The sequence below is a fragment of the Anoxybacillus sp. EFIL genome (assembly GCF_013096955.1).
Lineage (GTDB): Bacteria > Bacillota > Bacilli > Bacillales > Anoxybacillaceae > Anoxybacillus > Anoxybacillus ayderensis.
On sequence record NZ_SDLH01000010.1, the window covers coordinates 1 to 93,181 of the forward strand.

The window sequence follows — 93,181 nt, forward strand, 5'->3', positions numbered from 1 at the left end:
TGATCATTTGTGATTTTCAGACGTTTCATATCATTTCCGCTCCTTTTGTATAGAAATATTTAGGAGCAGTATAGCCAAGAAAAAAGGTGTTCATACAGAAGTCATCATCTTAAAGTGCATGTATATATTTGAAGATATTCAACATATTTTACAAGAAGAAGGTTGCGACGCCTCTTGTTTTATATTTGAAATTACCGAAACAACAATGATTAAAAATCCCGAACATGTCGTAAAAACGTTAGAACGTTTAAAACAGCTCGGCTTTTCGATTGCCGTAGACGACTTTGGCGTCAGCTACTCGTCGCTTGAATATTTAAATCGCTTCCCGATCGATGAAGTGAAAATCGATCGCTCGTTTATTCAAAACATAATAAACAATGAAAAAAGCAAAGAAATTGTGAGCGCCATTATTTCGCTTGCGCACAAATTACGGCTAACAGTGACTGCCGAAGGAGTCGAAACAGAACAACAAGCGCAGTTTTTAATTGAAAAACAGTGCGAACAATTACAAGGGTTTTATTTTAGCCGCCCGGTCTCGCTTGAACAGCTCCCAAGCACGATCGCATCATTACAAAACATGATAAAATCCCCGATGTAACTCGGGGATTTTTTTATACAAGCACAGCGCGATCGCTGGCAAATTGGCTGCCACGAATACGTTGAAACTCTTGAAGAAGAGAGGCAACAGTTAACTTTTTCTTCTCTTCTCCACTTGCTTCGAAAATAATTTGCCCACCGTCCATCATAATGAGACGATTACCTAATTGAACAGCTTGCTCCATATTGTGCGTCACCATTAACGTCGTCAAGCGATTCGTTTCAACAATTTGTTTCGTTAAATCTGTAATTAACTTCGCGCGCGCAGGGTCTAACGCCGCGGTATGTTCATCGAGAAGGAGCACATGCGGCTTCGTAAACGTCGCCATTAAAAGCGACAACGCTTGCCGCTCCCCGCCAGATAACAAGCCGACTTTCGCATGGAGACGGTTTTCTAATCCGAGCTGAAGCGTGGCGAGCGTTTCTTTAAAAAATTCGCGCCGCTTTTTCGTTACGCCGAAACGAAGCGTTCGCTTGACTGTTCGGTTATAAGCGATCGCTAAATTTTCTTCAATCGTCATATTTGGTGCTGTCCCTGCCATCGGATCTTGAAAGACGCGACCGATATAACGCGCTCGATCGTGTTCACTCATCGTCGTCACATCTTTCCCGTCAATCACCACTTCTCCTGTATCTGGAGCCAGTCTCCCTGAAATAATGTTCATTAACGTCGATTTTCCCGCTCCGTTGCTGCCGATAATCGTTACAAAATCGCCCGGCTGAAGCGAAAGTTCGATATGTTTTAACGCCACTTTTTCATCGAGCGTTCCTTCGTTAAACACTTTCGTAATCTGCTTGAGTTGAAGCAACGGCTGCACCTCGCTTTCTCGCTTTCCGCTGTTTTTCGGCACGCGCCGCTACCATTTGCGGAACGACGAGCGCTAAAATGACAATCATCGCTGTAATGAGCTTCACATCGCCCGTCTCTAAAAATTGGACGCGCAACGCAAGCGTAATGACGATGCGATATACAATGGCTCCGAAAATCACCGCAAGCGTCGCCCGCACAATCGTTTTCGCCCCAAATAACGCTTCACCGATAATGACCGACGCTAAACCGATGACGATCATGCCGATCCCCATGCCGATATCGCTAAAGCCGCTATATTGCGCAATAAGCGCACCTGAAAACGCGACGAGTGCGTTTGACAAGCCGAGACCAATCATCGTTAAACGGTCCGTGTTGCCTGAAAAACTAGCAATCATTTTTTTATTATCCCCGACGGCACGAAGCGCCAAGCCGACTTCCGTTTTTAAAAATACGTCAATGACTACTTTCACTACAGCGACTAAAAACATCCCAAAAACGATAATCGCCCACGTTTTCGGAACGAAAGGAAATATCGTTGCCAACGCTTGATCGAAACGTTGAAACGCTTTTGTGATGATCGTCATGACCGTTTCTTGTTGTAAAAGCGGGACGTTCGGTTTATCCATAATGCGCAAGTTAATCGAATATAAAGCGATCATCATTAAAATCCCTGATAATAACGGATTAATTTTCCCCTTCGTATGCAAAAGGCCTGTCGCACATCCTGCGAAAAAGCCAGCACCAAGCGCCGCAAGCGAAGCAATAAACGGATTGACGCCACCGACGATGAGAACGGAAGCGACTGCCGCTCCCGTCACAAAACTTCCGTCCACCGTCAAATCAGGAAAATCTAAAACGCGAAACGATATATACACCCCAAGCGCCATAAGCGCATATAACAATCCTGCTTCAACTGAGCTAAACAATGCTGTAATCATACGGATCCATCCTTTGTTTTATTCAATAAATTCCGCCATGCTATCCCATTCACTACGCCATTCGACACCCATCTCTTTTGCTGCTTTTTTATTGATGACGAGCTTCAATTTTTGCGGATATTGTACAGGAAGTTCAGACGGCTTTTTCTTCCCTTCTAAAATGTCTGCTGCCATGACGCCTGCTTCATAGCCAATATCGTAGTAGTCAAAACCGTACGCCGCAAAACCGCCACGTTTCACGGAATCTAACTCGCCGACAAAAAGCGGTAAATCTTGATCGTTCGCGACTTGAATGACCGACTCAAGCGCTGAAACGACCGTATTGTCCGTAATGACGTAAAAACAATCGACTTTGCCAACTAACGATTCCGCCGCTTGTTTTACTTCCGCCGATGTCGACACCGAAACAGGTACGATCGTTAAGTCGGTCCCTTCCATCGCTTTTTTCACCGCATCAATTTGCGCCACAGAGTTTTGCTCGCCCGCGTTGTAAATCATGCCGACGCGATTTCCATTCACAAATTGATCAATAAATTGCACCGTTTTCGGAATGGCATCTGGATGTGTATCTGTTGTCCCTGTCACATTTCCACCCGGATTTTCCATCGATTGTACAAGCTTCGCTCCAACCGGATCTGTCACAGACGTAAAGACGATCGGAATATCTTTCGTCGCATTTAATGCACCAAGCGCGCTCGGTGTAGAATTGGCGAAGATTAAATCGACGCCATCCGCAACAAAGTTGTTGGCAATCGTTTGGTTATTGTTCATATCCCCTTGCGCGATTTGCACATCGTATTCGACTTTTAACCCTTTTTCTTCAAGCGCCTTTTTAAATCCGTTAAACGCTGCATCAAGCGACGGATGTTCAACAATTTGCGTCACACCAACTTTATATGTTTTCTCCTCGCTTTTTTCTGTTGTTGTTTTTTCTTCAGCGCATCCTGCTAGCACACTTCCTGCAAGCAACAACGCGCCACACGTCTTTAACCACTTCATTCGTATCCCCCTCACTTTTTCGCTGTTTCGCTTTTATGCGTTAAATTATACAAATATATTTTCTAAATATCAAGTCAATTCTAAAAAAAATAAGAAAAGCGCAAAGCGCCCGCCTATCGGCGAAGAGCGCACAAGCCCCACCGAGGAGGCTGTCGCCGCCGCAGTGTGGGGCGGAGCGACTCGAGCCGATGGCGCTTGGAGCTAGACATGAAACCGAAATTTTATACTTTCTCATCTTGAAAAAAAACGGTGCTCACATCGCACCGCTTTGAGAGATGACTTGTTCTTTTAATGCACGTCTTAAAATTTTTCCTGTCGTATTTTTTGGCAATTCCTCTAAAAATTCAATCGAACTTGGCACTTTATATTTCGCTAAATGCTCGCTACAATAAGCGATTAGCTGTTGTTCTGTCAACTGTTTATTTTTACTTACCACATAACATTTTACCGCCTCTCCAAAATTCGGGTCTGGCACGCCGATGACTGCCGCTTCCACGACATCCGGATGGCTGTAAAGCACTTCTTCCACTTCACGCGGATATACGTTATATCCTCCAACAATAATCATATCTTTTTTTCGATCAACGATGTAAAAATATCTTTCTTCATCCATTTTCGCTAAGTCACCTGTATATAACCAACCGTCTCGAATCGTATGCGCGGTTTCTTCTGGCATTTTATAATATCCTTTCATCACATTCGGACCGCGCACGATCAGTTCTCCGACTTCACCAACAGGCACTTCTTCTCCTAATTCATTGACGATTTTATTTTCAACGTTTATAATGCTCGTCCCGATCGAGCCCGGTTTACGCGGACGATCAAGCGGATTAAAACATGTAACTGGCGAAGCTTCTGACAGTCCGTACCCTTCGGAAACGATAACTTGAAACTTTTTCTCGAAGTTTTTCAATAACGCAACAGGCATCGATGCTCCGCCTGAAATACATAGGCGCATATGCGCAAAATCTTCCGCCTTTCCGTCTGGATATTGATATAAAAAGTTATACATCGTCGGCACACCCGCAAAAACAGTCGCCTTTTGTTCACGTGCCACTTTAAATACTTCCCCTGGGCTAAATTTCGGGAGAATAAGCACCGTTCCACCGTTCATGAGCGGGGCATTGAGCGCCACCGTCAAACAAAAGACATGAAACATCGGCAACGTCGCAATGACGCGATCATCTTCGTTTATTTTTAAGTAATCTGCGACATCTTGGGCGTTGCTGTATAAATTTTTATGCGTCAACATCGCTCCTTTTGGCTTTCCAGTCGTTCCTGATGTATATAAAATGACCGCCACATCATCATCGTGAAGCTCTGGCCCGAAGAACGGCACATCACCTGTCGCTAGCACATTTGTAAACGATTTCATTTTTTCCGGCACGACGATGCCATGTTCTTTCCCTTGCGGTGTTTCACAAATGATGATATGCTCGACATTCGGTAAACGTCCGTCAAGCTTCATAAGCGTCGGCATGACAACATCAAGCGCAATGACAACTTTCACATCGCCGTTTGTTAAAATGTAATGAATTTCATCTGCCGTATAAATGGGATTAATCGGAATCACCGTCGCCCCCGCACGCATCGCACCATATAAACTGACGATAAAATAAGGTGAATTGCCTAACAATAGCGCCACATGATCCCCTTTGTTTACCCCTAGCTTCTCAAGTCCGCTCGCAAATTTCATTATCGCGCCGTTCAGTTCACCGTACGTTGCTGACGTTTGGTCAAACATATACGCCTGCTTATCTGGCTTTTGCGTAGCTATTTGTTGTAACCGTGAAACTAAATTCATTTTCCCCACCCCTTTAGTGAATGAATGATCATTCATTTTAAAATTAAAAAAATTCTAAATGTATTATATTTTAAAATAAAAAAACAGGCAAGCGAGACATATTGAATTAAAAAAACGAGGCTTTGTCGCCCCGTATTAAAAAGATATGGATCGCATTTGGCTATCTGTGGCGCGCAGCAATTCTCCCCACGTTCGATAGCCGCGCATGCGAAATTGTTCCAACAGCTCAACGAATAAATACGCTGTCGTGAGCGCATCGCCAATGGCGGAATGTCGTTCATACATGCGTGTACCGAACGCCTGGGCATATCGCTCTAAATCGCGCATATCATACGACGGTGCAATGAAGCCGATTAAATCGAGCGTATCGATAAACGTCGGTTTGCGAAATTTCATTTTTTCGCGGCGCAATTCGTGTTTCATCACAAACAAATCAAACGAAATGTAATGACCGACAAAGCAGACGCTTTGTTTTTGTTCAACAAATCGAAAAAAATGTTGCAATGCTTCAATTGCCGTCGGCGCATGTTTCACTTTTTCTTCCGTAATGTTTGTCAATTCAACAATAACAGGTGGGATATCGCGATTCGGATTTACATACGTATGAAACGTTTCATCTTCCATCACCGTCGTCCCCTTCACTTGCACCGCGCCGATTTCGATTAACCGATCTGTTGTCGCTACATCAAATCCGGTCGTTTCTGTATCAAATACCGTAAAAATAATATCATCAATCGGCGTCGACAACGGAATATGATCGTTTAACTTGTAGTCAATCGCCTTTCGTAAAAAAAACACCCCGATCCCCCCTAAAAATGAGAAAATAATTGCGCCTGCAGTTGCTTTAACGTTTTTAAACTTAACATGAGTTCATCTTTTTCTCTTGTCGTCATCGTTGTAAACGATAAGACAGACGACGATTGTTTATTCGCTTGATAATGATTCCATTTATGGCGAATGTAAATAGCCAGCACGTTTTCAGCCGCTTTTTGCACATCTTTCGCAAATGCAGGAGACAATACTTGCTTTTCTTTTAGCTTCTCAATTCGCTCAAACGGTGTGCCGGATACAATTCCGTGAATGAGTGATAAAATTTGCACGCTATGATGGTACGGAAATAACACTTCTTTTTTCATATCAATCGTTTTTCGCTCAAGGCCGAAAATGGACCGAATCGGGCGATCAAGTGTCGGAATTTCATTTTGTTTTTCTATCTCAACGAGGCGAAAAAAGAAAATTTTTGCCCGAGTGAGTTGTTCTCGAATTTGTTGTTCGAACGTACGGTGCAAGTCCATATCCCCATATACAAACCGATATGAGAAAAAATTTTGCGCCAACAACAAATTGTCATTTGTCGCATGAATCATCCACTCGCGCAAACGATCTTTCCACGTCTCGAGCGAGCCGCGCCACGCCTTTTCACTCGCCATCATTTTTCCTTTGCATCGTTCATAACCAGCTTTCTCCATAACACGCACAATCGCCTCACCGAGCTTCGCAAAATACGCAGCATGCTCGTCGCTTTCGTACACGAGGAAATGGTCTTGATCCGTCAGTAAAAACTGCTCTCTCCGACCGCTTGAACCCATTTGGTAAAAGGCGAAACGACACGGCGGCTCCCCAACTTCGTTTAGCGCCAACGCCATACAACGCAACACAAGGCGATCATATAGTTTCGTAATCATATTTAAACATTGGGCAATCGGTACTTGGTCGCGCAACATCGTTCCTAACAGTTCATAAATGGCCATTTTCATTTTTGGCAACGTTCGCTCATCAGCATGATCAATTTGTTGAATCGTGCGCATCATACTTTCATTTTTCTTTCTCATTAAATCAGAAAACGTCACTATTCCTTGTACTTTTTCATCGTCAACAACCGGCAAATGCTTCACTCCGCGCTCAATCATCATCGCAAGCGCATCATAGTAGTAAGCGAAGCGCGAAATCGTTGCGACATCTTTTGTCATTACTCGCTCGATGGCAGTATCATAAGGAAGCGAGCAACTAAGCACCCGTTCGACAAGATCTGTTTCAGTAACGATGCCGCATAACTTTTTTTCTTCCGTCACAATAATGGAACTAATATGCGTCTCCGCCATTTTTTTCGCCGCCTCTTGTACCGTTGCGGTGGGCGGTAAAGTGACGACATCGCGAACCATTAAATCTTGTACGGGAACGACAAATGATGTTGAATCGCCAAATTTACGCGCCTGCTTAATTTGTTCAGCAAGCGATACGTACACATCTTTTAAGCGTACACACGCCTGCGCAAGCAAATAGTCATGTACGTTCGGATCATCCCATAAACGCGATAAAACAGAAAACGGTATGATAAGCACTTCGCATCGTTCCGCTGCCCTTACCGCGACAAGTTCTTCTTTTCCCTCCCCTTTTGATACACCTAAAAAATCAGCTAAACTAGAAAAGCCAATGAGCCCTCCTTTTTGCACAACTTCAAGCACTTCATCATATCCTTCGTGCTCGACGTACACTTCCGCCACCCCGTCAAGCAACAAAACAAGCCCTTTACGCCGCTCATTTTTTCCTAAAATCGCATCGTCTTTTTCAAACGTTTTTCGCTCACATATAGCAATGAGCCGATCGATCTCTTCTTTTGGCAAACCGCTAAATAGTGGATGCACTTTTTCCCCTCCCTCATAAAAACGGCATCTGTATACACAGATGCCTTTACATTATCTCATCCACACTTGGCCGTCTTTATATGTCATTTGCTCTGGATAACGAAGGTCATACACTTCTTCTTGTACAGCTTGCGAAGGTTCTTTCGTCATTAACGATACGACGACATTTGCCGCAAGTGCGGCTGCAGCACCAAACACCCCTGCACCTGTATCAACAATGCCTGCAATCGAAAATCCACCGTATTTCGCCGCTAAAATGTAGCCTAACGAAACGATTAAACCAACGAGCATACCCGCGATCGCACCTGCAGAGTTTGAACGTTTCCACCATACGCCAAGCACAAGGGCAGGGAAGAACGTACTTGCCGCAATTGCAAACGCCCACGCGACAATTTGCGTAATCACGCCCGGAGGATTTAAAGCGACTAACCCAGCTAACACCGTCGCTGCCGCAATCGAAATGCGTGCAACAAGCAAGCGATTTTGTTCCGATGCGTTCGGACGCAAAATACGATAATAAATGTCGTGTGCAAATGACGATGAAATAGCAATCATTAAACCTCCCGCTGTCGACAACGCCGCTGCCATCGCACCAGCTGCGACTAAGCCAATGACAAACATGCCGAGGTTTGCGATCTCTGGAGTTGCCATAACGACGATGTCATTGCTAATGACCATCTCTTGCCATTGTAAAATGCCGTCACCATTCGCATCGGCAATTTGTAGCTTCCCTGTGTTAATCCATTTTTCTGTCCATGCCGGCAACTCGGTAATTTTTTGTCCAACGACGTTTTTAATGAGGATGAAGCGCGAAAATGCTGCATACGCCGGTGCTGATAAGTAGAGTAAGCCGATAAATAAAAGCGCCCAAGCGCCTGACCAACGCGCCGCTTTCATCGTTGATACCGTATAAAAACGAACGATAACGTGCGGAAGTCCCGCTGTTCCAGCCATTAATGTAAACATAAGGGCGAGGAACTGCCATTTGCTACCTTTCAGAAATGGATCCGTATATTGTGAAATGCCTAACTGTTGATCAAGCTGTTGAAACTCACCGACAATTTTCCCGTAAGAAAGCCAAGGAATTGGATTCCCTGTCAACTGTAGCGACATAAAGACAACTGGAATTAAATACGCGATAATTAAGATGATGTATTGGGCTACTTGTGTCCATGTAATTCCTTTCATTCCGCCAAACGCCGCATAAAACGCAATTAGCACAACCCCAATCATCGTGCCGACTTTCGCATCAACTTCGAGCAAACGCCCGATAACAACCCCTGAACCTGAAAGCTGACCGATGGAATAAACGAACGAAATAATGATCGTACAAATGGCTGCAATGAGACGCGCGGAATGGCTCTCGTAACGGTCACCAATAAATTCTGGCACCGTATAGCGACCGTATTTGCGAAGCTGTGGAGCAAGCAAAAACGTCAGAAGCAAATAGCCGCCCGTCCATCCCATAATGTATGCAAGACCATCGTACCCTAGCAACATGATCGTACCAGCCATACCGATAAATGACGCAGCACTCATCCAGTCCGCCGCGATCGCCATACCGTTTGAAAACGGAGAAATACCGCGTCCTGCTACGTAGAAATCAGATGTTTCTTTCGCTTTATTGTAAATGGCAATCCCAATATATAACGCAAATGAAGCGATAATGATAGATAAAGACACGAGAAATTGTGTATCCATCGTGCTCCCCCTTCCCCTTTGTTCTCTTAATGATCAAGTGTTTTCCCTGCGCTTAGTTGCTCGTTTCTCTCTTCGCTAATGCCGTACTTTTTGTCAATACTGTCGCTTACTTTTGCATTAATAAACAACAAGACGATAAACGTCACTACAGCCCCTTGTGCCCCCATGAAATAATGAAACGGGAATCCGTTAAACGTCATGTTTTTAAACGATTCCGCAAACATGACAACGCCAAACGAGACAATAAACCAAATAATTAAGAAAATGACAATTAACCGAACGCGCTCACGGAAGTATGAGTCGGCAATTTTTTTATCAATTTGTCTCAAACAAACACACCCCCAAGTTAAAAATAAATTTGACCGTTTCGAAAAATGGTGCTGGGAACGTTATGACTTCAAATAAAAAGTAAGCGAAGACTGACAAAAATGGAATGAGTAAAAAGAAAGGCTTTTGTTTACGAAAAGCAACGTACAAACTCGCAACTGTAATGGCTAAGATGAGGTAAAATGCAATCAAACAAATCCCCCCTATGTTGTAAGCGTTATCATTTTCTTTTAGCCTCCACCTCCTAGTATGTACTGCTAAATTTCAAGAAAATTCTAACACAATCATATTATCTCCACTTTTCATTTCATCGTCAAGCATCTGTTCAAAAAATTTTCAAATTTTTTATTCTGTATTATAACAAATGAAAAAGGCTAATCCAAAACCGTAACCATGTTTTGAGATTAGCCCCATCATCTCCATTTACTTTATAAAAGGAAATTTAATATCAAAAAAATATAAAATAACGAGTATAGTAGTCAAAACGAGCGTTTGAATGCTGTCACGTTTAAGTAAAACGCGATGCGAAGGTTTGCATTCTCGTTTTGATGTCCACCGATGAGTAACATAGGAAGAAAACAAAAACCAACAAAAAATAACTATATAGCTAATTATTCCGTATTGCCACCATGTCATTTGAAATCACCTAAATCCCAATTGTTTATTGGAATAAATTAAGTTAGAAACTCTATATGTTACTTCTCCTAAAAAACTATTATTAATTAAGAGCCTAGTTCTCCAATACCCTGTCCTCATCGTCGAAGAATCGACGGTCAGCTTAGGGTTCAGTTTAATCTCTCCATTGTATTTTGAAGGATCAATCCACTTATCAGTTACGTAATATGTTTCTTGTGGATCGATCCATTCGAGTGTTACAATAAGCGGATGATTCATCTTGACTTTACAAACCCTTAGTACCAAGCTTAAACATATAAAAGAATCTGTTAAATAAAAGACTGCAGACCTAGCTTCTTCATCCCAAAAACGATATGTTGAAAAATCAATGATATCTATATGCTCCTGTATATCTGTATCGTTTCTACGGGAGACATATTTGTGAAATACAGAATATATCATTCCCTTTTCTTCGTACACATTCGGATTCAAAGGATCCAAGAAGTAGTTATTCCCCTTTAAACTGAAAAAATACTTGTTACCTTCTTCAAAATAACATTTTGTCTCCCATAAGCGCATTTCACAATTATATTCAAAAGGAAATTGAACAATTCCACCGTTAACAGCTTTATTTAAATTCAATCCTTTTGCACACTCAGATAAATTTAAATACATGTGACTTAAAATTACCACCATCCCCTTTCCTGTCCAAGTCTAAACCCAAAATTAACTCCCACTCCAATCGCCGCCCCAACAACAGTACCTTTTGTAGCTGCAGTAACTACTGCTTTCCCTACACTTTGCACCGATTTATTTAGTGAAACACCAGTAACTTTACTGATATGAGCCATCTTTTTATTGTTATTAATAGTGTCTATCGCCGCATTGGCACCGTCCCGTGCTCCTCCTAAAGCCGCCGCTCCAATCGTGACAGGCCAAATTTGATCTTTAACTGTCTGTTTCGCAGCAGATTTTATATCTGACCACCAACTCGACATCCAAATCCCTCCCTGAAAACTTACTAATCTTGAATGATTAATAATATTTCACTTTTATTGTGTAATAATCTTGAATTAATGTTAAAAAAAAAAAAAAAACGTCAATATTTTTTACAATAAAATTTATATAAATTAAAAAAACTCTATAAAAAATCTCCTTAAAACATTAATAAGGGCAGCGATTCGCTACCCCTCCCACGTCCATCTTGTTGTTGCTAGTTGGACATCGCCATGGAAAATCGTTTTTGCTTCGTCGACAAGTTGTTCAACGTTACCGAAATGAGGTAAGTGCGTTAGTAGTAATGTTTTAACGCCAGCGTCGCGCGCGATCGTTGCCGCTTCCTCGCTCGTCATATGCCCTGCTTGTTTCGCATGTTGTCCTGCGTAAAAGTTGCATTCACAAATCAGTAAGTCTGCATGTTTTGCAAAAGGAACAAACTCAGGCAAATAGCTAGAATCTGCTGTGTATACGACCGTCTTTTCTCCTGCGCAAATGCGCATCGCATAACAAACAGCTGGATGTTCTGTCGGCATAAACGTAATCGTAAATGGACCGATATGAAGCATATCGTTCGGATCGTACGCCACCGCTTTCGTCACTCCTTTATGAGCAAGGCGTGCGAATCCATCCCGATCAAACGAATGTCCATAAATAGGAAGCTCAGGCAAATGTGCGCCTAAATTTTTCTTAATGAGTCGCGCGTATTGAAGCGGGCCGATATCTGCCACGTGATCGTGATGATAATGCGATATGATAACCGCATCAATTTGTTCAATATCAATGACATTTTGCAGTTGGGCTAACGCTCCGCTTCCACAGTCCACTAATAAACGAAAACCGTCGTGTTCAAATAAGTAACATGACGTCGCCTCATTCTTTTTTGGAAACGCTCCCCAATAACCGATAACCGTCACTTTCATATGTATTCACCTTCCTCGCAAAAATGTGTACAACTAAACGATACCAAATTTCTGAACAAATTTCACATACGTAAATGTTATAAAACAACTATTGACAAATATATATCTGTTATAATACAATAAAATCAACAAAAGCGAAGGGGATGGGGAGTTATGTTAGAAAAAATGTCTGAATTTTATAAAAAGTTGCCACCAAAAACATGTTGCGAGTGCGGCAAAGAAATGGAAGAGCAACATGAATGTTACGGCAATGTTTGCGTTCAATGCTTAAACGTTTCTTGTTAAAGTAAAAAGCAGCCCGTGTGGCTGCTTTTTACTTTAATTTATAAACGCGTGCTTCATACGGTTTTAGTACGATCGTGTCAATCGATTCGTTTTCATCAACCGCATAGTTGCTAATGAGCAGTTGTTTTTCCGTAAACGTGATGTGTGACGGCAGCGTAAATGTTGGCTGCTCGCTACTAAAGTTTGTGATGACAAGCAGCTGCTCATCGTTCAACTTGCGCACGTATGCGTAAATTTGTTCATCATCTTCAAGCAACAGTTCATATGATCCGTACACGATAATTGGATGCTCTTTTCGGAGACGAATGAGCTTTTTGTAGTAGTGGAAGATGGAATTTTCATCTTTTAATGCTTGCTCGACGTTAATATCGCGATAGTTTGGATTGACGTCAATCCACGGCGTCCCCGTCGTAAATCCTGCATGTTCTGTCGCATCCCATTGCATCGGTGTGCGCGCATTATCGCGACCGCGGTAATGAATCGCTTTTAAAATTTTTTCTGCGTCTTCCCCTTTATTGACAACAACATCGTTCCATAAATTAATCGTTTCAACGTCGCGATAATATTCAATCGACGGGAAAGCGACGTTCGTCATCCCGATTTCTTGCCCTTGATAAATGTATGGCGTTCCTTGCATCATATGCAACCATGTCGCCAACATTTTTGCACTTTCTACCCGATACGTTTGATCATCGCCAAAACGCGAAACAGAGCGTGGCTGGTCATGGTTTTCTAAATAGAGTGAGTTCCACCCTTTTCCGTGAAGTTCCACTTGCCACTTGCTCATAATTTTTTTCAAATCTGTTAATTTCCACGGTTGAATGTCCCACTTGCCAAGATGGCTACCCGGTTTCGAATCGACGTCCATATGCTCAAATTGAAACAACATATTCATTACGCCATCTTGCTCGTTCGTAAACCGAATGGCATCGTCTGTCGTCACCATCGGCGTTTCTCCGACCGTCATAATGTCATATTTACTTAACACTTTCTCTTTCATTTCACGCAAATAGTCCATTAACTTCGGTCCGTTCACAAAATATTGTCCGCCCCATTGATAACGATCATTGGCATTCGTCATCGGAGCATCCGGCAATCCTTCCACTTTTGATAATAAGTTAATGACGTCCATCCGAAATCCGTCAATGCCACGATCTAACCACCATGTCATCATGTTGAAAATTTCTTCGCGCACCTTTTCATTTTCCCAGTTTAAATCTGGTTGCTTTTTCGAAAATAAATGCAAATAATATTCCCCTGTTGCTTCATCGTACTGCCATGCCGAGCCGCTAAAAAACGATTGCCAGTTGTTCGGCTCTTTCCCATCTTTCCCCGGACGCCAAATGTAATAGTCGCGATACGGATTATCTTTCGACTTGCGTGATTCAACAAACCAATAATGTTCATCGGACGTATGGTTGACGACTAAGTCCATCACTAATTTCATCCCGCGTGCATGCATTTCGCGCAGCAGTTCGTCCCAGTCAGCGAGCGTGCCAAATTCGTCCATAATGTCTTGATAGTCGCTAATGTCATAGCCGTTATCATCGTTTGGCGACTGATAAACAGGTGACAACCAAACGACATCGACACCGAGCTCTTGTAAATAATCTAGCTTTTCAATAATCCCGCGCAAATCACCGATCCCATCCCCGTTTGAATCTTTAAAACTGCGCGGATAAATTTGATACACGACCGCTTCTTTCCACCATTGTTTCGTTTTTGGAATCGATTCCATTTCCTTTTCCCCTCTCCATTATTCTTTCACTGAACCAGACGTTAAACCTGAAACAATACGACGTTGGAATAATAATACCATAATGACGAGCGGAATCGTTACAATAACTGTCGCTGCTGAAATTTCGCCCCAAGGAATTGTATATTGCCCTTGAAACATCGCGATACCGACTGGCACCGTTTTATAGTCTTCTGCTGTGTTAATCGTTAACGCAAATAAAAATTCATTCCACGCCGCAATAAAAACGAGAATCGACGTTGTAAAAATGCCTGGTACAGCGAGCGGCAAAATCACTTTAAAATACGTTTGTAGCGGTGTTGCCCCGTCCATTTTCGCTGCTTCTTCTAAATCAAACGGAATTTTACGGAAAAACGTCACTAATAGCCAAATGGAAAGCGGCAACGCAAACGTCGTGTACGGAATAATTAATCCTAAATAACTATTCGTCAACTCAAACTTTTTCACAAACATGTAAATCGGCGAAATGGTCGCAATTTGCGGGAACATCGATACCGATAACACGATACCTAAAATGATCGACTTCCCTTTAAAATCTAGGCGCGCAATCGCATACGCGGCAAACGCAGCGACAAAGACGGTGTATACAGTCGTAATCGTCGCAATGACTGTGCTGTTCCATAAATATTTTACAAACGGATAATTGACGAAAACAGAGACGTAACTTTTTAACGTCGGATGGCTCGTAAACCAGTTAAACGCTTCTTCACCAAACAATTCGCTTAACGGCTTAATCGAACTTAATAAAATCCATAAAAATGGAAACATGACTAAAAAAACGAAAACAAATAAAAACACATAAAACAATGGACCGGCTTTCTTTTGCATCGTTGCACCTCCTATTTTCGATCAGAAATGAGGTCAGCACCTAAAAATTTAATGTAAATCGTCGAAATGATCGCTACGCAAATGAACACGATCACCGCTAACGCTGAACCGCCACCGAAGTTTGTTTGCGAGAACATCACTTTATACGCTAAAATCGAAATCGTTTCTGTCGAGTTCGCTGGTCCGCCACCTGTTAATACGAAAATTAAGTCAAATACACGGAACGCATCAAGCGTACGGAACAAAAGCGCAACGAGAATGCTTGATTTCAAAAGCGGTAACGTAATTTTGACAAACTGTTGCCACTTTGTCGCTCCGTCAATCGATGCTGCTTCGTATAAGGAGCTCGGAATCGTTTGCAATCCGGCAAGCAGCAATAATGCCATGTACGGTGTTGTTTTCCATACGTCAGAAAAAATGACGGCAAACATCGCTCCCGCACCTGTCGTTAATAGTTCACTCATATTATTGATGATGCCGATATCCGCAAAATATTTTGCGACAATCCCATTTTGTCCGTCATATAAAAACTTCCACATTAATGCAGACACCGCTGTCGGAATCGCCCACGGAATTAAAATCGTTGCCCGGACAAGTCCGCGGCCGAAAAACGCTTTATTAATAAGCAACGCAATCGCTAAACCGAGCACTAATTCAATCGAAACAGAAATGACGGTAAATACCGTTGTATTCCAAAGCGCTTTCCATAAACGAGCATCGCTTAAATAGTTTTTATAATGAGCGAGACCGACAAAGTTCGGTTCAATGACCGCTCCGCTTAGCCCGTTTGCAAGCCCTGTCAATTTGTCCCCTTGCTTCAATTGTCCGTTTTCGTTTAACGTTTTTAACGTTTGTTTCGTTTCGTTAATCGTTTTTGTTAAATGTTGTGCCGCTTGTTCATCAATAGAAACGATTTTTATGTCTTCGCTTGGCACTTCAAAATTGTTTAAAATTTCATCTATTTGCTCATATCGTTTCGCTACTTCTTCATCCGCCCGAATTTCTTCATCTACTTTTTGCAGTTTTTGTTGTATTGATGTTAACTGCTCTTTTTCATCACCCGTCGCTTGCGTTATTTCTTGTTTTAATGCGCTCATTAAAAACGGATAACTTTCTAAATATCGTTCTAAGTTTAAACTGTAATCAAGATGGAGAGAAGATTTCGCTGGGTTGTTCAGACGATAGTCAAATAAGCTGAAATAAAACGACTGAATAACCGGCCAAATGGCGACAGCTAAAATAAGCAAAAGCGATGGAGCGACAAGAATATACGCTAAACGGCGCTCCGATTTTTTTTCGTTTTTCACTCGTTGTTCCCCCTTTATGCAAAGGATTTAGCCTTCAGCGCTCATATGAGGCTGAAGGCTAACGTGTAACTACTGCATCACTGCTTTAATTTCTTTTTCCATATTCGCAACAGCTTCTTCTACTGTAATTTGTCCTGCAATTGCTTTTGATACGTTAATTTGAATAATTTCAGATACTTCTGGATAGTTTGGTACAACTGGACGCGGTACCGCTGCATTTAATCCGTTAACAAATCCTTCTTCTGCAAAGAATGGGTTCGCTTTTAACACTTCTTCGTCTTTAAATAGTTCTGGAAGCGTTGGCGCTAAACCGCCGTAAATCGCAGAAATTTTTTGACCTTCTGGACCAGTCATAAACTTCACAAATTCCCAAGCTGCTTCTTTATTTTTTGAATATGCGTTAATCGCTGTCATCCATCCACCTAATGCAGCAGCTGAACCTTTATCACCAGCAGGTAGTGGCGCAACGCCAACTTTATCAACGATTTTTGATTGCTCTGGATCGTTTGCTAATGCGTATTGGTATGGCCAGTTGCGAATAAATGGCGATTGACCTTCAATAAACGCTGTATGAGATTCTGGTTCTGTAAATGTTGTAATGTTGCTTGGCACAACGTCAGACGTTGCAATTTCAACCATTTTCTTTAACCCTTTAATTGTTTCAGGGCTGTTGACGACAACGTTGTTGTTTTCATCGACGATTTTTCCACCGTATGCCGCAATAAATTCAATCGCGTTACATACTAATCCTTCGTATTGTTTCGCTTGCATTAAGTATCCGAATTGTGTGCCGCCTTGTCCTTTAAACTCGCGAGCAGCTGCTAACAATTCATCCCATGTTTTTGGCACTTTATCTTCTGGTACAATGTCTTTACGATAAAATAATAGTCCTGTGTCAATAAATTTTGGCATCGCCCATTGTTTTCCGTCAAAGTTTCCAGCTGCAAGTGCACCTTGGTTGTATGCACTTAAATCAATGCCGTCTTTTTCGATGAAACGATCGAGTGGAAGAACATATCCAGCTTGCGCAAACTCCGCTGGCCAAATAACGTCTAAGTCCATGACGTCAATTTCCGATGATTTCGCGTTTAACATCGTAACGTACGCATCGTGCTGTGCTCCTGTGTCGGAAGGCATTTCACGAAATTCGACGTCAATGTTTGGATATTTTGCTTCAAACGCTTTTACGATTTCTTCTGTCGCTTTTGTCGCATCTTTCCCGCGAGCATACACAATTTTTACAACTTCTTCAGATTTTTTTGCATCGTCTTTTTTATCCGTTGTTTCCTTCTTGTCTGTGTCTTGACCGCCAGAACAAGCAGTTAAGCCGAGTGTAAGCGCTAACAATGCAGAAGAAAATTTCGTTGCTTTCTTCATGAAAAAATCCCCCTTATTTTTAAAATAAAATGTATGTCAAGCTTCACTTTGGTGAAGCTCGCTACCAACTGTCGATGCGCGAACAATCAGTTGAAGTGGAAATTCGTAAATTTCTTGCACATCATATTTTTTTGTTTGAATTTTTTCTATCATCACATCAACCGCTTTTTGTGCCATTTGTTTCACAGGTTGATGCACCGTTGTAATTGTCGGATTCGTTAACTCCGTAATCGCTTGATTATCAAAGCCAACGACCGCTAAATGTTCAGGGATGCGATAGCCGCACGCCAACGCTTCAGATATAATGCCAGCCGCCACTTCATCGCTTCCGGTAAATACGGCAGTCGGACGATTGGAAAGCGCCATCATTTGTCGGAATACACGCTTTCCGTCCGCAATGTGAAACGCATCGCGAAAAGCGTATCGTTCATCAAACGTAAGCTTATATTCCGCTAACGCTTTTTTAAAGCCAATCTCACGCGATTTGGCTACATTGCTTCGATAGCCACCGGAACAATACGCAATTTTCGTATGGCCTTGTTCAAGCAAATGTTTCGTCGCTATGTATCCCCCGTACACTTGATCGAGCCGAACGGTTGGAACGTTTGCACAATCGTCAAACTCGTTGCAAAGAACGATCGGTCCATACTGTAAAAAAGGCTTCAACTGTTTCCACTCATTTTGGATAGAAGCTAAAATGACTCCGTCTACTTGCTTTGTTTTTAATAAATTCATATAGTTTAATTCTTTTTCCGGCGAGTAGCGCGTTTGACAAATAATGAGCTGATAGCCATGCTCCGCTGCTGCTATTTCTGTCGCTTCTACGAGCTCACTAAAAAATGGGTTTGTAATACGAGGAATAAATAATGCTAAAATGCTCGTTTTTTGATTCCGCAAACTTCTCGCCGAAGAATTAGGCACATATCCTAGCTTCTCCATCGCTTCAAGCACGAGCTTTCGTTTCTCTTCTGACACGTACGGGTGATTGTTTATGACGCGCGAAATGGTCGTCCGTGAAAGCCCCGTTAGCTTGGCGACATCTTCAATCGTCGCCATCCTCCCATTCCCCCTTATTTCAATCGAAAAGAAACGAATGAAATCGTTTTCATGTTTATATTATACTCACATCATCTTGTATATGCAAGTTAATTTTTTTAAAATTTTTTTCATTACAAAAAAACTTCTGAAGCGTCTTACGCCTCAGAAGCTTGTTCAACAATCGTTGTAAACTGTCGACGATGTTGAATTGTAAAATACGTCATTGTTCCAGCCATCATGACGACGATAAACATAAGCAGTTTACCGACGTTTTCCCACATAAATGAGAAATCACCGCTTGAAATGACAGCTTTTAATCCGAAAACAGAATATGTCATTGGCAACCATGCATTAAATAGTTGCAACGAACGTGGAATTAACTCAAGCGGGAACGTTCCAGCGCTTGTCGTTAATTGTAAAATTAATACAACAATCCCGATAAATCGTCCAGGATCCCCAAAAACTGTAACGAGAAATTGAATGACCGATAAAAAGGCAATGCTTGTCACAATGCTAAAGATGATAAATAACGGAACGCTTTTCACTTGTAAATCGAGCCCGAACAGCAATACGCTATCAGCAAGGAGCGCTTGTAAAATACCTACGCCGATGAGTACGCCAAATTTTGCAAAAAACCAACTAAATGGTGAGCGCGGTGCTGCAGCTGGCTCGCGAAGTGGAAAGACGATTGAAAGTAAAAGAGCGCCAACAAACAATCCTAATGATAAGAAATATGGCGTAAATCCCGTTCCGTAGTTTGGCACTTTATTCATTTTTTCATTTTTTACTTTCACCGGTTCAGCAAACATGTTGTATACATCTTCATTTGCCTTCACATCGCTTGCTTTCTCCGCACCTTCTTTTAATTTACTTGCTAGTTCTTCTGAACCGTCTGTTAATTGATTCATACCATCTTGCAATTTTCCTGTCCCGGTTGTTAACTCATTCATCCCATCGGCCAATTGTTGCGAACCGTCAGCCAATCGATGCGCACCATCTTGAAGTTGATCGGCACCGTCCGCAAGAACTTGCAATCCAGAAGCGAGCGTTTTGCCACCGTGAGCGAGCTTCGCTGTTCCTTGCTCCGCTTCTTTCATTTTTTCATGTAACGTAGTCATGCCTACAACAAGCTTTTCTTGACCGCTCGCAAGCGCATTCGCACCATCTGCCAACTGTTGTTGTCCCGCAAGCAGTTGATTCACGCCACCTTCGAGAGCGATATGCCCTTCATGCAACTGCTTTGCTCCATGACTTAACGATGTTGCTCCTGCTTGCAACGCCTTGGCGCCATCGTTTAACTGTGCCACTCCGTTTTCCACTTGCTTGCTTCCTAACGACAATTGCACAACGTTTTGTTTTAGTTGCTCATATACTGCTTTTTGCGCTGGATCTGACGTTTGCGCAATGAGGGCATCAAGTTGAACAGCTAACTTCTCTAACCCTCCTGCCACTTGAGTAGCACCTGTTTGAACTTGCGTAGCTCCTTGTTGCCACCCGGAAAGCGATGTCGCTAATTTTTCTGCTCCCCCGCTTAATTGCTCCGAACCTTGCAACAGCTGCGGCATACGTTCATCAAGTGCTTTCACTCCTTCAAGCACACGATTGGCCCCAGAAGCAAGCTTTGCCGTCCCTTCTTTTGCTTGTTGCGCTCCAACAACTAGCTGTCCTTGCCCATCAACCATGCGCTTCATTCCGTCATGAAGCGTTTGAACACCTGTTTCCACTTGCATCGAACCGTCAGCTGCTTGATGCAATCCGTCGGTAAATGCGATCGATTTCTCCGCAAGTGTCGCTAAATGGCGATACAATTCATTTGAACCATCTTGCGCTTGTTTCATGCCATCGTACAGTTTATTCGTTCCTTCGCTTGCATCAACGAGTCCATCATGCAACTTTTCTGCTCCATCGCTCGCTTTTGTTAGTCCATCTGCCAACGTTTTTACTTTGTCAAACATGTTTTCTGCGTACGTTTCAGTTAATGTTTTTGCGACTTCCGTTTTTATTTTTTCAACCGCCGTTGCGCCAATTTGGGCAGATAAAAAGTTAAATCCTTCATTTGGTTTGTAAATGAGTTGCAGTTTTTTCGGATGATCGTCTTGTAACGTTGTGGCATGTTGTGAAAAATGTTCAGGAATTTCAATGAGCATATAATATCGTTGTTCTTTTAACCCTTTTTCTCCTTCTTGTTCACTTACAAAATGCCAATCAAACTTCTTCTTTTCTCTCAACTTGTCAACAAGATCGTCACCAATACGAAGCTCTTCTCCTTCAAACGTTGTTCCTTTGTCTTTGTTTACAACGGCGACAGGTAAATCATCTAAATGATCGTACGGATCCCAAAACGCCCATAAAAACATGCCGCTATATAAAAGCGGAATAAACAACACAGCGATAATCGGAATGAGCACTTTCCGATTGGACGTGACCGCTTTTATTTCTTTCATCAACAATTGAAATGTATGCATATGCTCAACCCCCTTTTTTAAAATATTGACCAATTTGTTCATTTAGTCATTTCTTACAAAAAAGAGAAGGATCATCACCGAGATAATCCTTTTAACAAATACAAATGAAACAGTTCGGCAATTTTTTGTTGTGATAACGGCTCGTGCTCCTTCTCCCAATCAACGTTTAAAGCGATATACATTTTAAACATTAAAAACGCCGTTAACTCCGCATCGCACGAACGAATTTCCCCTTTTGTCATCGCCTCTTCAATCTTTTCACGAACGTAAGCGATCATTTCACGATCAAGCCGCTTCATGACGTCTCGTACAGCTGGCGTGCCAATATCACGAACTTCTTGTAAAAGTTTTATCGTCAGCTCATGCTCTTTGCGAAACGTAAAAATACGTTGCAAAGCGCGTTGTACGTTTTCGTTAAACGATAAGCGCTGATCAATCGCTACATCTGCTTCACGCTTAATTTCAGAAATGATGGAAGAGACGATTTCTTCAAGTAGCTCTTCTTTACTTTTGAAAAACGTATAAATCGTTCCTTTCCCAACGTTCGCCATTTTCGCTACTTGATCCATCGTTGTCGCCTTATAACCGAACAGCGAAAACGACTTCGCTGCCGCTTCAATAATTTGTTTTCTTTTTTCTGACATAGGCGTTCATCCTTTATTTTGACTAAATGAACATTTTGGTCATTTCGTTTTAAATCATAACATACATCACATGCACTTGCAATAGAAAAGGTGCCTTATTTAAGAAGACACCTTTTCCTTCGCGTAACATAAATAGTGCAACACTTTTTTTACCGCTTCTTCCCCTTGATCGATACAATCTGGAAGACCGAGACCTTCATACGAACTTCCTGCTAAAAAGATGCCAGGAAGCTGTTGTTGCATATTTTGTTTGACGCGCTCGATTCGTTCGCGATGGCCGACAATATATTGCGGCATCGATTGTTTCCAACGCGTCACGATCGAAAACATCGGTTTCGTCGTTATGTTCATTACTTTATTTAAATCGTCCATCACCACTTGAACAATATCATCGTCTGTTTGGTCGACAATCGCTTCATCTCCAGGGCGCCCGACATAACAGCGCAACAACACGTAGCCTTCCGGTGTCGTATGCGGCCATTTTTTATGCGTCCACGTACATGCAGTAATCGTATAGTCGCTATCCCGCGAGACGACAAATCCCGTTCCGTTCATATCTTTTGCTACCGCCTCTTTCGGAAAGGCTAATGCGACCGTGGCCACAGATGTAGATGGCATCGTTTCAAAAGAAGAAAACATCGTTTCATTTGGAAAAAGCGATGACAACGATTGATGCGGAACCGCAACGATGACGCTATCCGCTTCTTTTTTCTCCCCATTGCTTAACGTTAACACGTATCGGTCATCTACCTTTTCAATCCGCTCGACACGTATCCCTTTATGCACGGTTCCTTTTTCGAGCTTTTGCTCTATGGCATCAACGAGCGATGACAACCCTGTTTTTAACGTTTGGAAAATGCCTTTTTCGCTCTTTTGCTTCGTTTTTTGCTTTGGCATTGATCGTTTCATACCTAGCACGAGGCTTCCGTGCTTTTGTTCTAAATGGAAATATTGAGGAAATGTCGCCATTAAGCTTAACTGATCGATATCCCCAGCATAAATACCCGATAATAAAGGCTCAATTAATCGATCGACAACTTCATTGCCGAGACGCCGACGGAAAAACTGACCGAGCGACACGTCTCCTTCCGCTTTTAACGGTGGCAACACAAAGTCAGCAGCGGCACGAAGCTTGCCAACCGGAGAAAAAAGACGCGTCACGACAAACGGGGCAAGCTTTGTCGGGATCCCCATCACCGCTCCGCCCGGAATCGGATGTAGCGTTCGATTCACTAAAATGTACGATTGCCCGGCCGTGTTATGCACAAGCTCTTTTTCAAGCCCGACTTCATGAATGAGACGAGAAGCGCTCATTTTTCGTGCTAAAAAAGAGTCTGGACCGCGTTCAATAACAAACCCGTCGCGATACACCGTTTGCACTTTTCCGCCAAGTCGATGGCTCGCTTCAATTAATTCACACGAAATCGGTATATTATTTTCTCGCGCTTCTTTTTGCAAGTAATACGCAGCCGTTAATCCCGTTATTCCACCGCCAATAATGACGACTTTCTTTTTCATAACGACCAGCCTTCTTTACGTAAATGGTTTAAAACAACGGTTGCAAGGGCGTCAATAAACTGTGGATGCGCATTCGGCATCGGTGGACGATAGTAACTTACCCCTAATTCGTCCGTTACTTGCTTGCATTCAATGTCGTTATCGTATAACACTTCTAAATGATCTGCGACAAATCCCGCTGGAACATATACAAACGCCTCGTATTTCTTTTCTTCGTATAATTGCCGTGTTAAATCTTGCACATCAGGGCCTAGCCACGGCTCTGGCGTATTCCCTGCACTTTGCCATCCGATCACATAGTCAGAAACGCCTGCTTCTCTCGCAATCAAGTCCGCCGTTTCTTGTAGCTGTTGCGGATACGGATCGCCCATAGCAATAATTTTTTCAGGCAAGCTATGCGCTGACACGATTAACATCGCTTTGTTGCGCTCTCGTTCAGACATCGCCGCATACGTTTCTTTCACTCGGTCGGCCCAATATTGAATAAATTTTGGCTCAGTATACCAACTTTCCACACACGTCAATGTCGGTCCACCTAAACGCGCCGCTTCTTCTTTCGCTCGTCCGTTGTACGATTTGATGCTAAACGTCGAAAAATGTGGGGCTAATACGATCGAAACCGCTTCTTCAATGCCGTCTTCATGCATTTGCCGAACAGCATCTTCAACGAACGGTTCAATATGCTTCAACCCTAAGTATACGCGAAATTTAACGTCATCTTGCACTTCATTCAGCCGTTCAGCAAGCTTTTCCGCCTGTTGTTTCGTAATGGCCGCAAGCGGAGAAATCCCCCCGATCGCTTCATAGCGTTCGCGAAGATCGGCCAACATTTCTTCCGACGGTTTACGACCGTGTCGAATATGCGTATAATATCGCTCTAAATCTTCCTCTTTGTATGGCGTACCGTACGCCATGACAAGTAGTCCCATGACTTTTTTTGACATCGTTCATTCATCCTTTTCTTTTTGCTGAATATTCATGGATAAACGCTGTGAGCCGTTTTAACGTCTCTGGCTGAATTTGCGGGAAAATGCCATGCCCTAAATTAAATACGTACCCACCTTCATGCGCCATTCCTTCATCTAAAATTTGTTTCACGCGCGCTTCAATGACTTCCCATGGCGCAAGCAATACGGCTGGATCTAAGTTGCCTTGTAGCGCTTTCGTTAGTCCCATCTCTTTCGCTTCACGAATTGGCAAACGCCAATCTAAACCGACGACGTCAAGCGGCAAGTCATGCCATTCTTTCGCTAAATGGCTTGCACCGACACCGAACATAATGAGCGGCACGTTTTCATCGCGAAGCGCTGTAAAAATGCGCTCCATCGTCGGCTTAATAAATTGTCGATAATCGGCAACGTTTACCGCTCCAACCCATGAATCGAAAATTTGAATCGCACTTGCCCCAGCGCGAATTTGTGCTTTGACGTAACGAATCGTCATATCCGCTAGTTTATCCATAAGCGCAAACCATGCTTTCGGTTCTGCGTACATAAACGCTTTCGTCTTATTATAGTTTTTCGAAGGACCACCTTCAATCATGTAGCTCGCTAATGTAAACGGCGCACCGGCAAAACCGATCAGCGGCACAGTCAGTTGCTCTTTCGTTAATATTCGAATCGTTTCAAGGACGTACGGTACATCATGTTCTGGGTCGATTTCACCGAGACGTTCGACATCGGCAAGAGAGCGAATCGGATTCGCAATGACCGGACCAATTCCCGCTTTAATATCGACGTCAACCCCGATGGCTGGAAGCGGTGACATAATATCTTTGTAAAGAATCGCCGCATCGACGTTATATTGTTCGACAGGCAAACGTGTCACGTACGCACATAGCTCTGGTCGATGAGTAATTTCAAAAAGGGAGTACTTCTCTTTTAAAGCCCGATATTCTGGTTGTGAACGTCCTGCTTGTCTCATATACCAAACTGGAACGTATTCTGTCGCTTCTCCGCGACAAGCGCGTAAAAATGTATCGTTTTTAATCATCATGTCCATCCTTTCACATTATGTAATCGCTTATATTATAGTGTAGCGAAATAACTCATTTGTTTCCACTAACACAACTATACCGATTTTTTCACCGTCTGGGTAGTAATAATACGCAACGTTCATGAAATCGCCAAGAAGAAAAGAAAGTGGTAAAATATGAGCAACGAATGAAAGGAGAGGATGTTCGTGTACGTATTTATGACAAATGGTACGATCGACTATTTACAACGATTGCGCAGTCAATATCCGAGTGAACAAATGTTGCTCGTATGCGATGAGGAAAACGGAATGCTCATTCATGAGACGGAAGGAAAAAGCGTCTTTCATGAGCCGCGTCCGTATGAAGTGCTTGATGCTGTTGGATCATTCGGAGGGACGTTTGTCGTGTGTAATAACATTCCGGTCACTGACGAAGGAAGACCGCTATTTGAACATCGGTTTCAACAGCGGGCGCGCTTAATTGAACAAGAACCAGGATTTGTCGCCATTCGTGTCTTACGTCCGTTAAAAAGCGATACGTACGTCATTATGACGATGTGGGAAAACGAAAGTGCCTTTCGCCGTTGGCAACAATCAAAAGCGTATGAAAAAGCGCATCAAAAACGCAGCACAGAAGAAGGAATAGATCAACAACGATCCATTTTCCCGCGTCCATCCTATGTGACAACATATACGGTTGTAAAAGAAGGCTGACATGTCGTCAGCCTTTAGTCGTTCCAAGCGTTCATGCCGCCGCGCACATTGAAAACGCGCTTAAAACCATTTTTCACTAATATTTTTGCCGCTTGATTGCTGCGCATGCCGCTTTGGCAAATAACAATCGTTTCTTTTTCCCGATCAAGTTCGTTCAATTTGGCAGATAGCTCATGAAGGGGAATGTTTTTAAACTGACGAATGTTGCGCGCTCGATATTCTGCTGGTGTGCGCACATCGATGAATTGACGATTTTTCGTTTCTTTTAGTTTGCTTTTTAACTCATCGGGCGTGATATGTTCGACACCTTTTGTCGGCAACATTTTCGTCGCAACAAAGTAAATGAGTAAAATAATGAAAACAGCATTGATCCATGTGCCCATATGTTCTCCTCCTAAATACGTATATGGGTATATTACATTGTTTTCGGACGTTTGTCAACGATGGTATAATGGAAAAAACAGAAAGGACGGTGCATATGAAAACGTTGTTATTTACTAAACTTCACGAATATTACGACGACATGGTAGCGATTCGTCGCCATTTCCATCAACATCCTGAGCTATCGTTTCAAGAGTATAAAACAGCCGCGTATATTGCGAATTACTATAAACAACTCGGCATTCCTGTTCGAACAAACGTCGGAGGAAATGGAGTAGTCGCCACCATTCATGGCCAACAAGGCGGAAAAACGGTGGCACTTCGAGCGGACTTCGATGCTCTCCCTATTCAAGATGAAAAAGATGTCCCTTACAAATCGACCGTTCCGGGTGTCATGCACGCATGTGGACATGATGGGCATACGGCGACGTTACTTGTTCTTGCTAAGGCGCTTTATGAATTGCGCGAGCATTGGAGCGGCACGATCGTGTGCATTCATCAACATGCAGAAGAATACGCACCAGGCGGGGCAAAAGCGATGATTGAAGACGGTTGTTTAGAAGGAGTAGACGCCATTTTTGGCACACATTTATGGGCAACAGAGCCAACAGGAGTCATTCAATATCGTACAGGACCGATCATGGCAGCTGCCGACCGTTTTCAAATCGTTATTCAAGGTTCTGGCGGTCACGGCGCGGAACCTCACAAAACGAAAGATGCGATCGTTACCGCATCACAGCTTGTCCTACATTTACAGCAAATCGTCAGCCGACGCGTCGATCCACTTGAACCTGCTGTTGTTTCGATCGGCTCTTTCGTTTCCGACAACGCATTTAACGTGATCGCTGATCGCGCGACATTAGTCGGGACGGTGCGCACATTTTCTGAACAAGTGCGCAATGACATTGAAAGAGAAATTGAACAAATTGTCAAAGGAACTTGCATCGCCAACGGTTGTACGTACGAATACACGTATATGCGCGGCTATCCGCCCGTTGTAAACCATGAAGAAGAAACGAAATTTCTCATCGCTACCGCTCGTGAAATAGAAGATGTGACCGATGTCGTTGAAATTCAGCCACATATGGGCGGGGAAGACTTCGCTTATTATTTACAACATGTAAAAGGAACGTTTTTCTTTACAGGCGCAAAAGCCGAAACAACAACGATCGCCTATCCGCACCATCATCCGAAATTTGATTTCGATGAACGCGCCATGCTTATTGCAGCAAAAACGCTTGGTCTTACAGCGATCAGTTATATGAAAAAAGACGAGAAGCAGTTTTAATCCGCTTCTCGTTTTTTTCCCACATAAAACATCACCGCGACATAACAGACGAAAACAATAAAAAACGTCCATAACATAACAAAAACGCCGTGAGCGATATATGCAACCATCGCAAAAATAAGCGCTTGGCTCATCCCAATAGAAAGTAACACGCGCATGAACGACCGATGCGCCTCAGCAGGCGACAACGGATAAAGAAACAAAATCGGATGGCCTCGGTGATACGAACGGATCGAAAGCAGTTGAAGCGCTGTGGCATAAGCACACAAAAGAGCGAACCACTCCACACCGCGAGGCAACGTAAAAATAAAGACGCTACCGATCGCTGTTAGGCGAACGAACAAGCCGAAATAGTCGCCTGCACGGAAAAAGGTGCGTGCATACAAATACGTATACGGTCGCATATGGAAACGATCAAGTAAACGGAAAAAGAACCGAAGCCACGTTCGTTTTTTGACTGTATGTTTGATGTATGGAACATCGACAAACGCATGTGCGAGCCGATAAAATGCTTGCATTCGCTTTCGTTCATCCGCAAGCAACTGCTCCCATTGGATTGCGTTTTCTTTTCCTTTTCGCTCCACATAAAGCGAAATGATAACCATAAACAATAAAGGGACAAGCATCCATACATATTGTTTCAATAATAAAAAATAAAACAACGTCACATTTACTAAAAAGCGAACGAATGTGTGAAAACGATCTCGCCCGATTCGCGACTCCTCTTGCCATTGAACGAACGTATTCCACCCTGTTAATAATACAATTGCCATCACGACAACTGAAAGTGGCTGCGTTGAAAACTTCACGTGAAGGGGCAAAAGAACGACGAAGACGATGAGCGAAACATACAAATGAAGAAAAAAACTATATCCTGCCGCGCGCCAAAAATAAGGACGAAGCCGTCTTTCCACCGGAAGAAGAAACACCGCATCCGCTTCTTTGACAAGCGTCCGCACCCCGCCTTGCGTCACCGCAAAAGCGATCAGAAGCGAGGCAACGATCGCGTAAGGAAACAACGTCAGTTCATCGACTGCTCGCTTATAAAATACAGCGCCCACCCCGATACTAATAAATAAGACGAGCAATAAATGGTCGTTAAACATATATCGACCGTATCGTCTCACTTCCGCCATATGAGCGATCATTCGCTGTTTCCATAACTGTTTTCCATCAATCATCGTTCGTCTCTTCCTTCGTTAATTCGATATATATATCATCTAACGTCGCATGAGGCATATGTAGCTGTTCTTGAAGCGTTGGCAATGATCCTGTTGCTTTTACTTGTCCGTTATGCAAAATGACGAATGAATCACAATATCGCTCTGCCGTCGCTAAAATGTGCGTCGACATAAGAATCCCCGCTCCTTCTTGTTTTCTTTCCTCAATAAGCTGAAGCAACGCTTGAATGGCGAGCGGATCTAACCCAACAAACGGTTCATCAATGATATAAAGCGGCACGTCCACTAAAAAAGCGCACATAATCATCACTTTTTGCTTCATCCCTTTTGAAAAAAACGCAGGGAACGCACTTAATTTTTTTTCAAGCCGAAACGCCTTCAGCAATTTTGGCACGCGCTGTTTATACGCTTGATCCGATACACCATAAGCCATAGCAGTGAGACGTAAATGTTCTTCTAACGTTAATTCTTCGTATAAAGCAGGCATTTCGGGAATGTATGTAAATTGTGCCCGATATCGTTCCGGGTCGTCTTGAAACGTCATGTCGTTGATCGTAATCGTTCCTTTACGCGGTTGCATCAATCCGATGATATGTTTAATCGTCGTGCTTTTTCCTGCCCCATTTAACCCGATTAACGCAACGACTTCTCCTTTTTGTACAGTAAACGATACGTCATCTAAAATGTTTTGTTTCGTATAGCCCCCGAATATGTGTTGAACTTGTAATAGCACCATCGTCGCTTTCCTTTCTTCATATCATTATTTTTTATTTTAACAAATGAATAACGAAAAGAAAAACGGGTTATGATAAGTAGCGAAGAGGGACAAACAAGTAGCAAGTCGCAGTGAGCAACAAAGCAAGTTCAAGAACACGATGAAATGAGGTGTCTACGGGCCGCACATTAAGCTAGCCTGTAACAACGAAAGCACTCCCTTAAAAAGGGGATGGTCATCTTGAACAACGTCGTACTCACAAACGCGTAACGGACTCTACTCGTAAATGAGGTGTTCCCAAAAGACACGTAATCATGAAGCTCCCTCTTCAATGGGCAGGATGCGATGCGCATCCTGCTCTTTCCGTTTTCGAAACGACAATCTTGTGGTAAAATAAAGACAAAATGGAAAGAAAGGTGGCGTGATGATGAGCGACTGTATTTTTTGTAAAATTATAAACGGAGACATTCCTGCTGCAAAAGTATTTGAAAATGAGCATGTCATCGCCTTTTTAGACATTAGTCAAGTGACGAAAGGACATACGCTCGTCGTACCGAAAGTACATAAAGAAAATATTTATGAATTAACTTCAGACATCGCCCAACGTGTCTTTGAGGTCGTTCCGACAATCGCCAATGCGATTCGTGAACAATTTTCCCCAGAAGGCATCAACATTTTAAGCAACAACGGAGAAATTGCGGGACAAACCGTTTTCCATTATCATATGCACATCATTCCGCGATACGGTAAAGGGGATGGATTTGGGGCTGTGTGGAAATCACATCAGAGCGACTACACGTTTGATGAATTACAACACATCGCTGCGCAAATTAAACAAGCTCTATAAAAAAGAAGGTGTCCTCGTGGGCACCTTCTTCCGTTCGAAGATAAGAAAGTATAAAATTTGGAGTTGATGTCTAGCTCCAAGCGCCATCGGCTCGAGTCGCTTCGCCCCACACTGCGGCGGCAACAGCCTCCTCGGTGGGGCTTGTGCGCTCTTCGCCGATAGGCGGGCGCTTTGCGCTTTTCTTATAAACGTTTTATTCGCTTTTTAATGCGTCTTTTAACGATTTGTCTTTAATGTCGACATTCGCTTCTTTCATAAGCTTATCGAGTTTCGATTGCACTTTCGATGCATCGAGTTTGCTCTTTTTCACTTCATATTCCATTTCTTCTTTCATTTCATCAAACGACTTTTTCTCTTCTTTATCTGTCACTTTAATGATATGGTAGCCAAATTGCGTTTTCACTGGGTCGCTTACTTCACCGACTTTTAACGCATACGCTGCTTTTTCAAATTCTTCAACCATTTTTCCAGGCCCAAACCAACCTAAATCGCCACCGTTTTGAGCAGAACCTGTATCTTTCGAATATTCTTTTGCTAATTTTGCAAAGTCTTCGCCTTTTTCTAATTTCGCTTTCATTTCTTTTGCTGTTTTTTCATCATCTACTAAAATGTGGCTCGCTTTCACTTTCGGCTTATATTCATTGTAATATTTTTTCAATTCTTCATCTGACACTTTTATATCTTCCATCGCCGCTTTTTGTCGCAACAAATCAAGTTTTACCATGTTGCGAATCGCTTCTTCTCCATTTTGTTGCACCGCTAAATCATATTGAACGCCATACATCTCTTTTAAATTTTCGATTTCCTTATCGATTTCTTTATCCGTTACTTTAAATTTTTTGCTTAACACTTTCTCATGCACAAGGTCGCGCAACACATCTTTCCCGAAACGCTCTTTCATTTCGTTATATAGCTCGTCTTTTGTAATGTTACCTGCCTTCGTTTCGACGACAACGTCTGATCCGTTATTACAAGCCGAAAGTGCAAGCATGGCCGCTGCCGACATTGCAACTGTCCATTTTTTCATTTCCTCACAACTCCTATCTATAAATATACACAAAACATACTATACCATATTTTTTCCGAAAGCTAAAATAAAGCACGTATGCGCCCATACCTTTTTGCTTCTTTTGACATACAATACATTGTCAAAGCGTCGCAACGCCTTCATATACGAAAGGAGGTGTCGTCTATGGGTGCAGGAGTAGGATATGCAAACGGATTTGCGTTAATCGTTGTGTTGTTTATTTTATTAATTATCGTTGGTGCAGCTTGGTTATACTAAACGAATGAAAGCTGACAGGGACACTGTCAGCTTTTTTACGCAAATAATACTTCGATGTAGGAAGAAATAAGTAAGATCGTAATAAGGACGTTAATTGTGCGAAACACTTTCGGTTGTTTTTCTTCTGGAATTTCTTTTTGAATACAAAGTGAATTCGTGAGCTGATTAATCATGAAAAGCACAATTGTCGCAAGGGGTATAAAATAAAGCGCCAAAACATTCCCCTCCTAGTTTTATGTATTTACTCCCCTACTTTACAACGATTTTTTCGAGAAATCAATAATGGACATTTCATTTATGCAACAATTCCTGTAAAATAATACACACAAGCACACAAAAGGAGTTTCGAAAGATGAGCATCGAACAACGCATGGAAAAACTCGAATATTATTGTTCGCTCATGTTGGACATGATCGCACCAGAAACGAGGCCGTTTTATGCGCTCGTCATTCGGTATGGCTTAACAAAAGAAGAAGTTGAACATACGTTGCGCCTTTGCGAACAATTAAGTGAACAATATAAACAACAAAAAGAGGAAGGATTCGTCATTTTCACCTCGCTTTTTCATGAATTTGCGGGTGCGCTTCATCCGAACCTTCCACTTGCTGAGACGATCGACGCGTTAAAAAAACAACAATTATTCGTTCCACTTATGACAGAGTTTCAACGTTTATTACATACGCTCAACGAATGAAGCTACTTCTTCTTTTTGCTCATCTTTCTTTTTTAACTTTCCATTTTCTTCAACAAACTCTTGGTCGATGTTTTGAAAGGAACGTTCAAAAATTTCCATAAAATCGTCGCCGTACACATTTCGAATCATACACATCATTTCTAACATTTCTGGAAATTTACCATACAATTCGTACAGCGGCTGAATCCCTTGAAGAACAGACGTCCGTTTCGGATCATACGACTCCATTAATTTTAATAAAATCTCTTCCCCTTTGTCCGTCAACTCAATGTACGTATTTCGCTTATCGTCTTCTTTTTTCGAAAACGACAATAGCCCGCGCTCCTCTAATTTTTTCGAAAAGTTAAATGCCGTCGATACGTGCATGACACCAAACTTTGCGATTTCAGAAATCGATGCTCCTTTTAAATGGTATGCAATCCATAAAATATGATGCTCGTTAATGTTTAAGTCAAATGGTTTAATCCATTGTTGCCAATCTTTTTCGATTGATTTCCACAACGCTTTACTTAATTGGGCCACCCTTTGACTAAATAACATCGCCTCTTTAACAGAATAATGTCGTTCCGTGCTTTTCATCTCTCCACCCACTTTTTCGTATTTCTTTCTTTTTATCTTTTATTATGCCAGTAAAACAATAAATAATAAAGTATTAAATATTAGAATTTTTTAATAAATTGAAATATAGAATTTTCGAACTAGGAGGAACAAACATGGTCATCGCGACGGCGACGCTTGGGTTCATCTTTTTGTATTTGACGATTGCCACGTTTTCTATGTTGAATAAAGCGCGCATGTATCCCCCGAAAAAAGTATTAAAGCAACGCATGAGTGTATTTGGAAGCCTTGCTCTCTTTTTTATCGCCATTACCTTTTTACTTTTACGCATGCAGCAGTAACAACGATATAAGGAAAACCCGACCATAAACGATCGGGTTCTTTTTATTATTGTTGCGGAACGGTATATGTTCGTCTCATCAGCGATTGTACGATCGGATAAATGACGACCATCGCAATCGTATTGACAAACGCTGTTGGAATGACGACAGCAACGAACAATCCGCCAAACGTTGCTCCTCCTGGCAAACCGACAACCGCTAAAGCAACGGCCAAGAACGTCGCACCAGAAATAAACGTGCCAATCGCAGTAAGCAATGCCGCTTTTACTGGCGTCACTTTCGTCTTAAACAGCATTAACAATCCAAAACAGAGTGTAGCCGTCACAATTTTATCAACGACGTTCGGGATAAATCCCCCAGGGAAGCTTGTCGTCACCCCAGAAATGATCCCTGTTGCAATCGCTAATAAACTAACGGCTGTTTTGTTCGGGAAGAGCATCATGCCTAAAAACATCATCGTCAACATCATATCTGGCTTCATCCCAAAGAAAAATCCCGGAATGACTGCGTGCAACACCGCACCGATCCCAACAAAAAGCGATAATAATACTAACGTTCTCGTATTCATTTCTCATCTCTCCTCATCTCATTCTTTTCTCTTCTCAGCTTGTAAACAAGTTTAACAATATTATAGCACTTTAAAGTGTCGACGTAAAATAAAAATTTTCAAAAAATATTTTTTCGGAACGTTTCCATAAATTGCACTAACGCTTCACATGCTTCGATGTCAACCGCATTATAAATAGATGCGCGACATCCACCGACAGAGCGATGACCTGCTAATCCAATGAACCCTTTTTCTTTTGCTTCCGCTAAAAACTTCTTTGTGAGCTCCTCATTCGGCAACGTAAACGTTACATTCATATGCGAACGGCTTTCTTTTTTTGCATGCCCTTTGTAAAATCCTTCACTTTCATCAATACAACGGTATAATATCGCGGCTTTTTCCGCATTTTTCTTTTCGATCGCTTGCACGCCACCTTGTTCCTCTACCCATTCGAGCACGAGCGATAACATATAAATCGCAAACGTCGGTGGCGTGTTATATAACGAACGGCTTTCGCTATAAGTCCGATAGTTTAACATCGTCGGCAAACGGTCGTCCCCTTTCGCCAACAAATCTTTCCGAATAATGACGACCGTCACGCCTGAAGGTCCTAAATTTTTTTGCGCTCCTGCATAAATGAGCGCAAAACGGCTCACATCAATATCACGGCTTAAAATATCGCTTGACATATCGGCAATTAAATCAACGGACACGTTCGGAAATTCACGCCATTGCGTTCCTACAATCGTATTGTTTGACGTAATGTGCAAATACGCAGGACGCTCGGACAGCTCGATATTCGTCGGAATGTATGTATATTGTTCCTCCTTCGACGAAGCTGCTACGTGCGTCGCCCCTACTTTTTTTGCCTCTTTCATCGCTTTATCCGACCATGAGTCCGTCAACACATAGTTGCCGACTTCCCCTTCCTTCAACAAATTCATCGGCACCATAGAAAATTGTAAACTTGCTCCCCCTTGTAAAAAAAGCACATCATGCGTATCAGGAATGTTCATCAACTTACGCAACAACATTTCTGCGCGCTCATGCACCGCATCATATTCTTTGCTTCGATGGCTCAGTTCCATGACTGACATGCCTGTTTGTTGAAAGTTGAGCAATTCTTTTTGTGCTCGCTCTAACACGGCTAGCGGCAAAGCAGACGGTCCTGCATTAAAATTGTACGCTCGCTTCACACTTTTCTCCCCCTCATGTCATGTAATAATATATATCCTAACACGAAACGCAAAAAAATGAAGAAAAATTTTTGTGAATTTTTAAAAAAGAAAAAAGACCTTGTTATTCCAAGGCCTTTTGTCGTTGCTGACGCGCTTGACGAATACGCTCCATGTACACTTCTCCTTCTTTCTCTAGCAACTTTTCATCTATTTTTCGCTCTTCTCTCGCCGTGCGAATGGCCATATATCCGCTAATTATAATCCCAGCAAGAAGCAATGTAATAAGCATACATATCCCCCTTTAAGCTTGTCTTACTTTACACATATGCGAACAATCGGAAAAATAGACGTATAAAAGAAGGAAATGATTACGAAGGAGCGAATACATGCAAAGGAAAGGGGTGGAGAAATTGAAAACATATACGTTAACCGTTTTTGAAAAGACAGGAGAAAAACTGCTTGATGAAACATTTACTGCCGCCAACGATGACGAAGCAAAACGAATTGGCGAACAAAAATTAAAAGAAAAACAGTTAGAACATAAAACGCATCGTTGCACAACATCAAGCGGTAAACTTATTTTATTTCATCGATAAAGCCCCGATCATCTCGGGGCTAAAATAATTGTTCCATCATTTTTAATTTTTCGTTCGTGTAATGTTCATAATGTTCGTTATACACTTTCGGTTCTTTCGGATTCGCAAAATGCGTAATCGCTTTTGTTTCTGGGTGCACGAATTTGCTCGATGCCCCACATCCTAATCCGATAATCGACTGTTGTTCTTCCATAATCATAATGTTATAAATACTTTCTTGACCAGGCAAAGCATAACCGACGTTTTCTAAATTGCCGAGAATATTTTTTTGACGATATAGATAATACGGTACATATCCTTTTTCCTTCGTCCATCGTTCCGCGCGCTTCATCATTTCACTAATTTCATCACGATCCGCGACTTTATACTTTTCTTTATTTTTCGTCATTTCCGAAGCGCGCTTAAACGACAGCGTATGCACCGTCAACGATTCCGGCATCAATTTTTCTGTTTGTTCGAGCGTATAATGAAATTGCTCAACACCTTCCCCTGGCAAACCGATAATTAAATCCATATTAATATTGTTCATGCCTGCTTCGCGAGCAAGATGAAACTTCTCAATCGTCTCCTCAACCGTATGATGACGACCGATCGCCCGCAACGTTTCTTGAATGTATGATTGCGGATTAATGCTAATGCGGTCGATGTTCCATTTTTTCAGCACCGCTAGCTTCTCCGATGTAATTGTATCTGGTCTTCCTGCTTCAACTGTAATTTCACGCACGCGCTCGACGTTTGGAAAAACGCGATACATATGCGCATATAGCGCATCCATCTCCTCCGCTGTAATGCTTGTCGGTGTGCCTCCACCGTAATAAATTGTCGTAATTGGAATGTTGCGCTCTTTCAGAAACTGTCCAATTTTCTCCATTTCATAATGCAATCCGAATAAAAACGAATCGACAGACCCTTGTTTTCCTTGAATCGCATAGGCTGGAAACGTACAATACGCACATTTCGTCGGACAAAACGGAATACCGATATAAATGCTCACTTCTTTCGATAAATCGTATAAATCCGGCACAACCGTCAACTGACGATCAACAATGTGTTGCATAAGCTCAATTTTCTCGTCCGTCACTAAATAATCTTCGCGCAATGTGCGATGCGCTTCTTCTTTCGTGAAACCGGAACGTAATTTTTGATGAAGTAACTTTACCGGACGAACTCCTGTTAAAATCCCCCACTGTTGCACAACGCCTGTATATTGCTGTAATAGTGATAAATATATATACGAAACGGCATGTTTTACTTGCTTCATGCGTCCTTTTTCTTCTTCTGTTTTCCAAAACCGTTCGTAATGAGCCGCATACGTGTGACTATGTTCATCTTGCAACGTACCAACAACGACGAGCTGTTCTCCTTGTTGCACATGAATCGTCACACGCACATTCGCTTCTTCTGTTCGTGCGAAAGAGAGCGTTTGCTCTTCAAAAAATAGACCGGTAATAACCTCTAAAGAACGTTGAAAACGATCAACCGGCTCAAGTCCGCAAATGTCAATACGCAATGAAATCACCTTTCGCTTCAAAGTATTAAACTCATTTAAGTGTACAGAAGAAGCGAAAAGCTCGTCAAGAAACGGAAATTATTTTTTCTCTGTCGTGCGAATTTGCCGTAAAAATTGCGGGCGATGTTGCTTTCGAAAATGTTCTTTAATCATATAAGCCACACCTAGTTGCTCGTTTGAGCGCGTCACCCAATCAGCAACCGCTTTTACTTCATTTGGCGCATTCCCCATCGCAACGCCAAGACCAGCCGCTTCAATGGCTGGCATATCATCCATATGATCGCCGATCACAACCATTTCTTTTAACGAAATACCAAGTTCGTTTCCGAGACGAATGAGCCCGTTTAGTTTTGAAACGTTTTTTGGCAACAATTCGATTTTCCCGTCACTAATGGTGAGGGAGATCTCTGGAAACGCGCGTTCCATCGTTTCGACGATGTCATCACATTCGTCTTCGTTTGAATAAAAGACGTCAATTTTCATGACATCAATCGGATCATCGCGCAGCACATCACTTAATGAATCAACAAATTGCGCTGGGTAAAAAAACGGATCCCCTAAAATCGTTTTCGCAATCATATTGTTTTTTACTTTTTTTCGATTCCCGATCGAATACCGTTCATGAAGTAAACGAACGTTGCAGTTAAAATGTTCAAGCACGTGCACAATATCAAACGTTTTTTGCGCCGGAATGACCGACTCATATAACTTTTCTTCTAACGACTTCGCGACGAGCGCGCCTTGAAATGTCACTAAATACGAATCTAATTTCAACGCTTTCGCCACTTTTTTGGCTGACAAAAAGTTTCTTGACGTCAGCAACGTAACATATACGTCTTTTTTCTTCACAAAATCGATCGCTTCTTTCGTTTTTTTCTCTAATTTTCCGTTTGATTTTAATAACGTACCGTCAATGTTGAGCGCAAGCAATTTATACATGATCGTCCCCCCTCGATGTCATGGCTTCATTCATACGTATGACAAGGGTATAAAAAAAAGAACACCCATTTTCATGAGTGTCCGTCATATAGCTGCTCAATTGGTTGAATCATCGCGGCCATCGCTTGAGCAAACAATTCGTTTAAACGTTCCTCTGCCTGAATAAGCCGCGCGATATTTTCGTTCATTTCAATGACGTGCAAATGTTGTTGCAACAATTCGACATCTGCATCGCTGACCGGAAATCCGCTCATTTGTTTTTGTTGAAGCTGTTTTTGCAACGTGCGAAATTTCGCAAATAATTGATGTGCTGTCGGGTCGCGTTGCACTTGCTCATAAGCGCGACGAAGTTCGGCAAACGGTTCACTCATACGAATCGCTGTCGAAAGTTCGTGAATAGTTTGAAAGACGTCCATGCGACACGCTCCTCTCCTTTTTCCCTCTCTTTTTACGATATGAGCGAAGCGGTCGCTGTATGTCTACAATTGAATGAAAAACGTAATGCAACCTTGAATGAGTCCGATGACTCCACCTAACAAAGCCCCTAAATACGTAATCATTTTAAACTCGCGGCGCGAAATCGTTAAAATCATTTCCTCTAGCCGTTCCACAGAAAACGATGCCACTTCTTCTCGAACGATGTCTTGCAAATGAAGTCGCTTCATCCATCGTTCAATGCGTTCAGAAGCGAACTGTAAAAGAAAACGAACGAATGTCGGCAATGAAGCGCGCACATGAGAAGCGACAAGCGGACCGAGCGGCTGCTGAAGCGGCTCTTGCACAACGGCTACTGTCAGTCGCTTGATCCATAACACAATTCTTTCATGGCCGATCATTTGCTCCACGTCTTGCACATGTATCGCTTTCACTTTTTCCCATTCGTTTGTAAATAGTTGCACGAGTAATTGTTTTGCCCCGTCACTTTGTAAAAATTTCACGATTTCCGGGCGAATTTTGTCCGCTAAGCTGACGTTGCCAAGAAACATTTGAATCATATTCCCAAACATGCCGCGGCTTTGTAAAAATTCATTTATCATCTGTTCAATTTGCCGCTCTCCTTGCTCGCTCTCTACATACGTGCGCAAACGAAACAATAAACGATCGGCGATGGAAGGAATGGCATGATCAATTTTTTGTAATAACTCACTTGGAATGATATGATAAAGCGGTTGTTCACTATATTGTGACATCATCGTTTTATATTTTTTTTCAATCCACATTTCAGCGATTTGCTCAGGATGCTTAACACCGAATCGCTCAAGCCAATCGGCAACCGTCCGATCCGATTGTAGCCAGCGTTCGATTTCTTCTTGCACATAGTTTGTCATATCCCGAACAAACGCTTCATCGTTTAGCTTCCGACGCAGTCCGTCCGCTGTTAATAAATGTTCAACGACCATGCGCCCAAGTTGTTCCGCTAATTCTTCTCTCCGCTTCGGAATTAATCCCGGTGTAAATGGGATTCTTCTTCCTGCGATATACATTGGGCGATACGGACGAAACAGCATTTTAATCGCAAGTGAATTCGTCATTCCTCCGATCAATGCGCCAACCGCGATCATAAACAATAAATAAAGAAAAAGCCCCATAATGATCTCCCTTCTGTCCATAAGCTGTTCTAACCATTCATTATAGGGCTTGTCCGTTATGAGTGCAAACGTGTGATAATTGTTTGTGCAACTGTTTCAAACTTTTACATAACAAGATGCGAAACAGTTCCCGTTCTGTCGCATGTTCAGACGAAAGCCACGCTTCTTTATATATATTCATTTTCTCGAACCGCTCGCACCATCCATCTTTTTTTTCTTCCTGTTTTCTCTCCCATTCTTTTCCCATATGCAACACATATAAATAACGAACGAGTGCTTCTTCCTCTTTATCTAAATCGTAATTCGTTAATGCGTGTAAAAACTGAACAATCATCCTTTTCACCTCTCGTCATGAATATATGTGGACAACCAATGAACAATGCATACTTTTGTTTCATTTATACAAAATAACGAATAAGGGGGCATGGATCATGAAAGAACGCGATAATTATGAATGGGATATTGACCGAATGATTAACGAAGGCATGGCAGGAGGATACGTATATTCGTGCTATCAAGCAACAAATATTGAAGAGGCGCGCGATGTCCAAACGGAACAACCGCCACATGAAGTGAAATAAAGCGGCGAGCATTTTCTCGCCGCTTTTTGTATAATGATCGTGATGGGAGACGAAAGGAATGGGCATACATGTTAGAAAAATTACGAGCATATTATCGAGAAGCGCTTATTGAACACGGGCATGTGAGCAAGCAAGAGGAATATGAATGGTTTGCCACAGACCACGGTGAGCTGTTTGGCATAAAAAAAGAAGCGCTTACCGTGAAAGAACGGGAACTTTTAGCAACCCTATTTACATCTCATCAACCTATGCCTGCTTGGATGAGCGAACAACAACGAGCATGGCATCGTTTTTTAATTCAAAACGATAAACAATCATTTGAACAATTACCTTGCTCGGCACATACACGTTTCATTTATTTTTACATACAAAAAGGAACGGTTGATGCACATGATTTTATGGAAGCGATTCAATCGCTCTTCCCTTATGACGTGACGATGATTTCAGAAACAGAACAGCACTTTATCGTCATTGAACAACAAGGAGAGAGCGTCGCTTCTACTTTGCCTGAACTAATTGATACGTTATGTAGTGATTTTTACATTCAATTGCGGGCATATATTGGACAAAAGTGCCCACATGCTGTTGAACTTGTGCACATATTCGCTGCAGAAAAACGGTATTTTCAAATCGGCATAAAGCATAAGCCTGAGCAACGCGTCTACTGCATCGAAGACGTCTTCCCTCTTTTGCTGATCAACAATGAGGACATCACGTATGCGACGACGTTTTTACAAGCGATCAAGCAAGATGATGATATGATGAAAACAATGAAGACGTTTTTTGAATGCAATTTAAACGTCTCTCTTGCGGCAAAAAAGCTTCATATGCACCGCAACAGCTTACAATACCGCATTGATAAACTCATCGAAAAAACAGGCATTGATATAAAGCAGTTTAAAGGGGCACTGACTGTTTATTTAGCGATTTTACTTTATGAACGCCACTAGGCACATTGCCCGAAAACGTTTTCTTTTTTTGTGCACGATGTCCATTTACCGTTCGTTCGTTTTTATATATGCTTAAATCAAATGAAATCGATTACATGAGGAGGCATACACATGGCTGAGCTTCGTTTAGAACACGTGTATAAAATTTATGACAACAACGTAACAGCTGTAAAAGACTTCAACTTACACATTCAAGATAAAGAATTTATCGTTTTCGTCGGCCCATCGGGTTGCGGAAAATCAACAACGCTTCGCATGATCGCAGGTCTTGAAGAAATTTCAAAAGGTGATTTTTACATTGATGGGAAACGAATGAATGATGTTGCGCCAAAAGATCGTGATATCGCGATGGTATTCCAAAACTATGCCCTTTATCCACATATGAGCGTATATGATAACATGGCATTCGGATTGAAATTGCGTAAGTTTCCAAAAGAGGAAATCGACCGTCGCGTTCGGGAAGCTGCGCGCATTCTCGGTCTTGAGCAATATTTAGATCGCAAACCGAAAGCATTATCAGGCGGTCAGCGTCAGCGCGTAGCGTTAGGACGTGCAATCGTGCGCGATGCGAAAGTGTTTTTAATGGACGAGCCGCTTTCAAACTTAGATGCTAAATTGCGTGTACAAATGCGTGCTGAAATCGCAAAACTTCATCAACGTTTAGGAACAACGACCATTTACGTCACGCACGACCAAACGGAAGCAATGACGATGGCCACGCGCCTTGTCGTTATGAAAGATGGCGTCATCCAACAAGTTGGTACACCGAAAGAAGTATATGAAAAACCGGAAAATATTTTCGTCGGCGGATTTATCGGCTCACCAGCGATGAACTTCTTCCGTGGTGTGCTTCAAGACGGTGTATTTGTCATCGGCGATGTCAAAATCGCGGTACCAGAAGGAAAAATGAAAGTGCTTCGTGACCAAGGTTACGTCGGTAAAGAAGTCATCTTAGGTATTCGTCCAGAAGACTTCCATGACGAGCCAGTATTTCTTGAAGCATCACAAAACACAAAAGTGCGCGCGCATGTCGAAGTGGCAGAATTGCTCGGCGCAGAAATTATGGTATATTCTCAAATTAACGGCCAAGAATTTGTTGCACGTGTCGATGCACGCACAGACGTCAAAGCAGGTCAAACGATCGATCTTGCGTTAGATATGAATAAAGCACATTTCTTCGACGTCAACACAGAATTACGTATTCGTTCAAATAGTGAGAAATAATAACAGAGCCCGTTCGTTTGAGCGGGCTTTTACTCTTGAATAAAACGAACAACATCGTCATCGCAATTATTACAATGAAACAAATGAACGCAGACGTGTTGTTTTCTTGTATGTGCATAGCCATCAACCATTTTCATCATATCTGCATCCATATACGGACTATAATCATCAAAATAATCCGTTAATTTTCCTTCGTCTTTTAACTTTTCTCCACATTGATCACAATAAAAAACGATTGTTCGCAAACCGTTGCATAACGGACAAATGTGCATATTCATCCCTCGCTTCGTAATTTTCCATTATCTTTCCCACTACACAAAAAATTACCACACAAAAAAAAGAATAATAAAATGTTTTTTCCCCAAAATAGTAGTACAAACAAGCAAACAACATTCGATGGGTTAAGCCAAGCTTGGCAGCGTGAAAATCATCACGCGTTGCTGGTGCAAATCCAGCTAACCCAACCATAAAAACTTGTAACGAGGAGATGATTGAACATGGCAAACACAAATCAATTATTAGTATACGGTGCACAACAAGCTATCGACCAAATGAAATATGAAATCGCTCAAGAATTTGGTGTAAACCTTGGACCAGATGCAACTTCACGCGCAAACGGTTCAGTTGGTGGCGAAATTACAAAACGTCTTGTTGCAATGGCGCAACAACAATTAGGCGGATCTTACACAACTAAATAACATGGCTGAAAACCCCCAAGCAAACGCTTGGGGGTTTTGCGTTCGTTCATGTGTTGGATTTGTAAAAATTTTCTCCGGATGACCATTCCTTCATCAAAAAAGGAGCGAATCGCTCCCTTTTTACACATTTTCCATAATTGGTTCACGAATGCGAACGAGCACTTTGCGAATACGACGGTTTTCCACTTGGCGAACGGTGACGGTTAATGATTCGTATTCAAACGATTCTCCAACGGTGGGGATGCGTTCAAACATTTCAAACACCCACCCTCCGAGCGTATGAGAAGAACTTTCTAATTCATCAATTCCTAAAATGTCACAAAACTCATCAAGCGGTAATTCGGCATTAAATTCATATTCGTAATCGTTAATTTTCTGGAACGTTTTCACCGCTTCGTCATGTTCATCCCATATTTCGCCGACAATTTGTTCTAAAATATCTTCTAACGTAATCAATCCCGATGTGCCGCCAAACTCATCGATGACAATCGCCATATGTACTTTGCTTTTTTGCAATTCAGGCAACAATGTGGAGATGCGCATCGATTCAACAACAAATAGTGGCGTACGCAACAATGCGCGAACGTTGACCTCTTTCCCTTGTACGAGTTGACTAAAAAAGTCGCTTTCCGATAAAATGCCGATGACGTTATCAATATCTCCTTCATATACCGGCACGCGTGAATATCGTTCATGCAAAAAAATATCGCGAATTTCTTCAACTGGTTGGTTCACTTCCACTGCGACCATATCGATACGTGGTGTAAAAATTTCACCAACTAAAATATCGTTAAAATCGAGCGAACGATGGACGAGTTCTTTCTCTTTATTATCAATTACCCCTTCTTCCTCACTTAAATTGACCATGACTTTAATTTCTTCTTCTGTGACAGAAGGAGTATCTGGTTGATGGCCAACGAATTTCGATACAAGTTTTTTCAACATGACAAGCAATGCTGTAACGGGAGTAAATAGTTGAATAAGCATATATAGCACATCGGAAATAAGAAGTGAAAACGACTCCGCATGTTCTTTCGCCAATGACTTCGGCAATACTTCGCCAAAAATTAAAATTAAAATTGTCATACCGACCGTGCTAATAACAAGACCTGTGTTGCCGCCAAACAAATCTGTCGCCACTTTGGCGGAGATGGACGCTGCGGCAATGTTCACGATATTATTCCCGACTAAGATGGTAGAGAGGGCTTTGTCGAAGTTTTCTGCAATATATAGTGCTTTTTTACTGCCACGTCGCTTTTCGTCCACATAGTTTTTCAAGCGAATTTTATTGACGCTCGAAAACGCTGTTTCTGAAGCTGAAAAAAAGGCGGATAATAAAATTAAAGCAATGAGTAAAAAAATTAAACTCAGAGGCAAATCTCCCAATGAATATTCACACTCCTAATAAAAAGTATTGGTTATCATAAATATATACGTTAATGATACCAAATTTAACTGAAAAAGAAAACGACTGTACATATGCACAGCCGTTCTTATGACTCGATTAGCGTTGTACCGATAAAAAACGTTAAAAGCAACACGTACGTAATATTGAGCGTAATTGAAAGTTCTTCCACTCGTTCGTCCCCTCCATCAATATATTCCCCATTTTCATTTTAACAATGGTGAGAACGAATGTGTTTGTCAATGATGTGAACATTTTTTATTCATGAAATGCCCAATGGTTTGTCGGTCCATGCCCACCGCCAATTTGTAGCGTTTGTTCAATCGCCGCTTGAATAAATCGTTTCGCCACATCTACTGCTTCATATATCGTTTTTCCTTTTGCAAGTTGTGCTGTAATGGCGGCAGCAAACGTACATCCTGTCCCGTGCGTATGTTTCGTATGAACGCGTTTGCTTTTCCATTCGTAAAATTGTTCCCCATCGTATAAAAGATCGACAAGTTCATTTCCTTCCCCGTGTCCACCTTTCATGACGACATATCGCACACCCATGTCATGAAGTTTTTTCGCTGCTTCTTTTCGATGTTCCAATGTGTCAATTTGCATATTTGTTAACACTTCCGCTTCTGGAATGTTCGGTGTTAACACATAAGCAAGCGGCAACATATGCCGTTGCAACGCTTCGACCGCCTCTTGTTTCAATAGCGGCGAGCCACCTTTCGCGATCATCACCGGATCGACGACTACTCGCGTCCACCGATGTTGCTTCATTTTATAAGCAACACATTCGATGATTTCTTCGCTAAATAACATTCCCGTTTTTATAGCATCTGGCGGCAAATCGGTAGCAATCGAATCAATTTGCTTTTCAACCGCTTCAACAGGAAGCGGGTATACCCCTTGTACACCGAGCGTGTTTTGCGCAGTAACTGCAGTAATTGCTGACATGCCAAACACATGTAATTGATGAAACGTTTTTACATCCGCTTGAATACCCGCTCCCCCGCCACTATCTGAACCAGCAATCGTCAACGCTTTATATACCATGCTTTCACCCCAAATATTGATAATATAGCCGCTTTGCTTCTTGAACATCATTTGTGCCATGAATCAATACACGCCCATCGGAAAAAACAACAAAGCGATGCGAATCGACCGTAAACGAAAGTAAATAGTCGTTTTGTTCCACTTGAATTCCACGTTTTGTTAAAAATGAAAGAAGCGTTGTCCACTCTCGCTCTCCTCGATGGGCAGGACGAATTTGTACGGTTTCACGCCCACACAACACCGCAAATTTCGTTTCATTTTCGTATTGAAGGGCTGGATACGTTCGTCTTTCACTACACGACGGACAATCGTCTTTTTTTAACTTATGCACATCGATCATGCGATATTGTCCGTGCCATATATCAAATGAAACGAGTTTTCGATTCACTTGAGCGTGCACGCATATTTTTAACGCTTCAGCCGTTTGATGCGCAACGACCATATGGACGACCGGACTAATGATCCCAACGGTATCGCACGTCGCGTTGCCAAGCGGAACTTCTTCAAGTAAACAACGCAAACATGGCGTTTCATTCGGAACGATGACATAACTTAAACCGTAACTTCCTACGCACGCCCCATAAATCCACGGCACATCATACTTTTGCGACACATCGTTGATGATCATACGCACGTCGAAATTATCCGTACTATCAATAATGACGTGCGGACGCTCACGTGCAACAACTTGTTCAAGCAAGCAAGCGTCCGCATCAGCTACAATCGGTTCAACGACCACATCGCCATTTATGGCTCGCAAACGCATAGCAGCAGCAATGGCTTTCGGCAATCGGTTTGTTGCATCTTCTTCCGTATATAGCTGTTGGCGTTGTAAATTGCTCCATTCGACATAATCGCGATCAATGATCGTTATTTTCCCAATCCCTGCCCGTACAAGCGTTTCTGCATTTGCCGCTCCAAGCGCTCCTGAACCAATAACGAGCACATGTTTTTCACGAATATGTTGTTGTCCTCTTTCTCCAATTGGCGCAAACAATTGTTGGCGTGAATAGCGATCCATTAGACGATGCTCATCCCTTCACTTGGGCTACTCGCTGTTGCATATTTCTTTTTCGGGATGCGTCCCGCTTCATATCCAAGTCTTCCTGCCTCAATCGCAAGCTTCATCGCTTTTGCCATTTTTACGGGATCTTTCGCTGAAGCAACCGCTGTATTTAACAATACGCCATCCGCACCTAATTCCATCGCCAATGCTGCATCAGCTGGACCGCCAATGCCTGCATCGATAATGACAGGAACAGTTGCTTGTTCAATAATGAATTGAATGTTTAACGGATTCATAATTCCTTGCCCTGAGCCGATCGGTGAGGCGCCGGGCATAATCGCATGGCAACCGAGCTGTTGTAGTCGTTTCGCTAGCACGACGTCATCAGACGTGTACGGCAAAACGATAAATCCTTCTTCTAATAACATTTCTGTTGCTTTCAACGTCTCGATCGGATCAGGTAATAACGTTTGATCGCACCCGATCACTTCCACTTTCACCATATCACAAAGTCCAGAAGCTTTCGCTAAACGGGCGATGCGCACCGCTTCTTCCGCCGTTTTTGCCCCAGCTGTATTCGGTAACAACTTATATTTCGTTATATCTATTTTTTCTAAAAAATTCGGTTGATCGGGTGCAAAAATGTTCATTCGTCGCACCGCAAACGTTAAAATTTCTGCCCCTGACGCTTCAACCGCTTCTTTTTGAATATCGATGTTCGGAAATTTCCCTGTCCCAAGCAGTAAACGAGATTGAAATGTATACGGACCGATTTGTAACATATTATCCTCCCCCTACAAAATGAACGATTTCAATACGATCACCGTCCGCAATGGCTGTATGCTCATATGTTTCTTTCATAATAATGTTCGCATTGATTTCAACGATCGCGATCTTTTCATGAATGCGAAAATGTTGTAACAGTTGAGCGACAGTACGAATGTGAGCTGGCAAGTCAATCATCTCACCGTTAATGATGCAACGCATGCCCCTCCCCCTTTCTCGTTAGCGAAAACGGCATCATATGAAATGGCACGTCTTTTTCTTCAAGCATATCGCTTACAACTCTTCCTGTGATGGCGCTTAGCAAAATGCCGTTTCGATAATGCCCTGTCACAACGAATACGTTTTCATATTGTGGATGCGCTCCGATATAAGGCATGCCATCTTTTGTTTGTGGGCGAATGCCTGCCCACGCTTTTTCAAATGTGGAATGAGCGATAGCCGGAACGATTTGCATCGCACGCGCTAGCAAATGATGCACGCTACTTGCTTGCACCGTTTTGGCAAACGAATGCGCGATGGCGCTAGCGCCGATGACAAGGCGATTGTTCGCTTTCGGCACAATATAACAGCCGTTTTTCGCAAATACAGTTGTTTGTAAAAGCGGTGTCTCTGTCGTCACCGAAACACACTCTCCTTTGACCGGATACATATGTAGCGATAACCGCAACTTTTCTGCGAGCATCGGCGTCCATGCACCGCACGCGATGACGATACGTTCCGCATATAACGTTCCGCTCGTCGTTTTCACTCCTACAACACGTTCACCATCGAAAATAAAATCGTACGCTTCGGTATATGGTAAAAAACGCGCCCCTTTCGCCATCGCTCCATGAGCAAAAGCGAGCGAGAGCTGTTTCGCGTCCACTTGTTGATCGATCGTGTACATCGCACCATATTCATTCCGAACGTTTCGTTCAATATCTACCACTTCTTCAGGAGTTAACCAGCGAACGTGCTGCGGTTGTATACGCCTCCAAAATTCATAATGTTCCGTTAATTCTCCGTACTCTTCTGCTGTTGTCGCGAGCTTTAACATTCCCGCTTCATTCCATCCGACTTCAATATTTGTTAACTCTCGCAGTTCGGCAATAACGGCTGGAAATGCCGCTTGGCTCGCCAAAGCAAGCGGAATGAGCGGATGGTCTGCCGAAAACTCGGAGTGTGCACCGAGCATCCCGGCTGCTGCCGACGATGCTTCTTGCGCTAACTCTCCCCGTTCAATGACGACGACTGATGCTCCCCTTTTCGCTAACTCAAAAGCGATGCTACTACCGATAATGCCTCCCCCAACAATTAAAACGTCCATGTATTCGCCCCCATTTGTTTCCGATATCGTTGAACCATATATAGCGGATCATCCGCCTCAAACACCGTCGACATGACGGCAATTCCTTTTGCCCCCGTCATGAACACATCACGAACATGGAAAGGTTTAATGCCTCCAATAGCAACGACAGGAATGCGTACGTGGCTTGTCAACTGACGCAACGATGAAAGCCCACGTGGCTTTCGTCCTTCTTTACAATTCGTTTCGTATATATGTCCGAAAATGACGTAGTCCGCTCCTTCTTTTTCCGCCCGCTTCGCTTCTTCAAACGTATGCACGGAGCAACCGACGCGCAAAAAAGGAAACTTTTCTTTTATTCGTTTGGGAGATAGGCTATGATGGGCGAGCTGAACGCCGCCAACGCCATAAACGACGGCGACGTCCACCCGATCGTTGACGATTATTTTTTGTGGTGGAACACTTACTTCAAGCAAATTTTCCACAATCATCCCTATCTCTTTTGCCGAACGATGTTTTTCACGAATATGAATAAAGTGGGCATATGAATGTACGAGCGATGAAATATGAACAAACGTTTCAATTGACTGTTTTCCTGTTGAGATGAGATGGAGCTCTTTCATCTTAACGCACATCCTTTATTGGAACATACGGAAACGCATCGGCAACGTAATACCCCATCGCAACAATCATGCATATGACAACAAATAAATACACGTCATATTTTCCGAGCGTCAGTTCATAATAAAACGTTCTCGCTCGTTCATTTGTAAATCCTTTCGCTTCCATCGCCACCGCAATGCGCTGGGCGCGGCGAATGCTTTGTGATAAAAGCGGAATCGCGTATCGTTTGATGAGTTCAAGCTTCCCGCGAAAGCCTTTCGCTTTAGCCGCTCGGCGCACCTTTAACGCTTGATGCACCGTTTGAAATTCTTCCAGCATGATCGGCAGCAAACGAATGGCTGCTAAAAAACTATACGCATATTTCGGTTTCAATTTTGCTTGTTGCATAAGTGAATAAAACAAAAACACCGGCTTTGTCGTAAGCGCAAACATTAATCCAAAAATGGCAAACAAAAGCGTACGGAATCCGAGATGAACGCCGCGATAAAAACTTTCTTCCGTCACATGAATGAGCCCGAAGCGAAACCACGTCGTCTCTCCCTTGCCAAACAAAATCATGGACAACGACGTAGAAATGAAAATAAAGAAAAACGGCACGAAAAACAAAAGCATATGCTTCATTCGATAACCGCTAAACGACATAAATAATGCGGTAAAGCCGATCGTCCAGTTGATGAGCACGTTTGGGTTATGGACAAAAACAATAACGATAAACATCGGCAAAAATAACAATAATTTTACGGTTGGGTTCGTTTCATGCAACCACGTCTCTTTATGTTCGATGCTCCATCTCATCATATCCCACCTCGCACAAGCGTCCGTGGCACGATCGTTTCATCGGCGACAAGCTTTCCGTTTTCAATGATCCATCGTCTCGTCGCAAATTGAGAAACAATGCGCTCATCGTGCGTCACCATGACAATCGCCTTTCCTTGTTGTCGATACGCTTCAAGCCATTCGAGCAACGCAAACGTATTTTTTGCATCTTGCCCGAACGTCGGCTCGTCAAGAAGCAATATGCGATGACGCTCCGTTACTGAAGCGGCAACACTTAATCGCCGCTTTTGTCCCATCGACAATTGGTACGGATGCAAATGCCGTTGGGCGCTTAAATGAAACCGCCTAAGCAACCTCTCTACTTCCTCTTCTATTTCATATTCCGAGCGTTTTTCAAGACGTAAACAATAAGCTAGCTCATCATCTACACGATTTGTAACAAATTGAAACTCTGGATTTTGAAATACAAAAGCGATGTTGTCGTATAATACCCCATCATTTTTTACTAGCTCTCCTCGCCAATACATATCGCCTTCTGTTCGAATTAACTTCATGAAGCTTTGCAGCAACGTGCTTTTTCCTGCCCCATTTTCTCCTGTGACCGCAATCCATTCACCTGCACGAATGACGACATCATCGACTGTGATTTTTTCTTCTTTTTGTCGAAAACCGCGGAGCGACTGCACATGTAAAAGCACGTCTGACGGATGATACGGCTGCTGCGCTGTTTTTGGCTTTTCGTACATCTCCCACACTTCTGGATACCAAATGCCTTGTTCGGCAATAAACGAACGATACGTCGAAAATATATGATCCGTTGGGCCATCGGCAATCATTTCACCACATTCGTTAAACAAAATGATGCGCTCAACAAAATCGAGAATATGATCAATTTTATGCTCAACGATAACAACTGTTCGGTCGTCCGCTACTTCTTTTAACGTTTCCCATACTGCTTTTGTTCCTTCTTCATCGAGAAGCGCTGTCGGTTCATCTAAAAATAACACATCCGGGTCAAGCGCCAAGACAGAGGCAATCGCTAACCGCTGTTTCATTCCTCCCGATAACGTTTGAATCGGCACATGAACGTGCGGAAGACGAAGGCGCACGCGTTGAAGAACGCGCTCGATTTTTTCTTTCATCTCCGCACGTGGCACACCGAGATTTTCAAGGACAAACGCAATTTCTTCATCGACGTACGGCATGCAAAACTGCGCATCCGGATCTTGAAACACATAGCCGACTTGCTTTGGAATATGAAGCGCTTTTGCTTTCATCGGCACATCGATCGAGCGTGGAATAATGCCCGCCATCACTTGTAATAACGTCGATTTTCCACACCCTGATGGACCTAAAAGCAACACTTTTTCTCCTTTTTTGATCGAAAGCGATACATCGGTAAATAACCGTTTTTCCGCCCCCGGAAACTTTAACCGCAATTGTTCAATGTGTATCAACGATGTCACCTTCTATTTATCAAGCGAGTCGTAATCTTCTTTTGTCGTCGGGCGCAACAGTTGCGTCACACCTGTCGCTTCGAGCGCTTTGACAAGCGAATAAGCAAATACCCCCGCAATGATGATCGCTCCAACGAAACGCGCACCGATAAATAACGTTAAATTCCACCACGCTAATTGATCGATATATCCTTTGTAAAAATCAACTACTAACGAAGCGATGGTTGAACCGACGGCAGCAAGCGACACAACCGCCACGTCGAAACGTTTATAACGGAAAGCGGCGAAAACAAGCTCAGCGAGCAATCCTTGCACAAAACCGTAAAATAACACTTCTAGTCCCCACTCAGATCCAGCTAAAAACTCCCCTGAGGCGGCAGCGACTTCCGCAAGCAACGCCACTCCTGGCTTACGAATCAACAAATATGCCACTGTCGCAGCAATAAACCACATGCCATAAATAAGCTGATCGAGATGAAGCCCAAGCGGTTTCACCGCATAGTAAAGCGGTCCCCACACTTTATACACAATCCCAAACACAATCGCTACAACAACGGTCGTTAATACGTCTGTTAATTTAAGCCCTTTCGTTTGCATAAACATCCTCCTCTTCCATTGGCCAACGTTCTAATTTGTACGCCATGTCCCAAAATAAATATTCATACTGACTGCTGGTCCAAAAATGTTGCTTCATTCGCTCCAACTCTTTTTCACTTACTGTTTTCGCTATGTCGTTTAAGCGCGCAATTTGTTGTTCGACAAGCTGTCTAAACCAATCGGAGCCGTACGCTTCGATCCATTTCGCATAAATTGGATGATTCGGCTTACAATGCTTCAACCTCTCGCCAATTTCGTAATATAACCAATAGCACGGTAAAATGGCCGCTAACACATCACCAAAGTGCCCCGCAAACGCTGCCCGATACATATGTGACGTGTATGCATACGCGGTTGGGGCGGGAACAAATGACGCCTTTTCTTCTTCTGTAATGCCGAGCTCTTTCATAAACGTTTCATGTAAATGAAGCTCAGCTTCATACGTATTTTGCGCATGATTCGCCATGCTTGCGGTCGTTTGTAAATCGTCAGCCATCGCCCCGCCAAGCGCTTGCACTTTCGCAAAGTGTGTCAAATAATATGAATCTTGTAATACATAATACCGAAAACAACGTAAATCTAGCGTTCCTTCTCCTAGCTCTGTCACAAACGGATGTTGAAAACTCGCTTCCCAAATCGGATCGACAGCTTTGCGCAACTGTTCTGAAAACAACATTTCCTCTCCCCCTCATGAAAAATAAAAAACCACTTTCTTTGCGCAAAGAAAGTGGTTTGTAAACGATGGAAATTGGCATATAGACACACTTCGCACCGTCTCCACTTCCCTACGCTGGTATGATCCAGATCAGGTTCTAAGGGTCTCAAAGGCACACTTTGATCTCAGCCTATCTAAAGGCCCCCCTAGTGGAATGCATTTGCGTTATTCACTTTGTCACTAATATTAGCATATTTCATTGTTTTGTCAAATATTTTTCTCCATTATTTGCGCACATCGTGTTCTTCCTGTATGCTAAAGTAGCGAATATATAGTTCAGGAGTGGAATGTATGGCGAATGTATTTTTAAAACGAAAAAGAAAAAAGCGGCTCGAGCTTGGACATCCGTGGGTGTTTCAAAGCGAAGTTGACTATATTGAGGGGGACGTTGAACCAGGTGATTTCGTCAACGTATATAACCATCAACGTCATTTTTTAGCGAAAGGGTACATTAACCCGAAATCACAAATGATCGTGCGCGTGTTAACGCAAAATCCAAATGATGAATTAAATGCGCAATTTTTTATGAATCGCATTCGGCAAGCGTGGGCGTATCGCGAGCGCATGATTCCGGGCGTTCGTTCATGTCGCGCCATTTATGGAGAAGCGGATTTTTTACCTGGGCTCATCGTCGATAAATACGAAGATGTGCTCGTTGTCCAAATTTTATCGCTCGGCATGGAAAAAAGAAAAGAATGGATTTTACAAGCGCTTCTTGACGTCTTTCAGCCGAAAGCCATTTATTTGCGCAACGACGTCCACGTGCGTGAATTAGAGGGGCTGAAACAAGAAAAAGGATTTTGGTACGGCACGTGCGATACGAACGTACAAATTGAAGAAAATGGCGTGAAATATATTGTCGACATTGAAAACGGGCAAAAAACAGGGTTTTTCTTCGATCAGCGCCAAAATCGTGCCGCGATCAAGCCGCTCATTACAAGCGAATCGACTGTGCTCGATTGTTTTACGCATACCGGCTCATTTATGTTAAACGCCTGCTTATACGGGGCAAAACATGTGACCGCTGTCGACATTTCTGAACATGCGATTGAAACGGCAAAAAGAAACGCTGAGCTAAACGGATTTACAAACGTCGATTTCGTCGTGGCGAATGCGTTTGATTATTTAAGAGAGTGTGTACAAAAGGGGAAAAAATGGGATGTAGTCATTATTGATCCTCCAGCGTTTGCTAAGTCCGCTCATGCGGTACCAAAAGCGCTTGCCGGCTATAAAGATATTAATTTAAACGGCTTAAAGCTCGTCAAAGACGGCGGCTTTTTCGTAACAGCCAGTTGCTCGTATCATGTGCATCCCGATATGTTCCAAGCGATGGTCGCAGAAGCAGCGTTTGATGCAAAGAAAATTTTACGTCAAATTCATTGGAGCGGCGCAGGATATGACCATCCGAAACTGCTTGCCGCCGATGAAGGGGATTATTTGAAGTTTGCGATTTACGAAGTACATTCACGCAAATAAAACAGGTTGGCGTCCGCCAACCTGTTTGAAAATGGACAAAATTGTTGCTCACACACGACAACAAGATGGTGTATACTATAATTGAAAACGCTTACTTTTGTGTAGGTGATCGATATGTCATTAAAAACGATTTGTCCCAAGTGCTTCGGGAAAAAGAAAATAAAAATTTGTTTGTCGCTGTATAAAACATGCTCGTTTTGCAACGGAACAGGGAAAATTCAACAAACACCAACGAAACGAATTAGTTAAAAAGCACTTCACACCAACCATGGATGCGAAGTGCTTTTCGTTTATGCCACGGATTTTCGCTGTTTCGCTTTTGCCTGCGCTCGCAAAATTTTCACAGATAAATAAATCCCTGTTCCCGTTAAAATGATTATCGCAATCGCAGCCGCATCGATGATGAGACGATTCCAAATCCCAAGTTTCCCAACATGAATTGCACGGACAAACGAGGCGAATTTGTTCACTTCTTTTTTCACAACTGTGCCGTCTGGCGCAATCGTTACTAGCGTCCCATCTTTATCGTTTAACCGTACCATATACATACCGTGATTCATCACGACACCAACTTCGTCCATTGAAAATGCACCAGACTCACTCGCTTTTCTCACCGCATCAATCATATTTAACTTCCCATGTCCATGTCCATCCCCGTGCGCATGTTCATGGCTGCCGTGAGAATGACCACCCATTCCCATTAACCATCGCTCTGTTAACAATAAGCCTGTGACCGCTTCCAAAAGCAAAAATACAGAACAAATAAGTCCGATCCATAAATGCAAATTGCGCGTTTTTTTCACAAAAACCCCTCCATTTAAAAAGATGTGCTTGTCATGAATGTACAAAAAAGAGATGTGAAAAGTATGAAATGATTGCAAAAAAAATGTGAAATCCCCTCTTCCATATCGGAAAAGGGGATTTCATCATCATTTCATCAAATATACGCGCGCTTCGTATGGACGCAATGTAAAACGTGTCGCATGTTTATGTTGTTTGACATCGTAGTTTGTTAACACAAGTTGCTCGCTATTTAATTTTAACGAGTCGTAGCGATACATCGTTTTTCGGTCTGTTAAGTTCACGATGACGACCGCTTTTTCATCGCCTAACGTGCGCGTATACGCATAAATTGCTTTATGGTTTTCTAATATTAAATCATATGTTCCGTAAACGAATACGTCATGTTGTTTACGAAGTTGAATCATGCGCTTGTAAAAGTTTAAAACAGAGTTCGGGTCGTTTAGCTGCTTTTGAACGTTAATTTGTTTATAGTTTTCATTCACCCCAATCCAAGGCGTCCCTGTCGTAAAGCCGGCATTTTTTTCGTCGGACCATTGCATCGGTGTGCGCGAATTGTCGCGGCCATTTTTCCAAATCCAACGCATCACTTCTTCATGAGAACGACCTTTGGCGCGTTCAATGCGATAGTAATTTTTAATAGCGACATCGTCATATTCATCAATCGTTTCGAACTGTACGTTCGTCATGCCAATTTCTTGCCCTTGATAAATAAACGGTGTCCCTTGCATAAGAAAATATAATGCGCCTAACGCTTTTGCGCTTTCGGCAAGATATTGCTCATCATTTCCCCACGTTGACACCGAACGCGGTTGGTCGTGGTTTTCAAGAAATAGCGCATTCCATCCAACGCCTTCTAACCCTTTTTGCCATTTCGTTAATACGCGTTTTAATTTCCGAACATCGACACCGCCGTCTGTTCCTTTTTGCCAAAGTCCAAGATGCTCAAACTGAAAAATCATATTAAAAATGCCGTTTTCTTCACCGACCCAATCTTCCGCTTCCTCTACAGTGACTCCGTTTGCTTCTCCAACCGTCATAATGTCATAACGCGCAAACGTTTGCGCTTTAAGTTCACGAAGATACTCCATAATTCCTTCTTGATTCATATGGCCATCAAACGAAGGAACGTAATCAAGACCTTTTGGATTCGGTAAATCAGGGAGACCTTCTTTTTTCTTAATGTGTGAAATCGCATCAACACGGAAGCCATCAATTCCTTTGTCAAGCCACCAGTTGATCATATCGTATAACGCGCGACGAACATCTTCATTTTCCCAGTTCAAATCGGGCTGCTTCGTCGCAAAAACGTGCAAATAATATTGATCCGTCGTCTCGTCATATTCCCAAGCAGAACCGCCAAAAATACTTTCCCAGTTGTTTGGCTCTTTTCCATTTTTTCCATCGCGCCAAATGTACCAATCGCGTTTTGGATTATCTCGTGATGAGCGCGATTCAATAAACCACGGATGCTCATCGCTCGTATGGTTAATGACGAGATCTAAAATGACTTTCATATCGCGCTTATGAATTTCTTCAAGCAACTGATCGAAATCTTTCATCGTGCCAAACTGCTCCATAATGTCTTGATAGTCGCTAATGTCATAGCCGTTGTCAGCGTTTGGCGATTTATAAATTGGACAAATCCATATGACATCGATTCCAAGGTCTTTTAAATAATCAAGCTTTTGAATAATCCCTTGTAAATCACCAATCCCGTCTCCGTTTGAATCCATAAAGCTTCTCGGATATATTTGATATGCAACCGCTTCTTTCCACCAAGCTTTTTTCACGTAAAATCCTCCTCAATCCAATCAAAATAAATCGCTTTCAATGATCTTCACTCTTTCATGTTAATATACAAACGGCTTCGTTTAAAGAGGAAGTTGCACTTTTTCATAAAAAATTTCGTTTTTGTTGTGCAAACGGTTTAAATACGAACAAAAATAGACAACGATGCATCATCGTTGCCTACTATATACTTATAATTTATTCCATTTCATTCATTTTATTCGTTCGATTTGAAATGGTAATGCGACCGATAAACATCGCAAAAATAAAGCCAATGCCAACAAAAATCAATCCGTACAAAAACACATCGCTTAACGCATCCACAAGCGTTTGTTTTAATACAGGCACAAACATTTGTTGCATTTGTTCAGGAATTTTTTTCAACGTCTCTGGATTTAAAATGACCGAATATACGCTTTGCGGATTCGATTCAACGAGTTGTTTAAATGAATCCATCATCGCATGCGCTTGTTCCGGCAATTGTTGTAATAACGGAAGAAACTTCGCTTCCAATAAATCTTTCGAACGATGGTTCATAATTGCCCCTAACAATGTTGCCCCAAACGTCCCACCGATTTGACGGAAAAACTGGCTCGATGATGTCACGATGCCAAGCTGCGATTTTGGAAACACTTCTTGCAACGCAAGCGTAATGACTGGATTGACGAATCCTAGCCCAAAACCGAGCGTCGCCATAAATGACATCGCTGTCCATTTATTTGTATGGACATCCATCGTTGACAATAAGAAAAAGCCAAGCGCTACGAGCACCATTCCAACAATGACTTGCGGACGGACGCCAATTTTTTGCACAAGCCGTCCACCAATCATGCTTGCGATAATAAGGGCAAACATCATCGGAAACATCATCGTTCCCGATTCTGACGGACTCATCCCGATAATGCCTTGCATAAAGAGCGGCACGAACATAATCGCTCCAAACATGCCAACAGACATAAAAAAACCGACACTATTGAGCACAACAAACGTCTTATTTTTTAATAAATGAATCGGCATAATTGGCTCCTCAGCTTTACGCTCAACAAACACAAATAAGCTGAAGAAAACGACCGAGCTAGCTAGTAAAGAAATGATTTGCCATGATAGCCAATCGTATTTGTCGCCGCCGAACGTTAACGCTAACAACAACGAAACAACGGCCACAACCATTGTAAACATGCCGGCCAAATCAAGTTTTACGCGCTCAGCCATACGATGATTATGCAAACCAAGAGAAATGAGAACAATGGCTAATATGCCGACGGGAAGGTTAATATAAAACACCCAACGCCAATTTAACGAATCAACAATCCATCCCCCAACTTGTGGACCAAGAATAGACGCTAATCCGAATACGCCGCCAAACACACCTTGCCATTTTGCACGCTCTGCCCCCGTAAATAAATCACCAATGACAATCATCGCCATCGGCATCATAATGCCACCGCCAATTCCTTGAATGGCGCGGAAAATAATAAGCTGCGTCATCGTATCTGCCATGCCACATAGCGCTGAACCAATAATAAAAATCGCTAATCCTGTCACATAAATCGACTTTCTTCCAAACAAATCAGCAAGCTTACCGGCAATTGGAACAATCGTTGTTGATGTGAGCATGTACGCTGTTGTTAACCATGCCATCATACTTAGTCCACCAAGTTCCCCAACGATGCGCGGCAACGCTGTGCCAACAATCGTTCCATCGAGCGCCCCGAACAACATCGCAACAAGTAGTCCTGTAATTAAAATGCCTCGCTTTTGTTGTATATCGGCCATGCTCGCTTGTATCGCGGCCTGTTCTTTCATGTGTATCACTTCTCCTCTTTTTCATTTGTCGCAACAATTTTTTCGATCGTACAGACAAATTGTTCAAGCTCATCGGGTTGCAATTGTTTTAAATAACGTTCAATAATTTTTCTTCGCTCCGCACGCGCATGTTCAAGCATTTCTCTCCCCTTTTTAGACAACTGTACATACACAACGCGACGATCTTCCTCATCCCGTTCGCGCAAGACAAACCCGCTTTTATATAAGCGATCGATCATCGTTGTAATCGCGCTCGGTTTGACAAACATTTCATCCGCCAATTCGCTCACTGTGCATTTTTCACGCTTTGACAGCAAATTTAAAATAAAAAACTGCGGTTTCGTTAAACCAATTTCTTCTTTCGCTAAATCGGCTGCCAGTTTGCGAACGGCTAACGAAAACGCATGCTCTAATCGCTCAACAAGCGTAGGAAACGGCGTTTGCTCCATACCCACCCCACCTTTTTTAACTATATAAATATTTAACATAGTTAAATATATACGAAAGAAAATATAAAGTCAATGAATCATTCCTGACGTATCAAATGACGCGCTCGTTCATACATTGTCATAAGGAGGGAGCGCGATGAAACGAGATGAACAAAAAGCATTAGAAAAAGCGATTGCGGAAATTACGGAAATTGCTGAAGGGTTTGGACTCGACTTTTATGAAATGCGTTATGAAATTTGTCCAGCTGATATTATTTACACATTTGGAGCATACGGTATGCCGACACGGTTTTCCCATTGGAGCTTCGGCAAACAATTTCATAAAATGAAGCTCCATTACGATCTCGGATTAAGTAAAATTTACGAACTTGTCATTAACTCCGATCCGTGCTACGCATTTTTATTAAATACAAATACGCTTATTCAAAATAAATTAATTGTCGCACACGTACTTGCCCATAGCGACTTTTTTAAAAATAACGTTCGCTTTAGCAACACAAAACGAGATATGGTCGAAAGCATGGCAGCAACAGCTGAACGAATTAAACATTACGAGCACGAATACGGGAAACAAGAAGTCGAAAAGTTTTTAGACGCTGTATTAGCCATTCAAGAACATATTGATCCTTCCCTTCTGCGTCCAAAACTTTCATGGACGATCGCTGATACGGAAGTATACGAAGACGATCATGAAACGCCAAAACCTTCTCCGTATGACGACTTATGGTCTCTTGGTGAAAAGAAAAAAACAACGCCCGCTCGAAAAAAGAGAAGAAAGTTTCCTCCCCATCCTGAGAAAGATTTATTGCTGTTTATCGAAGAATATAGTCGTGAACTCGACGAGTGGCAGCGCGACATTTTAACGATGATGCGAGAAGAAATGCTTTATTTTTGGCCACAGCTCGAAACGAAAATTATGAACGAAGGATGGGCGACGTACTGGCATCAACGTATTTTACGCGAAATGGATTTAACGAGCGATGAAGCGATTGAATTTGCGAAATTAAATGCAGGTGTTGTGCAACCTTCACGTACAGGCATTAATCCGTACTATTTAGGACTGAAAATTTTTGAAGATATCGAAAAACGATGGGACAATCCGACGGAAGAAATGAAAAAACTTGGCGTCAAACCGGGTTCGGGACGCGCAAAAATATTTGAAGTACGCGAATTAGAATCCGACATTTCTTTTTTGCGCAACTATTTAACGAAAGAACTCGTCATGCGCGAAGATATGTATTTATTCCAAAAACAAGGAAAAGACTACAAAATTGTTGATAAACATTGGGAACATATACGCGATCAACTTGTGAACATGCGCGTAAACGGCGGCTTCCCATACATTACAGTGAACGATGGCGACTATATGCGCAATGGGGAACTATATTTAAAACATTGGTACGAAGGTATTGAACTAGACGTAAAATATTTAGAAAAAGTGCTTCCTTACATTTATCAACTTTTGGGCCGTGCGGTTCATATCGAAACAGTGATCGAAAACAAACCGACGCTATTCACATACGACGGGCGAAACGTACAACGAAAATATATATGAGCTACTGAGTGCGCAACTAACAAAAAGTTTACATTTTATGTAAACTTTTTGTTTTTCTCTGCTCAGTAATTACATAAAACTTGTGTCACATCACTTATTTAATTAAAATTTTACCTGTGTTCTTAAAACGTTCTATAATAACAAATAGTCGAGAATAGCAGTCTTGGATAGTTTTCTCATTCCTAATATTATTGTAAAGTCCTATACCAAAGTACGTATCTTTATAAAATCCTACTACATAGTCTCCTGATTTTATGATGTGAGCGTCTTCATAACTTAATTGATCATCAAGAAACGCCAAATAGACCTTTTCAGAATCAATAAAAACAAACGGAATAGGGGATTCCCAATAAATTTTAGCATACTGTGGCTCAGCTGCCTCTTTTAAGTGCTTTTTAGTAATAAATACACTATCCACGTTTGCGAATTTTTTTTGCAAAACGTCTTCCATCGACATTTGAATGAAAGAAACGTTTTTTTCCCTAATCTTAGGAATATCCCCAACAATTCCGATTTTTAGTTCATTTCCTGAATAAACTGGAGAATGAAAATTTGCTCCCTCATTTGTTTTGTGGGTCAAGTACGCAATGAAGAATACTAATATCAGCATTATGAATAGTTTTCTCATAATTTCCTCCTAATGAATGATAATTAAAACAACTACATTATACCAAAACCATAATTATAAAAAATAGTTTTTTTTTGGATTTTGTTTGTTAGTATTATATTAGTTGCTATCCAAACGATAGCGTAAGAAGTCAATTTTCTATTATATGGAGGTACATAATGAAAAAGATTTTATTATCACTTTTTTTATTATTCACTTTATCAAGTCTAGCTCCAATCAACAGCCAAGTTTATGCAGAAGAAAATAGTGATGTTAGAAAATTTGTTGAATTAAAGGATAGTGATGTATTCACTTCTATGACTGATGAAGAATTAGATAAGATTAGGAATTCTAATGAAGACTATCATGTCGAGTTAACATATGAACAAGCTGTTGAGAGAACAGCCGAAATAACTGGAAAATCAGTCGAACAGGTTATGAAAGAAAATCCAAATGTTGAAACCGAATTTATCGATAAAAAGCATGTAATGAAAATCGCTAGTTCAACATGTACTTGGCATGAAACTTCAACTACCCACAAAGTTTACAGCTATAATGCCAAATTAATTGTTATAGTAAAAGCGTGCAGGAATGGCTCTTTTGGGTGGGTAGATGTTAATACTAAACCGATGTTACAGGAATTTCAAGCAGGAAGCAAGTATTTCCAAGGAACAATACAGGTCGATTTAGAGCCAACTGGTTATTATTACGTTGTAAATGGAAGTTTTTACAATAATACTACCGTAACCCATACTGGAACAACGGGTGCTAACACAATTTGGACAGCTACATACACTGTAAGCACAACATCTAATTACTACGGTTCATTATATACAGGTGTTCAGTGGAAAGCTGTCATCTATTAAATACAATGCAACTTGTGGTTTTGTTTTAGATGGCATTATTTTCTCTGCTTATCAGCGTGCTAGTTTGTCTGGTGATAAGAACGAGGCATAGATCTCAGAAATCTTTATATTACAACCTATATAAGGCTAACCTAAATTTTTAGGTTGGCCTTATTTTAATGGCAATTATCAAATCAAAGTATCTGTCTCAAATATTTTTTTAACTGTCTGAATTCAATGAACACATCAGTAGCTTTTTTAATGAAACTTTTTTCTGTTTTTTCCGTACATACATATAAATAACAAGAAAGGTGGGTTTATATGGAAAAGCGTTCCTTTATCGGCATCATCATCGGTACCATTTTAGGCATTTTTCTTCTCGTTATTGCCTTAACGTCATGGTACACCGTTGATGAGTCGGAACAAGCCATTATTTTAACATTTGGGAAAATTGATGAGGAAGTGACAACACCAGGACTACATTTTAAACTCCCTTGGCCGATTCAAACGGTCGAAACGTTATCGCGAGAAACGTTTAGTTTACAATTCGGGTACAAAGAAGAAAACGGAAAAGTCGTCGCCTCAAATCAAGGGGATACAAAAATGATTACAGGCGATGAAAATATTGTGCTCGCCGATATGGTCGTCCAATGGAAAATTACCGATCCTGCGAAATTTCTTTATCGTTCATACGAGCCGGAACAAATTTTATACAATGCGACATCTGCCTCCTTGCGCAGCGTCATCGGTAGTTCGAAAATCGACGATGCCTTAACGTCAGGGAAGGCAAAAATCGAAGCGGATGTGCGCGAATCGCTCACAGCATTAATGAAAAAATACGATATCGGCATTTCTATTTTAGCTGTGAAGTTACAAGATGTTGATTTGCCAAATGATGAAGTGCGCAAAGCATTTACAAACGTCACAGATGCACGCGAAACGATGAACACGAAAATTAACGAAGCAAATAAATACCGAAATAAACGAACGAAAGAAGCCGAAGGAGAAAAAGACGCATTAATTTCCCAAGCGGAAGCTGATAAAGTGGCACGCATTGAAAAAGCATATGGAGATGTCGCCAAATTTAACGCTTTATATGAAGAATATAAAAACGCAAAAGACATTACAAAGCAACGACTAATGATCGAAACGCTTGAACAAGTGTTGCCATACACGCGCATTTACATTATGAATGACGATGGGAATACGCTAAAATATTTGCCAATTCAACCGATCGAAAAACAAACGACAGAGAAAAAGACGGAGAAAGGAAGTGGTAACGAATGACAAACTTCCAAGACGATCAAAACATCATTCACTTTAAAGATAAACTTCCAACGAAATGGTTTCGTTTTATCATCGGTGGCGTCATTGGACTTGTTTTACTTGTTATCGCCTTAACAAACGTATATATCGTTCATGAAAACGAGTATAAAGTTGTCCGCCAATTTGGTGAAATTGTTCGCATCGATCAAACGCCGGGATTACGTTTTAAAATTCCGTTTATTCAAACCGTCACAACACTGCCGAAAGCACAAATTTTTTACGACGTAGCCGAAGCAGAAATTAATACAAAAGATAAAAAGCGAATTCTCGTCAACCATTACGCCATTTGGGAAATTACAAATCCGAAAGAAATGATTCAAAATGCTCGCACATTAGAAAATGCAGAATCAAAAATGGATGAATTTATTTTCTCCATTGTCCGCACCGAGCTTGGACGGTTAAATTACGATGAAATTATTAACGATGAAAAGTCATCGCGCGGCAGTTTAAACGATGAAGTAACAGCGAAAGTAAACGAGCTGTTACAACAAGACCGTTACGGCATTCGCGTCGTTGATGTGCGCATGAAGCGCATTGACTTACCGGAAGAAAACGAACAGTCTGTTTACAAACGAATGATTTCAGAGCGCGAATCAAAAGCACAAGAATATTTGTCAATGGGAGATGCCCAAAAGCAGCGCATTATCGCCCAAACAGACCGCGAAGTAAAAGAAATGCTCGCCAAAGCACAAGCGGATGCTGAACGTATTCGCGCAGCAGGTGAACAAGAAGCGGCGCGCATTTATAACGAAACTTTTGCAAAAGATCCAGAATTTTATTCGTTTTACCGTACGCTTGAATCATACAAAACGACGATCGGCGAAGATACGGTCGTTATTTTACCAGCCAATTCACCGTACGCCAAATGGCTGCTCGGTCAAACGCGCTGAATTTTCAGCGCGTTTCGTGCTCAAGTAACCATTTTTTTCGCTCTATTCCCCACGCATATCCACCAAGTCCACCGCCAGTACGGATCACGCGATGACAAGGAATGACAATCGTTATTGGGTTGCTGCCGACAGCATTCCCAACTGCTCGCACTGCCTTCGGACGTCCAATTTCTTTTGCAATATGAGCATACGAAACCGTTTGTCCGTAAGGAATCGTTTGCAACGCTTCCCACACGCGAACTTGAAACGGTGTACCTATGAGCTTTAGTGGAATCGAAAACGATGTCCGTTTCTTTTGAAAGTACTGTTCAAGCTCCTCTATCCATGGCATAAAGCTAGTTGGAATATTTCGCCCTCCACATTGTTCCACAACATCTATGCGCTCTATGCTTTCATCTGTTCCAATGATTTGTAACCAACCAATTGGCGATTCATAATATGCGATGTGCTTCTCCATGACCAACTCTCCTCTGCCAAATCGCACAACATTTACAGCGAAAAAAAACGGCCATTTTTTCATAAACTACATATAGCTCCTCACGATAAGGAGGGTTTGCGTTGCATACAGCTGATTACGATAAAGCGCTTTATTATACGTACCGATCGGAATGGGATCATTTACTCATTCTTATGGTGCGCACAAAAGACGATTTACTTTCAAAAAAAATTGAACAGTTTCTTCATGCATATAATTTCGAAAAAGATTACACTGTCGTTCAAAAGCGGCTAAATGCATTGTTACGTTACATCGATCATGCGTTAGATGTGTATGAACAAGAGCCAACAATGACAATGCAATATGATTATTAAAGTCCTTCAAAAACAACTGATAAGGCATTACGCCTTATCAGTTGTTAACATATATACCCGCTCCATGACGGCTGTTTCTAATTGCTCTAGTTGTTGTTTTGCTTCCGTCAACGTTCGCCCTTTCACTCCAAAATAAAATTTCATTTTCGGCTCTGTGCCAGATGGACGCGCGCAAAACCAAGATCCATCTTCAAGTACATATTTTAATACGTTCGACTTCGGTAAATGAATCGTTTCTTTTTTTCCTGTATCCACATACACTCGTTCGCTCGCTTTATAGTCTTCGCGAATAACGACACGTTGCTTTCCGACAACTGTTGGCGGCTCATGACGGAACGTCGCTAATAACGCCTCAATTCGCTCCGCTCCTTCTTTTCCTTTTAATGTAAGTGAACGTAATCCTTCTTGATAATATCCATATTGCTCAAACAATTGCATAAGCGCTTCATATAAAGATACGCCTTGTTTTTTATAAAACGCGCACACTTCAACAGCTAAAACGGCGGCTTGAATCGCATCTTTATCACGCGCAAAATCGCCGATTAAATAGCCGTAACTTTCTTCGTAGCCGAACTGGAATACGTACTCCCCTGTTTGTTCATATTGTTTAATTTTTTCACCGATAAACTTAAATCCTGTTAACGTATCCATCGTTTTTATATTGAACGACTCAGCAATAGCACGACCAAATTCAGACGTTACGATCGTTTTAAATACAATCCCGTTTGGCGGCAATATCCCTTTTTCTTTCTTTTGTGAAAGAATGTAATGAAGCAATAATCCACCTGTTTGATTGCCCGTTAAAACGACGTATTCCCCTTTTTCATTTTTTACCGCAATCCCTAAACGATCGGCATCAGGATCTGTTGCAATTAACAAGTCCGCATCCACTTGTTTTCCAAGCTGAATCGCTAATTCAAACGCGGCATGTTCTTCTGGGTTCGGTGATTTTACCGTTGAAAAGTTCGGATCAGGTTGCTCTTGTTCTTTTACTACAAACACATGTTTATAACCAAATTCCTTCAATCCTCGTTGAACGAGCTTATTTGCTGTGCCGTGAAGCGGTGTAAATACAACTTTTACATCGACTTCATGAGCCAGTTGTGGGGAAAGAGAAATCGTCTTTAATTTTTGTATGTATGCCTCATCAATCTCCGCTCCGATGATTTGAATGAGCCCTTTTTCTTTTAATACGTCTTCTTGCTCAATCTGAAGCTCCCATTCATTTTCAATCGCATCGACGTGCTCAATGACGACATCGGCGATATGTGGCGGCAACTGTGCCCCATCTTCCCCATATACTTTATACCCGTTATACTCCGGTGGATTGTGGCTTGCGGTAATGACAATACCCGAAAAGGCACGTAAATGACGTACGGCAAATGAAAGTTCTGGCGTCGGGCGAAGCTCATCAAACACGTACGTTTGAATCCCATAGGTCGCAAGCGTCTTGGCGGCTTCCATCGCAAACTGTTGCGATTTATGGCGCGAGTCGTATGCGATGACCACCCCTCGTTTTTTTGCTTCCTCACCGAACGACGCAATGTATCGAGCGAGTCCTGCCGATGCTTTTCGCACCGTATATATGTTCATTCGATTCGTCCCTGGTCCAATTTCCCCGCGCATGCCCCCTGTGCCGAACTCTAACGTCTTATAAAAGCAGTCTTCTAACAGTTTTTCATCTTGCTCTAGTTGTTGCAAATGAGCACGTAGCTCTTCATCTAACTGCGCTTCTTTCCAACGTTCATATATTATTTTCCAAGTCACGTTTATCCCTCCATATCGTTGCTCATTGTAACTTATTCTCGCTTTTTTATGCAAATTCCTTTTTTAATACGAAAAGCGCAAAGCGCCCCAATTTCGCCTAAAGGCAGCCCGCATCCTGCGGGCAACGGCGAAATGTCGCCATCCTTGGCTCCGCGAAGAGCGCACAAGCCCCACCGAGGAGAGCTCGAACCAAGCGGGCGCTTGGTTCTGCGTGTGCAACATCACCGAAGCATCTCAATGTGTCGCCGCCGAAAGAAGGGGCGGAGCGACTCGAGCCGATGGCGCTTGGAGCTAGACAGCTCCCTAAATCCGAAATTTTATACTTTAATTAATTATAAAAAGGAGCTCCTCATAAAGAAGCCCCTTTCTTGTTTAATGATATGAAGGTTCGGAAATCTCGGATAACGCTTGTTCTGCCGCTTCATCGTATGCTTGGTTTGTGGCGATATCACCTAAAGCAACAATGCCACAAAGCGCATTATTTTGTACGATTGGCAAGCGGCGAATTTGGTTTTTGGCCATTACTTTCGCTGCTTCATCAACGCTCATGTTTGGCGCACCTGTGACGACATCACTTGTCATCACTTGTGAAACAGGTGTCGAAGGGGTTAATCCTTGCGCCGTCGTACGAAGAGCAATGTCACGGTCAGTAATGATCCCTTTTACTTTTCCATTTTCAACAACAGGAATAGCGCCAACATTATGTTCATTCATTAATTGTGCTGCCTCTTGAACAGATTGATCTGGTGTGACCGTTGCTACTTGGCGCGTCATAATCGATTCAACTGTATGATTCAATATGATCCTCCCCTTTCGCTTTTTATTGTGCACGTTCGCTTGTTCATTATGTAAGTAAAATATCGTCGCAATTTACATCATTTCTTTCGATGTACTATAATGAACAAAGAGTAAAAAATAAGAAGGTGGAATTATGGCGCAGAGAGAAAATCATTTGTTAGCCGCTTGGATCGTTGCATTCATCGCTACACTCGGTAGCCTTTATTTTTCCGAGGTGCTGAAGTTCATCCCATGTGAACTTTGTTGGTATCAGCGCATTTTTATGTATCCGCAAGTATTTTTGCTTGGCATGGCTTTTGTGCGCAAAGAATTTAACATCGCTCGTTATACGCTTATGCTATCTGTTATCGGTGGCACGATTTCTTCTTATCATTATCTCATTCAAAAAGTGACATTTTTCCGAAATACTGCTCCATCATGCGGTATTGTACCGTGTACAGGCGATTATTTAAACTGGCTCGGGTTTATCACGATTCCCTTTTTAGCACTTGTTGCTTTTATTTTTATTAGCGTCATCAGCTATCGTCTTATAAAAATGGAGAAAGAAGGGAATATTCGATGAAAAAATTACTTATTTTCGGCGGTATCATTATCGTTTTATTTGGCGCACTCGCTTGGATTACATCATATACGCAAAAACAAAAAGCGGAAGGAAATCCGTTCGGGAAGGAAGAACTACATCCAGCTACGATCGACCTTCTTGACGACCCGAATTATCAAAACATTATTTTGCCTGACGAATTAAGAGAAGCATTAAACAATAAAGAAACGATGACCGTTTACTTTTACAGCTCAACGTGTGAATTTTGTAAAAAAACAACGCCAATCGTTGTGCCATTAGCGAAAGAAATGGGTATCGACTTAAAGCAATTTAACCTCCTTGAATTTGAAGAAGGATGGGATGAATATCACATTGAAGCGACACCAACAATTGTCCGCTTTAAAAATGGAAAAGAAGTCGCACGTATTGAAGGATATTATGAAGAAGACGTATTTCGAAAATGGTTTGAACAAACAAAATAAAAGCCTTCGTTGTGAAGGCTTTTTTACATCACCCAAGAATGAGCAGGTTTCATATATATGCTTACGTAATGATCTTTTTCATGTGAAAAATGTTCAGGTGTAAGTGGGAAGCTTATTCCGTGTCGCGCTAATTGCTCCACATTGCGTTGAAACAAATGATTGTAGTAAGAAACGCCATGGAACGAAGCAAATTCAATAATCGCTTGCAACGATTGTAATGCAGAAATAATCTCAAACGCCTCTTTTAACGTTCCATCGTATGTGGAAGATTGAAACTGTAATATACCGAGCGATTGAAATGTTTCAATTTCATGATCTGTGAAATATTTTGGAAAAATACATGTATAAAATTGCTCAATGAGCGATTGAATATATTGCTTTTGCTCTTCCGTAGCAACATAGACGGTTTTCAATTGACCTCACCTTTTTCCATTTCATTTCCTAATCTATAACGAAATTGTAACATATCAACGCACTTTATGGTGTTGGTAATTTATTGTATAGAAAGAGTGAGACGAATGAATGTACAAAAAAAAGGAAATTGGCTGATGTTTGAAGCGCCATCATCATGGATTGGCCTATCGCTTGAACAAGCATTTCAAACAAAATGGTTCGTTCCTAAAAAAATGTTGCATGAATGGCGAATGACAAAAGGAGTGACAGTAAATAAGAAGATCGTTCCTTTACACACAATCATTTCACCAAATGATCATATTGGGATACATATAAAAGACGAAACGATTGAACCGATTCCAACATACTTCCCGCTTCATATTGTATTTGAAGACGATCATGTGCTTGTCGTTAACAAACCCGCACATATGGACGTCCATCCGACGCAGCCAAACCAAACAAATACGTTAGCAAATGCAGTCGCCTTTCACTTTCAATGTGAAGGAATTTATAGCAAAGTTCGGCATATTCATCGCCTTGATCGCGATACGAGCGGCGTCATTTTATTTGCTAAACATGCGCTTGCTGGCGCTGTACTCGATAAATATTTAGCGGAACGAACAATTCATCGCACATACGTTGCGCTTGTTCATGGATATGTGAAACAAAAAAAGGGACGATTGACGCTCCAATCGGTCGCGATCGTCATCATCCAACGAGACGTCGCGTATCGAAAACAGGAGATACGGCGATCACGCACTATGAACGTCTCCAATATGACAAACAAAAAAATGTGTCGCTCGTTCGCTTGACGCTTGATACAGGAAAAACGCATCAAATTCGCGTCCATATGAGCTATATCGGACATCCATTAGTTGGGGATACGTTATATAGGGGAAAACCGTGGATCGATCGACAAGCGTTACACGCAATCTCACTTTCTTTTCCACATCCGTTTACAAACGAGCCGATCACCTGTTCTTCCCTACCTGATGAAACGATTTTCGGCAATATAAAAAGAGGCGCGTTCCTATAACGCAGCCTCTTCGTTCATGTCCGTCACTACATCTACTGCTCGAGGGCGACGTGTCACTTCAATTTTTTTTACATGATGACCGTCTAATTGAATGACTGTAAACGTATAATCACCACAATCAATTTGCTCTCCTGGGCGAATGTTGTAACGTTCTGTTAACATCCATCCCCCGATTGTATCAACGTCTGTATCATCGATTTCTAAGCCGAATAAATCATTAATTTCACTAATAAGCACTTTTCCATCCACAATTGTTCGATTTTCATCAATCGTTTGAACAAGCGGAGTTTCATCTGTATCAAACTCATCCCGAATTTCCCCGACAATTTCTTCTAAAATATCTTCAACCGTTACTAAACCGGATGTCCCGCCGTACTCATCAACTAAAATTGCCATATGAATGCGCTCTTTTTGCATTTTCACAAGTAAATCTTGAATAGGAATCGTTTCAATAACTTGAATAATCGGGCGTATATATTCACGAAGTTCCCTTCGCTCTTGACAGTTTACAACAAGATCCGTAAACAACTCTTTGACATTTATTAATCCGAGAATATGATCTTTATCGCCATCAATAACAGGGTAACGTGTATATTTTTCTTCACGGATTGTTTGCAATACATGTTCCATCGAATCATTGACATCTAACGCAACAATTTCTTTGCGCGGAACCATAATTTCTTTTGCGACACGATCGTCAAAACGGAAAATGTTATTCACATACTTATATTCCGTATGATTAATTTCTCCGTTTTTATAACTGGCCGACAGCAGAAGACGCAACTCTTCCTCAGAATGGGCCAATTCTTGTTCATTAGATAGCTGAAAACCAAATAAACGAACGACGAAACGCGCAGACCCATTTAACAACCAAATAAACGGATACATGACGCGATAAAATAACATAAGTGGGCGCGCTGCCCATAACGTAATCGTTTCGACCTTTTGAATCGCAATCGTCTTCGGTGCTAATTCACCAACAACGACATGAATAAACGTAATCGCCGCAAATGCGACAAGAAAAGAAGCGCCGTGGGCAAATGATGGCGGGACATGAAATTCGTCAAAAAGCGGACGAAGCGCTCGTTCTACCGTCGGTTCTCCGAGCCAACCAAGACCGAGCGAAGTCATGGTGATCCCAAGTTGATTTGCAGATAAATACTCATCTAAATGAGTGATGACATGCTTTGCTGCCACCGCTTTTTTGTTACCTTCTTCAATCAGTTGATCAATGCGCGATGGGCGCACTTTTACAATGGCAAATTCCGAAGCGACAAAAAAACCGGTAAGCGCAATAAGAAAAACGATCATCCATAAACTAAATATGTCCAACGAACGTCCGCACGCATACATGCGTGCGGATGCCACCTCCTATTTATTAATCTTCATTACTTCCTTGCACAAAAATAAGTACATACTTGATTAATTCTAACACCGAAATAAGCGCTGCAGCAACATACGTTAATGCCGCGGCATTTAATACTTTATTTACCCCACGTTCTTCTTCATTGCGAATAATGCCTTCTGCGATCATAAAATCTTTTGCACGTGAACTTGCGTTAAACTCAACCGGCAATGTAATGACTTGAAACGCTACAGCAAACGAGAACAAAATAATCCCTAAACCAATTAACGAAAACTGTTGCAATAAAAACCCGCCAAGAAGAAGGAATGGAGCCATTCCAGATGTCAAATTCACAATTGGGAACATACGATGGCGCAAAACGAGCGCACCATATGCTTGTTGATGTTGCACCGCATGACCCACTTCATGGGCAGCTACCGACACCGCTGCAATCGAGCGGCCATAGTAAACCGGCTCTGATAAACGAACGGCCCGAGCAATTGGATCGTAATGATCCGTCAACGTACCTGGGACAAGCTCTACTGGCACATCGTATAGTCCGTTGCGATCTAAAATGAGACGCGCCACTTCTGCTCCCGTTAAACCAGAGGAAGCAGGTACATCTGACCATTTGCTAAAGTTTCCTCTCACTTTAAATTGCGCCCAAATCGACACGGCGAAAGCGATTAAAATGAGGAAATCCATTGGGTGAAAAAACATAATATCATCCCTCCGTTATTTTATATTTTAATGGAAAATAGCCGAAAATGAAAGAGAGTACCTCTACATACGTTATATACGACTATTGTGTCCAAAAAGTTTCACAAAATCGAAAAAAACCTCGCAAATCGCGAGGCTAAATAAAATTGTTTTTAGTGTGTATGATGAACAGCGCAACGGTTCGGACCAATTTCAAGTTCTTGTTGTTGCTCTGGCGTTGCATCTTTCACACCACGATTGATGGCAATAATGTCTTCAAAGTTCGGTGGTGTTTCTGAAGAAGCGGATTGCGCCACATGTTCAACGAACTCCTCTTCCGTTTTCCCTTGCATGATTTCGTTCATTTGGCGAATGTTTCCTAACGTATTTCCGATATATCCTTGTTCATTCACTTCTTGATCAAAGTTTGCATAGTGAGCAGGAAGGACGATAACATCATCAGCAATTTGTGCTACTTTGTTATACACTGTGTCGTATAAATCTTTTGCCCACTCGCGCGCTTTTCCGCCAAGATCTGGTCGACCAAGACCGCTTACGAAAATCGTATCGCCAGAGAACAACAATTTATTGTTTACGAAAAATGATACACTACCTGGGGTATGACCTGGCGTTTTAATTGCTAATACTTCTAAGCTTACTTTTTCAAATTCGATGCGATCATGATTTTCTAACGGCTCAAATTCAAAGACCGCACCTTCACTCTTCATTAAATAATATTTTGCTCCTGTTTGTTTTGCTAATTCATATCCGCCAGAAATGTGATCGGCATGTAAATGAGAGTCAACGATATGTGTAATCGTTACGTTTTCTTTTTGCGCCACTTCTTTATATACATCAATAAATCGAGATGGATCAACGATAAGCGCCTCTTTGCCTGATACGACCATGTAAGAAAGGCACCCTTTACCGACACGAATAAATTGATATACTTTCATATTTTCATCTTCGTACACAACAACTGGATATAAATATTCACTCCATGCTTTCATGCCGCCTTTTAAATAAAATACTTCTAAACCTTTTTCAGCAAGCATGTCAGCGACCATCATGGAAGATCCTTCTTTTGCGCAAACGACGACAATTTTTTTATCTTTCGGTAAGCGTTCTAACACAGGCTCAACGCCATCAATTAATTCAAAATAAGGAACGTTTAAATATTCAATGTGCTCCCCTTCAATTTTCCAATCTGCAAAATCTGATTCATTGCGAACATCGAATAAGAAAAACGGTTCTTTATGAACAATCATCTCATTGATTTGTTGTGCTGTTAACGCATGTACTGTCATTTCATATCCACCTCTCCTTATACCTCATAGGGTATTTATATAGGTAAAAAAATTATTGTTGTAACAATTGCATAATTCGTTGTGGATCAAATCCAACGACCCAACGTCCATTAATTTCTGTTTGTGGCACGCCCATTTGTCCAGTCGAGCGAACAACGTAATTAACAGCTTCAGGGTGATGATGTAAGTTTACTTCTTTAAACGGAATACCTCGTTCAGCTAAAAAGTTTTTTAGCAATGTACAATACGGACATGTCGTTGTTGTATATACTGTTACTTGTTTCATATTACCATTCCTCCTTTATGTTCCGATATTTTATATACCCCTATGAGTATTATAACATAAAGGATGAATTTTTCAACATCTTTTACAAAATGTCCACCCAAATTTTAATAGCTGTTGCCACGATAAGTGCAGCTAAAATAAACTGCAATAGTTTTGTATTGACCTTTTTACCAACGTTTGCTCCGATCGGAGAAGCAATTAAACTTGCAACAACCATAATAAACGCAGTCCAAAAATCAAATTGACCAGTCGTCAGTTTTCCTACGGTTGCCCCAATTGATGAAATAAACGTAATAGCTAATGATGTAGCAATCGTCATACGCGTTGGAATTTTTAGTACGACGAGCATAATTGGTACAAGAATAAATGCACCAGCGGCTCCAACAATTCCAGCGCTCACTCCGACAATAAATGCTAATGCAGCAGCGAGCCACTTATTAAATGTCACTTGATCGAGTGGAATGTTATCAATTTCTTTTTTCGGAACGAACATCAAAATGGCCGCAATTGTTGCCAACACTGCATAAACGATATTAATGCCGCCTTCACTCATTAATTTTGAACCATAACCACCAATGAAACTACCGAGTAAAATGCTCGTTCCCATGTAAATAATTAACGTTTTGTTTAAATATCCACCTTTCCGGTACGCCCAAACGCCCCCAATAGTAGCAAACAATACTTGAATGGCGCTAATTCCGGATACTTCATGGGCGCTAAATGCAGCGTAGCCAAGCAACGGTGGAATGTAGAGCAACATCGGATACTTAATGATCGATCCGCCAATTCCAACCATTCCCGAAATAAACGAACCGATAAATCCAATGAGAAAAATCGTCACAATAAAGCCGATGTCCATGCTAGTTCACTCCTTGTATGAAGCATCGGGACATACGCCCGATGCTTCTCACGCTTTACGAATCCAAAATTTTAATACGTCGCCTTCTTCGGCCATGTCAATCATTTCATGACCCGCTGATTTTGCCCATGCGGACAAATCGTTTTTAGCTCCTTTATCCGTCACATGAATTTCTAATACTTGACCTGATTGTAATGTATCCATTCCTTTTTTTGTACGAACGATTGGCATTGGACACGCCAATCCTTTTGCATCAACGACAAGATCTGCTTTCATGCTTTTCCTCCTTAGAACGTTAACGTAATGTCAGCATCTTTTGCAAAATCGAGGAATGTGACAGCTCCACCAACATCGATGCCATCTACAAAATGTTCTTTTGTTAATCCCATGACATCCATTGTCATTTGACAAGCGATAAATTTCACACCCATTTCTTGAGCCATGCTTACAAGCTCAGGGATCGATGGAACGTTCGCTTGAGCAAATCCTTGTTGAATTTGTTCTTTTCCTTCTGGAAGTGGCAATTGCTTATACGCTTCTTTATGAATTAAATTTAATCCTTCGAATGTAAAGAAAATCGCTACTTCTGCTTCTGTTGCTGCCGCTGCTGTCGCAATGTTAAATACTTTGTATGCATCGAATAATCCACCATTTGCTGCAATAATTGCTACACGTTTGTTCATTGTTCATTTCCTCCTTTAATCATTGTTCCTTTCCATTCTGTCATACCCGGAATGACGTTAAATACATGTGTGAATCCTTTTTCGGCTAATTGTTGCGCAGCGAGATCGCTACGATTGCCTGTTCGACAAATGACGTAAATCGTCTCATCTTTATTTAATTCATTCATTCGTTCGGACAGCTGTCCGAGCGGAATATGATACGCTCCTGGAATATGTCCAAACACATATTCCGCTTCTTCGCGTACGTCTAAAATAAATACTTGTTCATTGTTTTCTACTTTCTTTTGCAATTCGTCTAACGCGACAACGTGAGGATATTTCGTTTCCTCTTTGCTTTCTGTCGGATTCGCTTTACGAAGATAATGTTTGAGTACATCCCCTTCTTCAATCGTGCCGATATATTGATGCCCTGTGTTTTTTGCCCAGCCTTGAATATCGGCAAGCGATCCTTTGTCCGTTGCTTGCACTTCCAGCACTTGGCCAGGTTGTAGCTGTTCCATTGCCTTTTTCGTGCGAACGATCGGCATTGGACAAGATAGCCCACGCGCATCAACGACAAGATCTACATTCATTCGATTCCCTCCTATCGTTCGATCTCACCTGTCCACTCAAGCATACCACCCGTCATATTCACGACTTGGTATCCGTAGCTTTCTAACAACTGACAAGCCATACCACTTCGATTTCCTGAGCGACAAACGAGAATATGCTCCTCATTTTTATCAAATTCATTCATTCGCTCAAGCAATTGACCGAGCGGAATGTGGCGTGCGCCTGGAATTTTCCCATGCGCCACTTCTTCATATTCGCGCACGTCAATAATGCTAAGTGCACGCCCCTCTTTTAATTGTTGCTCTAGTTCTTGTGGGGAGATATGTTTCATTTTCCTCACCTCTCTATACTCATAAGGGTATATTTCGTCGTAAAAAAATAAGTTATTACCATTACCTCTATGAGTATATTACAAAACCCCCACCCGTTTGTCAACTGTTTTTTCGCAAAAAAAAACCTTGTATCACACAAGGGTTTAAACAAGCGTTTTCTGTTCTTCTTTTCGGAAAAAGTTTCTCATCGCCTGCAACACATCCGATTTTTGTTTTAAAATGTAATAGCGAAATTTTTCATCTTTAATATGTTTGTACGCTGACATGAGCGTAGAATGACGATTGTACTGATTCACTTCCCCGTATCCAAACATATTCGATACTTTCATTAACTCTTGCACAAGTTTGACACAGCGAGCGTTATCAGACGTTAAATTATCGCCATCGGAAAAATGGAACGGATAAATATTATATTTTGTCGGGGAGTATTTTGTTTCAATCACTTCTAGCGCTTTGCGATACGCTGATGAACAAATGGTTCCACCGCTTTCTCCTTTTGTGAAAAATTCTTCTTCTGTTACGATTTTTGCTTCGGTATGATGAGCGATAAAAACAATATCGACTGTTTCATATTTCGTGCGCAAAAATCTTGTCATCCAAAAGAAGAAACTTCTAGCCATATACTTTTCCCATACGCCCATCGATCCGCTCGTATCCATCATCGCAATGACAACTGCTTTTGAATCTGGCTTGATGACTTCATTCCACGTTTTAAATTTTAAATCTTCTGGATAAATTGGATAAAAGCTTGGATTACCGCTTAATGCATTTCGTTTAAACGCAGCCATCATCGTTTTTTTCTTATCAATATTTCCCATTAATCCTGTTCGACGAATATCATTAAATTCGATATGTTGAACAACGTGATCTGCGTGTTGCTTTTTCTTTAAATCTGGAAGTTCCAATTGACTAAACAAAGCTTCTTCTAATTCCATTAAAGACACTTCTGCTTCATAATAGTCTTGCCCTGCTATATCACCTGCTCCTTGACCTTTTCCTGGTCCTTTTTGACCGTCGCCAGAACCGTCGCGCGCAATCACATCGCCAACTTGACTGTCCCCATCGCCTTGGCCGACATGTTTATTTTTGTCATAGTTATAACGAATTTTATATTCATCTAACGAACGAATCGGTATTTTTATGACATCGCGACCATTTGACATAATAATGCTTTCTTCTGTAATTAAGTCGCCAAGATTATTTTTAATCGCTTCTTTCACCTTTTCTTCGTGCCGTTTTTGATCATCGTGGCCTTTTCGATGGAGGGACCAATCTTCTTTTGACACAACGAAGTTTCTACTCATTTTTTTCCCCTCCTACATGTAAAATAATGATGCACACTTTCCCTTTTCCTCGCATACAATATGTTGGCTTTGAAAAATAATGAATGAATGGTTGGTTACTTTATCCTATGCAGCGAACGAAAAAAATTGACAAATGATTTCGAAAATTGCTCTAATCCTTTTTCATTGGACAAGCCTGTTTTCTAAGATGATAAAACAAAGCATGCCAAGTGCGGCATGCTTATCTGTTTAATAAACTTCCGACATAACGAAGCAACTCATTTGCCGAAGTGGAATTGTAACCGTACTCGTCAATTAAACGAGCGACAACTTCATTAATTTTCTTTAGTTGTTGTTCATCCGGTGTTTTCGTTGATGTCGTAATTTTGACGATGTCTTTTAAATCGGCAAATAGCTTTTTCTGAATCGCTTCGCGTAACCGTTCATGTGAATTATAATCAAAGCGCTGACCTTTGCGCGCATATGCCGAAATGCGAATTAAAATTTCTTCACGGAACGCCTTTTTCGCATTTTCTGAAATGCCGATTTGTTCTTCAATCGATCGCATTAACTTTTCATCTGGATTCATTTCTTCTCCCGTTAACGGATCGCGAATTTTCGCTTTGTTGCAGTATGCTTCCACATTATCTAAATAATTGTCCATCAACGTTTTCGCCGATTCTTCATACGAATAAACAAACGCTTTTTGCACTTCACGCTTTGCAATTTCGTCGTATTCTTTTCGCGCAATCGAAATGAAGTTTAAATAACGTTCCCGATCTTCTTTTGAAATAGACGGGTGATGCTCTAATCCTTCCTTCAATGCCCGTAATACATCTAGCGCATTAATGGACGGCACTTCTTTCCGAATAATACAAGACGAAATGCGATTAATGACATAGCGTGGATCAATGCCGCTCATTCCTTCATCCGGATATTCTTTTTTCAATTCCTCTACATCGACTTCATTAAATCCTTCGACAAGCTCACCGTCATACAAGCGCATTTTTTTCACAAGGTCAATATCGCCACGTTTCGGCTCTTTCAAACGCGTTAAAATCGTAAACATCGCGGCTACCCGAAGCGTATGCGGTGCAATATGCACGTCCGCCACATCGCTTTCACGAATCATTTTTTCATAAATGCGTTCTTCTTCTGACACTTTTAAGTTATATGGAATTGGCATAACGATAATGCGCGAATGAAGCGCCTCGTTCTTTTTATTCGCAATAAATGAACGATACTCTGTTTCGTTCGTGTGAGCAACAATCAATTCATCGGCACTAATAAGCGCAAAACGTCCTGCTTTAAAGTTTCCTTCTTGCGTTAAAGAAAGCAAATGCCATAAAAACTTTTCATCGCACTTTAACATTTCTTGAAATTCCATAATGCCGCGATTTGCTTTGTTTAACTCCCCATCAAAGCGATATGCGCGCGGATCCGATTCTGACCCATATTGAGCAATCGTAGAAAAATCAATGCTGCCCGTTAAATCAGCAATGTCTTGCGACTTCGGATCGGATGGGCTAAACGTCCCAATTCCAACGCGCTTATCTTCTGAGAAAAAGATGCGTTCGACCATCACATCTTCAATGCGCCCACCATATTCTTTTTCAAGCCGCATCATATTTAATGGCGACAAATTTCCTTCGATACGAATACCGTACTCTTTATAAAACTCATCGCGCAAGTTGTGCGGAATTAAATGAAGCGGATCTTCATGCATCGGACATCCTTTAATGGCATATACGGCGCCACGATCCGTATATGAATACGCCTCAAGCCCTCGCTTTAACATCGTCACAAGCGTTGATTTTCCGCCGCTTACCGGTCCCATTAACAACAAAATGCGCTTTCGAACATCTAAACGTTTAGCAGCTGGATGAAAATATTCTTCCACAAGCCGCTCTAACGCTTCCTCAAGTCCAAACAATTGCCCGCTAAAAAAGTTGTATTTTTTCTTTCCGTCTATTTCTTCTACCCCGGCATCTTTAATCATATTGTAAACGCGAGAATGAGCAGACTGAGCTACCCACGGCTTTTCTTTTACGATTTCCAAGTACTCCGCAAATGTCCCTTCCCACTTTAATTTTTGTTCTTCTTCTCTATATTTTTGTATTTTTTTTAAAATGTCCATACACGGACCTCCTCCACCTTTGATGTCTAGCGTCATGATTAATACCATATGTATGCAAGGATGTCCGTAATCATTCGTGAAAGTATGACTTTCATCCCTCTATACAATTAAGCTATAATGAAAGCGTGGACATTTTATTGTCACTTCATAAGGGAGGAGATTTCATATGAAAACACTTCTTGTTCTTGGCGTCATTTTCGCCTTCTTGGCTGCGATCTTCACAGCAGGATATAACGATAAGCCGGAAGTAAAAAATTAAGCGACTTTCATTCGAAAGTCGCTTAAAATACATTTGGAAAGTTTTGTTGTCTTAACGCCTCATATACAAGAATGGCTGCTGTGTTCGATAAATTGAGTGAGCGAACGTATTCGTTCATTGGAATGCGTAAACAACGTTCCATATTTTTTTCGATTAAGTCTTTTGGCAAACCGCTCGTCTCTCGACCGAAAACGAAAAAGTAATCTTTCGTTTGATCACTATAGTCAAACGATGTGTAATATGTTTGACCAAACTTTGTAATAAAGAAAAATTCGCCTTCTTTATATTTATCAAAAAGCTCTTGTAATGAATCGTAATAGTGAATATCTACATATTCCCAATAATCTAATCCGGCACGCTTCAACATTTTGTCATCCGTTGAAAATCCGAGTGGACGAATTAAATGTAAAGACGTTCCTGTTGCTGCACATGTACGTGCAATATTGCCCGTATTCGCTGGAATTTCTGGTTGATATAAAACGACATGTAAAGCCACGTTCTTCACCCCTATGCATGATCAATAATATGAAAAAATTTATATTGAATATTTGGCGTATAAGCCGTGGAATCTTCATACGACCAATAACGCATGCGACTATTGGACGTATGGGCATTTACAAGCGGCATCCCTTGTTTATCTTTGGCGACGACGATCGTCGTATGATCAAATCGACCGTCCCCTTGAAAATCATAACAAATGACATCACCGAGAGACAACTGTTCTGGTGATTTTTTTTCAATAGCTTGAATGCCCGTTTTCGATCCGCTTAAATACCAACGAAACGCATGTGCGACCGTCCACGTATAGCTCCAATCGTTTTTGCGCATCCACCATCCTTTTGTTTTATTTGGATAGCCCATCATCGGAATGCCGCCTGCATGCAAACATTGTGAAACAAAATTTGTACAATCCACGGGAAATGTATGAAACGCGGGGTTATGATCGTTCCACCATATTTCAGCATACCGAACGGCTGCTAGTCGATCATACGTATAACGGATGCGTTCATCATCATCACGTTCTTCTTTCTTTTCGATTTGTTCTGTTTCAATCATTGGTAAAACAAGGCGATGGCTAACAAGTTCCCGCCCCTCGAATACAGCTTCGCGTACCTCTTGTTGTTCTTCAACATACATCCATCCGCTTTGCCAAATGAAAAAACGAAAATGAACAACATAGCGAACGAACGTATGCGGAGCAATGTACTTTTTTTCGATAATTGTACCTTTTCCTTCACATTTCACAAGCTTTGCATTCCGCTTAGCCAGCAGCTTTCTTTTTCGTTCCATTTCTTCATCTGCCACGTCGCTGACAAAAAAATGACGAATGCGTTCATGAAGAAGATCGTGCAGTTGTTTTCTCATTCCGTTCCCCACTTTTTCGTTTTTTATTACGTTATGTCATAAACGGACGAAAAACGACTACACGTTTTCAAACATCGCTAATGCTTTTTCGATTTCACGAATGACGTCTTCATCTTGTTCCCTTTGTTTCGCTTGTTGTAGCATCGGCACAACTTTACGATTCCCGATTTTCCCAAGCGCCCACGCGGCCGTTCCGCGAATGACTGGACGTGAATCTTCGCGAAGCAACGTGAATAAATCATCAATTGCGCTTTCATCTTTATAGTGGGCTAATGCAATGATCGCATTCCGTTGAATCGGTTTTTTCCCGCGCCATGCGCCAGATATATGTCCAAATGTTTCTTTAAACTGACGATTTGTCATACGAAGAAGCGGTTTTAATAAAGGCTTCACAATCTCTGGATCTGGCTCCATCTCTGGATGGAAGTGAAAGTCTTTTCCCTTATTTTTCGGACAAACGAGTTGACACGTATCACACCCATACAATCGGTTTCCGATTTTATCGCGAAATTCATCAGGGATAAACGTTTTCGTTTGCGTTAAAAAGGCAATGCACCGCTGTGCATTCAACTGTCCGCCTTGTACAAGCGCTCCTGTCGGACAAGCATCAATGCAGCGCGTGCACGTCCCACATTCGTCTTCAATTGGCGTATCTGGAGGAAATGGGATATTCGTAATCATTTCACCTAAATAAACGTATGAACCAAATTCATGTGTAATAATCGAGCAATTTTTTCCACTCCATCCGATCCCTGCCCGTTCCGCGACCGCACGATCTGCCAATTCTCCTGTATCAACCATTGATTTCACTTTTGCATCTGGCACGCGTTCTAAAATAAATTGTTCTAATTTTTGCAGCCGCTCGCGCAAAATGACGTGGTAATCTCGCCCCCAAGATGCTCGACAAAAAATTCCGCGACGCTCTTTTTTTGTACTTCGTGGAGCATTTTTTAATTTTGACGGATATGCAAGGGCGATAGCGATAATAGAACGTGCTTCTGGAAGCAATAAAGATGGGGTTGTCCGCTTTTCAATGTCAGGCTCTTCAAATCCTGATTGATAACCAAGTTGTTGCTGCTGACGCAACCTTTCTTTTAATTCAAAAAACGGATCAGCACTTGCAAAACCGATTTTATCAATGCCGATCGTTCGGCTATATTGAATGATTTCTTCCTTTAGTGCTTCAACGTCCATCTCCCATCCCTCCTTCCCACTTTGTTTATGTTACAATGTAAAGAAAAAGGAGTGAACGATATGTTAACCATTTGTGACAGCATTAAACAACATATTCCTCATTTTAAAATCGGAGTGCTTACATATGAACACATCGTCGCCGGGCCATCTCCTAGCATGTTAAAGGGGAAACTTCGTCAATTTCAAGAGCTGTTATATTTTGATATGGAACAAACTCCGTTAGCTGAATGGCCAGAAGTGAAAGAATGGCGGTCTGTATTTAAACAAATTGGCACAGATGCAAGCCGATACCGTCCGTCATCGGAAAGTTTGCTTCGGCGCGTACAAAAGCAAACTTTTATTCCATCCATTCATTCAGCTGCTGATGTCAATAACTTTTTTTCCTTATATTATAAACTACCGATCGGCATTTATGACCGAGATCATCTCATAGGAGATATCGTGATCACGATCGGTACACAAGCAGATGAATATATCGGCATCAATGATCGCACGACAAATTTTGAACGAAAACTTGTCTCAAAAGACGCTAAAGGGGCATTCGGCAGTCCAATCGTCGACTCAAAGCGAACGATGGTTACGGAACAAACAACACATGCGATTCAAATCGTGTACTTTCTCCCATCATTTACAGAAACACAATGCGAACAAATGCTACAAGCGATGAAAGAGATGTTTATCCAAATTCACGGCGGTACAGCACATACACAACTCGTTAAATAATGCATGCGGGGCAAGCGAAATAAAAAAACGCAATGCCCCGTTCATCTTCGAAACGAAACACTGCGTTGTCCCCGTATGTATGGAGCGGGTGATGGGAATCGAACCCACGACATCAGCTTGGAAGGCTGAGGTTTTACCACTAAACTACACCCGCATAGCAACTTGCTTTTTCTCTATGACTTTTCCCACGCTCAACTATGCCTCTTCCTCTACTCGCTTATTCAATGATGATGGATGCGTCGAGGCAACTCGCCGATTACTCGACGATGTGTCGCTCGTGGCTGAGGTTTTACCACTAAACTACACCCGCACGATAAATCACTCACATAACCATCTTTTACTTCTACGCTTTGTCACGCCTCTTCCTCTACTCGCTTATTCGATGATGATGGATGCGTCGAGGCAACTCGCCGATTACTCGACGATGCGTTGCTCGTGGCTGAGGTTTTACCACTAAACTACACCCGCACATGCAGAAAAAGTAGAAATTTGTCGAATAAGATGCAAAAATAAAAAACAGGAATCCCTGTTTTTTAATTACGTTTTACATTATATCGACTCCCCTGTGACAAGTCAATACTCTGTTCAAAACTTTTTCAAAAACATCATCTATTTTCCCGATAAAATTTATACATATCGAGACAATAATAAACATGGTGCATGTGACGAATGAAGAAGAAATTTGACATAACACCTAAAGGTTTCATATAATCTAAATGAAACCAAAAGGTTATATATCTGAGGAGGATCATTGATGAGCCAAAAAGTGCAAGATATCCAACAAACGATGATCATCGAAGCGCCAATTCAAAAAGTATGGGACATTGTTTCTACATCCGAAGGAATTGCCTCATGGTTTATGCCAAATGATTTTCAGGCGATTGAAGGACATGAGTTTCACTTACAAACCCCTTTTGGACTTTCTCCATGTAAAGTGTTAAAAGTGGAGAAGCCTCATCTTCTTTCTTTTTCATGGGATAAAGACGGATGGATCGTTTCCTTCATGTTGAAAGACTTAGGCGACAAAACAGAATTTACTCTTGTTCATGGAGGATGGGGAAGCGCAGACGATATCCTTCCGAAAGCAAATGAAAAACAATCTATTGTTCGTGATCGTATGGCAAACGGATGGACAGGAATTTTAGAAAAGCTTCGAAAGGTTGTGGCATAATACGTGGAGCCAACAAAAAAGCATGATGTTTTTCAAGCAATTGCAGACAAAACAAGAAGAGATGTCTTACGTTTGTTGGCAGAAAAAAAAGAATTACCGATCTCTGCGATTGCAGCGCATTTTCCAATTAGCCGTACGGCTATTACTAAACATTTAAACATTCTCGCCGAAGCAAATTTAGTCCAAAGTCGAAAATCAGGACGAGAAAAAATTTATCATCTCCATCCTGAACCGTTAACAGAATTAAAGCAATGGCTGTCATTTTATGAACGTTTTTGGGAAAATAAACTATCTATTTTAAAACATGTTGTTGAAAATGAGTAACCCCCTATGTTTGTAACGATAGGGGGCTTTTCCTTGCTTACATCTTCCCAGACATTAATCCGTACAATCGATTGCTCCCACAAGATTCACGAATAATCAATTCCGGTTCAACCATAACCGCTTTCGGCTGAAATTGGCGGTGTATAATATCCCTTAACATATATGCAGCAAGCCGTCCGATTTTCTCTTTATCTTGACGAACGGAAGTTAAAGGGGGATCGGTATAATTGCATGCATCAATATCATCGCACCCAACGATCGCAATATCTTCAGGTATTTTTAACCCGTGTTCCTTCACCGCTTTCATTGCACCAAATGCCATTAAATCCGATGCTGCAAATACCGCTTCAGGATGATGTGACGAGCGCAATATTTTTTTCATCGCCTCATAGCCACTTTCCATAAAGAAATCCCCTTCGGCAAACCACTCTTCATGAATCGTTAACCCAAATTCCTTCATTGTATTACGAAATCCTTGTTCGCGAATTTTTGTCACTTGCGCGCCCGGCAAACCACCAATGTAGCCGATATTCCGATAGCCACATAAGTAAAAATGCTCTACTACTTTCGCAGAAATTTTATAGTTATCTGTCATAATGTACGCAGAACGATTCCCTTCAAGCGGAATATCTATCCCGATACATGGGATGTCGCTCATGTCTAAACGATAAATAGATGGCTGCACTTTTTCACCACTAATAATGATTACTCCATCTACTTTATAGCGCATCGAACGCTCATAATAATCTTCCTCCCCTTCTTCAAATTGTTCGTTTGAAAAGAAGAGGAGGTCATAACCGAACATTCCCATTGTTTTCTTGAAAGAGTTCATCACTTCAATAAAGAATGGATGGTTAAAATCGGCATTGATCTCCCCGGCGTAAATAACACCAACTACTCTCGACTTATGAGCGGTATCTTTTTGAATGCGAGCAGCCACATACCCAGTCTGCTCCATAATTTCCAGCACTCTTTTTTTTGTTTCTTCACCGACATCATGATAGTTATTTAATACTTTTGATACCGTACCTGGTGACACACCCGCTAATTTTGCAATTTCTTTAATGGTAATTTTCATACGATCCCTTCTTACCTTCATTAATCTTGCCCTTATTATAACATAAATTTTCTGTTAAAAATGAATGCGCTTTAGTTAGCGGCTATGTCACTATTGTTTGACCGATCCTTGCGTCAAGCTTGAAATGAACAACTTATTAAACATTAAAAATACGACGACTAAAGGCAATGTTGCCCAAAATGTTCCCGATAAAATCATGCCATAGTCTTTCACGTATGCGTCTTGAAGAGCACGAATAGCAATTTGAATCGTGTAGCTTGACTCGTCTCTTAACACAGTTAACGGCCATAAGAAATCGTTCCATACGAACATAAATGTTAAAATACCAAGCGTCGCAAAAGCTGGTAAAATCGAAGGAACAACGATATTCCAATATACACGGAATATACTGCATCCATCAATTTTTGCTGCTTCAATTAGTTCATCGGGAATCGCATCTTTAATATATTGACGCATCCAGAAAATACCGAACGCATTCACTAAACCTGGAATGATAATTGCTTTTAAATCGTTTAACCAACCTAACTTTGTAATAATGAAATATTGCGGGATTAATCCTAATTGTGGCGGAATCATCATCGTAATTAAAATGACAGCAAACAGCTTTTCTCGCCCTTTAAACTGCAACTTAGCAAATGCAAAGCCTGCTAAAGAACTAAAGAATAACACCCCCAGCGTCGTTAAGCTAGCAACAACAAAAGAGTTCCACATCGCCCCGAAAAAGTCGACGTTTTCTAATACGTTTCGAAAGTTTTCTACTAGCTTATCTCCCGGTACAACAGCTGGTGGTAATTTGTTAATGACATGGTTCGGCTGCGTTGCCATGACAAACATCCAGTACAACGGAAAAACAGATAGTAACGCACCGATAATTAACAACACATGGATTGTTACTTTATTCACAAATCCTTTTTTACGTAACATCTTTATTCACCTCCATGTTTTTACTTGCCCGATTTATCTAAACGATTGGACGCGAAAAAGTTAATTGTCGTAAATACAATGATGAGTAAAAATAGCGAGACGGCTGTCGCAGATGCTGTTCCGAACGCGTTATTCGAGAACGCTTCTCTCCATAAGTACAACACGATCGTCATGCTTTCTTCTCTAAATCCACTGCCGAAAATAAGCGGTTCCGCAAAAATTTGTAGCGACCCGATCGTTGCTGTAAATACGACGAATACGATAATTGGCTTTAACATCGGCACAGTGATGAAAAGAAACTGCTGCCATTTTTTCGCTCCGTCAATTTCGGCTGCTTCATAAAGATCTTTCGGAATACTTTGCAATCCTGCTAAGAAAATAATCGAGTTATATCCAACCCATCTCCAAAAAATCATCGTCGCAATCGCAATTTTCGCTCCCCATTCAGACGTTTGCCAGCTTACTGGCGAAATTCCAAACAAGCTAAGTGTGGCGTTTACTAACCCTGCTTCTTGTTCGCTAAATAAAACGGTAAAAACAATCGCCACCGCAACAATCGACGTTACGTTTGGTACAAAATAAGCGACACGAAATACACTTTTAAACTTGACCATCGCTGAATTTAAAGCAACGGCTAAAATTAAAGCGGCGATTAACTGTGGACCTGTTCCTAATAAACCGATTACAATCGTGTTATAAATCGATTTCCAAAATAGTGGATCAGTAAAAATGAGCGAAAAGTTTTTCACTCCGACAAATGTCATTTCACCGAACCCATTCCATTTTTGAAACGCTAAATAAAAGCTAAACAGCATTGGAAAAGCGCCGAAGATCGCAAATAAAAGAAAGAAAGGAGAAATAAATAAGTAGCCAGCTAATGCTGTTTTTTTCTTATCACTCAATCCTTTTGGACGGACAGTTGCGTTTGTATGATTATGGGATACCATTTATATTTCCCTCCAAAAATCATAGTAGGGGGAAGGGAATAAATCCCTCCCTCACGTGTTTTATTGACGTTCAAGTTGACGTTTAATACGTTTAATTGCTTCTTCCCATTCTTTTTCTGGGTCAGCTTTTTTCTTCTGTACGTTTGTCAACGCCTTAATGATTTCGCCTTGAACGAGTCCGTAGTTTTTACCCATATACACTGTTTTTACTTTTTGTGCTGCTTCTGCAAATACTTGAGCTGTATTTACTCCACCAAAGTACTCGTCTTTGTAATCTTTAAACTCAGGTGCATCATATACAGAAGGAGCAGATGGGAATAAGCCCATATCTTTAAACGATTTCAATTGTTGTTCTGGCGCTACGAGCCATTGAATGAAGTCATATGCTTCTTGCGGATGCTTCGATTCTTTTGGAATCGTTAAATAAGAACCGCCCCAGTTTCCTGCTCCACCTGGCATGTTTGTAATGAGCCACTTGCCTGCTGAATTTGGTGCGTTTCCTTTCACAACTCCTTGCATCCATGCAGGTGCAAGCAACGTCGCATAGCTTCCTTTTTCCATCGCGTTACCCCATTCTGGAGTCCACAATCCGTTGCTGCCAAGGTAACCTTTTTGAATTAAGCTAACTGTATAGTCGTACGCTTGTTTAATGTACGGTTCTTTTTCGATAAGCAATTCTTCTTTTTCGTTAAAATATTGCACAGGAGCTTGGTCACGTAATGCGTTGTACACAAGTTCAACGTTGTCTGCAATTGGTTTTCCTGTTTTTTCTTTAATTGTTGCAGCTACTTCTGCATATGCATTCCAGTCTGGAATTAACTTTGCAACTTCAGCTGGATCTGTTGGAAGTCCTGCTGCTTCAAACACGTCAGCACGATAAAACATAGCTGTTGGACCAATATCTGTCGGAAGACCAAATAAGAAGCTTCCATCAGCGCTTTCACCGATGCGCCATTTCCAATCTAAATACTTATCCTTAATGTTTTTTGCACCAAAATCGTATAAGTTATAAAAACGATCTTGTGCCTCACGATAACGTTCAATATTGTTTACTTCAATCATCGCGATGTCCGGTGCGCCACTTCCTGCTGATAACGCTGTAAATAATGCGTTATGATGATCGTCAAACTGCGTTGATTGAATTTTAATTTCAACATTTGGATGATCTTTCATATATTCTTCAGCTAGTTTTTCATAACCAGTGCTTCCGAATACCCACATGTTCAACTTGACTTTTTCACTTGAACCTTTATCTTTTGATTCGTTCTCACTTTGAGATTGATTGCTGCACGCTGTCGCGAACATAAAGACAACTGCTAACAACAACATGAGAGCTCGTTTCTTCATCATTCTTTCCCCCTCGCTTTTTCACAATATGTGTTCATACCGTTTACACCTTTCATTTGCCCATTTGCTTGTTTCACGTTATAATTCCTTTAGTTTTCTTCGTAGTAGCGGCCAATCCCCGACACTTCCCGCTATGACGAAGAAAACTTCTTCCCTTCCCCCATCACCTCCTTTATTTGTCATTGTCTACTTGCAATCCGTTGTTTATAATCGTTTCCTTGTACCATAATGCACTCTTTTTCGGGATGCGCTCTAGCGTTTCATAATCCACGTATACAATCCCAAAGCGCTTATCATATCCAAATGCCCACTCAAAATTATCGAACAGCGACCATACATAATATCCTTTTAAATTGACGCCTTGTTCAATCGCGCGGTGGCAAGCGATTAAATGCTCCCGTATATAAGCAACTCGCTCATCATCTTCTACTTCACCTTGTTCGTTGACGCGATCTTTGTATGCAGCACCGTTTTCGGTAATGTATAATGGAATATCGCCATAATCTTTTTTCAATCGCACCATTAAATCAAACAAACCGTTTGGATTCACTTCCCAATTCATATCCGTCACAGGTCTTCCTGTGCTCACATGTTCAAATACGATCGGTTCACGGTCACCTGTTTTCCAATCTTTTAATGTTGCTGTTGAATAATAGTTAAATCCGAAAAAGTCGATCGGTTGCTGAATCGTTTGTAAATCTCCCTCTTTGTAAACGTCTGGTAAATAATCTTTATACACTTCTAACATATCTGCTGGATATTGTCCCTTAAATACAGGATCTAAAAACCAACGATTCATAAAGCCGTCCCATTTTCGAGCGGCATCAACTGCTTTTTCATCTTTCGGATCGACCGCATATCCAGGTGTCAAATTCAACGTAATACCAATTTCCCCATCTTTCGAACCGATTGCTCGAAACGCTTTTACCGCTTCCCCGTGTGAGAGAAGAACATGATGTGCTGCTTTTAAAAATGATGTAAAGTTTTGAATCCCTGGGGCATGTTCGCCATTCCCATATCCTAAATAGGTGACAACCCACGGCTCATTATGCGTAATCCATTTTTTCACGACATCCCCAAGATTCTCGTAAAGGAAAGCAGCGTATTCTTGGAAGTAGTGAACGATATCACGATTTTCCCAGCCACCTTTCTCTTGAAGAGCTTGTGGCATATCCCAATGATAAATGGTCAACATTGGCTCGATACCGTTCTCTAGCAATTCATGTACAAGACGCTTATAAAAATCTAAACCTTTTTCGTTAAACTTCCCTGGCGTTTCACAATAAAGTCTCGCCCAACTAGTCGAAAATCGATACGCTTTCAAATGAAGCGCTTTCATTAATGCGATGTCTTCAACATAACGATTGTAATGATCAATTGCGATATCGCCATTATCCCCATTCGCTACTTTGCCAGGAATGCGGGAAAAGTGATCCCAGATCGAGTAAATTTTATCTTCTCCAGTCGCTGTTCCTTCAATTTGATACGATGAAGTTGCAGCTCCCCAAATAAAATCTTTCGGAAACTGAAGCATAATTTCGAACCTCCTGCGAAATTTTTCGTAAAAAACAAATCAAAAAAGCGCTTTCTTTCATTTGTTTCGTAACTTAATCATAATAACAATTGACGCATAAGTCAATAAAATCTTTCGCCCTAAACGAAAAATTATAATAAAACATGAAATAAATATATTTCTTCCACGAAAATTTTCGTAAAATATAAAAGCTAAAAGGATGAAAAAGTAAAGCTGGAGCGTCCTGGAGAAAAGAAAAAGTATAAGAAGAAATAAAAAAAGGATCCCTGTGTGCAACAGGAATCCTCAAATATTCAGTGCCGATGGTGGGAGTCGAACCCACACGGGGGGCTACCCCACACGATTTTGAGTCGTGCGCGTCTGCCAGTTCCGCCACATCGGCATGAGGCAATTAAATTGTATCATGCAAACTTGCTTTGTCAAGACTTTTCAGTGCCGAGGGCCGGACTCGAACCGGCACGGTAGTCACCTACCGCAGGATTTTAAGTCCTGTGCGTCTGCCAATTCCGCCACCCCGGCGCATAAAAAAATGGAGGCGGCAACCGGATTCGAACCGGTGGTAAAGGTTTTGCAGACCTCTGCCTTACCACTTGGCTATGCCGCCATAAAACGAAGAGCGGAAGACGGGACTCGAACCCGCGACCCCCACCTTGGCAAGGTGGTGTTCTACCACTGAACTACTTCCGCATATATGGCTGGGGTAGCTGGATTCGAACCAACGCATCACGGAGTCAAAGTCCGTTGCCTTACCGCTTGGCTATACCCCAACGTTTTAAAATGTATATGGGGCGACTAGTGGGAATCGAACCCACGAATGCCAGAGCCACAATCTGGTGCGTTAACCACTTCGCCATAGCCGCCATGTTTTTTTGGCAGGGGCAGTAGGAATCGAACCCACACCGGAGGTTTTGGAGACCTCTGTTCTACCATTAAACTATGCCCCTAAAATGGTGGAGGGGGACGGATTCGAACCGCCGAACCCAAAGGGAGCGGATTTACAGTCCGCCGCGTTTAGCCACTTCGCTACCCCTCCGCGGATGGTGCCGGCTGCAGGACTTGAACCCGCAACCTACTGATTACAAGTCAGTTGCTCTACCAATTGAGCTAAGCCGGCATAATATGAAGTGCATCAAACTTTTAGATGAAACAAACTAAGCCGACATCATTCAAAATGGTGGCTCGGGACGGAATCGAACCGCCGACACAAGGATTTTCAGTCCTTTGCTCTACCGACTGAGCTACCGAGCCATATAGATAGTAGCTTCATCCTTAAATTATTCAGAAGCACAACGTCCTTCGTCCCGCTCTCAGTTTGCTTACTCAAGATGTGGCTCGAGCGGTACGCTGTAGCCTTGCCAAAGAAGTCGATTCAAACGTGCTCTACCGACTGAGCTACCGAGCCATACATGGCGGTCCCGACGGGACTCGAACCCGCGATCTCCTGCGTGACAGGCAGGCATGTTAACCACTACACTACGGGACCAATATTGGTTGCGGGGGCAGGATTTGAACCTGCGACCTTCGGGTTATGAGCCCGACGAGCTACCTGGCTGCTCCACCCCGCGATAATAACATATGGTGGAGGATGACGGGATCGAACCGCCGACCCCTTGCTTGTAAGGCAAGTGCTCTCCCAGCTGAGCTAATCCTCCAAAAGATGACCCGTACGGGATTCGAACCCGTGTTACCGCCGTGAAAGGGCGGTGTCTTAACCACTTGACCAACGGGCCATATATCATTTCCTAAGTGGCTGGCGGAGAGCAAGGGATTCGAACCCTTGAGACGCTCATCACGTCTACACGATTTCCAATCGTGCTCCTTCGACCACTCGGACAGCTCTCCGTAAATGGCTCCGCAGGTAGGATTCGAACCTACGACCGCTCGGTTAACAGCCGAGTGCTCTACCACTGAGCTACTGCGGAATAATAACAAAAGTGATTCATTCATCATCTTGCCCGGCAACGTCCTACTCTCGCAGGCGGTGTCCCGCCAACTACCATCGGCGCTGGAGAGCTTAACTTCCGTGTTCGGTATGGGAACGGGTGTGACCTCTCCGCCATCGTCACCGAGCAATAATGCTTTAGACAAATGTTATTATAACGGAATATTTTTTGTTGTCAAGCATTTTTTTATTCCTTCAAAACTAGATAACAGGTGTGTGCTTAGTTAAGTCCTCGATCGATTAGTATCCGTCAGCTACACGTGTCGCCACGCTTCCACCTCGGACCTATCTACCTTGTCATCTTCAAGGGATCTTACTCGCTTGACGCGATGGGAAATCTCATCTTGAGGGGGGCTTCACGCTTAGATGCTTTCAGCGCTTATCCCTTCCGCACATAGCTACCCAGCTGTGCCCCTGGCGGGACAACTGGTACACCAGCGGTGCGTCCATCCCG

The 93,181-nt window shown here is 41.8% G+C and carries 100 protein-coding genes, 17 tRNA genes, 2 rRNA genes, 1 pseudogene and 1 riboswitch; of the genes and pseudogenes, 25 read left to right on the forward strand and 95 right to left on the reverse strand.

The window, feature by feature from the left end; genetic code table 11:
• Positions 1–118: 118 nt before the first annotated feature.
• Positions 119–598: an EAL domain-containing protein gene (locus ES017_RS12955; protein ID WP_042534579.1), complete on the forward strand. Its 480-nt coding sequence runs from the start codon at positions 119–121 to the stop codon at positions 596–598.
• A 13-nt stretch (positions 599–611) separates the two neighbouring features.
• On the opposite strand, the gene ES017_RS12960 is transcribed toward ES017_RS12955, so the two are convergent.
• From ES017_RS12960 to ES017_RS13015, 12 genes are all read right to left on the reverse strand, one after another.
• Positions 612–1,406 (reverse strand): ABC transporter ATP-binding protein, encoded by a 795-nt coding sequence (locus ES017_RS12960; RefSeq protein WP_042534581.1) that lies wholly within the window; start codon positions 1,404–1,406, stop codon positions 612–614.
• Complete coding sequence (locus tag ES017_RS12965) at positions 1,372–2,346, reverse strand: ABC transporter permease (RefSeq protein WP_021093967.1); 975 nt, start codon at positions 2,344–2,346, stop codon at positions 1,372–1,374. The genes ES017_RS12960 and ES017_RS12965 overlap by 35 nt, the downstream gene beginning before the upstream one ends.
• An 18-nt stretch (positions 2,347–2,364) precedes the next feature.
• Entirely contained in the window at positions 2,365–3,345 is a 981-nt protein-coding gene (locus tag ES017_RS12970) for an ABC transporter substrate-binding protein (RefSeq protein WP_021093966.1), read from the reverse strand.
• Between the two features lie 253 nt (positions 3,346–3,598).
• Positions 3,599–5,149 (reverse strand): fatty acid--CoA ligase family protein, encoded by a 1,551-nt coding sequence (locus tag ES017_RS12975; protein ID WP_021095290.1) that lies wholly within the window; start codon positions 5,147–5,149, stop codon positions 3,599–3,601.
• Between the two features lie 135 nt (positions 5,150–5,284).
• On the reverse strand, positions 5,285–5,947 hold the full coding sequence (locus ES017_RS12980) for a 3'-5' exonuclease (RefSeq protein ID WP_009361978.1): 663 nt from the start codon (positions 5,945–5,947) through the stop codon (positions 5,285–5,287).
• A gap of 11 nt (positions 5,948–5,958) precedes the next feature.
• Entirely contained in the window at positions 5,959–7,794 is a 1,836-nt protein-coding gene (locus ES017_RS12985; protein ID WP_171335197.1) for a DUF294 nucleotidyltransferase-like domain-containing protein, read from the reverse strand.
• Between the two features lie 51 nt (positions 7,795–7,845).
• Positions 7,846–9,495, reverse strand: coding sequence for a sodium:solute symporter family protein (locus ES017_RS12990; protein WP_171335198.1), 1,650 nt, complete (start codon positions 9,493–9,495; stop codon positions 7,846–7,848).
• A gap of 26 nt (positions 9,496–9,521) precedes the next feature.
• The gene (locus ES017_RS12995) at positions 9,522–9,824 is read right to left on the reverse strand and encodes a DUF4212 domain-containing protein (protein WP_003395586.1); all 303 of its coding nucleotides are present in this window, start codon (positions 9,822–9,824) and stop codon (positions 9,522–9,524) included.
• Positions 9,811–10,014: a hypothetical protein gene (locus tag ES017_RS13000; RefSeq protein WP_003395588.1), complete on the reverse strand. Its 204-nt coding sequence runs from the start codon at positions 10,012–10,014 to the stop codon at positions 9,811–9,813. Before ES017_RS13000 ends, ES017_RS12995 begins: the two co-directional genes overlap by 14 nt.
• A 450-nt stretch (positions 10,015–10,464) precedes the next feature.
• Entirely contained in the window at positions 10,465–11,133 is a 669-nt protein-coding gene (locus ES017_RS13005) for a hypothetical protein (RefSeq protein ID WP_143091185.1), read from the reverse strand.
• A complete protein-coding gene (locus ES017_RS13010) occupies positions 11,124–11,435 on the reverse strand; it encodes a hypothetical protein (protein WP_091703086.1) in 312 nt (103 codons plus the stop codon). Before ES017_RS13010 ends, ES017_RS13005 begins: the two co-directional genes overlap by 10 nt.
• 186 nt (positions 11,436–11,621) lie before the next feature.
• Positions 11,622–12,356: an MBL fold metallo-hydrolase gene (locus ES017_RS13015; protein ID WP_171335199.1), complete on the reverse strand. Its 735-nt coding sequence runs from the start codon at positions 12,354–12,356 to the stop codon at positions 11,622–11,624.
• Between the two features lie 153 nt (positions 12,357–12,509).
• Between ES017_RS13015 and yhfH the strand changes: the two genes are divergently transcribed.
• Positions 12,510–12,641 (forward strand): protein YhfH, encoded by a 132-nt coding sequence (gene yhfH / locus ES017_RS13020; protein WP_021095297.1) that lies wholly within the window; start codon positions 12,510–12,512, stop codon positions 12,639–12,641.
• 28 nt (positions 12,642–12,669) lie between these two features.
• Here the strand turns inward: yhfH and ES017_RS13025 are convergent, their stop codons facing one another.
• The 10 genes from ES017_RS13025 to hemE all read right to left on the reverse strand — a co-directional run bounded on the left by ES017_RS13025 (position 12,670) and on the right by hemE (position 25,575).
• A complete protein-coding gene (locus tag ES017_RS13025; RefSeq protein WP_171335200.1) occupies positions 12,670–14,379 on the reverse strand; it encodes a glycoside hydrolase family 13 protein in 1,710 nt (569 codons plus the stop codon).
• Between the two features lie 18 nt (positions 14,380–14,397).
• Positions 14,398–15,225: a carbohydrate ABC transporter permease gene (locus ES017_RS13030; RefSeq protein ID WP_021095299.1), complete on the reverse strand. Its 828-nt coding sequence runs from the start codon at positions 15,223–15,225 to the stop codon at positions 14,398–14,400.
• Positions 15,226–15,236: 11 nt separating this feature from the next.
• Positions 15,237–16,532, reverse strand: a complete 1,296-nt coding sequence (locus ES017_RS13035) for an ABC transporter permease subunit (RefSeq protein ID WP_021095300.1) — start codon at positions 16,530–16,532, stop codon at positions 15,237–15,239.
• Positions 16,533–16,601: 69 nt separating this feature from the next.
• Entirely contained in the window at positions 16,602–17,909 is a 1,308-nt protein-coding gene (locus ES017_RS13040) for an ABC transporter substrate-binding protein (protein WP_021095301.1), read from the reverse strand.
• Positions 17,910–17,945: 36 nt separating this feature from the next.
• The gene (locus ES017_RS13045) at positions 17,946–18,965 is read right to left on the reverse strand and encodes a LacI family DNA-binding transcriptional regulator (RefSeq protein WP_021095302.1); all 1,020 of its coding nucleotides are present in this window, start codon (positions 18,963–18,965) and stop codon (positions 17,946–17,948) included.
• 137 nt (positions 18,966–19,102) lie between these two features.
• Positions 19,103–21,412 (reverse strand): YhgE/Pip family protein, encoded by a 2,310-nt coding sequence (locus ES017_RS13050; RefSeq protein ID WP_021095303.1) that lies wholly within the window; start codon positions 21,410–21,412, stop codon positions 19,103–19,105.
• Between the two features lie 74 nt (positions 21,413–21,486).
• Complete coding sequence (locus tag ES017_RS13055) at positions 21,487–22,056, reverse strand: TetR/AcrR family transcriptional regulator (protein ID WP_021095304.1); 570 nt, start codon at positions 22,054–22,056, stop codon at positions 21,487–21,489.
• Between the two features lie 99 nt (positions 22,057–22,155).
• Complete coding sequence (gene hemY / locus ES017_RS13060) at positions 22,156–23,574, reverse strand: protoporphyrinogen oxidase (protein ID WP_021095305.1); 1,419 nt, start codon at positions 23,572–23,574, stop codon at positions 22,156–22,158.
• A complete protein-coding gene (hemH, locus tag ES017_RS13065) occupies positions 23,571–24,518 on the reverse strand; it encodes a ferrochelatase (protein ID WP_021095306.1) in 948 nt (315 codons plus the stop codon). Before hemH ends, hemY begins: the two co-directional genes overlap by 4 nt.
• 7 nt (positions 24,519–24,525) lie before the next feature.
• On the reverse strand, positions 24,526–25,575 hold the full coding sequence (gene hemE, locus ES017_RS13070; protein WP_108912088.1) for a uroporphyrinogen decarboxylase: 1,050 nt from the start codon (positions 25,573–25,575) through the stop codon (positions 24,526–24,528).
• Between the two features lie 180 nt (positions 25,576–25,755).
• Between hemE and ES017_RS13075 the strand changes: the two genes are divergently transcribed.
• Positions 25,756–26,262 (forward strand): antibiotic biosynthesis monooxygenase family protein, encoded by a 507-nt coding sequence (locus ES017_RS13075; RefSeq protein ID WP_021095308.1) that lies wholly within the window; start codon positions 25,756–25,758, stop codon positions 26,260–26,262.
• Between the two features lie 14 nt (positions 26,263–26,276).
• On the opposite strand, the gene ES017_RS13080 is transcribed toward ES017_RS13075, so the two are convergent.
• Positions 26,277–26,645, reverse strand: a complete 369-nt coding sequence (locus ES017_RS13080) for a rhodanese-like domain-containing protein (protein WP_021095309.1) — start codon at positions 26,643–26,645, stop codon at positions 26,277–26,279.
• A gap of 95 nt (positions 26,646–26,740) precedes the next feature.
• On the opposite strand from ES017_RS13080, the gene ES017_RS13085 reads away from it, so the two are divergent.
• Complete coding sequence (locus ES017_RS13085; protein ID WP_021095310.1) at positions 26,741–27,931, forward strand: M20 family metallopeptidase; 1,191 nt, start codon at positions 26,741–26,743, stop codon at positions 27,929–27,931.
• On the opposite strand, the gene ES017_RS13090 is transcribed toward ES017_RS13085, so the two are convergent.
• Entirely contained in the window at positions 27,928–29,112 is a 1,185-nt protein-coding gene (locus tag ES017_RS13090; RefSeq protein WP_021095311.1) for an ABC transporter permease, read from the reverse strand. The genes ES017_RS13085 and ES017_RS13090 overlap by 4 nt on opposite strands.
• On the reverse strand, positions 29,105–29,848 hold the full coding sequence (locus ES017_RS13095) for an ABC transporter ATP-binding protein (protein WP_021095312.1): 744 nt from the start codon (positions 29,846–29,848) through the stop codon (positions 29,105–29,107). Before ES017_RS13095 ends, ES017_RS13090 begins: the two co-directional genes overlap by 8 nt.
• Positions 29,849–30,254: 406 nt before the next feature.
• Between ES017_RS13095 and ES017_RS13100 the strand changes: the two genes are divergently transcribed.
• Positions 30,255–30,674: an HIT family protein gene (locus ES017_RS13100; RefSeq protein WP_021095313.1), complete on the forward strand. Its 420-nt coding sequence runs from the start codon at positions 30,255–30,257 to the stop codon at positions 30,672–30,674.
• A gap of 193 nt (positions 30,675–30,867) precedes the next feature.
• Here ES017_RS13100 and ES017_RS13105 read toward each other — a convergent pair whose 3' ends face one another.
• On the reverse strand, positions 30,868–31,701 hold the full coding sequence (locus tag ES017_RS13105) for a peptidylprolyl isomerase (RefSeq protein WP_021095520.1): 834 nt from the start codon (positions 31,699–31,701) through the stop codon (positions 30,868–30,870).
• 165 nt (positions 31,702–31,866) lie between these two features.
• Here ES017_RS13105 and ES017_RS13110 point away from each other — a divergent pair, with 165 nt between their 5' ends.
• Positions 31,867–31,959 carry a YjcZ family sporulation protein gene (locus tag ES017_RS13110; protein WP_009362001.1) on the forward strand — a complete coding sequence of 31 codons (93 nt, stop codon included), beginning with the start codon at positions 31,867–31,869 and terminating at the stop codon, positions 31,957–31,959.
• A 35-nt stretch (positions 31,960–31,994) separates the two neighbouring features.
• Here ES017_RS13110 and ES017_RS13115 read toward each other — a convergent pair whose 3' ends face one another.
• Positions 31,995–32,174, reverse strand: a complete 180-nt coding sequence (locus ES017_RS13115) for a hypothetical protein (protein ID WP_021095519.1) — start codon at positions 32,172–32,174, stop codon at positions 31,995–31,997.
• Between the two features lie 137 nt (positions 32,175–32,311).
• Here ES017_RS13115 and ES017_RS13120 point away from each other — a divergent pair, with 137 nt between their 5' ends.
• A complete protein-coding gene (locus ES017_RS13120; RefSeq protein ID WP_171335201.1) occupies positions 32,312–32,653 on the forward strand; it encodes a YhaI family protein in 342 nt (113 codons plus the stop codon).
• Here ES017_RS13120 and ES017_RS13125 read toward each other — a convergent pair.
• Positions 32,633–33,232: an HTH-type transcriptional regulator Hpr gene (locus ES017_RS13125; RefSeq protein WP_009362004.1), complete on the reverse strand. Its 600-nt coding sequence runs from the start codon at positions 33,230–33,232 to the stop codon at positions 32,633–32,635. The genes ES017_RS13120 and ES017_RS13125 overlap by 21 nt on opposite strands.
• Positions 33,233–33,366: 134 nt before the next feature.
• Here ES017_RS13125 and yhzF point away from each other — a divergent pair, with 134 nt between their 5' ends.
• A complete protein-coding gene (yhzF, locus tag ES017_RS13130) occupies positions 33,367–33,552 on the forward strand; it encodes a membrane protein YhzF (protein WP_009362005.1) in 186 nt (61 codons plus the stop codon).
• Between the two features lie 46 nt (positions 33,553–33,598).
• Here yhzF and ES017_RS13135 read toward each other — a convergent pair whose 3' ends face one another.
• The 3 genes from ES017_RS13135 to ES017_RS13145 form a co-directional block, all read right to left on the reverse strand.
• Positions 33,599–34,120, reverse strand: a complete 522-nt coding sequence (locus ES017_RS13135) for a tryptophan transporter (protein ID WP_009362006.1) — start codon at positions 34,118–34,120, stop codon at positions 33,599–33,601.
• Between the two features lie 98 nt (positions 34,121–34,218).
• A complete protein-coding gene (serC, locus tag ES017_RS13140; RefSeq protein ID WP_171335202.1) occupies positions 34,219–35,295 on the reverse strand; it encodes a 3-phosphoserine/phosphohydroxythreonine transaminase in 1,077 nt (358 codons plus the stop codon).
• Between the two features lie 103 nt (positions 35,296–35,398).
• A complete protein-coding gene (locus tag ES017_RS13145) occupies positions 35,399–35,566 on the reverse strand; it encodes a sporulation YhaL family protein (protein ID WP_021095513.1) in 168 nt (55 codons plus the stop codon).
• A 121-nt stretch (positions 35,567–35,687) separates the two neighbouring features.
• On the opposite strand from ES017_RS13145, the gene ES017_RS13150 reads away from it, so the two are divergent.
• On the forward strand, positions 35,688–35,873 hold the full coding sequence (locus tag ES017_RS13150; RefSeq protein WP_026011563.1) for a YhzD family protein: 186 nt from the start codon (positions 35,688–35,690) through the stop codon (positions 35,871–35,873).
• Positions 35,874–35,892: 19 nt separating this feature from the next.
• Here ES017_RS13150 and ES017_RS13155 read toward each other — a convergent pair whose 3' ends face one another.
• The 5 genes from ES017_RS13155 to ES017_RS13175 form a co-directional block, all read right to left on the reverse strand.
• A complete protein-coding gene (locus tag ES017_RS13155) occupies positions 35,893–37,392 on the reverse strand; it encodes a coproporphyrinogen III oxidase (protein WP_084220267.1) in 1,500 nt (499 codons plus the stop codon).
• Positions 37,393–37,461: 69 nt separating this feature from the next.
• A complete protein-coding gene (locus tag ES017_RS13160) occupies positions 37,462–38,322 on the reverse strand; it encodes a Cof-type HAD-IIB family hydrolase (protein ID WP_021095510.1) in 861 nt (286 codons plus the stop codon).
• Positions 38,323–38,393: 71 nt separating this feature from the next.
• Positions 38,394–38,738 carry a YlbF/YmcA family competence regulator gene (locus tag ES017_RS13165; protein ID WP_021095509.1) on the reverse strand — a complete coding sequence of 115 codons (345 nt, stop codon included), beginning with the start codon at positions 38,736–38,738 and terminating at the stop codon, positions 38,394–38,396.
• Positions 38,739–38,801: 63 nt separating this feature from the next.
• Positions 38,802–39,911, reverse strand: a complete 1,110-nt coding sequence (locus ES017_RS13170; RefSeq protein WP_171335203.1) for a DUF445 domain-containing protein — start codon at positions 39,909–39,911, stop codon at positions 38,802–38,804.
• Between the two features lie 40 nt (positions 39,912–39,951).
• Positions 39,952–40,245 carry a hypothetical protein gene (locus tag ES017_RS13175; protein WP_021095507.1) on the reverse strand — a complete coding sequence of 98 codons (294 nt, stop codon included), beginning with the start codon at positions 40,243–40,245 and terminating at the stop codon, positions 39,952–39,954.
• A gap of 97 nt (positions 40,246–40,342) precedes the next feature.
• On the opposite strand from ES017_RS13175, the gene ES017_RS13180 reads away from it, so the two are divergent.
• The 3 genes from ES017_RS13180 to ES017_RS13190 all read left to right on the forward strand — a co-directional run bounded on the left by ES017_RS13180 (position 40,343) and on the right by ES017_RS13190 (position 42,666).
• Positions 40,343–40,492, forward strand: a complete 150-nt coding sequence (locus ES017_RS13180; RefSeq protein ID WP_009362015.1) for a hypothetical protein — start codon at positions 40,343–40,345, stop codon at positions 40,490–40,492.
• A gap of 68 nt (positions 40,493–40,560) precedes the next feature.
• Complete coding sequence (locus tag ES017_RS13185) at positions 40,561–41,442, forward strand: PucR family transcriptional regulator (protein WP_021095506.1); 882 nt, start codon at positions 40,561–40,563, stop codon at positions 41,440–41,442.
• 111 nt (positions 41,443–41,553) lie between these two features.
• On the forward strand, positions 41,554–42,666 hold the full coding sequence (locus ES017_RS13190) for an ABC transporter ATP-binding protein (RefSeq protein ID WP_021095505.1): 1,113 nt from the start codon (positions 41,554–41,556) through the stop codon (positions 42,664–42,666).
• Between the two features lie 29 nt (positions 42,667–42,695).
• Here the strand turns inward: ES017_RS13190 and ES017_RS13195 are convergent, their stop codons facing one another.
• A complete protein-coding gene (locus ES017_RS13195) occupies positions 42,696–42,938 on the reverse strand; it encodes a hypothetical protein (RefSeq protein WP_042534585.1) in 243 nt (80 codons plus the stop codon).
• A gap of 225 nt (positions 42,939–43,163) precedes the next feature.
• Between ES017_RS13195 and ES017_RS13200 the strand changes: the two genes are divergently transcribed.
• Positions 43,164–43,364, forward strand: a complete 201-nt coding sequence (locus ES017_RS13200; protein WP_003395655.1) for an alpha/beta-type small acid-soluble spore protein — start codon at positions 43,164–43,166, stop codon at positions 43,362–43,364.
• Positions 43,365–43,484: 120 nt separating this feature from the next.
• On the opposite strand, the gene ES017_RS13205 is transcribed toward ES017_RS13200, so the two are convergent.
• From ES017_RS13205 to tenA, 11 genes are all read right to left on the reverse strand, one after another.
• On the reverse strand, positions 43,485–44,750 hold the full coding sequence (locus ES017_RS13205) for a hemolysin family protein (protein ID WP_042534587.1): 1,266 nt from the start codon (positions 44,748–44,750) through the stop codon (positions 43,485–43,487).
• Between the two features lie 277 nt (positions 44,751–45,027).
• Complete coding sequence (thiD, locus tag ES017_RS13210; protein WP_042534589.1) at positions 45,028–45,816, reverse strand: bifunctional hydroxymethylpyrimidine kinase/phosphomethylpyrimidine kinase; 789 nt, start codon at positions 45,814–45,816, stop codon at positions 45,028–45,030.
• A gap of 4 nt (positions 45,817–45,820) precedes the next feature.
• The gene (locus ES017_RS13215; RefSeq protein ID WP_171335204.1) at positions 45,821–46,837 is read right to left on the reverse strand and encodes a thiazole biosynthesis adenylyltransferase ThiF; all 1,017 of its coding nucleotides are present in this window, start codon (positions 46,835–46,837) and stop codon (positions 45,821–45,823) included.
• Entirely contained in the window at positions 46,837–47,604 is a 768-nt protein-coding gene (locus tag ES017_RS13220) for a thiazole synthase (protein ID WP_021095500.1), read from the reverse strand. Before ES017_RS13220 ends, ES017_RS13215 begins: the two co-directional genes overlap by 1 nt.
• A gap of 1 nt (position 47,605) precedes the next feature.
• Positions 47,606–47,809, reverse strand: coding sequence for a sulfur carrier protein ThiS (gene thiS, locus ES017_RS13225; protein WP_042534593.1), 204 nt, complete (start codon positions 47,807–47,809; stop codon positions 47,606–47,608).
• Positions 47,793–48,914 carry a glycine oxidase ThiO gene (gene thiO, locus ES017_RS13230; RefSeq protein ID WP_042534596.1) on the reverse strand — a complete coding sequence of 374 codons (1,122 nt, stop codon included), beginning with the start codon at positions 48,912–48,914 and terminating at the stop codon, positions 47,793–47,795. The genes thiS and thiO overlap by 17 nt, the downstream gene beginning before the upstream one ends.
• Positions 48,902–49,516, reverse strand: a complete 615-nt coding sequence (gene tenI, locus ES017_RS13235; RefSeq protein WP_021095498.1) for a thiazole tautomerase TenI — start codon at positions 49,514–49,516, stop codon at positions 48,902–48,904. Before tenI ends, thiO begins: the two co-directional genes overlap by 13 nt.
• A gap of 1 nt (position 49,517) precedes the next feature.
• Entirely contained in the window at positions 49,518–50,312 is a 795-nt protein-coding gene (locus tag ES017_RS13240) for an energy-coupling factor transporter transmembrane component T family protein (protein WP_021095497.1), read from the reverse strand.
• The gene (locus ES017_RS13245; RefSeq protein WP_035063401.1) at positions 50,312–51,760 is read right to left on the reverse strand and encodes an ABC transporter ATP-binding protein; all 1,449 of its coding nucleotides are present in this window, start codon (positions 51,758–51,760) and stop codon (positions 50,312–50,314) included. The genes ES017_RS13240 and ES017_RS13245 overlap by 1 nt, the downstream gene beginning before the upstream one ends.
• A 3-nt stretch (positions 51,761–51,763) precedes the next feature.
• Positions 51,764–52,354 (reverse strand): ECF transporter S component, encoded by a 591-nt coding sequence (locus tag ES017_RS13250; protein ID WP_042534599.1) that lies wholly within the window; start codon positions 52,352–52,354, stop codon positions 51,764–51,766.
• Positions 52,329–53,024, reverse strand: a complete 696-nt coding sequence (gene tenA, locus ES017_RS13255; protein WP_042534601.1) for a thiaminase II — start codon at positions 53,022–53,024, stop codon at positions 52,329–52,331. The genes ES017_RS13250 and tenA overlap by 26 nt, the downstream gene beginning before the upstream one ends.
• Positions 53,025–53,113: 89 nt before the next feature.
• Positions 53,114–53,221: riboswitch (TPP riboswitch) on the reverse strand.
• A 133-nt stretch (positions 53,222–53,354) separates the two neighbouring features.
• On the opposite strand from tenA, the gene ES017_RS13260 reads away from it, so the two are divergent.
• Positions 53,355–54,539: a class I SAM-dependent rRNA methyltransferase gene (locus tag ES017_RS13260; protein WP_021095494.1), complete on the forward strand. Its 1,185-nt coding sequence runs from the start codon at positions 53,355–53,357 to the stop codon at positions 54,537–54,539.
• Positions 54,540–54,829: 290 nt separating this feature from the next.
• Here the strand turns inward: ES017_RS13260 and ES017_RS13265 are convergent, their stop codons facing one another.
• The 4 genes from ES017_RS13265 to ES017_RS13280 all read right to left on the reverse strand — a co-directional run bounded on the left by ES017_RS13265 (position 54,830) and on the right by ES017_RS13280 (position 59,386).
• Complete coding sequence (locus tag ES017_RS13265) at positions 54,830–55,342, reverse strand: PepSY domain-containing protein (RefSeq protein WP_021095493.1); 513 nt, start codon at positions 55,340–55,342, stop codon at positions 54,830–54,832.
• A gap of 126 nt (positions 55,343–55,468) precedes the next feature.
• Positions 55,469–57,133: a glycoside hydrolase family 13 protein gene (locus ES017_RS13270; RefSeq protein ID WP_021095492.1), complete on the reverse strand. Its 1,665-nt coding sequence runs from the start codon at positions 57,131–57,133 to the stop codon at positions 55,469–55,471.
• Positions 57,134–57,329: 196 nt separating this feature from the next.
• Positions 57,330–58,937 (reverse strand): MDR family MFS transporter, encoded by a 1,608-nt coding sequence (locus ES017_RS13275; protein ID WP_042534611.1) that lies wholly within the window; start codon positions 58,935–58,937, stop codon positions 57,330–57,332.
• A 5-nt stretch (positions 58,938–58,942) separates the two neighbouring features.
• The gene (locus tag ES017_RS13280; RefSeq protein ID WP_021095489.1) at positions 58,943–59,386 is read right to left on the reverse strand and encodes a MarR family winged helix-turn-helix transcriptional regulator; all 444 of its coding nucleotides are present in this window, start codon (positions 59,384–59,386) and stop codon (positions 58,943–58,945) included.
• 136 nt (positions 59,387–59,522) lie between these two features.
• On the opposite strand from ES017_RS13280, the gene ES017_RS13285 reads away from it, so the two are divergent.
• Positions 59,523–60,941: a SpoVR family protein gene (locus ES017_RS13285; protein WP_171335205.1), complete on the forward strand. Its 1,419-nt coding sequence runs from the start codon at positions 59,523–59,525 to the stop codon at positions 60,939–60,941.
• 94 nt (positions 60,942–61,035) lie between these two features.
• Here ES017_RS13285 and ES017_RS13290 read toward each other — a convergent pair whose 3' ends face one another.
• Positions 61,036–61,569 (reverse strand): hypothetical protein, encoded by a 534-nt coding sequence (locus ES017_RS13290; protein ID WP_052481216.1) that lies wholly within the window; start codon positions 61,567–61,569, stop codon positions 61,036–61,038.
• A gap of 158 nt (positions 61,570–61,727) precedes the next feature.
• On the opposite strand from ES017_RS13290, the gene ES017_RS13295 reads away from it, so the two are divergent.
• The 3 genes from ES017_RS13295 (at position 61,728) to hflC (ending at position 64,609) form a co-directional block, all read left to right on the forward strand.
• On the forward strand, positions 61,728–62,414 hold the full coding sequence (locus ES017_RS13295) for a hypothetical protein (RefSeq protein ID WP_042534616.1): 687 nt from the start codon (positions 61,728–61,730) through the stop codon (positions 62,412–62,414).
• A gap of 300 nt (positions 62,415–62,714) precedes the next feature.
• Positions 62,715–63,680, forward strand: coding sequence for an FtsH protease activity modulator HflK (gene hflK, locus ES017_RS13300; RefSeq protein WP_171335206.1), 966 nt, complete (start codon positions 62,715–62,717; stop codon positions 63,678–63,680).
• Entirely contained in the window at positions 63,677–64,609 is a 933-nt protein-coding gene (hflC, locus tag ES017_RS13305) for a protease modulator HflC (RefSeq protein WP_042534624.1), read from the forward strand. Before hflK ends, hflC begins: the two co-directional genes overlap by 4 nt.
• Before the next feature lie 4 nt (positions 64,610–64,613).
• Here hflC and ES017_RS13310 read toward each other — a convergent pair whose 3' ends face one another.
• Positions 64,614–65,066, reverse strand: coding sequence for a methylated-DNA--[protein]-cysteine S-methyltransferase (locus tag ES017_RS13310; RefSeq protein ID WP_171335207.1), 453 nt, complete (start codon positions 65,064–65,066; stop codon positions 64,614–64,616).
• Between the two features lie 101 nt (positions 65,067–65,167).
• On the opposite strand from ES017_RS13310, the gene ES017_RS13315 reads away from it, so the two are divergent.
• Complete coding sequence (locus ES017_RS13315; protein ID WP_021095484.1) at positions 65,168–65,419, forward strand: YhdB family protein; 252 nt, start codon at positions 65,168–65,170, stop codon at positions 65,417–65,419.
• Between the two features lie 27 nt (positions 65,420–65,446).
• Here ES017_RS13315 and ES017_RS13320 read toward each other — a convergent pair whose 3' ends face one another.
• Entirely contained in the window at positions 65,447–67,186 is a 1,740-nt protein-coding gene (locus tag ES017_RS13320) for a phospho-sugar mutase (RefSeq protein WP_171335208.1), read from the reverse strand.
• Between the two features lie 372 nt (positions 67,187–67,558).
• Positions 67,559–67,960: a CBS domain-containing protein gene (locus ES017_RS13325; protein ID WP_081977310.1), complete on the reverse strand. Its 402-nt coding sequence runs from the start codon at positions 67,958–67,960 to the stop codon at positions 67,559–67,561.
• A gap of 157 nt (positions 67,961–68,117) precedes the next feature.
• On the opposite strand from ES017_RS13325, the gene ES017_RS13330 reads away from it, so the two are divergent.
• Together ES017_RS13330 and ES017_RS13335 are read left to right on the forward strand one after the other, a co-directional pair.
• Positions 68,118–68,546 (forward strand): disulfide formation protein C, encoded by a 429-nt coding sequence (locus tag ES017_RS13330; protein WP_021095481.1) that lies wholly within the window; start codon positions 68,118–68,120, stop codon positions 68,544–68,546.
• Positions 68,543–69,007: a thioredoxin family protein gene (locus ES017_RS13335; protein WP_019417092.1), complete on the forward strand. Its 465-nt coding sequence runs from the start codon at positions 68,543–68,545 to the stop codon at positions 69,005–69,007. Before ES017_RS13330 ends, ES017_RS13335 begins: the two co-directional genes overlap by 4 nt.
• A 23-nt stretch (positions 69,008–69,030) precedes the next feature.
• Here the strand turns inward: ES017_RS13335 and ES017_RS13340 are convergent, their stop codons facing one another.
• The gene (locus ES017_RS13340; RefSeq protein ID WP_021095480.1) at positions 69,031–69,420 is read right to left on the reverse strand and encodes a DUF5365 family protein; all 390 of its coding nucleotides are present in this window, start codon (positions 69,418–69,420) and stop codon (positions 69,031–69,033) included.
• 105 nt (positions 69,421–69,525) lie between these two features.
• Here ES017_RS13340 and ES017_RS13345 point away from each other — a divergent pair.
• Positions 69,526–70,436 (forward strand): annotated as a pseudogene (locus ES017_RS13345) (RluA family pseudouridine synthase).
• On the opposite strand, the gene ES017_RS13350 reads toward ES017_RS13345, so the two are convergent.
• From ES017_RS13350 to queG, 14 genes are all read right to left on the reverse strand, one after another.
• Entirely contained in the window at positions 70,431–71,768 is a 1,338-nt protein-coding gene (locus tag ES017_RS13350; protein ID WP_171335210.1) for a hemolysin family protein, read from the reverse strand. The pseudogene ES017_RS13345 and the gene ES017_RS13350 sit on opposite strands and share 6 nt — an antisense overlap.
• Before the next feature lie 46 nt (positions 71,769–71,814).
• Complete coding sequence (locus ES017_RS13355; protein ID WP_021095477.1) at positions 71,815–72,501, reverse strand: zinc metallopeptidase; 687 nt, start codon at positions 72,499–72,501, stop codon at positions 71,815–71,817.
• Between the two features lie 152 nt (positions 72,502–72,653).
• Positions 72,654–73,787: an MBL fold metallo-hydrolase gene (locus ES017_RS13360; RefSeq protein ID WP_021095476.1), complete on the reverse strand. Its 1,134-nt coding sequence runs from the start codon at positions 73,785–73,787 to the stop codon at positions 72,654–72,656.
• A 52-nt stretch (positions 73,788–73,839) separates the two neighbouring features.
• Positions 73,840–74,073, reverse strand: coding sequence for a glutaredoxin family protein (locus ES017_RS13365; RefSeq protein ID WP_021095475.1), 234 nt, complete (start codon positions 74,071–74,073; stop codon positions 73,840–73,842).
• 82 nt (positions 74,074–74,155) lie between these two features.
• Positions 74,156–74,932: a sulfite exporter TauE/SafE family protein gene (locus tag ES017_RS13370; protein ID WP_021095474.1), complete on the reverse strand. Its 777-nt coding sequence runs from the start codon at positions 74,930–74,932 to the stop codon at positions 74,156–74,158.
• Between the two features lie 48 nt (positions 74,933–74,980).
• Positions 74,981–75,208, reverse strand: coding sequence for a sulfurtransferase TusA family protein (locus ES017_RS13375; protein ID WP_009362054.1), 228 nt, complete (start codon positions 75,206–75,208; stop codon positions 74,981–74,983).
• Between the two features lie 11 nt (positions 75,209–75,219).
• The gene (locus ES017_RS13380; RefSeq protein ID WP_009362055.1) at positions 75,220–75,615 is read right to left on the reverse strand and encodes a DsrE/DsrF/DrsH-like family protein; all 396 of its coding nucleotides are present in this window, start codon (positions 75,613–75,615) and stop codon (positions 75,220–75,222) included.
• Complete coding sequence (locus ES017_RS13385; RefSeq protein WP_021095473.1) at positions 75,612–76,187, reverse strand: sulfurtransferase TusA family protein; 576 nt, start codon at positions 76,185–76,187, stop codon at positions 75,612–75,614. Before ES017_RS13385 ends, ES017_RS13380 begins: the two co-directional genes overlap by 4 nt.
• An 11-nt stretch (positions 76,188–76,198) precedes the next feature.
• Positions 76,199–76,498 (reverse strand): rhodanese-like domain-containing protein, encoded by a 300-nt coding sequence (locus ES017_RS13390; protein ID WP_021095472.1) that lies wholly within the window; start codon positions 76,496–76,498, stop codon positions 76,199–76,201.
• 144 nt (positions 76,499–76,642) lie between these two features.
• Positions 76,643–77,803, reverse strand: coding sequence for a sporulation protein YhbH (gene yhbH, locus ES017_RS13395; RefSeq protein WP_042534636.1), 1,161 nt, complete (start codon positions 77,801–77,803; stop codon positions 76,643–76,645).
• A gap of 220 nt (positions 77,804–78,023) precedes the next feature.
• Positions 78,024–79,919 carry a PrkA family serine protein kinase gene (locus ES017_RS13400; RefSeq protein WP_042534638.1) on the reverse strand — a complete coding sequence of 632 codons (1,896 nt, stop codon included), beginning with the start codon at positions 79,917–79,919 and terminating at the stop codon, positions 78,024–78,026.
• Between the two features lie 281 nt (positions 79,920–80,200).
• The gene (gene trmL, locus ES017_RS13405; protein WP_370627970.1) at positions 80,201–80,674 is read right to left on the reverse strand and encodes a tRNA (uridine(34)/cytosine(34)/5-carboxymethylaminomethyluridine(34)-2'-O)-methyltransferase TrmL; all 474 of its coding nucleotides are present in this window, start codon (positions 80,672–80,674) and stop codon (positions 80,201–80,203) included.
• Between the two features lie 11 nt (positions 80,675–80,685).
• The gene (locus tag ES017_RS13410) at positions 80,686–81,543 is read right to left on the reverse strand and encodes an amidase domain-containing protein (protein ID WP_042534640.1); all 858 of its coding nucleotides are present in this window, start codon (positions 81,541–81,543) and stop codon (positions 80,686–80,688) included.
• A 57-nt stretch (positions 81,544–81,600) separates the two neighbouring features.
• Positions 81,601–82,737, reverse strand: coding sequence for a tRNA epoxyqueuosine(34) reductase QueG (queG, locus tag ES017_RS13415; RefSeq protein ID WP_042534642.1), 1,137 nt, complete (start codon positions 82,735–82,737; stop codon positions 81,601–81,603).
• A gap of 60 nt (positions 82,738–82,797) precedes the next feature.
• Between queG and ES017_RS13420 the strand changes: the two genes are divergently transcribed.
• Positions 82,798–83,460, forward strand: coding sequence for a B3/B4 domain-containing protein (locus tag ES017_RS13420; RefSeq protein WP_042534643.1), 663 nt, complete (start codon positions 82,798–82,800; stop codon positions 83,458–83,460).
• Positions 83,461–83,540: 80 nt separating this feature from the next.
• Here ES017_RS13420 and ES017_RS13425 read toward each other — a convergent pair.
• Positions 83,541–83,614 (reverse strand) — tRNA-Gly (locus tag ES017_RS13425).
• Positions 83,615–84,214: 600 nt separating this feature from the next.
• Between ES017_RS13425 and ES017_RS13430 the strand changes: the two genes are divergently transcribed.
• Positions 84,215–84,631: an SRPBCC family protein gene (locus ES017_RS13430; protein ID WP_042534645.1), complete on the forward strand. Its 417-nt coding sequence runs from the start codon at positions 84,215–84,217 to the stop codon at positions 84,629–84,631.
• A 3-nt stretch (positions 84,632–84,634) separates the two neighbouring features.
• Entirely contained in the window at positions 84,635–84,955 is a 321-nt protein-coding gene (locus ES017_RS13435) for an ArsR/SmtB family transcription factor (protein WP_035047942.1), read from the forward strand.
• A gap of 37 nt (positions 84,956–84,992) precedes the next feature.
• Here ES017_RS13435 and ES017_RS13440 read toward each other — a convergent pair whose 3' ends face one another.
• From ES017_RS13440 to ES017_RS13550, 23 genes are all read right to left on the reverse strand, one after another.
• A complete protein-coding gene (locus tag ES017_RS13440; RefSeq protein ID WP_042534647.1) occupies positions 84,993–86,033 on the reverse strand; it encodes a LacI family DNA-binding transcriptional regulator in 1,041 nt (346 codons plus the stop codon).
• 90 nt (positions 86,034–86,123) lie between these two features.
• The gene (locus tag ES017_RS13445; protein WP_042534649.1) at positions 86,124–86,957 is read right to left on the reverse strand and encodes a carbohydrate ABC transporter permease; all 834 of its coding nucleotides are present in this window, start codon (positions 86,955–86,957) and stop codon (positions 86,124–86,126) included.
• Positions 86,958–86,977: 20 nt separating this feature from the next.
• Positions 86,978–87,904, reverse strand: a complete 927-nt coding sequence (locus tag ES017_RS13450) for a carbohydrate ABC transporter permease (RefSeq protein ID WP_042534651.1) — start codon at positions 87,902–87,904, stop codon at positions 86,978–86,980.
• Positions 87,905–87,964: 60 nt separating this feature from the next.
• Positions 87,965–89,254, reverse strand: coding sequence for an ABC transporter substrate-binding protein (locus ES017_RS13455; RefSeq protein ID WP_042534652.1), 1,290 nt, complete (start codon positions 89,252–89,254; stop codon positions 87,965–87,967).
• A 169-nt stretch (positions 89,255–89,423) separates the two neighbouring features.
• A complete protein-coding gene (locus ES017_RS13460) occupies positions 89,424–90,785 on the reverse strand; it encodes a GH1 family beta-glucosidase (RefSeq protein ID WP_042534655.1) in 1,362 nt (453 codons plus the stop codon).
• A 297-nt stretch (positions 90,786–91,082) separates the two neighbouring features.
• Positions 91,083–91,167: transfer RNA gene (locus tag ES017_RS13465), tRNA-Leu, on the reverse strand.
• Positions 91,168–91,218: 51 nt separating this feature from the next.
• A tRNA-Leu gene (locus ES017_RS13470) sits at positions 91,219–91,304 on the reverse strand.
• A gap of 11 nt (positions 91,305–91,315) precedes the next feature.
• Positions 91,316–91,389, reverse strand: a tRNA-Cys gene (locus tag ES017_RS13475).
• 11 nt (positions 91,390–91,400) lie between these two features.
• Positions 91,401–91,472: transfer RNA gene (locus ES017_RS13480), tRNA-Gly, on the reverse strand.
• 5 nt (positions 91,473–91,477) lie between these two features.
• Positions 91,478–91,552 (reverse strand) — tRNA-Gln (locus tag ES017_RS13485).
• 17 nt (positions 91,553–91,569) lie between these two features.
• Positions 91,570–91,645 (reverse strand) — tRNA-His (locus ES017_RS13490).
• Between the two features lie 10 nt (positions 91,646–91,655).
• A tRNA-Trp gene (locus ES017_RS13495) sits at positions 91,656–91,729 on the reverse strand.
• A gap of 4 nt (positions 91,730–91,733) precedes the next feature.
• Positions 91,734–91,818, reverse strand: a tRNA-Tyr gene (locus tag ES017_RS13500).
• 5 nt (positions 91,819–91,823) lie between these two features.
• Positions 91,824–91,899 (reverse strand) — tRNA-Thr (locus ES017_RS13505).
• Between the two features lie 58 nt (positions 91,900–91,957).
• Positions 91,958–92,033: transfer RNA gene (locus tag ES017_RS13510), tRNA-Phe, on the reverse strand.
• Between the two features lie 159 nt (positions 92,034–92,192).
• A tRNA-Asp gene (locus ES017_RS13515) sits at positions 92,193–92,268 on the reverse strand.
• 5 nt (positions 92,269–92,273) lie between these two features.
• Positions 92,274–92,350 (reverse strand) — tRNA-Met (locus ES017_RS13520).
• Between the two features lie 11 nt (positions 92,351–92,361).
• A tRNA-Val gene (locus ES017_RS13525) sits at positions 92,362–92,437 on the reverse strand.
• A gap of 6 nt (positions 92,438–92,443) precedes the next feature.
• Positions 92,444–92,515 (reverse strand) — tRNA-Glu (locus tag ES017_RS13530).
• A 21-nt stretch (positions 92,516–92,536) separates the two neighbouring features.
• Positions 92,537–92,627 (reverse strand) — tRNA-Ser (locus ES017_RS13535).
• 5 nt (positions 92,628–92,632) lie between these two features.
• Positions 92,633–92,707: transfer RNA gene (locus tag ES017_RS13540), tRNA-Asn, on the reverse strand.
• A 31-nt stretch (positions 92,708–92,738) separates the two neighbouring features.
• Positions 92,739–92,855: ribosomal RNA gene (gene rrf, locus ES017_RS13545) — 5S ribosomal RNA — on the reverse strand.
• A gap of 92 nt (positions 92,856–92,947) precedes the next feature.
• Positions 92,948–93,181 (reverse strand): 23S ribosomal RNA (locus ES017_RS13550); the annotation flags it as partial.

Bases quoted from the DNA above. Each gene is read 5' to 3' on its own strand.
- ES017_RS13175 (WP_021095507.1), bottom strand. From the start codon at position 40,245: ATGATTGTTCAGTTTTTACACGCATTAACGAATTACGATTTAGATAAA.
- hemH (WP_021095306.1), bottom strand. From the start codon at position 24,518: ATGTCAAAAAAAGTCATGGGACTACTTGTCATGGCGTACGGTACGCCA.
- ES017_RS13220 (WP_021095500.1), bottom strand. From the start codon at position 47,604: ATGTTACAAATCGGTCCGTATACATTTCAATCTCGTTTACTGCTTGGG.
- ES017_RS13380 (WP_009362055.1), bottom strand. From the start codon at position 75,615: ATGAACAAACGTGTAGCAATTATTGCAGCAAATGGTGGATTATTCGAT.
- hemE (WP_108912088.1), bottom strand. From the start codon at position 25,575: ATGGACATGATGATTAAAAACGATACATTTTTACGCGCTTGTCGCGGA.
- ES017_RS13200 (WP_003395655.1), top strand. From the start codon at position 43,164: ATGGCAAACACAAATCAATTATTAGTATACGGTGCACAACAAGCTATC.
- ES017_RS13295 (WP_042534616.1), top strand. From the start codon at position 61,728: ATGAAAAAGATTTTATTATCACTTTTTTTATTATTCACTTTATCAAGT.
- ES017_RS13250 (WP_042534599.1), bottom strand. From the start codon at position 52,354: ATGTTTATGCAAACGAAAGGGCTTAAATTAACAGACGTATTAACGACC.
- ES017_RS12990 (WP_171335198.1), bottom strand. From the start codon at position 9,495: ATGGATACACAATTTCTCGTGTCTTTATCTATCATTATCGCTTCATTT.
- ES017_RS13190 (WP_021095505.1), top strand. From the start codon at position 41,554: ATGGCTGAGCTTCGTTTAGAACACGTGTATAAAATTTATGACAACAAC.
- ES017_RS13195 (WP_042534585.1), bottom strand. From the start codon at position 42,938: ATGCACATTTGTCCGTTATGCAACGGTTTGCGAACAATCGTTTTTTAT.
- ES017_RS13420 (WP_042534643.1), top strand. From the start codon at position 82,798: ATGTTAACCATTTGTGACAGCATTAAACAACATATTCCTCATTTTAAA.
- ES017_RS13450 (WP_042534651.1), bottom strand. From the start codon at position 87,904: ATGGTATCCCATAATCATACAAACGCAACTGTCCGTCCAAAAGGATTG.
- ES017_RS12965 (WP_021093967.1), bottom strand. From the start codon at position 2,346: ATGATTACAGCATTGTTTAGCTCAGTTGAAGCAGGATTGTTATATGCG.
- ES017_RS13400 (WP_042534638.1), bottom strand. From the start codon at position 79,919: ATGGACATTTTAAAAAAAATACAAAAATATAGAGAAGAAGAACAAAAA.
- ES017_RS13370 (WP_021095474.1), bottom strand. From the start codon at position 74,932: ATGGACATCGGCTTTATTGTGACGATTTTTCTCATTGGATTTATCGGT.
- tenA (WP_042534601.1), bottom strand. From the start codon at position 53,024: ATGTTGTTTTCAGAACAGTTGCGCAAAGCTGTCGATCCGATTTGGGAA.
- ES017_RS13215 (WP_171335204.1), bottom strand. From the start codon at position 46,837: ATGGATCGCTATTCACGCCAACAATTGTTTGCGCCAATTGGAGAAAGA.
- ES017_RS13410 (WP_042534640.1), bottom strand. From the start codon at position 81,543: ATGAGAAAACAACTGCACGATCTTCTTCATGAACGCATTCGTCATTTT.
- thiD (WP_042534589.1), bottom strand. From the start codon at position 45,816: ATGGTATATAAAGCGTTGACGATTGCTGGTTCAGATAGTGGCGGGGGA.
- ES017_RS13160 (WP_021095510.1), bottom strand. From the start codon at position 38,322: ATGTATAAATTGCTTGCGCTCAACATTGACGGTACGTTATTAAAATCA.
- ES017_RS13165 (WP_021095509.1), bottom strand. From the start codon at position 38,738: ATGGACGTCTTTCAAACTATTCACGAACTTTCGACAGCGATTCGTATG.
- ES017_RS13180 (WP_009362015.1), top strand. From the start codon at position 40,343: ATGAAAGAACGCGATAATTATGAATGGGATATTGACCGAATGATTAAC.
- ES017_RS13100 (WP_021095313.1), top strand. From the start codon at position 30,255: ATGAGCGACTGTATTTTTTGTAAAATTATAAACGGAGACATTCCTGCT.
- ES017_RS13460 (WP_042534655.1), bottom strand. From the start codon at position 90,785: ATGCTTCAGTTTCCGAAAGATTTTATTTGGGGAGCTGCAACTTCATCG.
- ES017_RS12955 (WP_042534579.1), top strand. From the start codon at position 119: ATGTATATATTTGAAGATATTCAACATATTTTACAAGAAGAAGGTTGC.
- ES017_RS13390 (WP_021095472.1), bottom strand. From the start codon at position 76,498: ATGAAACATATCTCCCCACAAGAACTAGAGCAACAATTAAAAGAGGGG.
- yhbH (WP_042534636.1), bottom strand. From the start codon at position 77,803: ATGAGTAGAAACTTCGTTGTGTCAAAAGAAGATTGGTCCCTCCATCGA.
- yhzF (WP_009362005.1), top strand. From the start codon at position 33,367: ATGGTCATCGCGACGGCGACGCTTGGGTTCATCTTTTTGTATTTGACG.
- ES017_RS13095 (WP_021095312.1), bottom strand. From the start codon at position 29,848: ATGGTGCTATTACAAGTTCAACACATATTCGGGGGCTATACGAAACAA.
- ES017_RS12970 (WP_021093966.1), bottom strand. From the start codon at position 3,345: ATGAAGTGGTTAAAGACGTGTGGCGCGTTGTTGCTTGCAGGAAGTGTG.
- ES017_RS13015 (WP_171335199.1), bottom strand. From the start codon at position 12,356: ATGAAAGTGACGGTTATCGGTTATTGGGGAGCGTTTCCAAAAAAGAAT.
- ES017_RS13125 (WP_009362004.1), bottom strand. From the start codon at position 33,232: ATGAAAAGCACGGAACGACATTATTCTGTTAAAGAGGCGATGTTATTT.
- ES017_RS13080 (WP_021095309.1), bottom strand. From the start codon at position 26,645: ATGGGCACATGGATCAATGCTGTTTTCATTATTTTACTCATTTACTTT.
- ES017_RS13360 (WP_021095476.1), bottom strand. From the start codon at position 73,787: ATGACAGTACATGCGTTAACAGCACAACAAATCAATGAGATGATTGTT.
- ES017_RS13135 (WP_009362006.1), bottom strand. From the start codon at position 34,120: ATGAATACGAGAACGTTAGTATTATTATCGCTTTTTGTTGGGATCGGT.
- ES017_RS13385 (WP_021095473.1), bottom strand. From the start codon at position 76,187: ATGAATGTAGATCTTGTCGTTGATGCGCGTGGGCTATCTTGTCCAATG.
- ES017_RS13240 (WP_021095497.1), bottom strand. From the start codon at position 50,312: ATGAGATGGAGCATCGAACATAAAGAGACGTGGTTGCATGAAACGAAC.
- hflK (WP_171335206.1), top strand. From the start codon at position 62,715: ATGGAAAAGCGTTCCTTTATCGGCATCATCATCGGTACCATTTTAGGC.
- ES017_RS13430 (WP_042534645.1), top strand. From the start codon at position 84,215: ATGAGCCAAAAAGTGCAAGATATCCAACAAACGATGATCATCGAAGCG.
- ES017_RS13055 (WP_021095304.1), bottom strand. From the start codon at position 22,056: ATGTCAGAAAAAAGAAAACAAATTATTGAAGCGGCAGCGAAGTCGTTT.
- ES017_RS13455 (WP_042534652.1), bottom strand. From the start codon at position 89,254: ATGATGAAGAAACGAGCTCTCATGTTGTTGTTAGCAGTTGTCTTTATG.
- tenI (WP_021095498.1), bottom strand. From the start codon at position 49,516: ATGAAAGAGCTCCATCTCATCTCAACAGGAAAACAGTCAATTGAAACG.
- hemY (WP_021095305.1), bottom strand. From the start codon at position 23,574: ATGAAAAAGAAAGTCGTCATTATTGGCGGTGGAATAACGGGATTAACG.
- ES017_RS13290 (WP_052481216.1), bottom strand. From the start codon at position 61,569: ATGAGAAAACTATTCATAATGCTGATATTAGTATTCTTCATTGCGTAC.
- ES017_RS13040 (WP_021095301.1), bottom strand. From the start codon at position 17,909: ATGAAGAAAGCAACGAAATTTTCTTCTGCATTGTTAGCGCTTACACTC.
- ES017_RS13275 (WP_042534611.1), bottom strand. From the start codon at position 58,937: ATGAAAGAACAGGCCGCGATACAAGCGAGCATGGCCGATATACAACAA.
- ES017_RS13090 (WP_021095311.1), bottom strand. From the start codon at position 29,112: ATGATTGATGGAAAACAGTTATGGAAACAGCGAATGATCGCTCATATG.
- ES017_RS13170 (WP_171335203.1), bottom strand. From the start codon at position 39,911: ATGGGGCTTTTTCTTTATTTATTGTTTATGATCGCGGTTGGCGCATTG.
- ES017_RS13185 (WP_021095506.1), top strand. From the start codon at position 40,561: ATGTTAGAAAAATTACGAGCATATTATCGAGAAGCGCTTATTGAACAC.
- ES017_RS13440 (WP_042534647.1), bottom strand. From the start codon at position 86,033: ATGAAAATTACCATTAAAGAAATTGCAAAATTAGCGGGTGTGTCACCA.
- ES017_RS13325 (WP_081977310.1), bottom strand. From the start codon at position 67,960: ATGACGCGCCAAGTAGCAACGGTCACACCAGATCAATCTGTTCAAGAG.
- ES017_RS13005 (WP_143091185.1), bottom strand. From the start codon at position 11,133: ATGGTGGTAATTTTAAGTCACATGTATTTAAATTTATCTGAGTGTGCA.
- queG (WP_042534642.1), bottom strand. From the start codon at position 82,737: ATGGACGTTGAAGCACTAAAGGAAGAAATCATTCAATATAGCCGAACG.
- ES017_RS13375 (WP_009362054.1), bottom strand. From the start codon at position 75,208: ATGAAAGCAGATCTTGTCGTTGATGCAAAAGGATTGGCGTGTCCAATG.
- ES017_RS13025 (WP_171335200.1), bottom strand. From the start codon at position 14,379: ATGGAATCGATTCCAAAAACGAAACAATGGTGGAAAGAAGCGGTCGTG.
- ES017_RS13120 (WP_171335201.1), top strand. From the start codon at position 32,312: ATGAGCATCGAACAACGCATGGAAAAACTCGAATATTATTGTTCGCTC.
- ES017_RS13105 (WP_021095520.1), bottom strand. From the start codon at position 31,701: ATGAAAAAATGGACAGTTGCAATGTCGGCAGCGGCCATGCTTGCACTT.
- ES017_RS13145 (WP_021095513.1), bottom strand. From the start codon at position 35,566: ATGCTTATTACATTGCTTCTTGCTGGGATTATAATTAGCGGATATATG.
- ES017_RS13355 (WP_021095477.1), bottom strand. From the start codon at position 72,501: ATGTTTTTTCACCCAATGGATTTCCTCATTTTAATCGCTTTCGCCGTG.
- ES017_RS13260 (WP_021095494.1), top strand. From the start codon at position 53,355: ATGGCGAATGTATTTTTAAAACGAAAAAGAAAAAAGCGGCTCGAGCTT.
- ES017_RS13330 (WP_021095481.1), top strand. From the start codon at position 68,118: ATGGCGCAGAGAGAAAATCATTTGTTAGCCGCTTGGATCGTTGCATTC.
- ES017_RS13110 (WP_009362001.1), top strand. From the start codon at position 31,867: ATGGGTGCAGGAGTAGGATATGCAAACGGATTTGCGTTAATCGTTGTG.
- thiO (WP_042534596.1), bottom strand. From the start codon at position 48,914: ATGGACGTTTTAATTGTTGGGGGAGGCATTATCGGTAGTAGCATCGCT.
- hflC (WP_042534624.1), top strand. From the start codon at position 63,677: ATGACAAACTTCCAAGACGATCAAAACATCATTCACTTTAAAGATAAA.
- yhfH (WP_021095297.1), top strand. From the start codon at position 12,510: ATGTTAGAAAAAATGTCTGAATTTTATAAAAAGTTGCCACCAAAAACA.
- ES017_RS13445 (WP_042534649.1), bottom strand. From the start codon at position 86,957: ATGTTACGTAAAAAAGGATTTGTGAATAAAGTAACAATCCATGTGTTG.
- ES017_RS13085 (WP_021095310.1), top strand. From the start codon at position 26,741: ATGAAAACGTTGTTATTTACTAAACTTCACGAATATTACGACGACATG.
- ES017_RS13310 (WP_171335207.1), bottom strand. From the start codon at position 65,066: ATGGAGAAGCACATCGCATATTATGAATCGCCAATTGGTTGGTTACAA.
- ES017_RS13280 (WP_021095489.1), bottom strand. From the start codon at position 59,386: ATGGAGCAAACGCCGTTTCCTACGCTTGTTGAGCGATTAGAGCATGCG.
- ES017_RS13365 (WP_021095475.1), bottom strand. From the start codon at position 74,073: ATGAAACAAGTAACAGTATATACAACAACGACATGTCCGTATTGTACA.
- ES017_RS13285 (WP_171335205.1), top strand. From the start codon at position 59,523: ATGAAACGAGATGAACAAAAAGCATTAGAAAAAGCGATTGCGGAAATT.
- thiS (WP_042534593.1), bottom strand. From the start codon at position 47,809: ATGCGTTGCATCATTAACGGTGAGATGATTGACTTGCCAGCTCACATT.
- ES017_RS13045 (WP_021095302.1), bottom strand. From the start codon at position 18,965: ATGGCGACGATTGAAGATGTCGCCAAGCTAACGGGGCTTTCACGGACG.
- ES017_RS13335 (WP_019417092.1), top strand. From the start codon at position 68,543: ATGAAAAAATTACTTATTTTCGGCGGTATCATTATCGTTTTATTTGGC.
- ES017_RS13030 (WP_021095299.1), bottom strand. From the start codon at position 15,225: ATGCAAAAGAAAGCCGGTCCATTGTTTTATGTGTTTTTATTTGTTTTC.
- ES017_RS13050 (WP_021095303.1), bottom strand. From the start codon at position 21,412: ATGCATACATTTCAATTGTTGATGAAAGAAATAAAAGCGGTCACGTCC.
- ES017_RS13010 (WP_091703086.1), bottom strand. From the start codon at position 11,435: ATGTCGAGTTGGTGGTCAGATATAAAATCTGCTGCGAAACAGACAGTT.
- ES017_RS12975 (WP_021095290.1), bottom strand. From the start codon at position 5,149: ATGAATTTAGTTTCACGGTTACAACAAATAGCTACGCAAAAGCCAGAT.